The sequence below is a fragment of the Flavobacterium sp. 9 genome, from assembly GCF_002754195.1.
GTDB lineage: Bacteria > Bacteroidota > Bacteroidia > Flavobacteriales > Flavobacteriaceae > Flavobacterium.
On sequence record NZ_PEEU01000001.1, the window covers coordinates 288,358 to 403,700 of the forward strand.

The 115,343-nt window shown below is 34.7% G+C and carries 80 protein-coding genes (1 of these 80 running past the window's edge); 38 read left to right on the top strand and 42 right to left on the bottom strand.

The features are described 5' to 3' along the window. Positions 1-105: 105 nt before the first annotated feature. The 4 genes from CLU81_RS01075 to CLU81_RS01090 all read right to left on the bottom strand — a co-directional run bounded on the left by CLU81_RS01075 (position 106) and on the right by CLU81_RS01090 (position 6,446). Positions 106-786 carry a phosphonatase-like hydrolase gene (locus CLU81_RS01075; protein WP_099712630.1) on the bottom strand — a complete coding sequence of 227 codons (681 nt, stop codon included), beginning with the start codon at positions 784-786 and terminating at the stop codon, positions 106-108. Between the two features lie 131 nt (positions 787-917). Further along, positions 918-2,075: a TIGR03364 family FAD-dependent oxidoreductase gene (locus tag CLU81_RS01080; protein WP_099708134.1), complete on the bottom strand. Its 1,158-nt coding sequence runs from the start codon at positions 2,073-2,075 to the stop codon at positions 918-920. Between the two features lie 58 nt (positions 2,076-2,133). Beyond that, complete coding sequence (locus CLU81_RS01085) at positions 2,134-3,414, bottom strand: DUF5690 family protein (RefSeq protein WP_199174539.1); 1,281 nt, start codon at positions 3,412-3,414, stop codon at positions 2,134-2,136. 155 nt (positions 3,415-3,569) lie between these two features. After that, positions 3,570-6,446 (bottom strand): TonB-dependent receptor, encoded by a 2,877-nt coding sequence (locus CLU81_RS01090; RefSeq protein ID WP_099708135.1) that lies wholly within the window; start codon positions 6,444-6,446, stop codon positions 3,570-3,572. Between the two features lie 688 nt (positions 6,447-7,134). Here CLU81_RS01090 and CLU81_RS01095 point away from each other — a divergent pair. Beyond that, entirely contained in the window at positions 7,135-8,130 is a 996-nt protein-coding gene (locus tag CLU81_RS01095) for an SDR family NAD(P)-dependent oxidoreductase (protein ID WP_099708136.1), read from the top strand. A gap of 382 nt (positions 8,131-8,512) precedes the next feature. Here the strand turns inward: CLU81_RS01095 and CLU81_RS01100 are convergent, their stop codons facing one another. Next, on the bottom strand, positions 8,513-9,745 hold the full coding sequence (locus tag CLU81_RS01100) for a PQQ-dependent sugar dehydrogenase (RefSeq protein WP_099708137.1): 1,233 nt from the start codon (positions 9,743-9,745) through the stop codon (positions 8,513-8,515). Positions 9,746-10,239: 494 nt separating this feature from the next. On the opposite strand from CLU81_RS01100, the gene CLU81_RS01105 reads away from it, so the two are divergent. Continuing rightward, positions 10,240-11,064: a helix-turn-helix domain-containing protein gene (locus tag CLU81_RS01105; RefSeq protein ID WP_099708138.1), complete on the top strand. Its 825-nt coding sequence runs from the start codon at positions 10,240-10,242 to the stop codon at positions 11,062-11,064. 73 nt (positions 11,065-11,137) lie between these two features. Here CLU81_RS01105 and CLU81_RS01110 read toward each other — a convergent pair whose 3' ends face one another. Continuing rightward, positions 11,138-12,136, bottom strand: coding sequence for a hypothetical protein (locus CLU81_RS01110; RefSeq protein WP_099708139.1), 999 nt, complete (start codon positions 12,134-12,136; stop codon positions 11,138-11,140). 90 nt (positions 12,137-12,226) lie between these two features. On the opposite strand from CLU81_RS01110, the gene CLU81_RS01115 reads away from it, so the two are divergent. Continuing rightward, positions 12,227-13,069, top strand: coding sequence for an AraC family transcriptional regulator (locus CLU81_RS01115; RefSeq protein ID WP_099708140.1), 843 nt, complete (start codon positions 12,227-12,229; stop codon positions 13,067-13,069). An 8-nt stretch (positions 13,070-13,077) separates the two neighbouring features. On the opposite strand, the gene CLU81_RS01120 is transcribed toward CLU81_RS01115, so the two are convergent. Continuing rightward, positions 13,078-13,566, bottom strand: coding sequence for a MarR family winged helix-turn-helix transcriptional regulator (locus CLU81_RS01120; protein WP_099708141.1), 489 nt, complete (start codon positions 13,564-13,566; stop codon positions 13,078-13,080). Between the two features lie 2 nt (positions 13,567-13,568). After that, the gene (locus CLU81_RS01125; RefSeq protein WP_099708142.1) at positions 13,569-14,060 is read right to left on the bottom strand and encodes a GNAT family N-acetyltransferase; all 492 of its coding nucleotides are present in this window, start codon (positions 14,058-14,060) and stop codon (positions 13,569-13,571) included. 386 nt (positions 14,061-14,446) lie between these two features. Between CLU81_RS01125 and CLU81_RS01130 the strand changes: the two genes are divergently transcribed. From CLU81_RS01130 to CLU81_RS01140, 3 genes are all read left to right on the top strand, one after another. Next, positions 14,447-15,034, top strand: coding sequence for a TetR/AcrR family transcriptional regulator (locus CLU81_RS01130; RefSeq protein ID WP_099708143.1), 588 nt, complete (start codon positions 14,447-14,449; stop codon positions 15,032-15,034). A gap of 146 nt (positions 15,035-15,180) precedes the next feature. Beyond that, on the top strand, positions 15,181-15,993 hold the full coding sequence (locus tag CLU81_RS01135; RefSeq protein WP_099708144.1) for an SDR family NAD(P)-dependent oxidoreductase: 813 nt from the start codon (positions 15,181-15,183) through the stop codon (positions 15,991-15,993). Between the two features lie 372 nt (positions 15,994-16,365). Continuing rightward, positions 16,366-18,813 (top strand): sensor histidine kinase, encoded by a 2,448-nt coding sequence (locus CLU81_RS01140; protein ID WP_099708145.1) that lies wholly within the window; start codon positions 16,366-16,368, stop codon positions 18,811-18,813. A gap of 250 nt (positions 18,814-19,063) precedes the next feature. Here CLU81_RS01140 and CLU81_RS01145 read toward each other — a convergent pair whose 3' ends face one another. From CLU81_RS01145 to CLU81_RS01155, 3 genes are read right to left on the bottom strand one after another with little or no spacing between them, the layout of a single operon-like run. Continuing rightward, positions 19,064-19,909, bottom strand: coding sequence for an oxidoreductase (locus CLU81_RS01145; RefSeq protein WP_099708146.1), 846 nt, complete (start codon positions 19,907-19,909; stop codon positions 19,064-19,066). 45 nt (positions 19,910-19,954) lie between these two features. Further along, a complete protein-coding gene (locus tag CLU81_RS01150) occupies positions 19,955-20,974 on the bottom strand; it encodes an MBL fold metallo-hydrolase (RefSeq protein ID WP_099708147.1) in 1,020 nt (339 codons plus the stop codon). Positions 20,975-20,998: 24 nt separating this feature from the next. Continuing rightward, on the bottom strand, positions 20,999-22,012 hold the full coding sequence (locus CLU81_RS01155) for an alpha/beta fold hydrolase (RefSeq protein WP_099708148.1): 1,014 nt from the start codon (positions 22,010-22,012) through the stop codon (positions 20,999-21,001). Between the two features lie 488 nt (positions 22,013-22,500). On the opposite strand from CLU81_RS01155, the gene CLU81_RS01160 reads away from it, so the two are divergent. The 4 genes from CLU81_RS01160 to CLU81_RS01175 all read left to right on the top strand — a co-directional run bounded on the left by CLU81_RS01160 (position 22,501) and on the right by CLU81_RS01175 (position 25,176). After that, positions 22,501-23,064, top strand: coding sequence for a Crp/Fnr family transcriptional regulator (locus CLU81_RS01160; RefSeq protein WP_099712632.1), 564 nt, complete (start codon positions 22,501-22,503; stop codon positions 23,062-23,064). 73 nt (positions 23,065-23,137) lie between these two features. Next, on the top strand, positions 23,138-23,464 hold the full coding sequence (locus tag CLU81_RS01165; RefSeq protein ID WP_099708149.1) for a multidrug efflux SMR transporter: 327 nt from the start codon (positions 23,138-23,140) through the stop codon (positions 23,462-23,464). Between the two features lie 473 nt (positions 23,465-23,937). After that, on the top strand, positions 23,938-24,600 hold the full coding sequence (gene ribB / locus CLU81_RS01170; RefSeq protein WP_099712633.1) for a 3,4-dihydroxy-2-butanone-4-phosphate synthase: 663 nt from the start codon (positions 23,938-23,940) through the stop codon (positions 24,598-24,600). 3 nt (positions 24,601-24,603) lie between these two features. Beyond that, positions 24,604-25,176, top strand: coding sequence for a Crp/Fnr family transcriptional regulator (locus tag CLU81_RS01175; protein ID WP_199174540.1), 573 nt, complete (start codon positions 24,604-24,606; stop codon positions 25,174-25,176). A gap of 445 nt (positions 25,177-25,621) precedes the next feature. On the opposite strand, the gene CLU81_RS01180 is transcribed toward CLU81_RS01175, so the two are convergent. The 5 genes from CLU81_RS01180 to CLU81_RS01205 form a co-directional block, all read right to left on the bottom strand. Beyond that, positions 25,622-27,322 (bottom strand): ribonucleoside-diphosphate reductase subunit alpha, encoded by a 1,701-nt coding sequence (locus tag CLU81_RS01180; protein ID WP_099708150.1) that lies wholly within the window; start codon positions 27,320-27,322, stop codon positions 25,622-25,624. A 13-nt stretch (positions 27,323-27,335) separates the two neighbouring features. After that, positions 27,336-28,310 (bottom strand): ribonucleotide-diphosphate reductase subunit beta, encoded by a 975-nt coding sequence (locus tag CLU81_RS01185; protein ID WP_099708151.1) that lies wholly within the window; start codon positions 28,308-28,310, stop codon positions 27,336-27,338. Between the two features lie 810 nt (positions 28,311-29,120). Continuing rightward, on the bottom strand, positions 29,121-30,044 hold the full coding sequence (locus CLU81_RS01195; protein WP_099708153.1) for a PorP/SprF family type IX secretion system membrane protein: 924 nt from the start codon (positions 30,042-30,044) through the stop codon (positions 29,121-29,123). Between the two features lie 54 nt (positions 30,045-30,098). Continuing rightward, positions 30,099-42,983, bottom strand: a complete 12,885-nt coding sequence (locus CLU81_RS01200) for an MBG domain-containing protein (RefSeq protein WP_099708154.1) — start codon at positions 42,981-42,983, stop codon at positions 30,099-30,101. Between the two features lie 143 nt (positions 42,984-43,126). Further along, complete coding sequence (locus tag CLU81_RS01205; protein ID WP_099708155.1) at positions 43,127-43,564, bottom strand: hypothetical protein; 438 nt, start codon at positions 43,562-43,564, stop codon at positions 43,127-43,129. A 387-nt stretch (positions 43,565-43,951) separates the two neighbouring features. Here CLU81_RS01205 and CLU81_RS01210 point away from each other — a divergent pair, with 387 nt between their 5' ends. From CLU81_RS01210 to CLU81_RS01225, 4 genes are all read left to right on the top strand, one after another. Beyond that, positions 43,952-45,430 (top strand): ankyrin repeat domain-containing protein, encoded by a 1,479-nt coding sequence (locus CLU81_RS01210; RefSeq protein ID WP_099708156.1) that lies wholly within the window; start codon positions 43,952-43,954, stop codon positions 45,428-45,430. 81 nt (positions 45,431-45,511) lie between these two features. After that, positions 45,512-45,991 carry a DUF2271 domain-containing protein gene (locus CLU81_RS01215; RefSeq protein WP_099708157.1) on the top strand — a complete coding sequence of 160 codons (480 nt, stop codon included), beginning with the start codon at positions 45,512-45,514 and terminating at the stop codon, positions 45,989-45,991. A gap of 172 nt (positions 45,992-46,163) precedes the next feature. Next, positions 46,164-48,353 (top strand): PepSY domain-containing protein, encoded by a 2,190-nt coding sequence (locus CLU81_RS01220; protein WP_099708158.1) that lies wholly within the window; start codon positions 46,164-46,166, stop codon positions 48,351-48,353. A gap of 251 nt (positions 48,354-48,604) precedes the next feature. Then, on the top strand, positions 48,605-49,612 hold the full coding sequence (locus CLU81_RS01225; protein ID WP_099708159.1) for an FAD:protein FMN transferase: 1,008 nt from the start codon (positions 48,605-48,607) through the stop codon (positions 49,610-49,612). Between the two features lie 393 nt (positions 49,613-50,005). Here CLU81_RS01225 and CLU81_RS01230 read toward each other — a convergent pair whose 3' ends face one another. The 4 genes from CLU81_RS01230 to CLU81_RS01245 all read right to left on the bottom strand — a co-directional run bounded on the left by CLU81_RS01230 (position 50,006) and on the right by CLU81_RS01245 (position 56,458). Then, positions 50,006-50,500, bottom strand: coding sequence for a hypothetical protein (locus CLU81_RS01230; RefSeq protein WP_099708160.1), 495 nt, complete (start codon positions 50,498-50,500; stop codon positions 50,006-50,008). A gap of 198 nt (positions 50,501-50,698) precedes the next feature. Beyond that, the gene (locus CLU81_RS01235; RefSeq protein WP_099708161.1) at positions 50,699-52,102 is read right to left on the bottom strand and encodes an efflux transporter outer membrane subunit; all 1,404 of its coding nucleotides are present in this window, start codon (positions 52,100-52,102) and stop codon (positions 50,699-50,701) included. Positions 52,103-52,121: 19 nt separating this feature from the next. Further along, complete coding sequence (locus CLU81_RS01240) at positions 52,122-55,286, bottom strand: efflux RND transporter permease subunit (protein ID WP_099708162.1); 3,165 nt, start codon at positions 55,284-55,286, stop codon at positions 52,122-52,124. An 8-nt stretch (positions 55,287-55,294) separates the two neighbouring features. Beyond that, the gene (locus tag CLU81_RS01245; RefSeq protein ID WP_099708163.1) at positions 55,295-56,458 is read right to left on the bottom strand and encodes an efflux RND transporter periplasmic adaptor subunit; all 1,164 of its coding nucleotides are present in this window, start codon (positions 56,456-56,458) and stop codon (positions 55,295-55,297) included. Between the two features lie 267 nt (positions 56,459-56,725). Between CLU81_RS01245 and CLU81_RS01250 the strand changes: the two genes are divergently transcribed. Genes CLU81_RS01250 through CLU81_RS01260 form a run of 3 tightly spaced genes read left to right on the top strand, consistent with a single transcriptional unit; the run spans position 56,726 to position 58,819 of the window. Continuing rightward, positions 56,726-57,775, top strand: coding sequence for a sensor histidine kinase (locus CLU81_RS01250; RefSeq protein ID WP_099708164.1), 1,050 nt, complete (start codon positions 56,726-56,728; stop codon positions 57,773-57,775). Then, complete coding sequence (locus CLU81_RS01255; protein WP_099708165.1) at positions 57,772-58,503, top strand: LytTR family DNA-binding domain-containing protein; 732 nt, start codon at positions 57,772-57,774, stop codon at positions 58,501-58,503. The genes CLU81_RS01250 and CLU81_RS01255 overlap by 4 nt, the downstream gene beginning before the upstream one ends. Before the next feature lie 22 nt (positions 58,504-58,525). Next, the gene (locus CLU81_RS01260) at positions 58,526-58,819 is read left to right on the top strand and encodes a DUF3861 domain-containing protein (protein WP_099708166.1); all 294 of its coding nucleotides are present in this window, start codon (positions 58,526-58,528) and stop codon (positions 58,817-58,819) included. A gap of 202 nt (positions 58,820-59,021) precedes the next feature. Here the strand turns inward: CLU81_RS01260 and CLU81_RS01265 are convergent, their stop codons facing one another. Further along, positions 59,022-59,285, bottom strand: coding sequence for a DUF2024 family protein (locus tag CLU81_RS01265; protein WP_099708167.1), 264 nt, complete (start codon positions 59,283-59,285; stop codon positions 59,022-59,024). A gap of 197 nt (positions 59,286-59,482) precedes the next feature. Here CLU81_RS01265 and CLU81_RS01270 point away from each other — a divergent pair, with 197 nt between their 5' ends. Together CLU81_RS01270 and CLU81_RS01275 are read left to right on the top strand one after the other, a co-directional pair. After that, positions 59,483-60,214, top strand: coding sequence for a YggS family pyridoxal phosphate-dependent enzyme (locus tag CLU81_RS01270; protein ID WP_099708168.1), 732 nt, complete (start codon positions 59,483-59,485; stop codon positions 60,212-60,214). Positions 60,215-60,244: 30 nt separating this feature from the next. Then, complete coding sequence (locus CLU81_RS01275; protein WP_099708169.1) at positions 60,245-60,976, top strand: AAA family ATPase; 732 nt, start codon at positions 60,245-60,247, stop codon at positions 60,974-60,976. A gap of 118 nt (positions 60,977-61,094) precedes the next feature. On the opposite strand, the gene CLU81_RS01280 is transcribed toward CLU81_RS01275, so the two are convergent. The 4 genes from CLU81_RS01280 to tnpA form a co-directional block, all read right to left on the bottom strand. Then, the gene (locus CLU81_RS01280; RefSeq protein WP_099708170.1) at positions 61,095-61,706 is read right to left on the bottom strand and encodes a thioredoxin family protein; all 612 of its coding nucleotides are present in this window, start codon (positions 61,704-61,706) and stop codon (positions 61,095-61,097) included. Positions 61,707-61,709: 3 nt separating this feature from the next. After that, entirely contained in the window at positions 61,710-62,189 is a 480-nt protein-coding gene (locus CLU81_RS01285) for a TlpA family protein disulfide reductase (RefSeq protein WP_099708171.1), read from the bottom strand. Between the two features lie 175 nt (positions 62,190-62,364). Next, positions 62,365-62,763 (bottom strand): hypothetical protein, encoded by a 399-nt coding sequence (locus tag CLU81_RS01290; RefSeq protein WP_099708172.1) that lies wholly within the window; start codon positions 62,761-62,763, stop codon positions 62,365-62,367. Positions 62,764-62,968: 205 nt separating this feature from the next. Further along, on the bottom strand, positions 62,969-63,430 hold the full coding sequence (gene tnpA, locus CLU81_RS01295; RefSeq protein WP_099708173.1) for an IS200/IS605 family transposase: 462 nt from the start codon (positions 63,428-63,430) through the stop codon (positions 62,969-62,971). 346 nt (positions 63,431-63,776) lie between these two features. On the opposite strand from tnpA, the gene CLU81_RS01300 reads away from it, so the two are divergent. Next, a complete protein-coding gene (locus CLU81_RS01300) occupies positions 63,777-64,202 on the top strand; it encodes a DUF6326 family protein (RefSeq protein ID WP_099708174.1) in 426 nt (141 codons plus the stop codon). Between the two features lie 5 nt (positions 64,203-64,207). Here the strand turns inward: CLU81_RS01300 and CLU81_RS01305 are convergent, their stop codons facing one another. Next, positions 64,208-64,594: a helix-turn-helix transcriptional regulator gene (locus CLU81_RS01305; protein WP_099708175.1), complete on the bottom strand. Its 387-nt coding sequence runs from the start codon at positions 64,592-64,594 to the stop codon at positions 64,208-64,210. Positions 64,595-65,706: 1,112 nt separating this feature from the next. Here CLU81_RS01305 and CLU81_RS01315 point away from each other — a divergent pair. From CLU81_RS01315 to CLU81_RS01325, 3 genes are all read left to right on the top strand, one after another. Beyond that, positions 65,707-66,057 carry a hypothetical protein gene (locus tag CLU81_RS01315; RefSeq protein WP_199174541.1) on the top strand — a complete coding sequence of 117 codons (351 nt, stop codon included), beginning with the start codon at positions 65,707-65,709 and terminating at the stop codon, positions 66,055-66,057. A gap of 188 nt (positions 66,058-66,245) precedes the next feature. Beyond that, entirely contained in the window at positions 66,246-66,644 is a 399-nt protein-coding gene (locus tag CLU81_RS01320; RefSeq protein WP_099708177.1) for a hypothetical protein, read from the top strand. Between the two features lie 30 nt (positions 66,645-66,674). Then, entirely contained in the window at positions 66,675-66,950 is a 276-nt protein-coding gene (locus tag CLU81_RS01325; RefSeq protein ID WP_099708178.1) for a PrgI family protein, read from the top strand. Between the two features lie 191 nt (positions 66,951-67,141). On the opposite strand, the gene CLU81_RS01330 is transcribed toward CLU81_RS01325, so the two are convergent. The 7 genes from CLU81_RS01330 to CLU81_RS01360 all read right to left on the bottom strand — a co-directional run bounded on the left by CLU81_RS01330 (position 67,142) and on the right by CLU81_RS01360 (position 76,882). Further along, a complete protein-coding gene (locus CLU81_RS01330; RefSeq protein WP_099712635.1) occupies positions 67,142-67,516 on the bottom strand; it encodes an STAS/SEC14 domain-containing protein in 375 nt (124 codons plus the stop codon). A gap of 276 nt (positions 67,517-67,792) precedes the next feature. Then, positions 67,793-68,575: a DUF2490 domain-containing protein gene (locus CLU81_RS01335; RefSeq protein WP_099708179.1), complete on the bottom strand. Its 783-nt coding sequence runs from the start codon at positions 68,573-68,575 to the stop codon at positions 67,793-67,795. A 150-nt stretch (positions 68,576-68,725) separates the two neighbouring features. Beyond that, the gene (locus CLU81_RS01340) at positions 68,726-69,376 is read right to left on the bottom strand and encodes an outer membrane beta-barrel protein (protein ID WP_099708180.1); all 651 of its coding nucleotides are present in this window, start codon (positions 69,374-69,376) and stop codon (positions 68,726-68,728) included. A gap of 834 nt (positions 69,377-70,210) precedes the next feature. Then, complete coding sequence (locus CLU81_RS01345; protein WP_099708181.1) at positions 70,211-71,980, bottom strand: RagB/SusD family nutrient uptake outer membrane protein; 1,770 nt, start codon at positions 71,978-71,980, stop codon at positions 70,211-70,213. Between the two features lie 3 nt (positions 71,981-71,983). Then, positions 71,984-75,274, bottom strand: coding sequence for a SusC/RagA family TonB-linked outer membrane protein (locus CLU81_RS01350; protein ID WP_099708182.1), 3,291 nt, complete (start codon positions 75,272-75,274; stop codon positions 71,984-71,986). 76 nt (positions 75,275-75,350) lie between these two features. Continuing rightward, positions 75,351-76,274 carry a FecR family protein gene (locus CLU81_RS01355; RefSeq protein WP_099708183.1) on the bottom strand — a complete coding sequence of 308 codons (924 nt, stop codon included), beginning with the start codon at positions 76,272-76,274 and terminating at the stop codon, positions 75,351-75,353. An 83-nt stretch (positions 76,275-76,357) separates the two neighbouring features. Continuing rightward, positions 76,358-76,882, bottom strand: a complete 525-nt coding sequence (locus CLU81_RS01360) for an RNA polymerase sigma-70 factor (protein WP_089351515.1) — start codon at positions 76,880-76,882, stop codon at positions 76,358-76,360. A gap of 426 nt (positions 76,883-77,308) precedes the next feature. Here CLU81_RS01360 and CLU81_RS01365 point away from each other — a divergent pair, with 426 nt between their 5' ends. Beyond that, positions 77,309-78,370, top strand: a complete 1,062-nt coding sequence (locus CLU81_RS01365) for a phosphatidylinositol-specific phospholipase C1-like protein (RefSeq protein WP_099708184.1) — start codon at positions 77,309-77,311, stop codon at positions 78,368-78,370. Between the two features lie 496 nt (positions 78,371-78,866). Here the strand turns inward: CLU81_RS01365 and CLU81_RS01370 are convergent, their stop codons facing one another. Continuing rightward, complete coding sequence (locus tag CLU81_RS01370) at positions 78,867-80,810, bottom strand: metallophosphoesterase (RefSeq protein WP_099708185.1); 1,944 nt, start codon at positions 80,808-80,810, stop codon at positions 78,867-78,869. A gap of 513 nt (positions 80,811-81,323) precedes the next feature. Here CLU81_RS01370 and CLU81_RS01375 point away from each other — a divergent pair. The 3 genes from CLU81_RS01375 to CLU81_RS01385 all read left to right on the top strand — a co-directional run bounded on the left by CLU81_RS01375 (position 81,324) and on the right by CLU81_RS01385 (position 83,518). Then, positions 81,324-81,698 (top strand): YdeI family protein, encoded by a 375-nt coding sequence (locus tag CLU81_RS01375; RefSeq protein WP_099708186.1) that lies wholly within the window; start codon positions 81,324-81,326, stop codon positions 81,696-81,698. 82 nt (positions 81,699-81,780) lie between these two features. Next, positions 81,781-82,371, top strand: coding sequence for a Crp/Fnr family transcriptional regulator (locus CLU81_RS01380; protein ID WP_099708187.1), 591 nt, complete (start codon positions 81,781-81,783; stop codon positions 82,369-82,371). Between the two features lie 88 nt (positions 82,372-82,459). After that, on the top strand, positions 82,460-83,518 hold the full coding sequence (locus CLU81_RS01385) for an SDR family oxidoreductase (protein ID WP_099708188.1): 1,059 nt from the start codon (positions 82,460-82,462) through the stop codon (positions 83,516-83,518). 97 nt (positions 83,519-83,615) lie between these two features. Here CLU81_RS01385 and CLU81_RS27030 read toward each other — a convergent pair whose 3' ends face one another. The 7 genes from CLU81_RS27030 to CLU81_RS01420 form a co-directional block, all read right to left on the bottom strand. Continuing rightward, positions 83,616-86,477: an RICIN domain-containing protein gene (locus CLU81_RS27030; protein WP_233209627.1), complete on the bottom strand. Its 2,862-nt coding sequence runs from the start codon at positions 86,475-86,477 to the stop codon at positions 83,616-83,618. A 413-nt stretch (positions 86,478-86,890) separates the two neighbouring features. Beyond that, positions 86,891-88,528 carry a glycosyl hydrolase family 18 protein gene (locus tag CLU81_RS01395; protein WP_099708189.1) on the bottom strand — a complete coding sequence of 546 codons (1,638 nt, stop codon included), beginning with the start codon at positions 88,526-88,528 and terminating at the stop codon, positions 86,891-86,893. Positions 88,529-88,661: 133 nt separating this feature from the next. Then, positions 88,662-91,325, bottom strand: coding sequence for a beta-1,3-glucanase family protein (locus tag CLU81_RS01400; RefSeq protein WP_099708190.1), 2,664 nt, complete (start codon positions 91,323-91,325; stop codon positions 88,662-88,664). Positions 91,326-91,442: 117 nt separating this feature from the next. Continuing rightward, positions 91,443-95,333 (bottom strand): family 16 glycosylhydrolase, encoded by a 3,891-nt coding sequence (locus tag CLU81_RS01405; RefSeq protein WP_233209628.1) that lies wholly within the window; start codon positions 95,331-95,333, stop codon positions 91,443-91,445. An 830-nt stretch (positions 95,334-96,163) separates the two neighbouring features. Beyond that, complete coding sequence (locus CLU81_RS01410) at positions 96,164-99,094, bottom strand: triple tyrosine motif-containing protein (RefSeq protein ID WP_099708192.1); 2,931 nt, start codon at positions 99,092-99,094, stop codon at positions 96,164-96,166. Between the two features lie 465 nt (positions 99,095-99,559). Beyond that, a complete protein-coding gene (locus tag CLU81_RS01415) occupies positions 99,560-100,192 on the bottom strand; it encodes an HAD family phosphatase (protein WP_099708193.1) in 633 nt (210 codons plus the stop codon). A 113-nt stretch (positions 100,193-100,305) separates the two neighbouring features. Then, on the bottom strand, positions 100,306-101,352 hold the full coding sequence (locus tag CLU81_RS01420) for a nuclear transport factor 2 family protein (protein ID WP_099708194.1): 1,047 nt from the start codon (positions 101,350-101,352) through the stop codon (positions 100,306-100,308). A 107-nt stretch (positions 101,353-101,459) separates the two neighbouring features. On the opposite strand from CLU81_RS01420, the gene kduI reads away from it, so the two are divergent. From kduI to CLU81_RS01435, 3 genes are read left to right on the top strand one after another with little or no spacing between them, the layout of a single operon-like run. Next, positions 101,460-102,299 carry a 5-dehydro-4-deoxy-D-glucuronate isomerase gene (kduI, locus tag CLU81_RS01425; protein WP_099708195.1) on the top strand — a complete coding sequence of 280 codons (840 nt, stop codon included), beginning with the start codon at positions 101,460-101,462 and terminating at the stop codon, positions 102,297-102,299. A 5-nt stretch (positions 102,300-102,304) separates the two neighbouring features. Then, positions 102,305-103,096, top strand: coding sequence for a gluconate 5-dehydrogenase (locus CLU81_RS01430; protein ID WP_099708196.1), 792 nt, complete (start codon positions 102,305-102,307; stop codon positions 103,094-103,096). Between the two features lie 11 nt (positions 103,097-103,107). After that, on the top strand, positions 103,108-104,277 hold the full coding sequence (locus CLU81_RS01435; protein ID WP_099708197.1) for a DUF4861 family protein: 1,170 nt from the start codon (positions 103,108-103,110) through the stop codon (positions 104,275-104,277). Positions 104,278-104,575: 298 nt separating this feature from the next. Here CLU81_RS01435 and CLU81_RS01440 read toward each other — a convergent pair whose 3' ends face one another. After that, positions 104,576-105,661, bottom strand: a complete 1,086-nt coding sequence (locus tag CLU81_RS01440; protein ID WP_233209629.1) for a LacI family DNA-binding transcriptional regulator — start codon at positions 105,659-105,661, stop codon at positions 104,576-104,578. A gap of 72 nt (positions 105,662-105,733) precedes the next feature. On the opposite strand from CLU81_RS01440, the gene CLU81_RS01445 reads away from it, so the two are divergent. The 8 genes from CLU81_RS01445 to CLU81_RS01480 form a co-directional block, all read left to right on the top strand. After that, positions 105,734-106,741 (top strand): sugar kinase, encoded by a 1,008-nt coding sequence (locus CLU81_RS01445; protein ID WP_099708198.1) that lies wholly within the window; start codon positions 105,734-105,736, stop codon positions 106,739-106,741. Between the two features lie 204 nt (positions 106,742-106,945). Then, positions 106,946-107,395: a YhcH/YjgK/YiaL family protein gene (locus tag CLU81_RS01450; protein WP_099708199.1), complete on the top strand. Its 450-nt coding sequence runs from the start codon at positions 106,946-106,948 to the stop codon at positions 107,393-107,395. A gap of 4 nt (positions 107,396-107,399) precedes the next feature. Then, positions 107,400-108,074: a bifunctional 4-hydroxy-2-oxoglutarate aldolase/2-dehydro-3-deoxy-phosphogluconate aldolase gene (locus CLU81_RS01455; RefSeq protein WP_099708200.1), complete on the top strand. Its 675-nt coding sequence runs from the start codon at positions 107,400-107,402 to the stop codon at positions 108,072-108,074. 3 nt (positions 108,075-108,077) lie between these two features. Continuing rightward, positions 108,078-108,890 carry an SDR family oxidoreductase gene (locus CLU81_RS01460; RefSeq protein ID WP_099708201.1) on the top strand — a complete coding sequence of 271 codons (813 nt, stop codon included), beginning with the start codon at positions 108,078-108,080 and terminating at the stop codon, positions 108,888-108,890. A gap of 329 nt (positions 108,891-109,219) precedes the next feature. Next, positions 109,220-110,404, top strand: a complete 1,185-nt coding sequence (uxuA, locus tag CLU81_RS01465) for a mannonate dehydratase (RefSeq protein WP_099708202.1) — start codon at positions 109,220-109,222, stop codon at positions 110,402-110,404. A gap of 154 nt (positions 110,405-110,558) precedes the next feature. Further along, positions 110,559-111,977 (top strand): glucuronate isomerase, encoded by a 1,419-nt coding sequence (gene uxaC, locus CLU81_RS01470; protein WP_099708203.1) that lies wholly within the window; start codon positions 110,559-110,561, stop codon positions 111,975-111,977. A 287-nt stretch (positions 111,978-112,264) separates the two neighbouring features. Continuing rightward, the gene (locus CLU81_RS01475) at positions 112,265-113,638 is read left to right on the top strand and encodes an MFS transporter (RefSeq protein ID WP_099708204.1); all 1,374 of its coding nucleotides are present in this window, start codon (positions 112,265-112,267) and stop codon (positions 113,636-113,638) included. 233 nt (positions 113,639-113,871) lie between these two features. Then, positions 113,872-115,343: the 5' portion of a DUF4955 domain-containing protein gene (locus CLU81_RS01480; RefSeq protein WP_099708205.1), read on the top strand. The gene runs 166 nt beyond the window's last position; the window shows 1,472 of its 1,638 coding nt (coding positions 1-1,472); its start codon is at positions 113,872-113,874; the stop codon falls past the right edge of the window.

The following is a 115,343-nucleotide window of genomic DNA, read 5'->3' on the forward strand; positions in this document are numbered from 1 at the left end:
TTATTTTTTACCATTAAGAGATTAAGTTATATTAAGAAGCTTGACTTAATTTCTCTTAATATCTTAATGGTTCAAATAATATTTTAATTTTTAAAATATTATGTTTTAATTCATAATGCTGTCCAACGAAGCAAGAGAATCCAGGATATAATCCGGTTTTGCTTCTTCGAGTTGTGATCTGGTTTGTGCTCCGGATAAAACGCCAATCGTAATTCCGCATTTAGCATTTTTACCTTCTTCGATATCAATTGCTGAATCTCCTGCTTTCAATACTTTTGAAGCATCTTTGATTTCGAATAATTGCATCGCTTTGTGTATCATATCCGGAAAAGGGCGTCCTAATTCTACATCATCTGCCGTGATTAATGCATCAAACTGATGGTCTTTTTTCCAGTTTAGTTTTTCTAATAAAGTATTTGCAACATGGCTGCTATAACCAGTATTTAAAACTACTTTTACGCCATCTTTTTTAAGATTTTGAAGCACATTTTCTACGCCTTCAATAGGCAAAACTTTAGCTGTAAGGTATTCTTGGTCTAATGTTTCTTTAAAATATTCAAATATTTCCTCCGATTTATTGGCGTCTGTAATATTGATATGCTTTAAAATATCTTTTATCGCCTGATGTTTTTCTTTTCCTGCTCCTAACGAAAGCACCAATTCAAGAGAAACATCAATTCCGAATTTATTGATGGATTTATGTAGTGATTTATAGACTATATTTTGTTCATTTATTGTTGTTCCGGCCATGTCAAAAACAACCATTTCAATTTCATTAATTTTCATTTTGTGTGTATTTGTTTTTTTTACCATTAAGAAATTAAGTTATATTAAGAAGCTAAGCTTAACTTTTCTTAATCTCTTAACGGTTCAAATATTATTTTAATTTTTAAAATCTGTCGCTATATTTTTTTAGCTTAAGCGTTAAAAATTTTATCAATGTTATGTTTCGCAAATCCTGCGCTTCCAGTCATTCCCTTTCCTCCTATTCCGGTTATGATGTGAATATTTTCACCAACAGTATGTTCAAAAATATCTTTGGTTTTGCATTGCGAATACATTCCTGACCATCTGTTTTGGATTTCGTAAGTTGGTAAATCGATGATCTTTTTGGCTTCTTCAATCATGAAATTATCGATGTCCATATTCAAATCAAATCCTAGAGAATCTATATCTTTTGCAGCAGCATATTCGTGAGAATCTCCAAGAATTACAGATCCGTCCAAAGCTTGTTTGAATAAAATATGAACGCCGTATCTTTTCTCAAAACTATCCGGATTTTCCTTTGCTTTGATTCCTGCGTACGATTTACATTCTTCAAAAGATTCGTATCTTCTAATCGTTAATCCGGTCAGAATAGAACCATCTAATTTGTAATTATTCTGAGGTTTTGTTTGCAGCATCTGAAGTTTTGAAACTACTAAATCGCTGTTGTTATAAATTTCAGGATATAGTATTTTGAAATCACTTCCGTTACAAATAATCATTTTCGAAGCTTTGTATTCTAATCCTCCTGAAGTTGTTGCAATTACTTCATTGTTTCTGTTTTCGGTATTCAAAACCGTGGTATTCATATATAAATCCAGACCTAAATTTGCGGTCATATATTGATGCAGTTTATGAATCATTGTTGCAGGTTCAACGGTTACTTCTTGCGGAAAAAATAATCCTCCCGTACAATAATCAGAACGTAATCCGGCGTATTTTGCCAAACATTGTTCTTTGGTCAACAAATTTGATTCGTAATCATTTGCTATATTTATTTGATGCAATTCTTCAATTAATTGCATTTCTTCTTCATTTGAAGCTAAATATACCGTTCCGTTTTGACGAAGATTAATATCAAATTGTGACTGAATATCTTTATAAATCTTTAAACTTTCTTTTCCGAAGTTTTGCCACTTTCTGTCCATTCCGGAAGGTACAACCTGACCAAAATTTCTAACTGTTGCGCCTTCGGGTTTGCTGTTTTTTTCCAGAATGGCAACTGACATTCCTTTTAGTAAAGCATGATAGGCATGAAATGTACCTAAAACGCCTGAACCAACGATTATTAAATCATATTTCTCTTTCATGTGTTTGTGTTTGTGTAATTTGTTTTATGCTGATTTTATTCTATTCTTTTCCTTTATTTCAAGTGTATAAAGGTGCTGTACTAATTTTTGATGTTTTTTTGAATTTCCTTTTAAAGTAATTAAAGGACATTATAGTTGTGATTATCCCAACAAAGGATAACAGATAAATACAAGTGGTAAAAAAGCTTAATAAGGAAATGTTCTTGTCTCCGAAATTCTTGAAAAACAAAACTAAAACACTTCCTAAATATCCAAAAGCATCGGCGATGTAGATTAAAAATCCTGTGTTTCCGTCTATTTTGTAAGTGGCAATCATTCGATCAAAAAACAAACCGTTGAACGGAATATAGCAAACGTACATTCCAAATCCCGAGATCATCATCCACGGAAGTGGCGATATTAAATGCTTTTGAAACAAGAATGTTGTTGCGCCAATAAGTAATGAACCTAAAAACAATACTAAATGATAATTTTTGAAAGCTTTGTAGTTGTTTTTCATGCTTCCTAAAAACCCTAAAATAACGAGAACTGAAATCGCAATAGGAATTTCTGAGTACATATAAATCGAAATACTTTCTTTATATCCCAATGTATCCCACAATTCTCTGGCAAAATTATCCCTGAATTCTCTCATTGCCGTAAGCATTGCATAGAATATAATTATTGCCGTTAACGGAAATGCAAATTGCTGAAATAATGAAGCGCGTTCTTTTTTGCTCAGTGGTTTTCGTTTTGATTTTAAAGCTAAATCTTCGCTATCAGGATTTGGGATTTTCTCCAAAAACAATGAAAATACGATTAACGGAATTATAAATATTAAACCCGAAACAAAAGGCATCCAAAACTCATTGCATCCCAAAACCGTCAAGACAAATACTCCAACGGATTTTGCGGCTCCGGAAGAAACTATAAAACTCGAACAGAGAATAACTCCTAATAATTCGGTAGTTTTTCTTCCTTCGATATAGGAGAAAACGATTCCCCAGATCATTCCCAAAGGCAATCCGTTTATGAATAAAAACAGAATATTGTATGGCGCCGGAACTAATGCAAATCCTAATAAAGCTAACTCAGAAATGGCTATAAAACTGATTAAATATAAAGTTCTCTTTGCCGATTTTAATTCGGATATAATCTTGATTCCTAAAAATTTAGAAAGTGTATATCCTAAAACCTGAGCCAGAATCAACAAGATTTTATAGTCAATTCCCCAAAAAGACATGTGGTCAAATGTCGCTACAGTAAAGGGTTTACGGAACGCATACATACAAAAATAAGTACCAAATGCCGCAATGGATGTTTTTAATATAAACCTGAAATTAGATGCTTTTTTAGACATTAGTTTTTGAGATTTAGCGTAATAGTTGTGTGGTTGTAAAGTTTAAATATGTGTTTCTCTATAGTTTTTAGAAACTCGCTGGATGGGGTTGGTTCAAAAAAAATAAACTGTAAAAATAAAACCTGCCAGCATCCAACGAGTTAACTTATAGTTGTCTATAAATTATATTTTAAACCAAGATTAAATTTTGCACCATAATATTCTACCTGTTTTGGTCTGTTTGGTGTTTCTCCAAAATGATACATTAATGGCTCATTCAAAACGTTATTTACATCACTGAAGATTGTAAAATGATCTCCTACTTTATAAGAAGCCGAGAAATCAAGTGAGTTATATTTACCGTAATAAATGTCATTCATATCTGTATTCTTGGCATTTGCATCAAAACTTATTGCGTATGCCCCTTTATGGTTGAATGCTGCTCTCACGTTAAGTTTGCCCGTTTCATAGAACAATTGCAGGTTGTATAATTCTTTTGCCTGATAAGGAGTTGACACTTTTCTTCCGTTTGGATTATTGGTGTTTTGTCCTAAAGTCATTTCAGAATTCATGAAAGTTGCATTGATCTGAGTTCCAAAATATTTTAAGAATCCAGGCAAGAAGCTGAATCTTTTTGTGATTCCAAATTCTACTCCGCCAATCCAAGCGTTACCACCGTTTGTAGGCGAACTGATTTCGATATTAGGAATTCCGTTTATTGTACCTTGATACGTGTCGTCAAAAATTGGATCTGTAATCGATTTATAGAAAACTCCGGCGTTGATTACACCAACTTCATCTAAGAAATATTCTCCCAATAAATCAAAGTTCCAAGAATAAGTTGGATTCAAATTTGGGTTTCCTCCTGCATATTCGCCATCAATTGTGTTCAAAGATCCAGCTGGAGAAATGTCTCCAAAGTTTGGTCTTGCAAAGGTTCTTGTTGTAGCAAAACGAAGGTTTAAATTCTCAACCGGCGTATATTTAACGTGTAACATTGGTAATACTGAAGTGTATGTTTTTGTGTTTTCGGCATCAACAACTACATTATTTTCAACTGTTTTACCTGTAACTTGTGTAATTGTATTGGTAACTCTAACACCTCCTAAAACAGTCCATTTGTCAGATATTGAATACGTTGCCATTGCATAACCAGAAGATGTAGTTTCACCAACATTAAAGTTTCTTCCTAAACCTTTTCCTAATTCAGGAATTTGAGAATCTGTTGGATTTAGAACCAAACTCCCCTTAGCCGAATTATATAAATTGTTCATTCCGTTTCCAGATAAAACCGGACCAAAAGTGTTTCCAATATTAGTTCCTGTTTCACGTCTCATATAATCTGTTCCGCCAGGCTGATTGATTAAATCTGAACCATAGTTTGATAAAAATGGCGTTGGCGATCCTGTCCAATTATAATATTCGTCTCTAAAAGTTGCGATACGATCTTTGTCTGTTAATTTCGCACCAAACTTCAATTTCAGACTTTCATTAAAATTGTGTTCGTAGTTTACCGCAGCAATAATATTGTCTCTTTCTACGATGCTGATTTTGTATAATTCCAAAGTAGAAAACTTCATCTTTGTTGGATCTGTTTTGAAATTTGGATCTGAGTAAAAATCAAATATCGATTTTGGATTATTCGGATCAAGCATTCCGCCATCAGCAGCCCAATATGCTCTTGGTCCGCCAGCTCCGCCAGATGCAACAGGAACTGTGTTTAAATATTCAGGTTTAACGCCAACTCCGGTTTGATTAAATTGAATTAAAAAATAACTATTGTCTTCTGCATTTGGAATATTTCCGTATTTGAATTTGTTTCTGTAGGAAGCCAGACTCCAGTCTAAAGTTCCGTTTGCCAATTGATGTTTTCCGCCTAAATCAAGACCAAGAAATTGCGTCATCAATTCGTTGTGAATATCTTGTTGTTCAACCGTTAAAGCATTTGTAGTACTATTGAATTTGTCAAATCTGATTCTGTGTTTATAATGCGTTTCAGTATCAGAAAGTCCTCCGTAAGTTGCTTTCAGGAAAATTTTATCTCTCGAAGAAGGATTAAATTCCATTGCAGCATTCAATCCCGTAGTTTTTCTTATTCCCGTATAATCTCTTAATTCTAATCTGTAAACTCCCTGGTCACCATTTCTTCTGGCTTCATAATTATCTGTTGCCCAGTTTCTGTCCCAATAAGTACCATTAATAATGTATCCAAATTTTCCGTTTTTACTTTTGTCACCAATAGTAAGTGATCCGCTGTAAATTCCTTTATCCGATTTTTGATTGTATCCGCTAAAAATACTTGCTTTAATAGTTCTTTTTGTTGGAGCTGTTTGTGTCGTAAAATTTACGCTTCCACCAATTGCATCGCCATCCATATCTGGCGTAAGTGCTTTTGTAGCTTCAACATAAGCAATAAGATCAGACGGAAAAAAGTCAAATGCTGTAGCTCTCGAAGTGGTTTCTTCTTCGGCAGTTGGAATTCTGTTTCCGTTGATTGTTGTTGAAGACCAAAATGGCGGTAAACCTCTTACCGAAACGAAACGTCCCTCGCCCTGATCTCTTTCGATAGAAACTCCAGGCATACGCTGAACAGTTTCGGCAGCATTACGATCCGGAAGTTTTCCTATTCCGTCAGCCGCAATTACATTTACAATGCTCATCGATTTTTTTTGCATGTTCAGCGCTCTTGCTTCACTATTTCTTTGACTCATTCCGCTTACAACTACTTCGCTTAATTCTTTTGAATTGGTTTCTAAGCGAATTATTCCTAAACTAACATGTTGATTGTCTTTTACTTCAACTTTTATATTTTTTGTTTCATATCCTATATAGGCGATTTGTAATTCTAAACTACCAGATCTAACATCCTGAATCGTAAAATAACCACTGAAATCAGTTGTTGCTTTTTGATTGTTAGATAATATAATAGTTGCTCCCGGCAGTGGAGATTGTGAGTCGGTAACAGTTCCGCTTATGGTAGCTTTTTGCGCCGTCATGTTCTGCGCAAAAAGTGCAACCGAAAAAATAAAAATTGCCTTGTAAATTGTTTTCATGGTTAATTTGTTTACAAATATTAAATTTATTGACGCAAATAAACAATGATTTTTATAAATAGTAAATAAATGAAAATTATGTAATTGTTAAAGAAAAGCAAATTAAAGCACCGCAATTGTTAAGGATTTGTAAAAAATAAAAATGCTAATGAATTGAAAATGACACCCAAATTCCTTTAAATACGGGTGAAATAACCGATTTTGATCAACATTTTGAACAAAACAGAAAACGTTTTCGAAGCAAACATTCCTTAACAATTCTATTTTGGAATTGCGTACTTATTTACAAATAGTAAACTTTTTGAGTGATATTTTACTAGTTTGAGTTATTGAACATACATTATATTATGACCACCAAATTTGTGTTTAGTCCCTACGGGACAATTTTGATGTGGTTTGTATTTTATGTTCTACCAACATTTAATCTCTCCGAGATATTCCTTTTAGATATAATAAAAACCTTTTATTATAGAATTTCAACAGATAATACTCCTTTAGGAGTTAAATATTGGTAAAAAAAACTTATCACACACAGAAAAAATGTCCCGTAGGGACTACACTTTCTTATTAAAAATCCAACAAAACAAAATGACGTTTTAAACAAAGTAAAATGACATTCTGAACAAACTTCGTCTTTTAAGTTCCCAATAACTTTGCCTTATAATAATTACTTAAAAAGCACACAAAAATGAAAACAAACAATTATCAGGGAACTTTCCAAAAAGCAATTGGTTCAGGATTTAATGCAAAATCAACCACAAACGAAGTTATCAACGGAATTGACCTTACGGGAAAAATTGCAATTGTAACAGGCGGTAATACCGGAATTGGTTTAGAAACCGTAAAAATTCTTGCCGAAGCCGGAGCAAGAGTAATCGTTCCTGCAAGAGATATTGAGAAAGCAAAGAAAAACTTAAAAGATATTCCAAATGTAGAATTGGAAATAATGGATTTAATGAATCCTGATTCTATAGATGCATTTGCCCAAAAATTTCTTTCGTCAGGAAGGCCTTTACATTTATTGATTAATAATGCCGGAATTATGTGGTTTCCATATCGTCGTGACAATCGCGGAATCGAATCGCAATTGGCTACGAATTATTTGGCACAATTTCAACTTACGGCAAGATTATGGCCAGCGCTTAAAAAAGCCAAAGCTGCGAGAGTAATAAGTGTATCATCGCAAGGACATCAATTTGGCTCTTTTGATTTTGATGATCCTAATTTTTTACACAAAGAATACGAAACTTTACAAGCTTACGGACAATCCAAAACGGCATGTAATTTATTTGCTCTCGAATTGGACAATCGCGCAAAAGAATTTGGTGTGAGATCTTATTCCCTGCATCCGGGATCTATCAATGGAACTGAACTTGCTAGAGAAGCTTCATTAGATTTATTTCAGAAAATGGGACTTTGCGATGCTGATGGAAATATTCGACCGGAAATTTTAGCAAATCTAAAAACGATTCCGCAAGGCGCTGCAACTACGGTTTGGTGCGCAACGAGTCCGCTTCTTGAAAATAATGGCGGTGTATATTGTGAAGATGTTGAAATTGCTTCAATTGCAACCGATTCTTCTATAACTCCCGGAGTAAAATTATATTCGCTTGACAAGGATAATGCCAAAAGATTATGGTTGGTAAGTGAAGAAATGACGAGAATAACTTTTGATGTTAACTAATGTAAAATCTTTTTTTGTTTTACTGAATAGCCTCCTGCTTTAGCTCAATGTCATTAAGCTAAGGGGAAATCTACAAAATTACTTAACAGTTTAATCAGGAAAGTAATTAGAAAAATCCGTTTTTATCAGCGTTTTCGCTTTTGCGAATCAGTAAAATCAGCGTCTAATTTTGACGCGGATAAAACAGATTTACTTCGTAAAAACGCAGATAAAAACGGATTTTATTTTCTAAAAGATTAACTTAATGATATTGTGCGCTAGCAGCGGAGAAAATTTAAAAAACGTCTCTAATAACGTTTTATGCCTAACAAAAAAAATGGCGCTATACAGCACCATTTTTTGCATTCTTTTATCATAAAAGAACATATGTTGAAATTGATTCTTATTTTTTATCGATTTTGTACAGCCTTCCGCCGTCTGTAATGGCGTATAAAGCTCCGTCGTTTCCTTGTGTTACATCTCTAAAACGTTGATTTTCTGAAGCTAGAAGTCTTTCTTCACCAATCACTTTATTGTTTTTTATCGCAAGACGCACGATATGCATTCCGCTTAAAGCGCCTATGAAAAGATTATTTTGCCATTCAGGAACGCGATTACCGGTGTAAAAAATCATTCCGCTTGGCGAAACCACTGGATCCCAGTAATAAACCGGTTGCTCTAAACCATCTTGTTGCTGAATTCCTGCACCAACTTTTTCTCCGCTATATTCTATTCCGTAGGTAATTGTTGGCCATCCGTAATTTGCACCAGGTTTTATGCGGTTAATTTCATCTCCTCCTCTTGGTCCGTGCTCTGCCAACCAGATTTCGTTTGTCACGGGATTAAGTGCTAAACCTTGTGGGTTTCTATGACCATAACTATACAATTCCGGTAAAGCTCCGGCTTGCGTAAAAGTAGGATTTCCGGTTGCAGGCTGCCCGTCTTTTGTTATTCTGATTACTTTTCCCAAACCTGCTGTAACTGATTGTGCCAATGGTCTGGTTTCTAATACAGAACGTTCTCCCGTGCTTATTACAAGAAAACCTGATTTATCAAAAAGAATACGTCCGCCATAATGCAGCGTACTTGCGTTGGCAGGTTTAGCTCTGTAAATTACGGTTGCTCCTTCGATTGTTTTTTCGTCAGCTGATAGTTTTCCTTTGGCTACAGCCGTATTATTTCCGCCTGTTGTCGCTTCTGCAAAAACCCAGTAAACCATGCGATTTGCAGTAAATTCCGGATCAATAGTTAATCCTAATAAACCACCTTGTCCGGCAGCATTAACAGCAGGAATACCAGTTATTGGAGCACTCAAAACTCCGGCTGTAGTTGCAATGCGCATCGTTCCGCCTTTCTCGGTAATTAATAATCTGCCATCCGGAAGACTTTTTATTCCCCAAGGACTTGTTAAGCTTGTAGCAAGAACAACTCCTTGATAAGGTGTATTGGTTTGAACTCCATTTATACGCGTTTGCCCTTCAAATGCAGGTTTATAAGTGGTGTTAGCAGCATTTCCTTCTACAGGATTCGTGGTTGTTCCAGGATTTGAATCGATATCTTTGTCTTTGTCATTTGCGCAGCTAAATAAGGTCATTAGCACGCTTGCAACAATAGTAATTTGGTTAATAGTTCTCATAAGGTTTGGGATTTTAAGGATTAAAAAAATACAAATGGTAGATATTCTAATGTATAACAAATCAAAAATCTTGAATTAAAATTAAAAAAAGTTACATAATTTATGAGAAAAGTTATACAATTATACTGTTTTGAATGTAAATTTTCGTCTCTTAACAATAGATAAAATTAAAAGCAAAAGAACAGAAGCGATTTGAACCAAGAGTGTAAGGAACTTTTATAAAAGCTTATTTTTCAAAGTTGGTCCGCGTATTTTTGTCATTCCGAGGAACGAGGAATCTCCACAATCCCGAAGCTTCGGGACTCAGGCAAAATCGCCAATCTTTGTCGAGCTACTTGTGGAGATTCCTCGTTCCTCGGAATGACAATGATTATGGCAATTTTGTGCAAAACTAAAGTTCCTTACACTCTTGGATTTAAACCTTACACAAATGTCACTAACTTTGTTCAACGCAGGATATAATCGAAAAAAACAACATCTAATTACCGCAAAAAATGGAATACGAAGCAAAATATATAACGCCGGATATTAAGCTTTCTTGTTATGAAGATAAGTTTTTTAAATCGGATATAATGTTTGATCAGCATATGTTGGTTTGGTTTATTTCGGGCGAAACAAAGATTGTGCAAACTGATGGAATTCATATTTTTAAGAAAGGAGATATTTTTCTGATTCCTAGAAATCAACTTGCAACGATTATAAATTATCCAAAAGACGGACAACCTCATAAAACCGTTGTGATGCATTTGTCGACTGAAAAATTAAAAGATTTCTATGCAAATCTGGATATAAAATTAAAAACTAACATACAGCCAAAAATATATTCTTATAACAATCATCCGTTACTCGAAAGTTGTCTTGTGTCCTTGATTCCGTATTTTGAGATGACCACACTTCCTGCAAATATCGCCGACTTGAAAATAACGGAAGCAATAAGTATTCTAAGATCAATAGATCCTGAAATAGATAATATTCTGGGGAATTTTGAAGAACCTGGAAAAATTGATTTGGTTAATTTTATGGAACGTAATTTTATGTTCAACATGCCGCTGGAAAGACTTGGTTATCTTACCGGAAGAAGTTTGTCGACTTTTAATCGCGATTTTAAAAAGTATTTCGACACAACTCCGCAAAAATGGCTGACGAAAAAAAGGCTGGATCTTGCCCATTATCAGCTAAGCAAAAACAAGAAAAAAACAATTGATGTTTGTTATGAAGTTGGTTTTGAGAACTTATCGCATTTCTCTTATGCCTTTAAAAAACAATTTGGTTATACTGCTACAGAATTAATAAGCATCAATAACCAAATCAATATATAAAGCAGTATATAAAGCAATATTATCTATCACGTTATTATTGATTTGGTTAGAAATAATAAATTTTGAATCTTATTTATTTTGGAAAATAACTGCCTTTCAAAACAAGTTTTACAGACCCAATTGCTACTCCTAAAACAACAATATTCGTCAGACAAAAAACAATTAAAGCCAATATCATAACAGCAGAATCGGCGGTTTTTAAAGCAAAAATCGACAAACCTTGCGACAAAGTAGCAATCCCGAAAGTATAAGCCCAATATCCGGGTGCAAAAGCTTGTTCTTTAAGCCATTTTATAGCAAAAGTTATCGAAACAAAAAGAAACAAAGCATATCCCATTAATGCGTAAGTAATTGAAATATTACCGCTTTTACCTGTCAAAACCTGATATGCGACAAATAAAACAACCGCAGGCGCCATATAAATTCCCATAAAATTTCTCGTTTTTGCGCCAAGTCCGCCAACTGTGAGTTGATTTGTAATTACAGAATCCATAATCAACCACGAAATAGTTCCGATTCCGAGAAGTACAAAACCGTAATTTGTATATCCTAACAATCCTGCTGCAAGTGCATTAACCAAAATACTTGCCGTAAAGGTCAAAAACAAAGACGGTGTTGTTTGGTGCGCTTCACGTTCCTGTGTCCATAAACCTGAAAATTTGTAAGCACCATAAATAAGATTTAGAACTGAACCTATCCAAAATAAAGCGATAGCAATCGAATTATCATAAACGTGAACGGCAATTGCGACCAAAATTACAGACTCGGGAATTAATGCCAAAAATGAAGATTGAACAGGATCATTGAATTCACTTACGGCCAACTTTCTATGCTGAATCCATTTGTTGCAATAAAGCGTTAACCACCAAATAAACGAAAGCACAGCGAGCATTTCTAAAATTTCACCAATATAAATTGGCACGTTCCACAATGATGCAGCATTTCTCCATGCATTTCCTGTTTCTGCTAATCCTAATGTCATTGCGAAAAAAGATGCGGGAGCAATTGGCAATGTATTTTTTTGTTTTTCAAATTGTTGTAGTGCGATTTTTTCTTCGATTTTGTCCATCATTAAAATATTAAGTTTAACTTTGAGCAAAATTATACTGATTTAATAAAATATAAATTGTAATATTCTTCGTTAATATAGTAATAAGAGGTTATGATAAAGAATAATATATATCTTCCGTATGAAGTTATTTTTAGCGAAATAACGGAATCACTGCAAACTAAAGTGGGAAATAATTTCTTTGAACTGCTTTATATTGTATCCGGAACCGGAATTCAAACTATTAATCAAAATAGATTATCATATGAACCTGGGCATTTATTTTTAATAACACCTCAAGATTTTCATTCTTTGGAAATAAAGGAAAAAACGACCATTTTTCAATTGCGTTTTACTGATATTTATATCAAAAACGGACCTTTTACTTCTAACAATCTTTACAAACTTGAATATATTTTGCATCATGCGCATCATCAGCCCGGATGTATTTTGAAAAGAATTACAGATAAAAATCTCGTTCATCCCGTTATCGAAGCCATTAGGCATGAATATCACAATCCTACTTTATACAATACCGAACTTATCCAGTTATTAATTAATACTTTGATTGTAATTATTGCCCGAAATATCTCTGAATATCTACCGGAAAATATCAACAAACAATCTGATGGAAAAGCGCATACGTTGTTAGAATATATTCAAACTCATATCTATGAACCTGAAAAACTGAGTGTAACGGTTATGAGCGAGAAGTTTGGAATTTCGGAAACGTATTTAGGAAGGTATTTTAAAAAACAAGCAAACGAAACTTTACAGGATTATATTTCGAAATACCGAATAAAACTGGTAGAAAACAGATTGCTTTATAGTGATTTACGTGTTGGAGAAATTGCAAATGAATTGGGTTTTAATGATGAAAGTCATTTGAATAAAATCTTCAAAAAACACCGCGGCACTACTCCATCAGCTTTTAGAAAAAAGACTTTAAGTGTTTAAACCCTTAATTATTGATTTTCGTTTTCGCTCTTTAATTGTAAAGCTCTTTGCAAAAAACTTTGGTGCAAAATCTTGTTTTCGGCTTCGTCAATTGCTTTAAGTAAATTATTCTGATTGTCTGCAATATCAGAAAGAACTTGTGTCATTACGCCCCAAACAGGTTCCATTTTCAAAATAAGCTCCTGCCCTTTTGTGGTTAGAACAATAAGACGTTTTCGTTCGTCGATTTTATCTTTTTTCGAACGTATCAGTTTTTGCTTTTCCAATTCTTTGAGCAAACTAATAGTCGAAGGATGTGTATAACCGATTTCGTTTGCGATTTCGACAACACTCAAAACTCCTTTGTGATGTAAGGTATAAATAACCGGAAACCATTTAGGCTCAAAATCAATTCCGTACGATTTATAAAACAAAGCACCGTCTTTGCGCAATTGCTCACTGAGACGCTGTAATCGCGTTGAAATGGCTAAAATCCCCGATTCATCAATAATATTCATCCTTATTTTTTTAGTTTTAAATGACAAAATACATTGTCTGCGCTCATTATCGGAAATGCTGTTGGAAGCGATTCTTTCTCAACTGTCACAAAATTGTTTCTTTCGTAAAAACGCAAAGCAGCTTCTAAAATCGATACAGTTCCCAAATATAAATCATCGATTCCATTTTCTTTGCAATAATCGATCAAAGTCTCTAATAATTTCTGTGCAATTGAAAACTCTTTTCCTCGGAATTCCTTTTTTACAAACATTTTTCTGATCGCAGCTTCAGAATCACTGAATTTTACCAAAGCAATTGTACCAACCAATTCTTCATTGATAAAAGCGCCCCAAAAACCTCCGCCGCTAGCATAATAAAAATTGGTAATATTCAATAAATCCGGCTGATCTTCTAATGTAATTGGAACATTAAATTCTTTTTGCTGAATGCTTAAAACTAAATCTACTACAGCATCTGCATATTTATTTTCTATTGGAATAATTATCGGTTTCATATCAAATAAAATTAAAATACAAAACTACGTAGTTAAATACATAAATAAAAATATTTCTTGAAATTTATGATTTTTTTGATAATGCCTGAGCTCGCTAGTTTTTTTCTGTTGCGAAATATGCGCGCAAAGACGCAAAGTCGCAAAGTTTTTTTGTTTCTCGCAGATTTAAAAAAGATTTAAGCAGATACCGCAGATCTTTTTAATGTTTGCCAATAAATATAAAACTTTGCGACTTTGCGTCTTTGCGCGATTAAAACCCACTCTACAAACACAATAACCAAAAAAAAATAAAAGACTTAAAATGTGAAACTTATCATAAAAAATGAAAAACATTTGCATATATGACCAATCGGTCATATATTTGTACTCGATAAATGAAAACTATCATGACAAAGGGAGAAGAAACCAGACAATTCATTATAGAAAAAGCAGCACCAATTTTTAATACAAAAGGGATTGCCGCAACTGCTATGAGTGATATTATGGAGGCTACGAAGTTGTCGAAAGGAAGTATGTATGTTCATTTTGAAAACAAAGACGTTCTTGCCTGCGCTGCAGTTGATCATAATATGAAGGTTTTGGGCGATAAACTTTTACTTGAAATCAGTAAAAGCAAAACGGCAAAAGAGGAACTTTATACTTATATAGATTTCTTTAGTAATGCTGTAAATCCGCCTCTTACTGGAGGGTGTCCTTTATTGAATTTTGGTACAGAAGCCGATGACACCAACCCTATTGTAAAGGAGAAAATAAATAAAGGCTGTAACGCAAATCAGCAATTATTGGAAAATAGTGTCAATAAAGGAATCGCAAACGGAGAATTTAATCCGGAATGGAATGCCGAAGAATTTGCAGTCATAATGTTTGCAATGATGGAAGGCGGTCACTTAATTTCGAGAATGTCAGGCAATAATGATAAGATGAAAATCATCACAAAAAACCTAAAAAAAATTATAGAGGAAAACACACTCTAATTTTTTTTATCATAAAAATGACCTTTCGGTCATATTTATAATAAAAAACAATATCAATTACAAAATTCAATATCAATTATAAACGAATATCAATTACACAAAACATCAATTTACAATTCACAATTAACCATTAACAATTAAATATTATGTCAAAAACAATTTTAATTTCAGGATCAACAAAAGGATTTGGTAGAGCCTGGACAGAAGCATTTTTAGAAAAAGGATACAAGGTAGCTGCAACAGCCAGAAATATTGAATCTCTTAATGATTTGAAGGCAAAATACGGAGACGCAATTTTACCTCTTACGCTTGACGTAAACAACCGCGAAGATTCGTTTGCTGTCGTACGAAAAGTACAAGAACACTTTGGAACTATTGATATCTTAATCAATAATGCTGGTTATGCTTTAAATGGCGCTGTTGAAGAAGCAAGCGAAAAAGAAGCGAGAGCACAATTTGAAACTAATTTCTTTGGTACACTTTGGTTAACTCAAGCTGTTTTACCAATTATGAGAAATCAAAAAAGTGGTCACATTATTCAGGTTTCTTCTATTTTGGGAATCACAACTTTACCAAATTTAGGTCTTTATAATGCTACTAAATTTGCTGTAGAAGGTCTTACTGAAACTCTTTCTCAAGAGGTAAAACAATTTGGAATCAATGTAAGTTTGGTTGAGCCAAATGGTTATGTTACTGATATTTGGGGTAACGGATTCAACAGCGAAAATATTCCTGTTTATGACGGAATTAGAAAAGCAATTGCGGATGGACATGATCCTGATACTTTTGGAAAAACAAGCGCTACTGTACCTGCGATTGTTAAATTGGTTGAAGCCGAAAATCCACCTTTACGTTTATTCTTAGGAAAAGTAGCGTTGCCATTTGCAAAACAAACTTACGAACAAAAAATTGCAACCTGGGAAGAATGGGCTGATGTTTCTGTGGCTGCACACGGATAATTAAATCCTTGTTTTATAACTCTGAAAACTGCGTAGAATTGAATTCTTTTACGCAGTTTTTTTATGCATTTCAATTAAATTTAAAATCCGTTTTATCCGCGTTATTATAAAGACGCTGATTTAACTGATTCGTTAAAGCGAAAACGCGGATCAAAAAAAGGGATTTTTTTTATTCTGATTCTAGAAAAGGAATAGATATTCTGAAAATTCTATATTTAAAACTTACTATTTCTAAAAATAGCCTCTCTTTTGATATCATAATCATAAATTACTTTATCGTTTCAGTTTAATCTTCATAAAATTAACAATCCTTCTCGTTTATTTCTATCTTTGATTCCGGTAAAAGCCAAGATTACAAATACTAAATAAACTATGAAATATTGTTACTGTTTTCTTCTATTGGTTTTTATTTCTGTTCCTTCTTTTGCACAATTACCTTCCTCGACAGCACAATATGATTTAAAGAAAAAGAGAGTCTTGATTCAGCTTTGTTCGATGTTTTTGTATGGAAAAAATCAGGGAAAAATTGATGAAGACAGTTCTGCAGTTTTAGCGGTCAAAGCTTATAATTTACCTCTTTCGCTAAGTTATGATGAAGGTTTTAATGAATCTAAAGAAAATGTTTTACCCGGATCTGAATTTATCGACAAAGGAAATTTCAAAGCTGTAAACCAACTTTTAGAAAATTCAAAAAATACGGATAGAATTAAATTATTGCTTCAGCTTGGAAGTTTTTACCTTTTTAAACCGGGAACAAAACCGCAAGATCTTCAAAATGCTTTTTCGAACATAAAAGAAGCTCTCGAACTTAGTAATAAGCTCAAAATCCAAAAATGGCAAAATCAGAGTTTAATGCTTCTTGGCAAATATTACGCTCAGGCGAATAATCCAATTGAAAGTAAAAACTGTTTTGAAAAAGTTGTCACTCAATGCAAAAAGCAAAACGATCAAAAAGCATTGGCTGATGCATTGGCAAATCAAGCTTTATATCTGCCATACCAAGATCCGCAAAAGGAAATTCTTTTAAATCAAGTTATAAAATTATATACGGATTTAGGTTTAGAAGATAAAAAAATAGAAATGCACATGAGGCTTATCACTGTGCATTATTATACCGGAAATATTAAACTTGCGCTCAAAGAATTTTATCAAAATTTATACTACCAAAGGCAATACGGTTTTAAGCATACACACTTTACCGAAGGTACAATATCCTATGTTGAACTTTTGCGCTACAACACAAAAAGTGCTTTGTATTATGCTCTAAAGAGTGTAAAAACAATGGAAACGATCAATGATTATAATTTTGCCGATATATTTTATCTCCGTTTTGGCAACGTATATCTTACACTTGGTCATTATGAAGAAGCGCTGGATTTGTATAAAAAAAGTGTAGAAGCCGGACATCAAAATATTAATAGTGGTGGTTTTTACAGAAGTTTTGTGAGTCTTGTTGCAGCACTTTTCTCCAGAGGAAAAACGACGGAAGCCGTAGATTATATCAATAATATTGTACTGAAATATCCTCCAACAGATGTTTTTGATAAAATGATCGTTAATAATGTGAGAGCCGTTTGCTACGAACGCTTAAAAAACTACGCGCTGGCAGAAAACTATTTTAAAGAAATGGATCTCAACGCACAAAAACTTACAGGTCCTGAAACGTTGTTTGATGTATTAAATTCGTACTCTTCAATGACTGCTTTTTACGCACACAGACACAGACCTGTGGAAGCTAAATTTTATGCGGACAAGATTCTGACGCTTTCAAAAACTTATAAACGAAATTATACTTCTGAGAATCTGGAGCTTTCTTTGTCTGTAATAGATTCTTTAAATGGCAATTATCAAGGAGCGTTGAAGCATTTTCAGACTTATAAAAAACTAAACGATTCTTTGGTTGATTTTTCAAAAAACAAACAAATCGAAGAACTAAAAATTCAATATGAAACACTGAATAAAGAACAAAAAATCAAGTTTTTGAACAATCAGTCTTCGTTACAAAAAAGTGAATTACAAAAATCAAAACTGCTGAATAATCTTTCGATATGGAGTTTGATTTTATTGTCAATTACAATTGGTTTGCTTTATAACCGTTACCGATTAAAGAAACGAAATCACGCTAAACTGGAGCTTAAAGAGAAAGAAATCAAACTGAAAAACACGAATCTGAGGCATTTATTACATGAAAAAGAATGGCTTTTAAAAGAAATTCATCATCGTGTAAAAAACAATCTTCAAACGGTTATTAGTCTTTTGAATTCACAATCGGCATATCTGGATAATGATATGGCGTTATCAGCGATAAAAAATAGCCAACACAGGATTCATTCAATGTCCTTAATTCATCAGAAACTTTATAATTCTGAGAATATTTCGACGATAAATATGCCTAATTATATTCGGGAATTAATCGAGTATTTAAGAGAATCGTTTAATCTTGGACAAAGAATACGTTTCGAAATCAAAGTAGATCCGTTGGAATTAGATGTTGCACAGGCGATTCCGTTAGGACTTATTTTGAATGAAGCGATTACCAATTCGATCAAATATGCTTTTCCGGATGATCGCAGCGGAATGATTTATGTAACGCTCGAAGAGACCGCAAATAACTACTATTTACTGACAATTCAAGACAATGGAGTTGGAATCGACACTGACTTTTCTTCAAAGAAAATCAACTCTTTTGGTTTAAGTCTGATCAAAGGATTAAGTGCGGATTTGGATGCCAAATTCACAATGGAAAACCATAATGGAACGGTTTTGAAAATCGAATTTTTGGCTGAACTTCCTATTTCTAAAAAAGAGCTGGAAATCTAATGTAAACTCAAATTTTAAACACATAGAAACATAACTTAACAAATCGTATAAGGCGTTTCACTTGAAATAAAACGCATAGCTATGTGTATTAAAACCAAGTGAAACGCCTCTTTTTTAAATAAACAAAAGCTATGTTTCTATGTGTTAAATTATTTTTTATGATATTATATTAAACTAACCACCAATTCCAAAGAATTACCTTTGAAATTGGTGTAATTAGTTCTTATAAAAAACCTTTTATTTTTAGAATTTAAACTTCAAAATCTGTCGAAAAAGTAAACTCTTTATTCGCTTCGATTTCATTTTTTAAAGAATCAATTTTATAATTTGCAAATTGATACGCATCTGATCCTGTTAATAAGTGAAGTGGCGGTTGCGGCCATTTTGTAACTTCAATAATTAATGCCGCTACTTTTTCAGGATCGCCTAATTGTTTTCCCGGAAGATCTTCCTGATGGGAGCGCACTGCATCACGAATTCCTGTGTAAGCCTCAATTGGTTCCGAAGATGTGATCAACGAACTACTGTTTAGAAAATTGGTACGCACATAACCCGGTTCAATAAGCGTTACCTTGATTCCGAAAGGTTTAACCTCTTGCACAAGTGCTTCTGAAATAGCTTCAACCGCAAATTTTGTACTGCAATATACTCCCCAACCGGCGCCGGCAAGTAATCCAAATACGGAAGAAAGATTTATAATATGTCCAAATTTTGCAGCTCTCATATGTGGCAAAATTGCTCTTGTAACGTTTAGCAATCCAAATACATTGACATCAAAATTGGCACGAACTTCTGCATCAGAGCTTTCTTCGATTCCTCCTATTAATCCATATCCGGCATTATTTACCAAATATTCAATGGATTCAAATTTTGCCAAAGTATTTTTTACAGCCTGTTTTACGCTTGATTCGTCAACCAAATTTACTTCAAGCGGAAGAAAGTTCTCCGATGAAATTCCAACTGCTTTTTTAAGCGATTCTGCATTTCTTGCTGTTGCGGCTACGTTATATCCTTGTGCCAATAATTGTTTGACTAAAATGAGTCCAATTCCTTGAGATGTTCCGGTTATAAACCACGTTTTATCTTGATTTTTCATAATCTCTTTATTATGTTTATTATTCCTCATTTACAAAACGGAAACTTATTTTTTCCCATTTTCTTTAATGTCTTTATAAGCATTTGGAACATTGAAATTAAAATGAAGCCAATTAAAAAGTTCATATCCTTTATCAAATTCCTTCATTGTTACGGCAGCTTTTGTCTGCTCTAAAGTGAGACCTTGTTTAACCGAATTTTCGACATTTGTCTTTAATGCCTCGACATAATCAATTGTATATTTTATTCCGGCTTTATTCGTAACACGACCGTGACCTGGAACAACAATATCTTTATCGCCAATCATATTATAAATTTTGTTCAGATTGTTTACGGGTTCTAAAAAATAGCCGTCAAACAACCACGGAATAGTTGGACTTTCGGCGATAAAAGGATTTCCTGCCCACAATACATTTCCCGAAGCCGATTTTAAATACACAAATAAATCTGCCGGAGATTGCGCCGTTCCTACGTTTATAACCTCAACAATATTTCCTTTTCCCATATCAATTTTCATCGTTTCATTGATTGGAATTGTAATATCGGCGGGACGATAAACACTCTCTTCGATTCCTCTTCCTTTACCAAAAAGCATAATCATAAACTGCTTAATATTGTCGTAATTTTTAGAAAGATTGTCTTTGCAGAATTCGTTTTGAATGACAATAGTTTCTTTTGGAAGTAAATAATTTCCAAAGCAATGATCGCCGTGATCACTCGTATTTATGGCGTATACAATTGGTTTATCACTCACGCTTCTGATTAATTTATAAAGTTGGTCGTATAGTCTTTTGCTTAACATGGTTTCGATAAGCAAAACGCCTTTATCTCCAACAATAAATCCTGCCGAAGTCGCTTGTGCAATACCTTTTGAGGTTTCTGCTTCGGCGGTTTCAGGCGCTACTGAATAAACGTTTTCTGCGATTTTATGTAATTTCAAAGTCACTTTATTCGCATCCCAAATCGGGACATGATCCGGCATTGGAAACTGCGCATAAGCGATAGTATTACAAAGGAAAAACAAGATAACAAATGCAAATCCTGAGAGAATGTTTTTAGTTTTCATGATGTTTATTTTATTCGGATAAAGTTATTTTGCAAGGAAAAAAGCCAGTAAATCTTTTTGAACCTGAGCTGTGTTTTCCTGAACTAACCAATGTCCTGAACCTGCGATTTTTGACTCGGTTACATTCTCTGCAACTAATTTTGAATGATCTTTTAAGAATGCTGCTGCAAAATATTCTCCACCCATTGCTAGCAAAGGCATTTTAAGTTTTGTTTTCATAAAGATCAAGTTGTCTTTTCCGTCTTGCGGAAAGTTTCCAAACCATTTAAAACTTGATTTTGCTGCATCTTTTACGGCGTATGCTCTCACAAATTCTGCAGTTTCTTCAGCAGTAAAAGGATCTTTTACGTGTCCAACCATTGGCCAGAAATTCGTCAAAAACTCTTTTTCTTTTCCTTTAACAATATCTCCTGAAGCTGGCCATGCAAAAAATCCAAACCACCATGCAGAAGCCGAAACTTGTGACCAAACTGGCTCAATTCCCGGAAGTAAAGCATCCATTAAAGCTAGTTTTTTTACTTCACTTCCATATTGTGCTGCATACGCATAAGCGACCATTAACCCAATATCGTGACCTGCAAGATTAATATTTGTGTAGCCTAATTTTTTAACCAATTCGTGAATATCGGTTGCCATTGTTTTTTTGTCGTAGCCACCTTCCGGTTTGTCTGACTCTCCTACTCCTCTTAAATCCGGTGCAATAACAGTAAAATGTTTAGAAAGTTCCGGAAGCAGGCGATTCCACATGTACCAGTTTTGACCAAAACCATGAACTAATACTAATGGATCGCCTTTTCCTCCAATTACATAATGAATTTTTACGCCGTTTACCAATGCGGTTTCGTGTTTAAAATTTGCCGGCGGATCTGCTGGTTTCGCAACTGCTGAATCTGCTGTTGCAGTTGATTCTTCGGAAACGGTTTTTATAGGTTCTTCTTTTTTATTGCATGATGCAAATGATAAAAAACTGATTAGTAACAGGCCAAAGATTCCTTTTGAAGCTTTTGACCATACATTTTGGTTAGAAATTGATTTCATGATTTTATATTTAAAAGTTATTAAATGCCTACTAATAGGCTAGAATTGTGCCTAAGACATCAACCCTTTTAAATACAAGGATTTACATATTTTTTAAAAAGCCGAAAAAGTTGTATTTCGTTATCATTTGAAAAACATTGACGATATAACACTAAAATTAAACTCTTCTCACGCAATTACTTTGTCATTTCGCTTAATTCGCGTCATAAAAAATTTAAACACATAGAAACATAGATTTTTTATGCTTAAAAAAGGCGTTTCACTTAGCTTTAACACACATAGCTATGCGTTTTATTCGGAGTGAAACGCCTTATTCAATTTGTTAAGCTATGTTTCTATGTGTTTAAATATTACCCGCAACAGATTATTTTAATTATTACACGGTCAATATTCTTTTATCGATGAATACGGTAAATTTTATAACTTTATCACTCTTTAATAAAGCTTACGAAGCTTTTGACTTAATCTCCGGACAAAACAATCACAAAATGGAAATCGACACAATTCTAGACGAAATATTTAAATTACCGGAAGAATCAAAAAATGCTTTAAAACGAAATATCACTCAGATAAAATATCCAAAAGGACATATTCTTTTAAATGCAGGAAAAGTGGAGTCGAATATCTATTTTATAAAAAAAGGAATCGTTCGGGCTTATGTAAATCAGAATGATAATGAAGTTACTTTTTGGTTTGGAAAGGAAGGTCAAACCGTAATTTCGATGAAAAGCTACACGCAAGACGAAAAAGGATATGAAGATATTGAGCTTCTGGAAGATTGTGAACTTTATGAATTAAAGAAAGAAGACCTTCAGAAACTATTTGATTCTGATATTCATATTGCAAACTGGGGCAGGAAATTTGCCGAAATAGAACTTGTAAAAACGGAAGAACGATTGATTTCGCGTCAATTTAAAAACGCCACAGATCGTTATTTGGAATTGTTAACCAATCATCCTGAATTAATTAGAAGAATTCAATTGGGACATATCGCTTCTTACCTTGGAATTACACAAGTTAGTTTAAGCAGAATTAGAGCCGAGATTAAATAATTTCATTTTTTATCATTTGTTAAATTTTATTTGCTTCAGGAAAGGGAACTTTGCAGCATAAAATTTTAACAATATGAACTGGATTATTCTAATTATTGCGGGACTTTTTGAAGTCTCCTTTGCAACTTGTCTTGGAAAAGCAAAAGAAGCTGTTGGTACAGACGCTTATTTATGGTACACAGGATTCTTTATATCACTAACCGTAAGTATGTTACTGCTTATTAAAGCAACTGAAACTTTGCCTATTGGAACTGCTTATGCGGTCTGGACAGGAATTGGCGCGGTAGGAACGGTATTGATGGGAATCTTTGTTTTTAAGGAACCTGTAGATTTTTGGAGATTGTTTTTTCTTGCGGCATTAGTTGGTTCAATCATTGGTCTTAAAGCTGTTTCTCATTAATAATGCGTATTTTTTTAGTTTTATTTCTTCCGCTTAAGCGGAAATTTTAAAGCTAACTCAAGATATTTATTTAAAGCTCAATTCATCTGAATTGGGCTTTTTTGTTTTTTAACTCTTTATTCTCGAAATGCCGCTTTATTGGTACAATACAAAAACCCGTGGAGTTATAAAAATTAAGGATGTGTTTAACCGCAAAGTTCACAAATTTTTTTATGCATATCGGATTTTATAAAAAACACAAAGTTCGCAAAGCTAGATCAGCACAAAGCTTTGCGAACTTTGTGTTTTCTATTTGCGTAAAGTAAAATTAAATCTTAGCGAACTTTGCGTTTAAAATGGTTATTAAATACAAACTATTTTATGTTTCTCCACAGGTTTTTCTATTGATCCATTTTATTGACCTATGTCAAACTTTTCTATCTAAAACACTTTTAGATTTGCTGTTCAAAAATCTTAATATACTTGAATTAAAAATGATAAGTACAGAAATAAGTCCGTTGACAAAATTTGGAATAACAAGTCAGGAACGTGTAGAAAACGCATTAAAACATCTTCAAAACGGAAAAGGAATACTATTAACAGATGATGAAAACAGAGAAAATGAAGGCGATTTAATTTTTGCAGCACAATATATAAATGTTCCAGATATGGCAATGATGATCAGAGAATGCAGCGGTATTGTTTGTCTTTGTCTCACAAATAAAAAAGCAGATGAGTTGAATTTACCTTATATGGTTAAAGAAAATACGAGTCATTTTCAAACTCCGTTTACAATTACAATTGAAGCCAAAGAAGGCGTTACAACCGGCGTTTCGGCTGCGGATCGAATTACAACTATCAAAACTGCTTGTGCGACAAATGCATTACCTGAAGATTTATCGAGACCAGGACATATTTTTCCTTTGCGTGCTAAAGAAAACGGTGTTCTGGAAAGAAACGGACATACGGAAGGAAGTATTGATTTAATGAAATTAGCAAATTTAAAGCCTGAAGCTGTTCTTTGCGAATTAATGAATCCTGATGGCAGCATGGCTAAACTCGGCAGAATCATTAGCTTTGCAGAAGAAAATGAATTGGTAGTTTTATCTATAGAAGATATTATCTATTACCGCAAATTTGTTAGAGATTATAAATAAACGATGATATACGAGCAACTTGGTAACTTTATAAAAAAGAGAGTTCAGATTTCAGATGCCGATTTAAATACTATTCTTTCTTACTTCAAACCTTTGAAACAAAGTAAAAACGATCTTTTGCTTGCGCACGGTCAGACGAGTCAGAATACTTACTTTGTTGGAAAAGGCTGTTTGAGAATCTATTTTATAAATGAAGACGGAAAAGATGTAACTCGTTATATCGCTTTCGAAAATCAGCTTGCTACGGCATTGGTGAGTTTTATAACAAAATTACCTTCTGCAGAATATATTCAGGTTATAGAAAAATCAGAACTTTTGTATATCAGTCATGATGATTTTAATCATTTGATGAGTATTATTCCGCAATGGAGAGAATTTTATTGTTCTTATTTAGAAAAAGCATACGTTAATAATACTAACCGATTAATGTCATTTACCACAATGGATGCTTTAGAACGATACAATCAATTGCTAAAAATAAATCCGGCGATTGTAAAACGATTGCCTAATAAAGTTGTTGCTTCTTATATTAATATCTCGCAAGAAACTTTAAGCCGATTAAAATCTAAGAATTGAAAATATATTGTAGAGATGAATTTTCTCCACAATCTTGTCATTTCGATCCCGAGGCTTCAGAGGAGAAATCACACGCGAATCTTGACAAAGATTGGCGACAATATAGAACGCGGATGACGCGGATTCGCTTTGCGAAAACGCAGATTAAAACGGATTTTATTAGCTTAATATTGTCATTTCTTGTTCCTTGTAATGACAAATATTGGGGTTACGTTGCGTTTCAACGGATTAAAATCCATCATTGGTCCACAATTGAAACCCAATCTTGTCTTTGCGAGGAACGAAGCAATCTCATTTGCTGAATTCGATTCGTGATTTTTGTTAGTGTGGTTGCTTCGTTCCTCGCAATGACAAATATTGAGGTTACTTTGTCGAGTTTCTTGTGTTTTATCTTTGTCAAAGTTTTAAACTTTGACAAAGATTTCGCAACGATAAACTTTTGATTCTATGATTCACAACTACTACAAGTAACTAGACTTGTAACAAGTTCTTTTGATACACTTTGACTGCGTTGGTAATAAAGACTTTTAACTCCTAATTGCCACGCTTCGATCATTAAACGATTTACTTCTTTAATTGGTAATTCGGCAGGAATATTTAGGTTTAAACTTTGTCCCTGATCTACAAATTTCTGACGGATAGAAGCTTGTTGTATAATCTCTAACTGACTAATTTCTTTAAAGGTTTTAAAGACATCTTTTTCGTTTTGAGAAAGTTGACTCATATGCTGAACACTTCCGCCATTAAGCATGATTTCTCTCCACACTTCTTCGTTATCAAGGCCTTTTTTCTCTAATAATATTTTCAAATATTTATTCTTACGCATGAAATTACCTTTGCTCAATCCCGCTTTATAGTAATTACTGCTAAAAGGCTCGATTCCAGGCGAAGTTTGTCCTAAAATTGCCGATGAAGACGTTGTTGGCGCAATTGCCATTGTGGTTGTATTGCGTCGTCCGTATCCTTTTAATAATTCAGGTTCTCCGTAGATTCTGGCTAAATCCTGAGTCGCTTTATCTGCTTTATCACTTATATGTTGGAAGATTTCTGTTGTTTTCATTTTGGCTTCTAAACCTTCAAACGGAATCATATTTTTTTGCAAATACGAGTGCCATCCTAAAACTCCTAATCCAAGCGCACGGTGTCTTTTTGCAAAACGATTTGCTGCAGAAAGATAATAGTTACCTTCTGTTTTCTCGATAAATTCCTGTAATACGGCATCAAGGAAAAAGATAGCAAGTTTTACAGCTTCGGTATCTTTCCATTCTTCGTAAAGCTCCAGATTCATTGACGAAAGACAGCAAATAAATGATTCGTCAATATCTGACGGAAGCATGATTTCGCTGCATAAATTACTAGCATTTATACGTAGATTTTTATCTTTATATACTTGTGGTTTATTCTTGTTTACGTTGTCACTAAAAAAGATATATGGTAATCCTTTTTGCTGACGGCTTTCAAGAACTTTTGCCCAAATTTGTCTTTTATCGCTATCGCCATCAATCATTTCCTGCATCCAATAATCAGGTACACAGATTCCGGTAAACAAATTCTGAATTGGATTTCCGATGCTTTTAATCTTCAAAAATTCTTCAATATCCGGGTGATCTACATCTAAATATGCTGCAAATGCACCTCTACGAACGCCACCTTGAGAAATAGTGTCCATTGTTGTGTCAAAAAGTTTCATGAAACTTACTGCTCCACTACTCTTTCCGTTATCTGTTACGGCACTTCCTCTTTCGCGTAATTCTCCAAAATATCCTGATGTTCCTCCACCAATTTTGGTTTGCATGATTACTTCACCAAGTTTATGTGTAATTCCTTCGATTTCGTCCGGAACGTGAACATTAAAACAAGAAATTGGCAAACCGCGTTCTGTTCCCATATTTGCCCAAACCGGAGAACTAATACTCATCCAGCCGCGTTCGATCATTTCTACAAAAGAATCTTTTAATTCTGGTTTGTAAAGTCTTTTCGCAGCAGCGGTACAAATTCTATCAATTGCGCCTTCTACAGTTTCTCCTTTTAAAAGATATCCGCGGTTTAATATTTGTTCACTTTCAGAATTTTTCCACCACATTTTATTGTCTGCGTCGCTTAACGGAGCGCTTTTTCCTGAAATTGTATCTATTATCGTATTCATATTATTTGGCTAATTAAAAAAGGTCGTTTGCTGTAATACTTTTATCATGTTTGGTATATTCTACCGGTCTTTTTGCAAAGAAATCATCTAAACTATTAGCAAAAACTTCTTCTTCAAACCACGCCATTGGTTTATAATCTTCAACCGGAATATTAAATATCGTTGGAATACTTATTTGTGTAAGACTTTCGTCTACTCTAAACTTCATGAAATTTACCAGATCAGCTTTTTTGATTGTTTCGATTTCACCATCTTCAAAAATCCAATCTAATATATCTGCTTCTACCGCTATCGAATTCTTAACTGTTTCTCTAATTAATGTTAGGGTTTCCTCATCAAAATAATTTGGAAATTCTTCTCGTATTTTGTTTACAATAAAGATTCCTCCATTGGCATGAATTTGTTCGTCGATAGAAGTCCATGCAATGATATTGCTCACGTTTTTCATGTATCCTTTGAATCTTGTAAAGGATAATAAAATCGCAAACTGACTGAAAAGTGATACATTTTCGATCAGAATACTAAATAAAATCAAGGATACTACATACTTTTTATTGTCTTGTGATTTGGTATCTTTAAGAACATCCGAAAGGTAATCTACTCTTTTACGAATCACGGCAATCTCCATCAATTTCTCGAATTCGTCATTATATCCCAAAACTTCCAAAAGACGAGAATAAGCTTCAGAATGTCTGAATTCGCACTCGGCAAATGTGCTTCCTAATCCGTTAAATTCCGGTTTTGGAAAATGCTCGTATATATTACCCCAGAAACTTTTTACGGCAACTTCAATTTGAGCAATTGCCAATAAACTGTTTTTGATTGCCGTTTTTTCGGCTTCATTCAAATGAGAATGAAAATCTTGTGTATCAGCAGTAAAATCGACTTCTGTATGAACCCAATATGCTTTATTTATTGCTTCTGTAAATTGTAATACCTCTGGATACTCAAAAGGTTTATAGTTGATTCTTTTATCGAAAATAGACATATATATAAGTATTAAATGGTGACTTGACTGAGAAAAAAACAGCTATTTGGGGAAAGTAACTCTGTTTTTCTATTTACAAAATTAAGCCACTGTTCTTCTTTCGACCTCGATTTGATGTTAAAAAACGAAGCAATTATCAACAGTTTTTTGTCTCTTAAAAAGGAAGTGGAATTTACTTTTATCAACATGCACAATACTTCCTAAAACCCAAACTCATAGCTATTTATACCGTTTCTAAATAAAGTTATCAACATGAAAAGCATCATAAAACGCTCTCTTTTCAAAAACAGTTATCAACAATTATAGGTTAAAATTTAGGTTTTTTAGTACAAAAAAGCATTTTAGAAAAGAAGATTGAATGTCAATTTAGCATCAAATTAAAGTTAAAAGTAATTGTGATTGATGAAGTAAAACCAAACTCAATAAAACACATAACCAACTAATTATAAATACATTACAATAAAATATTAGAATACTAAATAGTTTTATTTGCGATTATTCCTTAAAGAAATACCATTTGCGAGAAGAAAATTTTCGATCAATGATTGCGATAAAAGTAATTTGCAACCAAAATAAAAACATTAAACCAAATTTGAAGCTATTTTCGTTTTGATAAAGCAATTTATACTGCCAATAAATCCCGAAAACGTCAAATTGATTTTAGAAGGAATTTGCAACTATTTTGTTGTGAAGAGTAATAAAAAATCATCGGCTTTTTTAATACCTGAACAGGAAAATAAAATTAAACTGTTACCAATGAAATTTTATTTTTCCTATCCAGAATATTCACCTCTAAAGTTTGCGCAAAACTTAATCTAAAAAGTTGTAACGCAATCCTAATTCAAAAGTATCATTGGCAAAAGCGCCGTTGTTGCCAATATAACTGGAATAAGCCAGAAAGATTCCGAGATTATTTAATTGAAGCCCAAAAGCTCCCGAAATAGCTTCGTTAGTGTGATACATTGCCGATATGTTTATATTGTATTCCGGCATATTGAATCTCCCTCCTATATCTACTATATCCTTAAATCCTCTAATGGCCCTGTAAGCTAAAAGGGGTTCGATATTAAAATCGTTTATTCTGCTGGACAGAAACACCTTATAACTTATTGCCGAATAAAATATCTGATTATCTACATATCTTCTTTCGCCATTATCGTTTTCAAAAAATACATTATTGAGATTAGGTACCGCAGCTTGAACAGTTAATAATTTGGTAGTATATGAAACTCCGAAATCACCGTCTAAAGCGCCACCTTCATTAAAATTCTGAATGGAAGGATCGTCTATGTTTCCGCTAATTTTACTATTATCAAGAGAGAGAAATCTTGCTCCAAATGATAATCCGAAATTTAATTTACGATCTTCATCATCAAGAGGCAAATGGTAAGCAAAAGTTCCCAAAATTCGCGTATTGGATATTAAACCTGCTTTGTCATTACTAAAATTAAGTCCGTAAGCAAGTCTGTTATCCGGATTATATTCGGCTGTAGCATACATTAATACAGGCTTTCCCGGTACATCATCCCACTGTCCCTGATATCCAATGTTTACATTTAAACCCTTATTGAGTCCCGCCATCGCAGGATTGCCCAAATATTGGTTTTGAAAATACATGGCTTCGAATCTATTCAATTGTGCATTTGCCGGATTTGTTACCAATAAAACTATGCTCAAAAACAGAATTTGTCTGATGATAGATAATCTCATAATTACTCTTTTACTTGTACTCATATCTATATGGTTATGATGTAATAATTATATTATTTAGTCTTTTTACTATAGAAATTAATCTCTTATAATGGTAATGAAACCTTTGATTTTAGGTAAAGCATCGCCCAGATCAATTAGATAATAATAAGTATCATTGTTAAGTGGAGATCCGTCGAATAATCCTCCCCAATCATTGCTATATGATTTTTTAGAATACACTATTCGGCCTGCTCTGTCATATACTGTAACGCTATTGTTAGGATATAAGAGGATATCTTTAATTTCCCAGAAGTCATTTTTACCATCTCCATTTGGTGATAAAATATTATTTGCCGTCACTTTATCTGGTGCAACAGCTTTGTACACTGTAATTGTATACGTTTCTGTTGTTGTTCCGTCTTCTGCTGTTACGACTGTTTTAATAATATTCTCTCCAGGATTTAGAGGTATTGGTGTACTTGCTGTAGCATTAGCAACGGCTACTCCATTTACAGTTATGTGAGCATTAAGATCTGTAACGATTGGTATTACGGTAATCGATGCAACATCATATTTAACTGCTGCGGTATAGTCTTTTACATCCGATTCGAATGCGGGTTCTAATACTCCATTACTTATAGAAAGGTTAGATAATGTTGCAATATCTGAACTCGCTTTTATAATGTTTAATATGTAAGTTTTTGTAACCAATCCGTCTGGTGAAGTCACTGTTACAACCATTTTGTTTATTCCTGTTACTAACGAAACCGGAGTTAATGATCCACCATTAACAATAGTAATTCCGTTTATTTTTATCGTCGCCAAAGGATCTTCAGAAGAAACTGTTATTGTTTCTGTATGAATGTCATTTCCAACATTTACATTGTACAATAAGGTATCTGGTGAGAAAGCAGGATTAAGTAAACCACTATTAATAGATAAACTTGCCAGATTCACATTACTTAAAACAGAAGGTGTTACCGTTAATACACCAGAAACAAAAGTGATTGCATAATTAGAGTCAATTGCTCCGCTCGCCACAATTGGATATGATCCAATTGAACTTGTTGTATTCGCAATTGTCGAAAGTACTGTTGGCGTGTCTAAACTTGCCGAAGTATCTCCGTTTACAAATCCGGAATAACTTGCCGTTAAAGCTGGATTTGCAGAACCGTACGTTTTCGATTTATCGTCTGCTGTAATGGTTAGAGTTGCTGTGGTTACGGCTAGATTCCCCTTCACAAAAGTAATCGTGTAATTAGAATCTAAGGCTCCGCTTGCTACAATTGGATACGATCCAACCGGACTTCCCGTTACTGCTATTGTTGAAAGCGTTGCTGGCGTGTCTAAACTCGCTGAAGTATCCCCGTTTACAAATCCGGTATAACTTGCCGTTAAAGCTGGATTTGCAGATCCGTAAGTTTTCGATTTATCGTCTGCCGTAATGGTTAAAGTTGCTGTAGTTACGGCCAGATTTCCATTCACAAAAGTGATCGTGTAATTAGAATCCAATGCTCCACTTGCCACAATTGGATAGGATCCAACCGGACTTCCTGCAACTGCTATTGTCGAAAGCGTTGCTGGAGTATCTAAACTTGCTGCCGTATCTCCGTTTACAAATCCGGTATAACTTGCCGTTAAAGTAGGATTTGCAGAACCATACGTTTTGGTTTGATCGTCTGCAGTAATGGTTAGAGTTGCTTTTGTTACGGCTAGATTTCCATTCACAAAAGTGATCGTGTAATTAGAATCTAAAGCTCCGCTTGCCACAATTGGATAGGATCCGACTGGACTTCCCGTTACGGCTATTGTCGAAAGCGTTCCTGGCGTATCCAAACTTGCCGCGGTATCTCCGTTTACAAATCCGGTATAACTTGCCGTTAAAGCTGGATTTGCAGATCCGTAGGTTTTCGTTTTATCATCTGCTGTAATGGTTAAAGTTGCAGTTGTTACGGCCAGATTCCCATTCACGAAAGTAATAGTATAGTTGGAATCTAAAGCTCCGCTTGCTACAATTGGATATGATCCAACTGGACTTCCTGCAACCGCTATTGTCGAAAGCGTTGCTGGCGTGTCTAAACTTGCCGCGGTATCTCCGTTTACAAAACCTGTGTAACTTGCTGTTAAAGCTGGATTTGCAGAACCGTAGGTTTTCGTTTGATCGTCTGCAGTAATGGTTAAAGTTGCGGTGGTTAATGCCAGATTTCCATTCACGAAAGTAATTGTGTAATTAGAATCTAAAGCTCCGCTTGCCACAATTGGATATGATCCAACCGGACTTCCTGTAACTGCTATTGTCGAAAGCGTTGCTGGCGTGTCTAAACTTGCCGAAGTATCTCCGTTTACAAAACCTGTGTAACTTGCTGTTAAAGATGGATTTGCAGAACCATACGTTTTGCTTTGATCATCGGCTGTAATGGTTAGAGTCGAAGTTGTTACGGCTAGATTTCCATTCACGTAAGTGAAAGCATAATTATCATCGACTGCAGCACTTGCTACAATTGGATACGAACCTACGGCACTTGCTGTGGTTGCAGTTGTTGTAATTGTTGGCTGTGTTACTAAATCTGTTTCTGATTCGCCATTAGTAAAACCAGAATATGTTACTGTTAGAGCCGGATTTGCATCTCCGTAAATTTTGGTTTTGTCAACTGCTGTGATAGTTAAAGCAGCTTTGGTAATTTCCAGATTTCCATTCACGTAAGTGAAAGCATAATTATCATCGACTGCAGCACTTGCTACAATTGGATAGGAACCAACGGCACTTGCTGTGGTTGCGGTTGTTGTAATTGTTGGCTGAGTTACTAAATCTGTTGCTGATTCGCCATTGGCAAAACCCGAATATGTCACTGTTAGAGCCGGGTTTGCATCTCCGTAAACTTTATTTTTATCATCAGCTGTAATGGTTAAAGCGGCTTTGGTAATAGTTAATGTCGAACCTGTTGTAAAACTCATTGTATAATTTACAGCTATCGCTCCGCTTACTGTTAACGGATAAACACCTACCGGACTCGAAGTATCTGCTGTAGTTGTAACTGTTGCAGGGATTAGTAAAACTGTTTCGGTATCACCATTTACAAAACCAGAATATGCTACTGTAAAAGTTGGATTTGCCGAGCCATAAGTTTTAGTTTGATTATCTGCAGTAACAGTAAGACTAGCAGTATTTATTAAAAGATTTCCATTCACGTAAGTGAAAGTGTAATTTGGATTTACTGCTCCAGTTGCAGTTATAGGATAAAATCCTACTCCGCTTCCTAAAAGTGCTGTTGTTGAAACACTTGGAGCTGTCGTTAAACTTGTGACTGTATCTCCATTTACAAATCCTGCATAACTAACCGTTAATGTTGGATTTGCATCGCCGTAAACTTTGGTTTTATCATCGGCTGTAACCGTTAAGGTTGCTGGGCTTACTGTACTGGAAATTGTTGCTACATTTACGGTAAGCGCATTATTACTGGTTAAAACTATATCTCCAGAGTAGCTTCCTGCAGCAATATTTCCCTTTAATCTTATATACACTGGTGTAGAAGCGATAATTCCTAACGTACCAACTGTAACAGTGTTTGTAAAAGTACTATTATCTGTACTTACTTCAAATCCTGAAGGCGCAGTAACTAAGATTCCGGCAAGCATATCGCTTCCAGATACATTAAACGTACCGGATGTTGATGCTGTTCCATAGGTTGTAGTTAGTGCAGATAATGTTCCTGTTGTTACAATAGTTGGTGGTGCTGTTCTGGTAACAACGACTGTATAAGTTTCTGTTGTTATACCATCTTGAGCTGTTACAATTGTAGTAATTGTGTTTGTGCCTACTGCCAAAGCAATAGCTCCCGAAGCATTTCCGCTAATTACTGGAACTCCATTTACGGTTACAGTTGCATCTGCATCCTGGGTAACCGGTGTTACTGTCAAACTTGTTATCGCATTCGCGACAGTAGCGGTATAATTCTTAGTTGTTATAGCAAAAACTGGTGTCAAAGTGCCCTGACTTATACTAAGATTAGTCAAAAGAGCATCAGTTAGTGGCAATACCTCTAGTACTCCCGAAACATAACTAAAACTATAATTCACACTTACTGCTCCAGTTGCTGTAATTGGATATAATCCAACCGGACTTGTTGTAATGGCTGTTGTTGTAATTGTAGCCAAAGTTGTTAAGCTCGTTTGAGTATCACCATTGGCAAAACCGGAATAGGTTGCCGTTAGAGTTGGATTTACATCGCCAAAACTTTTAGTCTTATTATCAGCTGTAATCGTTAAAACAGCTTTGGTAACTTCTAGATTTCCTGCAACATAACTAAAGGTATAATTTGTAGATGCTGCTCCGCTTGCTGTGATTGGATAGGTACCAACAGGGCTTGTAGCTATTGCAGTTGTAGTTATCGTTGGCGCTGTTGTTAAACTTGTTGCGCTATCTCCATTTACAAATCCTGAATATGTTACTGTTAATGTTGGATTCACGTCACCATAAACTTTGGTTTGATTATCCGCAGTTATTGTCAGCGTAACTGGTGTTACTGCTAAACTTCCTGCAACATAACTAAAGGTATAATTTGTAGATACTGCTCCGCTTGCCGTAATTGGATAGGTACCAACAGGGCTTGTGGCGATTGCAGTTGTAGTTATCGTTGGCGCTGTTGTTAAACTTGTTGCGCTATCACCATTTACAAAACCCGAATACGTCACTGTTAATGTTGGATTGGCATCACCGTAAACTTTGGTTTGATTATTAGCAGTTATTGTCAGCGTAACTGGTGTTACCGCTAAACTTCCTGCAACATAACTAAAGGTATAATTTGTGGATGCTGCTCCGCTTGCCGTAATTGGGTACGTTCCAACAGGACTTGTCACAGTCGCAGTTGTTGTAATAGTTGGCGCTGTTGTTAAACTTGTTGCGCTATCTCCGTTTACAAAACCCGAATATGTCACTGTTAAAGCAGGATTCGCATCACCATAAACTTTCGTTTGATTGTCAGCAGTTATTGTAAGCGTAACTGGTGTTACTGCTAAACTTCCTGCAACATAAGTAAAGGTATAATTTGTGGATGCTGCTCCGCTTGCCGTAATTGGATAGGTACCAACAGGACTTGTGGCAATTGCAGTTGTAGTTATCGTTGGAGCTGTTGTTAAACTTGTTGCGCTATCTCCATTTACAAATCCTGAATATGTTACTGTTAAAGCAGGATTGGCATCACCATAAACTTTGGTTTGATTATCCGCAGTTATTGTCAGTGTAACTGGTGTTACTGCTAAACTTCCTGCAACATAACTAAAGGTATAATTTGTGGATGCTGCTCCGCTTGCCGTAATTGGATAGGTACCAACAGGGCTTGTGGCGATTGCAGTTGTAGTTATCGTTGGCGCTGTTGTTAAACTTGTTGCGCTATCTCCATTTACAAATCCTGAATATGTTACTGTTAAAGCAGGATTGGCATCACCATAAACTTTGGTTTGATTATCCGCAGTTATTGTCAGTGTAACTGGTGTTACTGCTAAACTTCCTGCAACATAACTAAAGGTATAATTTGTAGATGCTGCTCCGCTTGCCGTAATTGGATAGGTTCCAACAGGGCTTGTGGCGATTGCAGTTGTAGTTATCGTTGGCAATGTCAATAAATCTGTTGCTGATTCGCCATTGGCAAAACCGGAATACGTCACTGTTAATGTTGGATTCGCATCACCATAAACTTTGGTTTGATTGTCAGCAGTTATTGTAAGCGTAACTGGTGTTACTGCTAAACTTCCTGCAACATAAGTAAAGGTATAATTTGTGGATGCTGCTCCGCTTGCTGTGATTGGATATGTTCCAACAGGACTTGTGGCGATTGCAGTTGTAGTGATTGTTGGCGGAGTTACTAAATCTGTTGCTGATTCTCCATTGGCGAAACCGGAATACGTTACGGTTAATGTTGGATTTGCGTCTCCGTAAACTTTTGTTTTATCAACTGCGGTGATTGTTAAAGCAGCTTTGGTAATGTCCAGATTTCCATTCACGTAAGTGAAAGTATAATTGTCATCTGCTGCGGCGCTTGCTACAATTGGATACGAACCAACGGCGCTTGCTGTCGTAGCGGTTGTTGCAATTGTTGGCTGCGTTACTAAATCCGTTTCTGATTCTCCATTGGCAAAACCGGAATACGTTACGGTTAATGTTGGATTTGCGTCTCCGTAAACTTTGGTTTTATCAACTGCAGTGATTGTTAAAGCTGCTTTGGTGATTTCCAGATTTCCATTCACGTAAGTGAAAGTATAATTATCATCGACCGCTGCACTCGCCACAATTGGATATGAACCTACGGCGCTTGCTGTGGTCGCGGTTGTTGTAATTGTTGGTTGAGTTACTAAATCTGTTGCTGATTCGCCATTGGCAAAACCGGAATACGTTACGGTTAATGTTGGATTTGCGTCTCCGTAAACTTTGGTTTTATCAACCGCTGTAATGGTTAAAGCGGCTTTGGTAATTTCCAGATTTCCATTCACGTAAGTGAAAGTATAATTATCATCGACCGCTGCGCTAGCTACAATTGGATAGGAACCTACGGCGCTGGCTGTGGTCGCGGTTGTTGTAATTGTTGGCTGCGTTACTAAATCTGTTGCTGATTCTCCATTGGTAAAACCGGAATACGTTACCGTTAATGTTGGATTTGCGTCTCCGTAAACTTTGGTTTTATCAACCGCTGTAATGGTTAAAGCTGCTTTGGTGATTTCCAGATTTCCATTCACGTAAATGAAAGCATAATTATCATCGACCGCCGCACTTGCTACAATTGGATATGAACCAACGGCGCTTGCTGTCGTTGCTGTCGTGGTAATTGTTGGTTGTGTTACTAAATCTGTTGCTGATTCGCCATTTGCAAAACCGGAATACGTTACGGTTAATGTTGGATTTGCGTCTCCGTAAACTTTGGTTTTATCAACCGCTGTAATGGTTAAAGCGGCTTTGGTAATTTCCAGATTTCCATTCACGTAAGTGAAAGTATAATTATCATCGACCGCTGCGCTAGCTACAATTGGGTATAAACCTACGGCACTGGCTGTAGTTGCAGTTGTTGTAATTGTTGGCGGTGTTACTAAATCCGTTTCTGATTCGCCATTGGCAAAACCGGAATACGTTACGGTTAATGTTGGATTTGCGTCTCCGTAAACTTTGGTTTTATCAACTGCTGTAATGGTTAAAGCGGCTTTGGTGATTTCCAGATTTCCATTCACGTAAGTGAAAGTATAATTATCATCGACCGCTGCACTCGCCACAATTGGGTATGAACCTACGGCGCTTGCTGTGGTCGCGGTTGTTGTAATTGTTGGCGGAGTTACTAAATCTGTTGCTGATTCTCCATTGGCAAAACCGGAATACGTTACCGTTAATGTTGGATTTGCGTCTCCGTAAACTTTGGTTTTATCAACTGCTGTAATAGTTAAAGCTGCTTTGGTGATTTCCAGATTTCCATTCACGTAAGTGAAAGTATAATTATCATCTACTGCGGCGCTGGCTACAATTGGGTATGAACCTACGGCACTGGCTGTTGTTGCTGTCGTTGTAATTGTTGGCGGTGTTACTAAATCCGTTTCTGATTCGCCATTGGCAAAACCGGAATACGTTACCGTTAATGTTGGATTTGCGTCTCCGTAAACTTTTGTTTTATCAACTGCGGTGATTGTTAAAGTGGCTTTGGTAACGGATAAATTTCCATTCACATAATTTATAATGTAATTAGGACTTACAGCTCCGCTAGGTGTAATTGGATAATCTCCTATACCACTTCCTACTACGGCTGTAGTATTATATATTGGAGGCGTTGTTATGCTTGCTTCTGTATCTCCATTCACAAAACCGTTATAAGTTCCTGTAAAAGTAGGATTAGCTGCTCCGTAGACTCTTGTTTTATCATCGGCCGTGAAAGTTAGTGAAGCTGCAGTTATCGTCAAATTTCCATTTATATATGTAAAAGTGTAATTTGAACTTACTGCTCCACTAGGTGTAATAGGATATGTTCCAATTCCGCTATTTGCTGTAGCTGTTGTTGTAGCGCTTGCTAGAGTCGTCAGGTTTGTCGATGTATCTCCGTTTACAAATCCAGCATAATTTACGGTTAAAGTTGGATTGGCATCTCCATACACTTTCGTTTTATCGGCTGCTGTAATTGTTAACGGTGCTTTATTGACTGTGCTGGAAACTATAGCAAAATTAACCGTTGTAGCACCAGTACTGCTTAATACCACGTCGCCTAAATAACTTCCTGCCGGAGTGGTTCCTTTTAATCTGATATACACGGGTGTAGACACAATAATTCCTGGTGCGCCAACTGTAACTGTATTTGTAAAAGTAATGTTATCAGTACTTACTTCAAATCCTGAAGGTGCAGTTACTAAAATTCCCGCAAACATATCGGTTCCTGAAACATTAAAAGTAGCAGATGCAGATGGCGTACCATAAATAGTACTCAGTGCAGCCACAGTTCCGGTAGCTACAATTGTTGGTGGTGCTGTTCTGGTTACTGTAATTGTATATGTACCAATTGTTGTTCCGTCCTGAGCCGTAACTACTGTAGTAATAATATTAGGACCAACAGCCAAAGCAATTGCTCCTGAAGGACTTCCGCTTGCTACTGTCACTCCATCTACCTTTACTACCGCATTGGGATCTGTTGTCGCTGGTGTCACGGTTAAACTCGTAACAGCATTTGCTACAGTGGCGGTATAAATTGTAGTTCCTGTTGCAAAAACAGGAGTTAAAGTCCCTTGACTTATTGTTAAATTACTTAATGTTGCTACATTATTAAGAGTGATTACACCAGCTGGATTACCCGTACCTACTGTTGACAGATACATTTCATCACCTGCTGAACCATTTCGTTCAACGACCATAACCCGATAAATCGTTGCCGGATTTAAACCCGTTATATTAACTGCTGTTCCTGTACCGTTATAAACACAATACCAACCACTTGTTCCTATTTGAGTTCCTGTACCAAAAGCTGCATTTGCAGTATAAACTGTCAAATCAACTGGTAAAGGACTTCCTGTGGCTCCGGCATACATAAACACGGCTCTCGAAGATCCGTTACCATTTGCCCAGCTGGCTGTGGTTGTTGTTCCGGTTGTGGCTGTAAAAACAACATTTGTTGCTTGTGTAGTGGGTGCAAATAGTGGGTTATTACGTAAAATAGAAATGCTATTTCCAGTTCTATTTGCAGTTATTATATCATCTTTGCCATCTCCATCTAAATCCCCAATTTTAATTCTCCTAACAATAGGATTAGCAGCAAAATCAGTTTTTGATGCAAAAGTAACAGTACTTCCTGTTCCCACCGTTGTATTACGAAGGACTGACACAAAACCACCATTAGCTTTAGTTGCAACTAGATCTAATTTCCCATCACCATCTAAGTCTCCAATATCAAGATCTATAATATTATCAACTGTAGAAAAATCGACTTTAGGTCCAAAATTAATGTTACCAATTCCAGATGATGTATTATTTAAAACTGACACTGTGTTATTAGCACAGGCAATATCAGGTTTACCATCATTATTTAAGTCTCCAACTACAACATTGTAGGCAGACGATGTAACGGGAAAGCTGATATAATTATCAAAACTAATAATACCAGTTGTTGAAATATTACGAAAAACTGATACTGACTGACCATTAAAAAGAGACACGGCAACATCCATTTTGTTATCACCATCAAAATCTCCTACCGATACCCCGTTTGGACCAGTACCCACAGCAAGATCGGTTTTGGCGGTAAAGCCTATATTTCCTATGCCCGATGATGTATTACGAAAAACAGATATTGAATTACTATTAAAATTTCCTGTAATTATATCAGACTTACCATCTCCATCAAAATCATGTGCTACAATACTATTAGGATTTGTATCTGTTGTTAAATTTACAGAAGCCGCAAAAGCAATGTTCCCTATTCCTGATGATGTATTTCTTATAATCGAAACTGTATTACTATTATAATTTGTTACTGCTAAATCAATTTTTCCGTCATTATCAAAATCTCCTATGCATATCCCCTCAGGAGTATTACCAACAGGAAAATCAACTTTGGCAGCAAAAGAACCAGTAGAAATATTTCCACTAGTAGAGATATTACGAAGAATTGATATTGAACTAGCATTACTATCTGTTATTGCAAGATCAGGCTTACCATCTCTGTCAAAATCTCCAATTACCACATTAGTAACATTGTTTGTTAACGAAAAATCAACCTTTACTTCAAAATCATCAATAGTAATATTACCTTTATTAGGTGTAAAAGTTGTAATAAATGGTACTAACGAATATCCAACTAAAACAGTCGAAGTATTAATTACAGATATAGACTTATAAGTTGCTCCTGCAGGAACTGTAACTGTTAAACTTGTTGCGCTAGCTGCAGTAACTGTAGCTTGAGCAGCTCCAAAAAACACTATATTTTCTGCTATTGTCGCTCCAAAATTAGTTCCGGTAATCGTTACTGTAGTACCAATCGGTCCTGTCTGCGGGCTAAAATTGGTTACTATTGGCGGTGGTGCAACTCCAGTCTGAAAACTAAACACTGCTCCAGTTGGCAAAGCAACTGTATTAAAAGAAACTTTATTGCCCGTAATTGCTGCTCCCGGATATTTTACTACAGATCCCCCATTAAAATTGCCTGTACCTGTAGGATCTACTAAAAGGATATAATTACCAGCACTCTGTGCAGAATAGGTCAGCCCAGTTATATCATAACTTAGTGATACTGTTCCTGGGTTTCCTGTACTTTGAACTTTCCAAATTCTTTGTACTCGTTTTATAGAACCAATCACTGTCTCTGTCAATGCACTTGTATCGTGTCCAATAACTAAAAAACCATTATTAACTAATGAAGAAGGATTACTAATTACTATATTTCCTTTTCCACTTTGTCCGGTACCGTCCCCGCCTCCGGTATTCATACTATTGGAGATAACCTGATTTAAACCTGATAAATCATCTTGACCAATACCAAATACATCATTATGATAAGCGGCATTGGCGGTTGCATCCCAAATAACAGTATTATTTCCAGCTAAATAATTATCGGTTTTATGAATACCATATTTTAAAGATAAATAAGACTGGATATTTAATCTTTGTAAAGCTGTTGATTCATTATATACCACAACTTCTGCTATCTGTCCTTGCAAATGATTCCAACCGGAGCTATTTCCTCTATTATTGGTAGTCCCCACAGTTGGTGTAACAGATAAACTAGAAAAATTACCACCATTTCCAAATGCCATTGTTTGATTAACGCCGTCTAAACTTCCCACGGTGCCACCAGCTATTGAGGTATCCATATTAAAAATATGAAAGTTTGTATACTCTGTCATTGCAAAACTGGAATGAACACTATTTTTTCCAGACGCTACATACATACGGGAACTTTGCTGTGTAAATACAGCAATACCATAGTTAGTTCCTGATGATGAACTTCCAATAATAGTTCCTCCTGCTGAACTATTTTCTTTAAAAACACCATAAGCATCTACATAAGTAATAGAAGTATTACCAATTAAATTTTGAGTAGCAGGATAAGTTGTAATTGAATTTGTATTATTGAATTGAACGGTAGGATGAAAATTAACAGCATTATTATTTACAGTTGGCGGCGTGGCACTTACTGCAAAGGTATTAATGCCTGCCAAGTCAGACCACGCTGTTAAATTACCTCCCGCGGCCGTGGCACCATTACTGGCATCTAACCAAAGCTGAAGTCCTGTAATTACACCTCCCGGTCCTACTGTGCTAGTGCTTACTGTATCTGTAGTTACTTGCACAGGATTTTCAGTACTTGTAGCAGTAAGGTGTAATTCGTTCCCTATTGAACCATTAAATTCAATGACCATTATCTGATAAGTTGTTGAAGGTAATAAACCTGTAATATTTACCGTTGTCCCAGTGCCTTTATATACACAATACCACCCTGATGTACCAATTTGAGTACCAGAGCCAAAAATACTATTTGCTGTATAAGCAAAATAATTAAGAGGTAAAGGATTAGCACCTACTCCGGCATGTACAAACACAACACGGGATGCACCATTGCCATTTGTCCAGTCAATAGTTGCGTTTGTTGATGCGGTATTTGTAAAAAGAACATTCGTCGCCTGAATTGTTGGCAATCCCACATTTAAAACTCCGTTATTCGCCGCAAAAAAAACAGGATCAATGTTTATAGCACCTGAACCTGTACCTCCCCAAGTTCCCAGAGATGAATTTGCTCCATTAAGTGATAAAAGAAATGTTGTATGAATAAATGCACCTAAGTCAGCAATTACGCCCAAACCAATAGACAAAGTATTGTTTACAGCAATTGCACCACTAAAAGTCTTAATTCCTGCACCAGACAACGTAAGGCTATGATATATATAAGTACCAACTGATTGGGCTACCAAACCATTATAATTTACTGTTCCAATATCTGGAATTAAAGAACCGCCGGTCATCGTACCGCCAATATTTAAAGTTCCAACGCCAGTGAAAGTAACATCGTTTTGAAGTACGGATCCTGTCATCGTAATACTTCCCACAATATTTGCAGTTCCAGTATCAATATTTAACTTACACTTTCTGGTATCATTTGCACCGCTCGCCATAACAATTCCTCCCGAAGATAAAGTCCCCGCACCCACATTAAGTGAAGTAATACCATTATCCACAGTTGGTGCAGAGAAATTAATCTCACCAATAACAGATAAAACTCCAGTTGGATTAATAGTTAAATTACTTCCGGCTCCCAATGTAAGTGTAGCACAAGTTATTCCTGAGGTTGAGATTACAGGCTCATTAACTACAGCTGGAATAACAACATCATGTAAGGCTAATGGAGCAACTCCAAGACTCCAGTTTAAACCATTTTGCCATGCTGTACTTGTTGCGCCAGTCCAAGTGTTTGTCTGTCCATATCCAAAATTAAACAAAAGCAACACCAGTATAAAAAGTATATTTTTATTCATATTATTCGATTTTAAATTCTAGAAAAAGGGGAACAATAATGCAATAACTTGTCGATCAAAATTTAATTTTGACAAACAGTTTTCTTATTTTAAAAAAGGGAAAACAACATTTTAAACAATGTGATTATTTGCTAAAAGTTGCCTTAAATAGGAGTGTAAAAATGTGCGGTGGCAGATATATAGCCAAAAACAGAAATAGTATTTATAGCGTACTTTTCTATTCTTAAAGCTGATAGTTTATCAGCACAATTACCAATATCTGCTATGGAAAAATTAATTTTAGAAATTGTATTATCTGTATTGACATCAGCTTTCCTTGGCGGAAAAAAAACAAGAAATGATATCTTTGAAAATCTAACTAATTTAGTCTCAAAAGTCATATCCCATCCATGTTCGAAAACATTATGAACAGAAACAGCAAATACCGAATTCGGAATAAAAGCTACTTTGAAATTAGCTCGAGAAGTATCTGGAAATATCACGTTATTACTTCCAAATGAACTTTGAAAAGTTACGAATAATGATACCCAACAAATAAATAATGTTACCCTCATAAGAGGAAAAGTAAATCTTCTACCCATACCAACCAGTATTAAAGTTTAATAAAAATGTGCTTTTAAACAGCCGTTTTAAGGAATAAACACAAAAGATTGTTTCATTTTATAAAATGAAACATCATATTTTATTGTGCAACAATTATAAAATAAAATTTCGTTACGGAAACAACGCTTTTATTTGAGGTAAAAATTTTAGTACAAAATCAAAACAAAGTCAAAGTATTATTAGAAGAATTAAAACATTGATAAGATTAAAAAATCATTAGAAATGGGCTTTCTTTCCTAAATAAAATTGATTTACTAATATTATTTTTTACATTTGCGCTATTTTTAATTATTCTAAATAGATCTTTTTAAAATAAAATATTCTATTAGAAAAGTAAATCAACTGTCAAACAAAAATACCTCAATATGAAAAAGAACTTATTTCTTTCTTTCGCATTAGCTGCCACTTTATTTGTTAGTGCTCAGCAAAAAAATACTTTATTAGAAGCTTCTTTTTGGAAAACTACTCCGGATGTGACAACAGTTCAGGCTGAAATTGCCAAAGGAAACAGCGCTTCTGAAGCTAATGCAAATGCATTTGATGTTACCACTCTTGCTATCAATAATGATGCACCACTGGCAACTATAAAATTCTTATTGGACCAACCCGGAAATCCATTAAATAAAATGACGCACGACAATCGTATTTATTTACACTGGGCGGCATACAGAGGAAATATTGATTTAACACAATACCTTATTACTAAAGGTTCAGATGTTAATCTTGAAGACAGCCACGGCACTACTCCACTTGCTTTTGCAGCTTCTAACGGACAAACTAATCCGGCACTTTACGAGCTTTTTTTCAAAGCAGGAATAGATCCGAAGAAAAAATATAATGATGGTTCAAATCTATTATTAATGGCAATTCCAGCAGATAAAGATCTTGTTTTGACAGATTATCTTATCACAAAAGGATTGTCTCTTAAAGATGTTGATACTAACGGAAGTACAGCTTTTGATTATGCTGCAAGAACTGGAAATATTGTGCTTTTAAAAAAATTACTAGACAAAAAAGTAAAATATACAGACAATGCACTTTTGATTGCAAGTCAGGGAAATCGTAGAGAAACAACTTCGCTTGACGCCTATAAATTTTTAGTTGAAGAGGTAAAAATAAAAGCTACAGCTACAAATAAATCGGGAGAAAACGTATTACATTTTCTGGCAACAAAACCAAATCAGAAAGATATTATTGCTTACTTTCTATCAAAAGGTGTTGACGTAAACAAAGTAAACAACGAAGGAAATACACCTTTTATGCTTGCTGCCGGAGCCAGAGAAAATGGTGCTTTAGAGCAACTATTGGCAACAGCTAAAAATGTTAATCTGCAAAATACAAAAGGAGAATCGGCTTTGACAATTGCTGTAAAATCAGGAACTCCAGAAGCAGTTTCGGCACTTTTAGTAAAAGGCGCAGATGTTAAAGTAACTGATAAAGACGGAAACAATTTAGGCGTTTATTTAGTACAATCTTTCAGACCAGGACCAAAACAAGAATCTTTTGATGCTAAAGTAAAATTACTTCAGGAAAAAGGATTAGATCTTGCTGCCGCTCAAAAAGACGGAAGTACTTTATATCATTTTGCTGTTGCCAAAAACGAATTATCTTTGGTAAAAAAATTAGCCGACTTAAAAATTGATGTTAATGCTAAAAACAAAGACGGAATGACAGCGCTTCACAAAGCTGCAATGGTTGCAAAAGACGATGCGATCTTAAAATACCTAATTTCGATTGGCGCTAAAAAAGAAATTACAACAGAATTTGACGAAAGTGCTTATGCTTTAGCAAAAGAAAACGAGTCATTGACAAAACAAAATATATCAATAGAATTTTTAAAATAGCAGTCTTATAAATTCCAAATTCCAATCCGATTAAAATCTAAAATCTATCCCGAGGCTTCGGGACTAAAATCTAAAATAAGAATGAAATCAATATTCAAAATAGCACTTACAGCTTCATTAATCTGCCTAATTTCATTTCAGGCTTCGGCACAAAGCAAATACAAATGTATGCTTCAAATGGCAAATTATATGGGAGAAGGCGCTTATATCGTAGTTTCGCTAATCAATCCAAAAGGAGAATACGAAAAAACACTTTATGTAATGGGCGACGATAAAAAATGGTACAAATCATTGAAAGAATGGAATAAATTTCAAGCTCAGAAACATGAAGATATCAGCGCAAAAACCGGAGCTTCTGTAACTGGTGGAGATCGCAGCATTACAACAATAGAAATTGAAGATTCTAAAATCAATAAAGGATATAAATTAAGATTTGAATCAGCAGTAGAAGATCAAAAATACCATGTAAATGACGTTGAAATTCCACTTACAACCGAAGGTCTTGCTGACAAAACAGAAGGAAAAGGTTATATAAGATATGTGAGATTAAACAAGATTTAATACTTTATCATAATAAGCACAATATTGTCATCCCGAGGAACGAGGGATCTCCGCAAGAAACTCCGCAAAGTAAGTTATCAATCTTTGTCGAGCTACTCACGGAGATCCCTCGTTCCTCGGGATGACAAATAAAAATTAAAACACATTTTGATTACCTTTTAGCTTACACTCCATGACTCTTTCTTTTTGGCGTTACACACACTTAGCTTTGGCTTTGTTTTCTTCTTTATTTTTATTGCTGGCATCTGTAACGGGTATTATTTTGGCAATAGATGCCGTTCAGGAAAAAACAAATCCATACAAAGTAGAAAATTTTGATTCCATAACTTTAGGAGAAACATTACCCGTCTTAAAAAAGTCATATTCTGAAATTACAGAGTTAAGCGTCGATTACAATCAATTTGTAACATTACAGGCAATTGATCAGGACGGAAACGATATCAATGCCTACATCAATCCTAAAACTGGTAAAGCTTTAGGAAAACCAGTAAAAAAAAGCGAATTCATACAATGGGTAACCAGCTTGCATCGTTCCTTATTTCTTCATGAAACGGGACGTTTTTTTGTTGGAGTAATTTCTTTTTTATTAGTATTAATTGCGATTTCGGGTTTTGCACTTGTACTTAACAGACAAAGGGGAATTCGCAATTTCTTTTCGAAAGTAATAAAAGAATATTTTGCACAATATTATCACGTTGTTTTAGGAAGATTGGCTTTAATTCCAATTTTGATTATTGCACTTACCGGAACCTATTTATCCCTGGAAAGATTTAATTTTTTCATGGGTGAAAAGAAAGAAAAGCAAAAAACAGAATCTGTAGCGCCAACCCAAAAAGGTGCAGCAATAAATATTTTCAAAACGACACTTTTATCAGATGTCAAAAAAATCGAATTTCCTTTTACAGATGATCCTGAAGAATATTATATCATTGAATTAAAAGACAGAGAAGTTGAAGTTAATCAGGTTACAGGCGCAGTAATTACAGAGAAACGTTCGCCAATGACTGCTCAATTTGCTGATTTAAGCCTTGATCTTCACACAGGTAGAATAAACGGAATCTGGGCTGTAATTCTTGCCATTGCCTGCGTTAATATTCTCTTTTTTATCTATTCCGGATTTGCAATTACTTTAAAAAGAAGGTCAAGCCGAATTAAAAATAAATTTAATGCCAACGAAAGTAAGTATATTTTACTGGCAGGTTCTGAAAACGGAAGTACTTTACGCTTTGCAAATGCAATTCAGAAACAATTAATTGATCGTGGCGAAAAAGCCCACATCGCTCAATTGAATCAATATAAAGTTTTTCCAAAAGCCGAACATATTATTGTGTTTTCTTCAACTCACGGATTGGGTGATGCACCTTCTAACGGAAATAAATTTTTATCTCTTTTAAAGAAATACGATCAACAACAGAAAATCAAATTTTCGGTAGTTGGTTTTGGTTCGAAAGCTTATCCGGATTTTTGTGGTTTTGCAGTTGAAATTGATGAGCTTTTGGCAGCCCAAACTTGGGCAGAACGCTTTTTAGAATTACAAACCGTAAACGATAAATCGGCGGAAGAATTTGTAGAGTGGATTAAACTTTGGAGTACCAAAACAGAAATCCCATTATCGACAACGCCTTCATTATACAATCACGCGCCAAAAGGTTTATCAAAACTAATGGTTTTAGACAAAACATTGGTTTCAGAATTCGAACAAACCTTTCTGGTTACGTTACGCGCCAATATGAGAACCAAATTTACTTCTGGAGATTTGTTGGCAATTTATCCTGCAAATGATACCAGAGAACGTCTTTATTCAATTGGAAATCATACCGGAAATATTCAATTGGTTGTAAAATTACATCCACACGGATTAGGTTCCGGATTCCTAAATAATCTTGAACCCGGAAATACAATTAAAGCCAGAATAATTAATAATGGAGCTTTTCATTTTCCAAAAAAAGCCTCAAAAGTAGCCTTAATCTCAAACGGAACAGGTATTGCGCCTTTTCTGGGAATGATCGAACAAAACAAGAAAAAGATCGAAACTCATTTATATTCCGGTTTCCGAATGGAGACTGAAATGGTTTTAGGATATAAAAATTTCACATCGGAAATGATTGAAAAGAAACAGCTTCATAATTTTCATTTGGCATTATCACGCGAATCAAATCAGTTTTATGTAATGGATTTAATCAATCGCGATGCAGCCTTTTTCACTGATTTATTACAGCAAAACGGAGTAATTATGATTTGTGGTTCTCTTGCAATGCAAAAAGATGTAGAATCAATTTTGGATAATTTGTGTCTCGCAAAAAAGATGAAAAGTATTTCTGAATATAAAGAAAATGGTCAAATTTTAACTGATTGTTATTAAGCGGGATCTTAGATTTTAGATTGTTGATTTTAGATTATAGATTTAGGGTTGTAAATAGTCTATTCCATAAGTCCCATCGGGACAACATATTTATAGAAAATTAGAATGCGTTCAACAAAACCCCATCGGGGTGACATATCTTTACAATCAATATGTAAATATCGCTCCGTTGGAGCTTTAAACCTAATGCATCATTTGTCTATAAATATTTTGCTCCGCTGGAGCTTTAATAAAATTTCTTTTAAAATATCATGAATAAATCAATCCTATATAAACTTCTATTTCTTTCCATATTAATATCTGGATTATCCGGCAACGCACAAGTTCTCCGCAAAAGAACAACGCTTCTTATGGGCGGACGTTTTGATATTACAATTGTTGCGAATGATTCGCTTGAAGCGGAAAAAAATATAGATGCCGTTATTGCCGAAATTACAAGAATTGAAAACCTAATCTCAGATTGGAAATCAGATTCACAGGTTTCTGAAGTAAATCAGAATGCGGGAATACGTCCTGTAAAAGTAGATCGAGAAGTTTTTGAATTAACGCAAAGAGCCATACAATTTTCTGAAGCTACAAAAGGCGGATTTGACGTTAGTTTTGCAGCAATGGACAGAATCTGGAAATTTGACGGATCAATGACCGAAATGCCTTCGGCGGAAGCCATAAAAAAATCAGTAGAAAAAGTTGGTTACAAAAGCATCATTCTGGATAGTGCACAATCGAGTATTTTTCTAAAACTAAAAGGAATGAAAATTGGTTTTGGTGCTTTAGGCGAAGGATATGCAACTGATAAATGTCGCGCCATGATGATCGCAAAAGGTATAAAAGCCGGTATCATAAACGGTTCCGGAGATATGAGTACGTGGGGAAAACAACCTAACGGAAATCCGTGGAAAATTGGGATTACAAACCCATTTAATCCTGATAAACTTCTGGCTACAATTCCGTTAGAACAACACGCAATCACGACTTCGGGAAGCTATGAAAAGTTTGTTGTTTTTAATGGCGTGAGATATTCCCATATCATAAATCCCGCAACAGGTTATCCCGCAACAGGATTATGCAGCGTGACAGTTCTTGGTCCTGACGCCGAAACTGCAAACGGTTTAAGCACTTCGCTTATGGTTTTAGGACAAAAAGAAGGTCTTACTTTGCTTCAAAAATATCCTGATTATAGCTGTTTGATGATTACTGATAATGGTAAAGTAGTGAAATCAAAAAACTTCAAGATTAAGAAGTTTAAAGCTAAACTTTAATATAACAAGCTGGATTATCTTTGTCGAATTCCTTGTGATGGATGGATTAAAATCCATCCCTACAATATAGTTTCGTTCCTCGGGAACTCTTCATAAAATTTCGCAGGAATGATTTATCTTGTAGCAAGGGATTTTAATCCCTTGAAACGCAACATAACCCCAATATTTGTCATTGCGAGGAACGAAGCAACCACACTAACAAAAATTACTAATTGAATTCAGCAAATGAGATTGCTTCGTTCCTCGCAAAGACCAATCTTTGTCGAGTTTTTATTGTGATTTACTTCGTCTGTTCGCTATCGCTTCCGTCTCGCTCCTCCTTTTTCAGAACGAAACAAAACAAAAAAAACGCCCCATTTCTGAGGCGCTCTTCCAATTTAGTCATGTTTTTAATTAATGGTGATCATTGTGCGAATGATTCTGATCCCTGTCTTTGTTTGGATGATCCTTTTTTGAATTTCCTTTTTTATCGTCTTTATCCTTTTTATTATGATATTCTTTGTTGTTTTTTTCCGGTTTATTTCCTCTGTTTTTCTGAGGTTTTCCATGATATCCTTTTGGATAATTAGCTCTGTGTTTACTATGATAAGTATAAGGAGCATTTCCTCTGTAATCATTTAAAACCACTTTATAACCGCCATACAAATCATATTGTCTGTATCTTGCAGGCAATCTATTCTCACGAATCCATCGTCCATTGTTATCATAAATAAACTGACTTTGTGTAACATCATAATAAATATCGATGTCCGGTAAATAGTAATATCTACTATTGTCATAACCTTGTGGTCCCCAATTTGGAGGTGTACCAATATTTACGTTTACTGAAACTTGTGCCTGTGCAAAAACGCTCATCAAGAGTATTAATGCGAATCCTATTTTTTTCATTGTTGTGGTATTTAAGTATTATTTGATTTAATACAAAGCTAAAGTAGTGCCAAATATTTGCTTTTCACCTATTAATTATACGAAACCATAGTAGCAATCGACGAATAGCACTTCTTAATCGATATAAAATTATACGAAAAAACGCCTCAGGATTGAGGCGTTTTTAAACAAATAAAACAATACAATAACCAATAACTATTATTTCCATCCACCGCCTAAAGCGCGGTACAAATCAACAACTGCTTGTAATTTTTGCAAATTATCATTGATACCGCTCAATTGAGCAGCCAATAAATTTTGTTCTGATGTTAATACATCTGTATAATTTGTAGCTGAGCTATATTCTAAAAGCTGTTGTGTAAAATCGACTGACTTTACAAGAGCTTCAATTTGTTTTGCTCTGGAATCTTCTTTTTCAACTGCCATTTCATAAGCATATAAAGCATTTGAAACTTCTTGTCCCGCAACCAAAAGGCTTTGTTGGAAATTGTTTAATGCCTGCACTTGTTTAGATTGTGCCGTTGTTAATCTTGCTTTGTTCAAACCCTGATTAAAAAGTGGCTGCGTTAATCCGCCAATCAAAGAATAAAATACAGAATTACTAAAGAAATCCGTTAATTGCAGGTTCGAAAATCCTCCACTTGCTGTCAATGTCAAACTTGGATAAAAATAAGTTTTAGCCATATTTGTGTTTTCAAAAGCCGTTCTGAAATTAAATTCCGCCTGACGGACATCAGGACGATTCTCTAATAATTGCGCCGGAACACCAATCGCAATATTCTCCGGAATTACCTGATTTCCTAATGTTCCTCTTTCAATTGTTCCGGGAGCTTGTCCCAATAAAATATTAAGCGCATTTTCAGTCTCGCGAATGTCTCTTTTTAAATCCGGAATCAATACTTCGGCTGCATGTTGATTGGCTTCACTTTGCACAACTGCTGCACCTGTAACAATTGCGCCTTCTTTTAAAGCCTTTATAACTTCAACATTTTTGATACGACTTTCTAATGTTGCTTTTGTAATTTCTAATTGTTTATCATACGCTAACAATAAAAAATAATTATTAGCAATATCCGAAATCAATTGTGTCTGAATAGCTTGTTTTGCAGCATCTGTAGAAAGATATGTTGCCAAAGCCGCTCTTTTTGAACTGCTTAATTTTCCCCAAATATCAGCTTCCCAAGACGTACTTAAACCAAGTTTGTAAGTGGTTGTCAAAGTATTGATATTAATTCCTGCCGGAAAATTCAAACCTGCTTCAGATTGTTTCGTGTGCGTTGCATTAGCATCAAGATTCAGAGTTGGATAATACGCTAATTTTGACTGACGTAAAGAAGCGCGCGCCTGAACAATGTTTTCAATCGCATTCTTTAAGTTGTTATTTTGATTTAATCCTTTTTGAATTAAAGCATTCAGTTTTTCATCTTTAAAAACACTTTGCCAAGGCATACTCGCAATCGTAGTCGAATCGGCAGAAGCCTTATCACGATACAAATTATCTGTCGATATAGTGGTGGGGCGTTCGTATTTTTTAGTAACGCATGCACTCAAAAGAGTGGCTGCAATTACTATCATAATATATTTATTTGAACTATGAGTCATCTTTGTATTAATTAAATTATTACTCTTTATGAGCTTCGATCAGTTGCACTTCTTCATCATCTTCGTCGTCATAACCATCTTTTGCCGGACCACTAAGTTTTTCTTGTAAAGTCTGGAAAATGATAAACAATACCGGAATAACAAATACTCCTAATATGGTTCCAATCAACATTCCTCCAACGGCTCCTGTACCAATCGATTTATTTCCAACTGCTCCCGCTCCTGAAGCAAACATCAAAGGAACAAGTCCTAAAATAAAGGCAAACGAAGTCATCAAAATTGGTCTTAAACGTGCTACGGCTCCTTCGACTGCGGCTTGTACAATTGGCATTCCTTTTCGCCTTCTTTCTAAGGCAAATTCAACAATCAAAATACCGTTCTTCGCCAGCAATCCAATCAACATGATTAAGGAAATCTGCAGATAAATATTACTGTTTAATTTGAATATAATCGAGAACAAATAAGCTCCTGCAAGTCCAAACGGAATTGATAATAATACTGCAAATGGCAATATATAACTCTCATATTGTGCACTTAACAAGAAGTAAACAAACACAAGACATAATATAAAAATGAATATAGTTTCACTTCCAGAAGCTAATTCCTCACGTGTTAATCCTGAGAATTCATATCCGTAACCTGCCGGAAGTTCTTGCGCTGCAACTTCCTGAATTGCTTTAATTGCATCTCCGGAACTAAATCCCGGATTTGGTGCTCCTGTAATAGCAATAGAGGTAAATAAGTTAAATCTCGAAATAGATTCCGGTCCAAAAACTCTGGTCATTTTTACAAACTCTGTAATTGGAGCCATTGTTCCTGAGCTATTTCTAACAAAGATTTTATTAAGTCCTTCTGTGTTTGTACGGAATTCCGGAGAAGCCTGCACCATAACACGATACTGTTTTCCGAATTTATTGAAATTCGAAGCATACAATCCTCCATAATATCCTTGCATTGTCGACAAAATCGTATTCACAGGAACTCCTGCATCTTTAGCTTTTGCTAAATTGATTTCCATCATATATTGCGGGAAACCAGGATTAAATGGCGTTGTCGCATATTGTATTTCGGGACGTTTTGATAACTTTTCTAAGAATTCAGTATTAACCTTAAAGAATTCCTGAGTTGTATGTCCTCCTTTATCCTGCAACTGAAATTCGAATCCACCACTTTGTCCAAATCCTGAAATTGTTGGTGGCGAAATAAAGAAGATATTAGCTTCACGAATTCCGCTTGTTTTGGCAAAAAGCTGACCAATTACATCATTAACACTCAGATCACGTTTTTCCCACGTATCCATTTTTATAATAACCATACTGTAAGCACTTCCTGCTCCGGCTGTAAAGTTTTGCCCAACAATACGCAATGTGTTTTTAACCCCTGGAATCGTTTTGGCAATACTGTCTACTTTCTTGGCAATTACATCAGAACGTTCCATAGAAGCTGATGGCGGTAAACTAATATTAGCAAAAATAGTCCCTAAATCTTCCGCAGGAACGAAAGCTGATGGTGTGGTTTTCATCATATAAAATAATGACGCACTCGAAATAAGAATAGCCGCAAGTACAATCCATTTTTTTACAGAAAGAAATTGAACTGAACGTTTATATCTGCCCGTTACATTATCAAAAGCAACGTTAAACGAAGTATAAAATCTTTGAATAAAACTACTATGTTTGTGATCGTCAGCATGTGGTTTTAAAAGTAAAGCACACAATGCGGGACTTAAAGTCAATGCGTTAATTGCCGAAAGGATAATCGCTACTGCAAGAGTAATACCAAATTGCTTGTAGAAAACTCCCGTTGATCCTGTAATAAAAGTAACGGGAATAAATACGGCAGCCATTACAAGTGTAATCGAAATAATCGCACCCGAAATTTCATCCATTGCATCAATCGTAGCTTTCTTAGACGATTTATAACCGTGATCCAGTTTGGCATGCACCGCCTCGACGACGACAATCGCATCATCGACGACAATACCAATCGCCAGAACCATTGCAAAAAGCGTTAGTAAGTTAATGGTAAATCCAAATAAATTCAGAAAGAAAAACGTTCCTACAATCGCAACCGGAACCGCAATTGCCGGAATCAAAGTTGATCTAAAATCCTGAAGAAAAATAAATACTACGATAAAAACCAATATAAAAGCTTCGATTAAAGTATGAATTACTTTTTCGATAGAAGCATCCAAATTTTCGTTAACATCAACAAGAGTAGTGTATTTTACTCCTTTCGGGAAAGTTTTTGCAGCTTCTTCAATCAGCTTTTTAGAGTTGATAATTACATCACGTGCATTAGATCCCGGAGTCTGGCTAATTGCCAAAGCTGTCGATTCTATACCATTTGTTTTAGTCGTTGAAGCATAACTTAAGGAACCTAACTCAACTTTTGCAACATCTTTAAGACGTAACATTTGTCCGTTTCCAACAGATTTGATAATGATATCACCAAATTCCTTAGCGCTCGTTAAACGACCTTTATACTTAATTACATATTGAAAAGCCTGATTTCCGTTTTCACCAAATTTACCTGGTGCTGCTTCGATATTTTGTTCAGCCAAAGCAGCGGAAATATCACTTGGAATCAATTTGTATTGTTGCATTACATCCGGTCTCAACCAGATTCTCATCGAATAATCGTTTGCACCAAATACAGTTACATCTCCTACTCCAACTACACGCTGAATTTGTGGAACAAGGTTGATCTTAGCATAATTTTGAAGGAAAGTCTGACTATACTCATTTCCATCACTATACAAAGAGAAAATCAATAAGTTACTACTCTGACTTTTCGTCACCGTTACCCCAGCCTGAGTTACCTCTACCGGTAATAAACTAGTTGCTCTTGAAACCCTGTTCTGAACGTTTACCGCTGCTAAATCAGGATTTGTTCCTACTTTAAAGTAGATTTTTATAGACGCATTACCGTCATTTGTTGCTGTAGAAGTCATGTAAGTCATGTTTTCTACACCATTAATTTGCTCTTCCAACGGAATTACAATACTTTTCAAAACCACATCAGCATTGGCTCCGGTATAACTTGCGGAGACATTTACTGTTGGCGGAGCAATATCAGGATATTGAGAAATAGGCAGCTCAACAAGTCCTAAAATCCCTAAAATGACAATAATAACAGATATTACCGTCGAAAGAACAGGTCTTTGTATGAATATTTTAAACATTTTTTTTCTTATTTTAAGTCAGCATAAACTTCTCCCTGACTTTGATTTTTAGGTTTGATTTCGCTTCCGTCTTTCAACGCTGCAACTCCTTCTAATACAATTTGATCTCCGGTTTTTAAACCTTCGGTTACGACATAATAATTCCCTGCGCTATTTTCTAAAACTTTGATAGCGACATTTTTAGTTTTACCGTCTTTTCCAACTGTAACAGCAAACATTTTATCCTGAAGTTCAAATGTGGCACTTTGCGGAATCAATAGTTTTTGTTCTACGTCTTGCGGAATTTTTACTGTAGCACTGCTTCCGCTTCTGATAATTCCTTTTGGATTAGGGAAACGTGCTCTAAAAGTAACCGAACCTGTTTCTGTATTAATTAATCCGTTTACCGTTTCAACATATCCTTTTTCACTATAAGTTGAACCGTCTGAAAGTAATAATGAAACCGCTGGCATTTTCTTAATCAACTGAGCAAGTGAACTTCCTTCGGCAGCAGTTTGAGTAAAGTTTAAAAGCATTTTTTCATTCAATGCAAAATAAGCATAAACGTTACCAATGCTTGAAACCGTTGTTAAAGGTTCTGTTGTATTTGAGCCAACTAAACTTCCTAAACGAAACGGAATCGAACCTACAACACCATTAACCGGACTTGTTACAGTTGTATATCCCAGATTAGTTTTGGCATTTACCAAACTTGCATTTGCCTGCGCTAATGTTGCTACAGCAGATTCATATGTATATTGTGCCGATTCTAAATCGTATTTACTGATAATTCCTTTTTCGACCAATGGTCTTACTTTATTTACAGCCAGTTTTGCTGCACTTAAACTTGCCTGAGCGCTCTTTATACTTGCACTTGCTGTACGAACTTCCTGCTCATATTCTGGCGCGCTGATTTTGAATAAAGGTTGTCCGACTTTTACAACGGCACCTTCATCAACAAAAATTTTGTCAATATAACCTTCGACCCTTGGGCGGATTTCGATATTTTGCTGTCCTTGAATAGTTGCCGGAAAATCAGTATATAAAGTTGCTGATTTAGGTTCTAAAGTCAGCGTTTTATACTCTTTAACTTGTGGTGCGCCGCCAGCCTGAGCCGATTTGTCATTTTTATTTCCGCATGAAGCGATGATAACTGACGCAGCAATAATGCTTAAAAAAGATTGCTTATTCATTTTGATGAATTATGAGATTATCTACTTATTAAGAAGCAAAAGAACTAAAACAGTTCAAGCAAAACTTTTCAAATAGACGTAGCCCTAGAGATAATCGATAGATATGCGATAAGAACCGATAAAGGTTGAATCCCTGAAAAATTGTAATTTTGACCGGCGCTCATCGGCTCTAAAATGGTTTTTATGGACTGTAATTACATTTTGAGCGATTGGTTTTATATTGAATGTAAATAAAATGTAATATTGCCCTTCAAACCTTAAATTATAATGGCACCAAACTTTTTTAAACCTTACATTTTTGTCGGATTACATATCCTGGTCTGGCTATTGTTAGGATTTACCTTGTTGTTTTATATTCCGCTCACATGGAATATTGTTCTTCCGGCAATCTTTTGGTTGTGGCAGTCTATTGTGCTGTTTTTCATGATTGTTATATTTTATTTTAATGCACATATAATCGTCCCACGAACTATTATAAGAGATAACATAAGTCCATTTTTTATTCTGGCACTTTTTATCATTTTTATAATGCAATTGGTTGCTTATCTATACAATTACAATACTGACTTACATAATAAACTGGCATTAATCTTAGGTTTTAAAAAATACCGAAATGATTATTTTGACAATTATGTTTTCACAATAACCTTATTAGTTTTAGGAATAAGCACGAGTTATGCAATGCTTCGACACTGGCAAAAAGCCGCACAACACAAGCAAAAACTGGAACAGGATAAAACCATGGCAGAACTGGCGATGCTGAAAGCGCAAATTAATCCGCACTTTTTCTTCAATTCGCTTAATAGCATTTATTCTCTTACTTATACCAATATCGAAGATTCTCGCAGCGCTTTGCATACTTTAAGCCGAATGATGCGTTATTTACTTTATAGTACAGAAGGCGAACGAACTACGTTATTAAAAGAAGCCGAATTCATGAAAGATTTTATAGCTTTGATGAAGCTTCGTGCCAATAAAAAACTAACGATAACAACAGATATACCAGAAAAGATCCACGATTTTCCAATTGTTCCAATGTTGTTACTACCTTTAGTAGAAAATGCCTTTAAACACGGTATTCACGCAACGGACAAAAGTGAAATATATATTAAATTAAGACAAAATGGAAACGATCTTGAATTTGAAGTCGAAAATACTTTTTTCGAAAAAACATCGACTACAGATCAAGGCGGAATTGGGTTGACAAATACAAAACGCAGATTGCATTTGATTTATCCAAATAAGCATTTAATGACTGCCGGTATTGACCAAAATGGTAAATACAAAGTAAATCTGCAAATAACTTTAGAACAATGATTGTATTAAAATGTATAGCAGTAGACGATGAACCACTTGCGTTAAGGCTTGTGGAAACTTTTATAGAGCAAACTCCGTTTTTACAATTGGCATGCAGTTGCGATAATGCCGTCGAAGCTATGAGTTTAATACGCGAGCAACAACCAGACATTGTTTTTCTGGATATAAATATGCCAAACTTAACAGGAATGGAACTTGCCAGACTTTTGCAGGAACAACCGGGACCATTGCCTAAAATTATTTTTACGACTGCTTATAATCATTATGCAATTGAAGGATATCGCGTAAATGCTGTCGATTATTTATTGAAACCTTTTAGCTACGAAGAGTTTTTAAGAGCTGCCAATAAAGTTTTGCAAATGTCTGAAGAAGCTTCAAATCAATTTCATTCTGTTGCGGCCGATGATGAATTTATTTTCTTGAAAGTCGAATATCAATGGGTCAGAATTTCTTTAAAAGACATTTTATATATCGAAAGTTTGAAGGATTATGTAAAAGTACATTTTGAAGATTCTCAGAAGTCTTTGATGTCATTGATTTCGCTTAAAGCATTAGAAGAGAAATTATCTTCTTCTAAATTTATGCGTATCAATCGCTCTTTTATTGTTCCCTTAGATAAAATAAGTTCGATAAGCAAAAACTCAATCTTCATTGGTAAAACCGAAATTACAGTTGGCGAACAATACAAAGAAACCTTTAAAACCATCGTAGACAAATGGTTGAAATAATTATAATACAATATAATACCGCATGGAAAAAAGATCGAATAAATATTCCCTCACATTAAGCTTAAAGGAATATGCAAACGGGGAAACTGAACCCGCAAAAGAACTAGGAATTGAATTTGACAATCACGACGAAATATTTGGGATTATCGAAAGAATAAAAGACAAAAATATATTTGAAAATCCGCACGAAGCAACGCAATTTGCACTTGGTTTAAAATTGTTCAGCGAAATCAAATTAAAGCATCGCAAAAATCCACTTTTTGAAGAATTGAATGAAGTATTTCCAATCTTCATGAAAAAATTAAAAAGCATGTAATAATAAAAAAGACTGTCGTAAAAGGCAGTCTTTTTTATTTGTTTTTTAACCACAATCTTGTCATTGCGAGGAACGAAGCAACCACACTAACAAAAATCACGAATTGAATCTTGCAAATGAGATTGCTTCGTTCCTCGCAAAGACCAATCTTTGTCGAGTTTCTTGCAAAGATTTCTCCTTCGTCGAAATGACAAAAAAATCTTTAATTACAGTTTTCCATTTCTATAATTGAATATCCATTTTTAAGAATTTGATTTTCTATTTCTATTGGAGCTTTATCAATATGGCAAAATCTACATTCTTTTGATGTTAAAGGCTGACCTTCTTGTGAAACTGTTTTAAGATATTCTTTTCCATATTCAAAAACCTTTTCGGCATTGTCTGTGCGTTCATCAACCAGAATATCAAAATGCATAATTTTTCCATCATTTCGGGTTACATAAGTATCCCATACTGCTACTTTCATATGATTTGTGTTGTTTTAAATTAAATCTTTTTGGTTTTATTATTTGATACAAAATTACTCGGGTTTGTAATCTGCTGAATAATCCAGTTTTCTGATTTATAGCGATATTCTGGTCTACTTCAAACACAAACTGGACTATTTATAATACTCAAAACTGGATCTTTTCCCTACTCCACCCTTTTATTACTTTTGATATTATGAAAGAAGAGATTATTTTTAACCTGAAACAAGTTCATCAGCGTATTGAAGATGCCTGCAAACTTTATGACAGAGATCTATCAGATGTCAAATTATTATTGGCAACTAAAACCGTTCCTGCCAACAATATTCAAATTGCAATTGAAGCCGGAGAAACACTTATAGGCGAAAATAAAATGCAGGAATTGCGCGATAAAGATTCCGTTTTGAAAAATCTCAATATCGAACGTCATTTTATAGGCCATCTTCAAACCAATAAAGTAAAAGATGTTCTTAAATATGCAACTTGCATTCAATCGCTTGACAGAATAAGTTTAGCCGAAGAACTCGACAAACAATTACAAAAAGAAAACAGAAATATCGATGTTTATATTCAGGTAAATACATCATTTGAAGAAAGTAAATTTGGTTTACCACCAAAAGAAGTAATTCCGTTTATTGAAAAAATAAAAAACTTTCAAACTTTAAACATTAAAGGTTTAATGACGATTGGATTATTAGATGTTGAGAAAGAAAAAATGCGTCCGTCATTGCGTTTACTTCGGGAAATAAGAGATGAAATTTACGCTCATAAAATTGATGGAATTACAAATCTAAAACTTTCAATGGGAATGTCTCAGGATTTAGAATTGGCTATTGCCGAAGGTTCAAATCTGGTAAGAGTTGGAACTTCTGTTTTTGGAAACCGCTTTTTAGGAAAAGAAATCTGGAACGAAAATATTGCAGAATAAAGTCTAATTTTGCACCAAATAAAAACTCAAATGAATCTGTTCGAACTTGTTATAAATGATACTGAAAAAGTAGCACTGAATGATTTACATTTCAGTCAGGAGAATAAAACTACGCTGCTTCAAACGATTAAAGAACATACTTATATCGAAGAATTAAAAAAGTATAATCTTGCCGTTGATAACAAAATACTTCTTCACGGTCATTCAGGCTGTGGAAAAACGACGACTGCAAAAGCCATTGCAACTTCTTTGAATAAAAAGATTATTATAATAAATCTCAGCACTTTAATCGATGCTAAAATTGGAGAAACGTCAAAAAATCTAAAAGCAATATTTGATCGCGTAATCTCAGAAAAAGCAGTTTTGTTTCTGGATGAATTTGACCAAATTGGAAAAAGCAGAGATAATAATGACAAAGATGTTGCTGAAATGAAACGTTTGGTAAACACCTTAATTCAACTAATTGATTATTTCCCAAATAACAGTTTGCTTATTTGCGCCACCAATTATTATGATAGCATCGATACAGCTTTACTAAGAAGATTTCAGATTAAACTAAAATTTGAAATGCCTAACGAAAATGAACTTCTTGCTTATTATGACAAACAATTAGAGCGTTTCCCTGTTCATTTTCAAGACATTCCACGCAAATTAAATATTTCATACGCTGAAGCGAAAGATTACATTAACACAACAATGAAAAGGCAAATTATAGCCGAATTAGAACTTCAGAATCAAAAACTCAGCGAAGCAATACTATAAAAAACAAACACGAATTTCACAAATTTGCACTAATTCATTCGTGAAATTACTTCCGCAAAAAAGTAACCTCCAAAATTTGTGTCAATTCGTGAAATTCGTGTTCAAATAAATCTGTGTATTAAGCTTTTGCTTTTCTTTTTACTGTACAGCCAATTTCTTTTGTTTGTGTAATCGCTGGTTTTTGATTGCTTTTTAAGGATGCAATTACATCTTCAGCATATTTTGTTTTTTCCGTTTTCGTTCCTTCCGGGTCATTATCGATTGCACCTACATATTCTACAACATTTCCTTTAGCACTTTTAGAAACGATAAAAAGATGTGGTGTATGTTTTGCTCCGTATTCATCAGTAATTTTTTGTCCTGCATCAAATAAATATGGGAAAGGATATTTTTTATCTTTTGCTAAATCCTGCATTTTGTCAAACGAATCGGCTTTTGAAGCTTCAGGATCATTTGGATTAATTGCAATTACTGGATATCCTTGAGATTTAAACTTTTTGTCAAGTTCAATTATTCTTTGCTCATAAGCCACTGCATATGGACAAGTATTACAGGTAAAAACAACAATAAATCCTTTGGCTTTTGGAAAACTCCCAAAAGAAACTTCTTTGCCATCTACATTTTTCAATTTGAAATCCGGTGCAGTATCTCCGGCTTTAAGTGTTGTCTGCGCCTGAGAAAGCAACATATTAAACAAAAACACCATGGTTGCAGTAATAAAATTTTTCATAATTTATAGTTTTTTATATTCAGTTAATAATTGTTCATAGGTAAATTCAGATTCGACAAATTTCCTTTTATCACCTTTTATAAAAAGTGTCGCAGGAATACTTCCGGACCACGTTGGATCGATTCTGTCAATATATTCTTGTGGATTGCTTTCGTTCAATAGAAAAACCTGGCTTTTCATGTTTTTTCTTTTCACAAACGGTATTACTGCCGAACTCAATTTGGATTTAAAATCAACACTCACTAATAATACAGCCAATTTTTCGGTTTTATATTCGGCGTTTAGTTTTTCAAAATGAGGTAATTCCTTAATGCAGGGAGCGCACCAGGTTGCCCAAAAATTCACGACATAAGTACTGTCTTTTCCATTTTTGATTCTTTCCTGTAATTGATCAATGTTTATCAACTTTACGTTCTGACCAAATGAGGTTATCGAAAAAGCAAAAAACAAAAAAGTATATATTTTAAAAGCGTGGATTTTCATATTTATAAGTGCTTTAGTAGTTTGCCTTACAAATATAAACTAATGTTAAATTATTTTTTGTTAATGAAAGTTTAATGGTTTCAAAATTGTCTGCGAAGCTACTAAAACACAATGTTCAGATCACTTTCCTCCTATTTAGTAGTATCTTAAAAACGCAATATTTTTGCCAGAAATCCTACATTGTTGCTTTTATGTTTATATTATTAACAAACAAGAGTTTCTCCATATTACTCATATTGATAAGGGATAAAATGCCATTCTTATTTTGATTAATACCATTTATTTTAAAACAAAATTCATCGCCATCTTTGTCCATTAAGGTTAAATACTCAATATTATCATCTGAATTATTCTGACAACTGTGCGAAATAGAATATTTGTACATTACCTTGAAACTATCATTTACATAATTATAAACCTTTCCGTCCGGCGTAAAAACCCATCTTGCACTGCGATTTTCATTATTATACCAGGTTCCAATGATTTTTTTTGAAGAAGGATCTTCATCTTGATTGTTTCCGAAAATTGTAGGGATTTGTAATACCAATAGCAAAATTAAAAATAGCTTTTTCATAGTTTTTCTGATTTAATTATGTATCTGATTTTCAAAAGTAAACTTGAATATTTTTTATATAAAAATAATAATTATTTGATTAACAGAATATTTTAAAAGAGTTTAAAATATATTATTAACCAATAACTCATTGTTCCATCGGAACATTTCATTGGTAACAAAAACATCCCGATTTCACGTTTTCGTCCCGGAGGGACGTTTGGATTCACACAATTGGCTCTTCAAAAATATATTGTTCATCATATTCTACTTCAAATGCTTTTAATATTTTTAGATATTCCTCTAAAAATGTTTCTTTCTTATGATGTTCCTCTTGATTTTGTATATAACGAATTACATTTGGAACATGACTTCTTGAATATGAAAATGCACCATAACCTTCCTGCCAGGCAAAAGTCAAACATAATTTTTCTTCTTTAATCCATTTCGTTGTTTCTGTTTTTACATTTTGAATAAGCGAAGAAATAGATTGAGTTGGACGCATTCCTATAAAAATATGAATATGATCCGGCATACTATTTATACAAAGCATTTTGTGCTGATTTGATTGAATTATACCCGTTATATATTGATGCAATCTGTCTTTCCATTCTTTGTCTATTAATGCTTTGCGAAATTTTACTGCGAAAACGAATTGTACGTGTAACTGTGTGTATGTATTTGCCATTACCGATGAGATGTTCCTCTGGAACATTAAAACCAATTATTACTTCATTCTACCGACGCGATGTTCCGATGGAACATTTTTCAATCATATGTCTTTGATTCTTGTGGGAAATGAATCTTTCAAAACTGTAATAATTTAAAACATAACATATCCTCAAAAGGATTTAATTGTATCAAATTAAGGCAAATTGTATCAAGCAAAAATCTAGAAAGAGGCATTTTACAACTTTGTACTTTTACAAAAATTATAATCAACTAGATTTAATAGCTTATGTTCCATCGGAACATCTCATCGGTAATATGTAACAAACTCTTCATTAATTCGTCCTATAAAAAAACCAAAAACCATGGATACTAAACCAAATACCAACTTGAAAGATTTTGAAGTTAATATCAAAGTCAAACTTGCTTTTCTCTGGACATCAGTAACCTTATGTTATTTATATGGAGATTATTTTGAATTGTATGTGCCCAAAAAAGCGGCTGGACTTGTAAGCGGAGAAAATTTGCTTGACAATCCTGTAAAATTATTTATGGCGGCAGTTTTACTCGCCATTCCGGCGGTAATGGTATTTTTTTCTATTCTGCTAAAACCAAAAATAAATAGATTTCTCAATATCTTATTTGGAGCTTTCTATACTTTAATTATGGTTTTAATTGCTTTTACTTCGCTAACACCATGGAGAAGTTTTTATGTTTTTCTGGCTCTTCTTGAAAGTTTAATTACAATTCTGATTGTATTTTACGCCTGGAAATGGCCAAGAGAATTGTAATAAATTTAGATCTCTCCAAATTTATCTTTATATCGTTCCAGTTCTGCTTCTGTTTTATGTAGAAGTTTTTCAAGGAGTTTTATTTTATCTTCGTAAAGAACTTTTAGCGTTGTGGTATTTTCGGTGTTAATCAGAATGCTTCCGTTGTTGTTTCCGATAACTTTATTGAAATTTCCGAAATATCGCTGACCATCAAAACTTAGAATATCTTCGACACTGACTTCTAAAATTCGGGCAATTTCGACGAGTTTTACGTAGGATAAAATAGTTTTCCCTTTTTCAATTTTGCTATAACCTGCCTGAGTAACGCCAAGTTGTTCTGCCATGTATTCTTGTGTATAATTTTTGAGCTCTCTGATACTTTTAATTTTATTTTTTATTGAAGTGGACATATTTTTTCGTTTGGGGGATGTAGAATAGACAAAACAACTCAATACCAGAATCTGATATTACAGTAGTTCCATCTTGAATTGCATGCTAAAACTATTTCACTTATAGAGAAATGAAATTGGGTATTTTGTTATTTTTTCTTTGCAATAATTACAAATCCATATATTACAGCAATAACAATGCATACCAAATCATAATTGGAAATTGGAGGTAATAACATTTAGTAAAATTTTAGTAGATTAGGCAGTTTTCTTTATCATTCGATCAAACTGTAGGTTCAAGTATTGATCTATTTGCCTGCCTATGAGATTCCGGTCTTCGGCTTTGATTTTGATTGAAATTTCTTTTTGATAAATATCCCGAACCAAAACGAAATATTCAAATTCTGTGCGATCATTAAATCTTAAAATGATAAGAAATGTATAACACAATAAGGTTGGAATGATATAATAAACGTCGATTATATCCGAAAAAATCATGCAATAATAAGCTATCGCGGTGACGAGAATAAACATGGCATTGACGAGAAAATATGCTTTCTTTTTTCGGGATATACCAAGTTCAACTATTTCATCAAAAGAATATTGCCATTGATTTTTGCCATAACAAAAATGGACTTGATTTGGAGTAAGGATAATGAACATAATAAATAGTAGGTAAAAAACAATTTAGGACTTTGTTTAAGGAATATTGCAGTTCTTCAATGCAAAAAACTCTCTTCCGCAATATTACGCAATAACTTCTTTTTTTTCTTACAACACATCTCATAGAATATAACTAAAAGTTATAATTAAATCCTAAATACAATTTAAAACCTATGATAGTTTGTTTTTCGTAAGACAAGTTTTACTATGTAGTTTTTTCGATGTTTATCTTAATTTTTTTTTACTAGAGAAATAATTTCTGACAATTAAATAAAGAACTCACATACTTCCAAAAATGCTTCGCTAATATAATATTTCAAAAATCGCAATATAATCAACTGATAATTATAGAAATAGAAACACATATTTTGTAATATTTTGCGTAAATTACTGGGGTAAATTAGCAAATGTAAAAGCCTGTAAAATTAAGTTCGAAAATAAGCCACAAAAACTACTTAAAATAAAATATCATGGAAAAGCTAAACAACCAGAATTATCGCGATTATAGTGATCTTGATACTCTTATCGAAAAGGAAAACAACTATACTGACAACATTTTTAATGAAGAAGAGCAATTGATAACTGACATTAATCATGAGACAAATGATTATAACAGAAACGAAAACACTCCTAATGAAGAAGCGATCATAAATGGAGAGGAACAAATCACAAATGACGAAGATTCAGAAAATCCGGACAATACTTTAGAAAAAGACGGTGATCTCGACGATGATGATTCTGACGATGAAGACGATTCTGATGATGATATTGATGAGATATCTCACGATCCTTTTCCGAGTCTTGAACCTGGAAAATTCTAAAAAATAATCCCCTGTAGAAACAGATAACTGCTAAGAATTATTCTTGGTAGTTACGTGCTTTTGTCGATAATCAGTATGAAATTCTATAAGAAAAAATTAAAACTATATAATTTTTCTTCTTTGGATTACTGTAATTTTAAATCATCAGTTTAAACAATTTAAATTGGTTTTAGAAAATGCAGTAACATATGGATATCACAATTCAAATCATCTGGCTTTTTGTTCTCGCTATTCCAATTGCTTGTATAAGCTGGACGGTTACGCATGAAGAAATTTTTAAAGAACCACGCGAATGGTGCATCAAACATTCTAAAAACGAAAAGACAATTCTTGGCAGAAAAGCATTTTATCTCTTTACTTGCGAGTACTGTTTTAGCCATTATGTCACAATTGCATTTTTGGTTCTTTGTAATTATAAACTTTTCTTAAATGATTGGCGCGGGTACATTTTGGCAGGATTTTCGCTTGTTTTTTTAGCAAATGTCTATATGAGCCTTTTTGCATTATTAAGACAAGCTATAAAAAAAGAAAAAGTCGAAATTGAAAAAATCGAACAAGAAACTGATACTGAAAAGCTATCTAAATAATAAAGTATAACAAACAAAATTCAAAAAATCATGGAAAATTTAAATTTCATAGACCCTCTACTTCACGGAATTACTCCTGAAAAATCGAAAATGCCAAATCTTACTACAAAACAATTGCTTTTTGCCGGAGTAGGTTCACTTATTGCAAGTGCCGTTCTTAAAAAAGCAGGACAAAATAAAACAGCTGCCGTTGTTGGCAGTCTTGCATTGCCTTTAATAGCTTCGGCTTGTTACAAACAATATTCTAAAGTTTCTAAAGCAAAAAGCGAAATAAATGACAGTAGTGGTATCGAATACAATCACTAATTTTTTTGTTTCACGTTTAAAACTTGTTTCAAGTTTCAGGTTTCAAGTTAAAATCTGATGAAAAAAATAGCCATAAATTCAAGAATCTTTCTACATAATAGTAGACAATCATTCCTGAATTTATGGCTTTATTTTTTAGGCAAAGGTCAAACTTGAAACAAAGAAAACCTGAAACCTAAAGCAAATTTCCTCTATGTGATATTTATATTTCCTTCGACCCAATTTAAAGCTTTGTTGAAAGCTTCTTTTTTAAAGCCGTGAAATTCTCCCGGAACTACATAACTAAATCCGTTTGTGAAAGAAATTATTTCATCAGAATCTGTAATTATGGCAGCACGATTCCATTTTCCAAGATGTTTAAGTCCAAGTAATGCATCTTGCAACCATGCGCCCGAAGTAAAGTTTTCTAAATCAGTATCTAAAACCAATAAAAAATTAATTTCATTAGTCTGTTTTACCAAATGTTCTACTGCGGGAACAACAACGGTTAAAAAATCTTCTGTTGTTACTTCTGCTAATGCTCTAAATGCTACAATATTATCTGTTGTGTCAATTTGATGTATCATGATATTTCTATTTTGAATGTTATTAATATCGGGTTTATGACTTTTAGTTTTCACCGAAATTCCTATCAAAAATACCTATAGAATAGTGTTCAGGTATTATATCATCTCTTTGTATTATTATAAAATAACTACCTGCTTTTTTAAGGTACTGAGTTACTGAGGTTCTAAGGTGCTAAGTTTTCTGTTTACTTTGTAAACTAGTTTTGTTTTACTAGCTATTTCGACATACTAAGTTACTGATAATCTGCGATTATTTAAACTCTTAGAAATCTTATTTTATAAACCTCCGTTTCCTTCATCAACAGATTTTTTGGTTCTGTGGAAGGATTTTATAAGGTCAGGAAGGAAATTATTAAAAATAAGTTTTACCTGTACTGCATTAACAAATTTATTGGTGTCTTTTCTTGGCATGATTTCGTTATTATAAGAAGCCTCTACTATAAAATCTTTAATAAATTCATAACCTAATCCAAGTGTAAGCCTGTTTCTGTCAAAATTTTCAGGACCACCTACTTGGCTGTCCGTTTTAAAAAAAACTTCTTCGGCAGCAAATGAATATAATACGCCTTTATGAATTTTAAGATCTGTAATAGGATATACTGCTTTTACCTGCAACCGAAGACGTTCTACTGCTTCAAAATAACCGTCGTCGTTATGCAAATGCCGATCTTCAAGTCGAAATCTCAAGTTTACTTTTATCCTGTAATCCTTCAATAAACTATAGCTTATCTGCAATGCTGATCGCCATTCTGGTGCTTCGGTCTGATTGAGTTCCGGTACATTTTTATTCGAATAGTAAGCATAAAATATAGACATTTTCCATCGATCACCGGGATAATAATGTGCCCAGCCTCGAAGATATGTTTGTGTAATATCATGAAAAACAGCTTTATCTTCTGGCGTGCTGCTCGAAGTAAAACCTGCATCTAATTCGACTACCCAATTTTGACTTAAATCTTTTGTAAATGAATATTCGTTCCAAAACTGATTTAGATTATCCGTTTGCGAATTTACAATTGTGGTACATACCAGTAAGAGAACATAAATACTATATCTCATGCTTTATCTGTTGCCTGTGTTGCGATTGAATTTGTTTTTGTTTACACAAATCTTACTATTACCGGTATTCAAGAAAGCGAAAACACAAATGAATGCATTTTCGCTTTTGATTTTATTTTATCAATAATTGAAATTTTTATCGAAAGTTCTTTATTTGCTAAAATCGTAACTTAAAGAAGCTCCTAAACCAAATTGAAATGTTGAAACATAGTCAGTTACTGCCACAGGGCCATAATAGTAGTCCCAATAATAATCATATCCAACAGCTGCTGACATAGATTGCAAATAAGCATGTAGGTTTATTGATAATGGTGAACTGGTTTTGATTTTTACACCTCCTTTAATTTCCCAGGCAAAATAAGTTCCACTACCACTATTAGGTGTTTCAAGAATAGCAACACCAGCACCAGCACCTAAAAATGGTCGGACTTGTTGTGAACTATCCATAAAATAATAAGTATAATCAGCCAATATATAGTTTATGGCTCCTTTATCATTTCCTGCATTAAGTTGAGTTCCTGGAGGAACACCAAATTTAGGAGTGAGAATGTTTGTGTATAATGGCATATGTGTATCAAGTCTGTTATATTTTAATTCTATAGAAGCGTTATCCATTATAAAATATTCCAAACCTGCACCATATTCAAAACCATCTTCAACGCGTGCGTATGAGTCATCAAAATCTACTTTGTCTGAAAAGGTATAACCACCATAAAGATTAAGCAAAAATGCTCCTGAACTTTGTGCTGACATTGCCAGCGAAAAGAAAAAAACAACGAATAATAAATGATTCTTTTTCATAATTTGATTTTTTTAATGGGTTTTCATTTTTGCTACAGCAGCGAAATGTTTTATATTATAAATTTTACCTTACAATATTTTTCAAATTGCTACATATAGCTTTGATTTTACATTTTTTCAAAATTATCCAAAATGAAAATAAAAATCTTTGAGATACAGCCGTTTAATGGTTGCAAATTACAATTTGAAACCAATAAAGAGAGGTTCTAAGGTATTATCGCGAAGCTTCGGGACTGAGATGCTAAGATTTTTTCTGTTTGTTTTTTATATTTCGATTATTCGTTATGATTTTTTTGTTTCATTTTTTCCATTCCAATTATTCCATTTCAATTATTACATTCCAATTATTCCGTCCAAATTTTCAATCCAATTTTCGATCCCAATTAACCGTAGAGACGCACAGCAGTGCGTCTAACACAAAGTATATCCATATAGAAATCGACAATTGGAACGTGAGACGCACTGCTGTGCGCCTCTACAAAACAGGGCGGAAAAATTAATGAATGAATGAATACAAATTGCCAATAAAAACAAAAGTGAGACGCACTGCTGTGCGCCTCTACAAACCAATCTTGGTTTTCCAATCTAATTTTCCGATCTAAATTTACCGTTTCAATATTCCGTCCCAATTTACCGTAGAGACGCACAGCAGTGCGTCTAACACAAAGCATATCCTTAAATAGAAATCGACAATTGGAACGTGAGACGCACTGCTGTGCGCCTCTACAAAACAGGGCGGAAAAATTAATGAATAAATGCAAATTACCTATAAAAACAAAAGCCTGCTTCTTTCGAAACAGGCAATTTGTAAAAAATAAAACTAACACAAAACTTTTAATTATATCCTTGATTTTGTTTGATTACCTTTTGATCGATAACCGTTTGCGGAATTGGAAATATTCTTCTGAAAGGTTGAGTAGCTGCTTTTGCAGTTCCCGGTAAATCGAATTTTCCAAAACGAATACTTTCTGGTCTTCTTTGTAATTCCCAGTACAATTCATAACCTAATTCTTTATACAACTGCTCTGAGTCTAAAGTCGTAAGTGCTTTTCCTGCAGCGTTTCCAAATAATGATTCTCTTTTTCTGCTTGTACGCAATTTGTTAAGATCGATCATGGCTAAACCAGCGCTTCCTTTTCTAAAATAAGCTTCAGCTCTCATCGCATAAACTCCACCTAAACGAAATAACGGAATATCAACATTACTGTTACCATTTCCACCTTCCGGATCAAATTCATATTTAAAAACACGAGCTCCCTGATTGATTTCATTTTGAGCAAAAACAGATTTCGTAGGATCAGCAAATGTTAATGATGGTGTAAAATTCATTCTTGTTGTCGTGCTTTTTTCCATAACTAATGGAGAAACTTTTATACGATTACCTACCATTTCAAGAGATCCTGAAGGCAATAATATTGGGCCATATTGAAGTCCAGCCTGAATTCCTCTGTTAAAATGGAACCAAGGCAACGCCGGGCTGCTTTTAGGTACAATGTCTGTTGCAGGAACACTTACATCTGTACCATCATTCATAAACCATGTTCCGTCAGCATATTGGTAATGTTGTTCAAATCTTGGATCATCATGATTTCCATCCCAAGATGCGTAGAATTCCGGAGTTGTACAAGCAGCATTTGTTCCTCTGTTTGCAGCAGATGTTCTCTGGTTACGCTCCATACATACATAAGCAAAACTGTTAGAACCGTTACGGATGTAATCTATCTTTTGAGTAATTGCAAAAATAAGTTCTGTACCATTTTCATTAGTTCTTGCAAAGTTTTTGAAGAAATCACTTTCTAAACTATATTTTCCTGAATCGATCAATAATGATGTATAATAAATAACACGATCCATATCTGTTCCTGTTCCGCTTACAGCAGCTTCATTAAAATTAAAAGCAGACGTAGCATTGTAGCGATCTTTAAAAACCGCACGATTCAAATACATATTCGCTAAAAAAGCATAAGCAGCTTGTTTCGTAAATCTTCCGTGGTGTGTTCTTTGAGTCCCACTATCAGCCAAATCAGGTATTAATGCTTCGACATCTTTTATTAACTGATCAATTTGAGTATCAGCTTTTAAAATTTGCAAAGGTGCTGTTGTACTCGATGGATCTCTATATGGTGCTTGTCCGAATAGATCTAATGTGGTGTAAGTATAAAAAGCTAAAAGTGCTTTTGATTCTGCCAAAAATAAAGTCTTTTCCGGAAAAGTGCTCGCTTGTGCTGATCTAACTGCAGTCAAAGAACGAGTAATTCCGTTATTCAATAAATCCCAATTCGAAACGATAATAGCATTTGTTGAGCTCCATGTAAATTCGTGCATATCTCTCCATTTTCCACCATCTCCCCAGTCACTTCCGCGAGTTGGCAAAATAGCTTCATCAGTAGTATATTCCTGCATGGCAAAAACGGCTCCGTGATCTGTAAAAGTTCCATCTCCAAGTCTGTCATACGCAGCAGCAAGTGAACCGGCAGGATCTGAAACAGAATTTCCTGATTTCTCATCTAAAACAACTTCATTTAAATCAGTACAACTGTTTAAGAGGATAATAAAAGAGAATAATGTTAAAGTTTTTATGCTAAAAAATGTCTTTGTCTTCATGATTTATAATTTTAAAGTTGCTCCGAAACTGAACGTTCTCGAAGTTGGATAAGCCGCATAATCAATACCAATAGATTGGTTTCCTTGGCTTGGTTTCGGGCTGTTAATTAATGGGTCAAATCCTGAGTAATGCGTTATTGTTACCAGATTATTTCCTGTTACATAAAGCGTTAATCCGTTTAACCAATTCAGTCCTTTTAAGTCGAAATTATAACCAATACGCGCTGTATTTAATCGGATAAAATCAGACTTTTCTAAGAAAAGAGTCGACAAAATTGGTGAGTTTGTTGGGTTTGCACCAGACTCATAATAATTTGTAGAAACGTTTCTGTCAGAAGCAAGGTTGTTGATATTTAAAGCATTTAATCCTGTATTGTTCAATAAATAACCTCCCGTTTGTCCAATAATTGAGAATGAAAAAGTAAAGTTTTTATATCTCATATCACTATTAAGTCCATAGTAAAAAGTTGGTAAAGCTCCTTCGATAATAACTCTGTCGCTGTTATCAATTTTACCATCTCCGTTTTGATCTTTAAAGATGTTACCACCTTTACTGTCAAAACCTATGTGTTGTAATAAGTAGAAAGATCCTGCAGCATAACCACTTTTATAAATATTAGCATTTACACCAGATTGTCCAGGTCCTGAAATAGTTCCTGTTAAGATTTCTGAAATTGGTAAATCTTCAATTTTATTGTTTAATGTTGCTCCGTTTACATCAACATTCCAGGTAAAATCTTTAGTATCAACTAATTTTGAACCTAACATAAACTCAAAACCTTTGTTTACGATTTTACCCTGATTACTAAGATTCGTCCAAACTGTTGGTGTTGGGCTTAATAGCGGTGAAGTAACGTTTAAGATTGCATCTGTAGTGGTTTTGTTGAAATAATCAAGTGTTCCGTACAATTTATCTCTCCATAAATTAAAATCTAAACCTAAATTCGATTGCGTAACAACCTCCCATTTTAATTCAGGATTTGCAGTTCTTACTACAGAAACTCCGTTTACTAAATTTAAATCATCATATAAATAATAACCGTCAGCACCAGATAAAGAATAACTTGCTTTAGTAATTTTATTTTCAACTTCCTGATTTCCTGTTTGTCCCCAACTTGCTCTTAATTTTAAGTTGTTGATAGCCTCTATATTTTCTAAGAAACTTTCTTTAGAAATATTCCATCCCAAAGCAAATGAAGGAAAGTAACCGTATTTGTTACTATCACCAAAACGAGTAGAACCATCCGCTCTCATCGAAGCTGTTAAAAGGTATCTTTCATTGAAAGTATAATTCAATCTTCCAAAATAAGACTGCAATTCATTTTCCTGAGCGTATCCAGAAAGTACAGGCAATATTCCTTTGAATCCAGGGTTGATTTCCGGTTTTACACCAACACCTTTGTCAGTAATACCTTCAATACTGAAACTTGTTCCTGATCTTTCGAATTTTTGATAAGAGAAACCACCTAAAGCTTCAACTTTATGTTTTCCAAATGTTCCGTTGTACGTTAAATAATGCTCGATTAATGAGTTTTTTGAATCAAGATTATTCTGAACATATTTACCAATTTTACTAATATCTGTAATGTTTGGATAAATAGTAGTATTTCTTTCAGATGTTGAACGATCTATACCAATGTTTAGTTTATATTCTAATCCGTTAACAATTCTAAAAGAAGTTTCAAGATTTCCTAAAACACGCAATGTATTCGTTTGATCCTCATAAATACTTAATAAATATGCAGGATTATAATGCGCATTCATATTAAAATTCGTGTAGTTTCCGTTTGCATCAAAAACTGATCTTGTTGGGTTTGCCATCAAAGTATGAATAACTAATTGTCCGTTAGAACCACCGTCATCACTTGTTGGAACTCCGTCATCTACAGTTTGACTCGCTGTAAGATTCACTTTTAATTTTAAACGTTTGTTATCCAAAAATGATTCAGCAGCATTAATTCTACCTGAAAGACGTTTGAAATTACTGTTACGAATAATTCCTTGCTGATCCATTTGCGCAACAGATGCATAATAATTTCCAGATTCTGTTTGTTTTGCAAAAGACAAAGCGTTGTTTGTAGTAATCGCAGATCTAAAAATTACATCTTGCCAATCAGTGTTTCCACCATGATCAAAAGATTTATCTTTTATTGCATTTCTATATTCACTTGCATTTAAAACATCCAATTTGTGAGCAACATTCGAAACTCCCATATAAGAGTCATACGTTAATGTTCCTTCACCTTTAGACCCTTTTTTAGTAGTAACCAAAACAACTCCGTTAGATCCTCTTGCTCCATAAATAGCAGCTGCAGAAGCATCTTTAAGAACGGTAATCGATTCGATATCACTTGTATTCAAAAAGTTCAATGGATTTTTTGCAGTTGAACTACCAAAACCAACATTCGTTCCAGACGGACTAATATCATCATTAGACAATGGCATACCATCAACTACGAACAAAGGCGTACTTCCGCTTCTGATAGATCCAACTCCACGAATAGTAACGTTTACTCCAGCTCCCGGTTCTCCACTTGTGCTTACAACACGAACTCCGGCTACTTTTCCTTGCAATAAATTATCAGCCGAAATATTAACTCCTTGTCTAAAACTTGCTGCTTCAAGTTGTGTTACAGCTCCGGTAACATCTTTTTTAGCTTGTTTACCATAACCTACAACCAAAACTTCACTTAGTTCAGCAGTATTTGGTTCTAACTGAATTGTCATGAAACCAGTTTGTGCAACAACAGTTTTAGTTTTATATCCCATGTAGGTAACTTCGATCGTTTTGCCTTCGCCAACAGTAATTTCAAATTCTCCATCAAAATTAGAAGTCGTTGAATTTGAAGAACTTGTTTCCTTAATAAATGCACCAGGAATTGGCACTTTATTCTCTTCAACAACTTTTCCTTTTACCTTAACTCTGTCAATTGCTTTACGAGAGATAGTTTTAGGCGCTTCTGTTTTTTGAATTAAAACTAATTTACCATTAATATTATAGTTGAAATTTGCTTTTTTAGAAAGATCACTTAAAATTAAAGTCACAGAATCATCTGAAAAATCTACCGTATACACCGTATTATCAGCGATAATTGCTTGTCCGTAACTGAATTTGTAATCTGTTTGTTTGCTTAATTTTGAAAAAATAGAAACAAGTGTAGCTTTTTCTGTTTTATTTTTTACTTTTGAATTCTCTAGGAAATTAGTTTTACTGTAACCATTTTGAATGGCCAGTAATGCCAGTACTAAAAAGAAAATTCTCTTTAGATTTAAATAGGAAAGTTTAAAATACATGATTTAAGTTATTGGTTTTTTATCGATACTTAATTATTAATCGCAGTTGTTCTCAGCAACTGCTTTTTTTTTGTTTTTAATCCACTTTTACTATTTCGTCATAAACTTTAAATTTTAGGTTTGTGATATAATTAATTTGTTCTAAAACATTCTCTAATGATGCGTCCTTCTTGATGAACACCGTTAATGGCGTTGCTAATACTTGTTCATTATTGTATTTAAATGAAACTCCGTATTTATATTGTAAAATGGTAATAACCTGTTTAAGAGTCGTTTGATTTAATGTCACATCCGTATTGTACCAATTAACCAAAAATGATTTGTCAGCCATTTGTTTCGTCAGTTTCTCAGATTCAAACAAAGCTTCTTCATTTGGAACCAAGTCAACACTTTGTCCTTTTGAACTAACATTTACTTTTCCGGTAACGACAATTACTTCACATTTTGATTTTGATAACTGAATGTGAAATGAAGTTCCAACAACTCTGGTTTTTATTTCGCCCGAAGAAATGATAAAAGGATGTTTTTTGTCTTTGGCAACTTCAAAAAATGCATTTCCTTTTAATAGCGAAACTTTTCTTTCATCTCCTTCAAATTTTTCAGGATATTGAAATAATGAATTTGCTGCCAGATAAATTTTCGAGCCATCACTTAATTCGATAGATTTGGGGGAATCTGAGGTTTTAAATGAAAGTTGCTTTTCGACAGCAATATTTGATTTGAAGTAAAAACCCAAACCAACAAGAAAAAGAATACTGGCAGCTGCCATATATTTTAAATAAGGATTAAAGCTTTTCTTCTTCCCTATTCTAAGTTGAATATTTTCGTAGATCTCCTGAGAAACTTCATCCGAATTTCCCATCGAAGTATCATTCCATTTTGAAAGTTGATATTGCGTAAAAGCAAAATCATTTAATAAATTTTCTTCTGCTATAGAAGTTTTATTCCGAGAACTTTTATCTATAAGATATTCTAAACTGTGTTTGATTCTTTTTATCATAATACTTATTATTACTAGTAAGTACCGGAAATGCAAAATCGTACTATCGAGAAATATTATGAAACCATTAACAGAAAGTTATCTTAAAACTTTTGATTCAAAATAATGAATGGAGCAAGCCACGCAAGGTCTTTTAAGCCTTCTCGCAATTGTTTTAAAGCCGAAGAAATTTGATTTTTAACCGTTTGTTTAGAAATTCCAAGTTCATCAGCAATCTGATCAATAGACATATCCTGAAATTTGTACATTAATAAAACTTCTTTTCGTTTCTCCGGAAGTTTATCTAATAAGGAATAAAGTAAATCCATTAATTCAGGATCGATCGTCGCAAAATTATCAATAATGTAATCTTCAAACTGATCTTCCAGAATCGTCTTGTCAAAGCGGTTATTTTGATAATGTTTGAAAACCTGATTTTTTACTGCCCGAAACAAATACGGTTCAATAGCATTTATATTCAAGTCGTCTTTTCTTTCCCATAAATCGATAAAAACATCCTGAACAATGTTCTGTGCCAAGTCTTTATCCTGAGTCATCGTATACGAAAACGCATTGAGCTTTTTCCAGTATTCAGTATACGTTTTTTCAAAAATTTCAGGGTTCTTCATAACTAATTTGGGGACTATTTGGTGATGTAAAATAATAAAATGTAATACCAAAGTTTTTTTCCTGAACGTTATCTTTAAATTAAGGAATGAATTCATTTGTTTTATTAATACTACTTTTTTTGCTTAAAAATGACACTTGGTTTGCGATTTCTTTTTCTTTAACTAACATAAAAACCAAATAGCCTGTTTAATTTAGTCCATTCTAAAAAGCTATCGTTTTGAATACAAATAATATAAACACGAATTTCACGAATTGTCACTAATTCGTTCGTGAAATTAATATTTCACAAACAAGGTTAACCCGTTAAAATTCGTGCAATTCCTGTTCAAAATTGATTTATAATATTTGCTTCAACACATTAACTAAAAAGTTGATTTTTCTAATGCTGCGTCCACAGTCTTAATAAAAACTCACACTTTTCAATCATGAAACAAATTCTGTTTACACTATTTCTTGCGGGCGCAATCCACAACGGCGTACAAGCGCAAAATGACACTCTAAAAATTAATCACATACAAGTAATTGGATCACACAACAGTTACCGTCAGAATATTGAACCCGATTTATACAATTTTATTCAGGCAAAAGATACTTCGCGTTCTCTAAAAGGTCTTCAATACACACATATTTCGCTTACAGAACAATTAAATAAAGGACTTAGAAATCTGGAAATTGATGTTCAGGCCGATAGTAAAGGCGGAAAATTTGCACACCCAAAAGGATTGGATCTTGTAAAATCTGAAGCCGTTTATGATCCAAAAGGAGAAATGAAAAAACCGGGTTTTAAAGTTTTTCATATGATCGATATTGACTTTAGAACATCTTCTTATACGTTACAAATCGCTTTGGCGGAATTAAAAAAATGGTCAGACGCAAATCCAAATCACATTCCTGTTTTTATTACGCTGGAACCAAAAGATGATGACAGTTTCTTAGGTACAAAAGCAGAGAAATTTACACCTGAATTATTTGACGCTTTAGACAAAGAACTTCGAAAAGGATTAGGCAATAAATTAATCACACCCGATATGGTTCGCGGAAAATACAAAACCCTCGAAGAAGCCGTTCTAAACAATAACTGGCCAACGCTGAAAAAAGCAAAAGGTAAATTCTTGTTTATTCTCGATAATAACGGAGCAAAAAGAGATATGTATGCTTTGGATCATCCTTCGCTGGAAAAACGTGTTGCTTTTATTTGTGCAGATCCCGGAAAACCAGAAGCTGCAGCATTATTAATAGGCAATTCTGAAGATCCAAGAATTACCGATTTAGTCAAAAAAGGATATATAATCCGCACAAGAGCCGATTCAGACACTAAAGAAGCTCGCAAAAATGATTATTCACACTTTGAAGCAGCCAAAAAATCAGGCGCACAAATCATAACCACCGATTATTATTTGCCAAGTACCCTTTTTAATTCTCCTTATCAAATAAAATATGATGATGGAACTTATGTGAGAGTTAATCCTGTTACTGGAGGAAAATAGTTTCAAGTTTATTTTGTTTCAGGTTTCAAGTTTGAAATGAGTATAAAAAATTTAACCGCAAAGTTGCAAAGTATTTTTTTGTTGATTGCGTTTAGTAAACGTAAAGTTCGCAAAGCTAGTTCTTGATATAGCTTTGCGAACTTTATTTTTTTATATAAAAACACATAGAATAACCACAATCTTGTCATTTCGACGGAGGAGAAATCACACAAGAAACTCCGTTCCTAAAGTTGTCAATCTTTGTCGAATTACGTTTGTGATTGCTTCGTTCCTCGCAATGACAAAAAAAATCCGTAAAAATTCGCGTTTTCGCTTTAGCGAATCCGTATCATCCGCGTGCCATTTCCCACAAAGCTTTGCGATCTTAGACAAGCAAAGCAAGCATAAATAAAAACTTAGCGAACTTTGCGTAAAACCTTTGCGCGCTTTGCGGTTAAATTCATTCCAATTTTCACACACAATAAAACCTGAAACCTGAAACAAAATAAACTTGAAACTATTTTTCGCTTTTAACTTCGCCGCTCTTCAAATCGACACTAAAATGATCTGCAGGAACTTCGTGCATGAATTTATTGAAAATTATCAGGAACAATCGCATTTGGTTTTGCAACGGTTTATCTTTTGAAGCATCGTCTTTATGATTTTCAAAAAACAATTGAGATAAGACTTTATATTGTTTTGCTCTGGCGATTCCAACATCGGTTAAAGCCAATTCATCAGCGCTTCTAAAACGGTAAAAATCTACCAACAAATCATAACCAGTCCAGTTTAAATCCTCCCGTTTTATTTTCTTATCCGATAAAATTAAATCAGTTTTTCCTTCGGCTTCAATCCATTGTTTTTGAAAATCATCTTTATGTTCAAGATTATAATCAAAATCTTTAATCGATTGAATATTCGCTAAAATGAATAAATCTTTTGCGGAAACATTCAAAATAAAATTCTTAAATCCTTCTGGCCAATCATCTTTTAGAAATCTTAAACGAACTAATTCTTTCAAATGAAAATCGGTGAAATCATGATAATTTTTGGTTTTCAAAATATCAATATTCCAAATGTCTTTTGTTTGTTGACTTTCTAAGAATTTATATTCCATTTTATACAAATCAAAAAGCTCATTATATCTCGGAACCTCATCAATTGTTATCGTTTGAATGTCTACAAGATTGTCTTTTTTTATAGTCAATAGTTTATACGCAGGAATATAAGCCGCCAATGAAGGCGTTTGAATATTGACCAAAGTATTGCCCTTTTGCGTCGTGCGCATTCCCGTATCATTGATGTGCATATGTCCGCCAAAATGAATCTTCAAACCTGCATCCGCAAAAACCTGCGCTACTTCCTCAACCGGAACTCGGTTTAACTGCCATTTATTTGGACCCAATAATTCTTTTATTTCCGCGGAAGCGTCATCATTAAAATCAATCATCGGAAAATGACTAAAAGCGATCAAAGTTTTGCCGTGTAGTTTGGCTTGCGCCGAAATTTCTTCGACCCATTTTATAAGATGTTTTTTATTCGAAAGCACGTTATTATAACCTGTACTTGCTTCTGAATAATTTTTAGGATCTTTTGGATCTCCATCATTTTTCTTCGGAATATAAACATTACCATCGATTGCCATCAACCAAAGTCCGTCGATAGGTTCAACGACATAACTCACATCCGGAACTTCATAACCCGGCGTAACATTATAAACTCGGTTTGATAATTGAGCGGCTTGCGAAGCTTTTTCGAAACTATAATTTTGAGAAGTATAAGTCGAAAATGGAGTTGCCCAGAATTTGTATTTTTTATTAGGATAAAAACCAAAATCTTTCAGATTATCAGTAATTCCAAAATAACCCATTTTAGCAATATCGGCGGTTACAACTACAGGCTGTTCGATGGTTAAATTTGGCTTATAAAGGCCTTCTTTGCTATAAATGGGTTGACTTTTTCCTTCCGCACCAAGAAAATCTTCCTTGCCTGATTCTTGTGCAAAAGGCCCAACTGGATCGTGATTTCCTGTTGTGATAAAAAATTCTATATTGTATTTCTTTTTATATTGTTCTAATATTTTTTCCAGACCTTTTACATGAATCGGCTGACCGTCATCTGTATAATCGCCCGGAAGTGCTACGTATTTTATTTTTCGCTTGGCAATATCTTCCAAAGCAGCAATAAAAGCAAAATAGTTTTCATTGAAGATTCGGGTCGAATGTAACTGCGACGCCATTGTTCTCATTAACGTATATTTCCCGGTTTTCGTATTCAAAACACCTTTATAATCATTATCAGAAAATGTTCCGAATAAATCCTGCAAATGCACATCTGATAAAAAAGCAATCTGAATACCATCAAGTTTGGTTTGCTTTTGTGCCGAAATATTAGAATTAAAAAAAAGAAAGAATAGAAATATAAAATAGGTTTTATGGATAGATATAATTTTTAAATTCATTAGGTTAAAATTTTAAAAGGATTTATGAAGTGGGCGCAATCATAAATGAGAATTTGCAATTTTATGGATTAAAACCCGAAATACCTTTATCGTATTGTTACCTAATGATAATGTTTATTGTAGGTCGTGATTTTATCGCAAAACTTTTTAAGGCTTGTGTGATTTTACCGCAAAGCACGCAAAGATTTTTTTCCTATGCGTGGTTTTATAAAAACACAAAGTTCGCAAAGCTTTGTCAATAATCAGCTTTGCGAATTATTCTAAACATAGCCCAAGGTTTCAACCTTGGGTACAGATTGTGATTATATTGCGCTCCAACGATTGAAACCGTTGGCAATGTATAAATTAATTGATGTCAAGTCTTTTTAAACGCAATCTAAACAAAAACAGCTTTGCGAACTTTGTGTTTTTATAAAACCACGCATAGGAAAAAAACTTTGCGTGCTTTGCGGTTAAATCAACATTACGGTAAAAAAAATCCTTAAATTTATAATCATTTTCAATTCTAAACTTATGGAAACAAAAGATGGAAAACTTGCCATTTATGCCCAAACCAGAAAAGATTGGCGCAATTGGCTTCAGGAAAACAGTCAAATTGAGAAATCGGTTTGGTTAATTTTATACCATAAAAAAAGTAAAGTCGAAAGTATTAACCTCATCGATGCCACCGAAGAAGCACTATGTTTTGGATGGATTGATAGTTTGTGCAAAAAACGCGATGGCGAAAGTTATTATCTGACTTTTACGCCTCGAAATCCTAAAAAAAGCAAATGGAGTCAACCCAACCGCGATCGCGCAGAAAGAATGATTGAACAAGGCTTAATGACCGAACATGGTCAGCTTTTGATTGATATCGCAAAGCAAAACGGAAAATGGGAATCTGTATAAAATGTCCTAAATCTTTGTCAAAGTTCAAAACTTTGACAAAGATCATCATCAGCCCAGAATTTAAAAATCACACATAACCCAAATGGAAGAATATCAGTCTTTAATAAACCACATACAAAAACGAATATCACTTTCTGAAGAAGAAATTCATCAGTTTGTCTCTGAGTTTAAAATTACAAAAATCAAAAAAAGACAATTTATTATTCAGCCTAATTTTGTTGCTAAATATAGAAGTTATGTTGTAGAAGGTGCTTTAAGAGCTTATGTTGTAAGTGATCAGGGACAAGAACATACGATTTCGTTTGCAATCGAAGACTGGTGGATTTCGGATTACAACAGTTATATTTATCAGCAACCGGCAACTATGTTTGTTGTGGCATTAGAAGATGCTGTTCTCTTGCAGATTGATTTCGAAACGGAAACAAAACTAAAAAATGCTAATCCAAAATTTGAAACTTTCTTTCGTATTACAGCTGAGCGAACTGCAGCATTTTTTCAGCGTAGAATTATCATGAATCTTACTTCTACAGCAGAAGAACGCTACGAAACTTTTATAGAAAATTTCCCTTTAATCGTAAAACGTGTGCCTCAATATACGCTGGCTTCGTATTTAGGCATGTCTACAGAATTTCTTTCGAAAATAAGGAACAAAAAATTAAAAAAGAAAAGTTGAACTACTTCAACCTTTTTTCGTGATCTACTTCATTTTTATTCGGTTAAAACAGTCACAACTTTGTAATGTAATTTTAAATACAAAGAAAATGACAACGAATAAAAATACTGCGCTTGTAGTTGGAGCAAATGGCGTGATTGGAACAAATCTTATCAATCATCTTTTGTCTTTAGGAAATTGGAATGTTATTGGTTTATCCCGAAAAGGTGGTGAAAATGTTCCAAATCTTGAATATATTTCCGTCGATTTACTAGATATTGAAGATTCTAAAAAGCAATTATCTCATCTGAACAATATTACTCATATCTTCTATGCGGCTTATCAGGATCGTCCTTCGTGGGCAGAACTTGTTGAACCTAATCTGAGTATGCTTCAAAATGTCGTTAATACAATTGAGCCTTTGTCTAAGAATTTGCAGCACATAAGTTTAATGCAGGGTTATAAAGTTTATGGCGCGCATCTTGGACCTTTTAAAACTCCTGCAAAAGAAAGTGATGCCGGACATATGCCACCGGAATTTAATATAGATCAACAGGAATTCTTAGAGAAAAAACAACAAGGAAAAAACTGGAATTGGACCGCTATTCGTCCTTCCGTTGTTGGTGGTACAGCATTAGGAAACCCAATGAATCTGGCACTTGTTATTGCGGTTTATGCTTCAATTTCAAAAGAATTAAATCTTCCGCTTCGTTTTCCCGGAAAGCCCGGAGCATACGATAAACTGATGGAAATGACAGATGCAGGATTATTAGCAAAAGCTACAGTTTGGGCTGCTACAAATTTGCAATGTGCCAATCAGGCTTTTAATATTACAAACGGAGATTTATTTAGATGGACGGAATTATGGCCAAAAATTGCCGCTTATTTTAATATTCCTGTTGCGCCGCCTCTTCAAATGCAATTGCAAACAGTTATGGCTGACAAAGAAGTTTTATGGAAAAATATTCAGGAGAAATACAATTTAGAAAAACATAGTTATGAAAAATTATCGAGCTGGGGATTTGGCGATTTTGTTTTTTCATGGGATTATGATTTTTTCGCAGACGGAACCAAAGCCAGACGTTTTGGTTTCCATGAATTTATAGATACCGAAGAAATGTTCTTTAAATTATTCGATCAATTACGTCAGGAAAAAATTATCCCTTAAATAAAAAAGCTGCCATTTCTGACAGCTTTTGATTCGGTAAAAACCTTTGTCAAGGTTTAAAACTTTGACAAAGGTTAGAATAAATATAACTAACTATTTATTTCTTTATAAAACGTTTTATTGTTTTGATTCCGTCTTTCTCTAAAACAATAAAATAAACGCCTCTATTCAAACCAGAAACATCGATACTATTATTATAGACTTTCTGTCCAGAAACTACAGTTCCGGTTTGAGAATCTACAATACTTATATTTCCTCCAGTCAAATCTGTGGTTATAAAAAGTGTATTTGCAACAGGATTTGGATAAATATTCAAAGCAACTGAATCTGCTCTTTCGGGAGTAATTGGTGAAGCTGTAGATGCGGCTCCAATTCGTGTAATTCTAATCCAGTTGATGTTCATTCCAGTGTTTTGAATGTAGATTCCAAAGTTATAAGTTCCAGCATTTACGTTTACAGTTTGCGTAACGGTTTGCCAGTTTTGCCATCCTCCGGTATTTGGTATATCAACATTTCCTAAAAGAATTGTTCCTCCATTTAAATCAGATGATAATCTTCCTCCCGCAACAGCACTTGCCACACGATATTCGATTAAATAAGAACCTGTTGTTGGAAAATTAATATTATTATAAGCTAACCAATCTCCAGTTTCTGTATAACCAACATTTGAACCGCCACCAGCATCTGTCGTTGCTTCAACCTGAATTCCGCTCATTGCAGAATAATCTTCGGCTTGAATTAATGTTGAAGTTTGCGCTGTAGTAGTTGCGATTAATTTCCATTGTCCGCAAGTCTGATTGTTGTTATCCCATTGCTGCACATTGGCACCATTTGCAGTACTTGCTCCGGCAACCTCAACAATTCTACCACTATGTCTGGCAACTATTTTATAAAATCCGTCGCCTGTAGAAACTAAAACAAACTGCTGATTTGTTGTTCCGTTATACGGATATTGCTCAACATTGGCGCCATTTGCGGTATTAAAACCATTTACATCCAATGATTGTCCGCTATGATTGACAATAATTTTATACAAACCATCGCCCAAATGTGTGAATGTATACTTCTGATTGTTTCCTGAATTTGGAGTTCCCTGCGCTACATTGGCACCATTTGATAAACTGGCACTCCAAACATCCATATTTAATCCGCTGTTTCTGTTTTGCAAAAAGAAAGTCTGATTTCCTAAAGTTGTAACTCCGTTTGCCAAAATTCTAATAGAAGTTACTTTATCATTCCAAGTTGTATTCAAACAAGAATTATCAGAATTAATTACAGTTGAAGCTCCTGTAAAATTATCATCTTGGTACAAAATCGCCTGAAAACCCTGAGTAATTCTAAGCGAAGAAATATCATCATTTAAAACTCCTAAAGAATTCAAACGCGCCATATTATAATCACCAATTGTTAAACCTCCTGAAAATCCGGTATAATTACAATCTTTGTAAACCGTAATAACATCTGTTGACGGATTAATATTTCCTCCTGGCGGAATTGTTCCTGTAACCGAATAACTTCCTATAGATCCATAAGCCGAATATCCGCCATAGCCAACATTTCCGGCTCCGTTTCCATCAACGCCTATAAAATATTTACCGGCTGGCAAATTTACATTCATAGAAGCATTTAATGCAAAAGGATCTGAATTCCAATACGTTCCCATTTCGGCTCCAGCCGAATTATACAAACGGATTAAAAGGTGAAGGTTTCCATCTCTTCCAACAGTATTGGCATTGATCGAAACATTTCCTCCTCCAGTTGTAAACGTAAAGAAATCATAATCTGCTTCACTTGAAATGATACCATTTTTTTGATTGATAGTTCCGCTGGCATTATAATCTAAATTGGCTGCCGAAGCGGTCGTATTTCCGTAATCATCACTACGATATCCGACGCCAAATTTTGCACCTGCAATAGAAGCTACATCGTCTTGTTGGTTATCAGCATAATTATATTCGCCTTTACTCCATTGAACTACAGGTCTGTAATAACCCGCACCCATAATTGGAGCCCAAGAAGTTCCGTCAATTCCCAGAAAATAACCTTCTACAGGATTTGTACGCCCATCGTGACCAAGATCAAATGTGTGTCCTACCTCATGCGCAGAGGCATCTCCACCTGATTTACCCGAAGTAATAAATACCCAGCAAGGTACATCATTGTCCCAGTTGAAGGAACCAATATAAGCTACACCTCCTGCTCCCGGAGCCGCTGTATTGGTTGGAGTTACCACCACACGCATTCTTCTGTTTCTTGGATACGAATTAAAAACGGCTTCGTTCGTCGTAACATTTAAGTTAAAAGGTCTGTAATCTTCAGATACTACTTCCCAATGTTGCTGTACATCGGCATCGCTCATTCCGGATGGTGCAGCATTAATGGCGTTTCCGTTGTTCCAAAGATTTCCTGCCGGCATATTATACCCGTCAAAATCTAATAAAACACAACCTGCTGCGCCCGGTAAACTTTGCAAATTCAATAAAGCCGGAGCAATTTGAGCCGCAGCTGCTTTGCTCGTAGTTTTAGTATTTGAAGGAACATTTCTGTAATCAATACAAACCAAAGTATTGATATCTACTTTAGAAACAAAAGCGTTTCCTTTCGAATCTGAATAGTATTTATAGGCTTCTTTTGTTTTCTTCAAAATAATATGACCTTCAAGCGATTGATCTTTTACTTTTATGTAAAAAGAAGATTCGGGTACATTTTTGATTTCTCCAATCAGAAATTCGCTTGACGTATTTGATTCTTTATAATTTATTTTTCCGTTAAAGTTTTTCGAATTTTCAACCTGAAGTAAAACTGTTTTTTCTGCATTTTTTGATGTTGAAGCAACTAATTCTTTCTTTAGATGATTCATAAATACTTTACTCGAACCTAAAGAAGTCTGCGCAATAGCAAAACTGCTAAAGGCTAAAAACATAAATAGGCTTAACCGCAATTTGTAGATATTTTTCATACTTTATTTGGGATTATGATTTTATTGCTATGTGTTATTATTTTTAATGCAAAAGCTATTTCGTGCGATCAAAATCAACGGATTAAAATCCGTTGCTACAAAATGGATCGTTCCTCCAGAACTTTTGTAAAGAGTCTTCGGCTCGATTTATATTGTAGGGATGGGTTTCAACCCGTCCATCCGCAATGTATATTTTGTAATAGTGTTTTAATGGTGTTTTTCTTTCACGCAGATTTTTATCCACATTTTTGTCATTTCGACGGAGGAGAAATCTTCGCGAGAAGCTCGACAAAGATTAAAAATTTGCTTTGCGTTTGTAAACCCGACAGGTTTTAAAAACCTGTCGGGTTTGAATACCTATACAACCTTTGTCAAAGTTTTAAACTTTGACAAAGGTTAAACTCTAAAATTTATTATTTTTTAATAAAACGTCTCACCGTTTTGATTCCGTCTTTCTCTACTAAAACCAAGTAGATTCCAGATTTTAAACCTGAGACATCAACACTATTATTGTTTACTTTTTGAACCGAAACAGTATTTCCTCTCTGAGAATCTATAATGCTCACATTTGCTCCTGAAACTTCTGTTGAAAAAGTCAGTGAATCTTGTGTAGGATTTGGAAAAACACTCAAACTTGCGATTCCTTCCTCTGCAGTTATTGCCGGAGAAGCTGTTTTTGCTGCTAATGCTGATCCAGATTTTGTGATTCTGAACCAGTTTAAATTCACACCCGAAGCTTGTATAAAGATTCCGAAATTGTATGTTCCGGCATTCACGTTTACGGTTTGAGATACCGTTTGCCAATTTTGCCATCCTCCAGTATTTGGAATATTAACTGCGCCTAACTGAATTGTTCCTGCATTTAAATCAGATGATATTCTTGCACCGTTTACTGCACTTGCAACTCTGTATTCAATTACATAAGAACCTGAAGTTGGGAAATTGATGTTGTAATACGCCATCCAATCGTTTGCATCTGCGTAACCTACATTCAATCCTCCGCCGGTATCTGTTGTAGCTTCGGTTTGCACGCCACTCATTGTTGAGTAGTTTTCTGCCTGAATCAAAGTTCCTGTTCCTGGAGGATTACTTCCTGTAATAACCTGATTTACGGCTGTCAATAATGATTTTGCACCTGTAGCATCTTGCGATAATTCCCAAATCATAACTCCTCCCGCATTCTGAACTGCAAAAGTTGTTTTGGCTTTAATCGTTGGAATTCCATTATAATAAATTGTATTTCCAACTTGGTCTAAATTTTCGGCTCCAGGATATTGTGCTACGATATTAGCATAAGAAATTCCCTGATTTGCCGAAGCTCCAAATCCATATCCGTAAAACGGAAGACCAATAATGGCTTTACTTGCCGGTAATCCTCTTCCTGTCCAGTAATTAAACTGATTTACAGCAATACTATACGGAGAATGTTGTCCTGGACTTCCCGGAGCCCAAGGTCCTGTTGCATCATAAGCCATGATATTAATCCAGTCGTAAGCTGCAAAAGTAGACGCTGGCACATTTGCTCCTCCATATCCTTCTGAAAGTGCTGCTGAAATCAATTTGCCTCCCGAATGTAATTTCGCTGCAAGCGCAATTACAAATCCGCCATAATCACCGTTAATCGCCGGACCTTCAAGATCTACGTCGACACCATCAAAATTATGCGCAACAACATAATCGTATATTTTTTGGATAAAAGCCGTTCTGTTACCACTCGTAATAAGATTAAAATAATTATCGCGAATAGGTCCTCCTTCAGATACTGCACCTCCGCCAAGTGAAACAAATACTTTTACGTTTTGTGCGTGCGCCGCGTTAATAATGGTAGTACTTCCTGAATTCCAGGAAAGATATCCGTTTGCATCCGGATTTTCAAAAGCAATATTGATATGCGTTAATTTACTATACTGAACGCTGCTCGAAAACGCATTCAAGTCAACCCAATTTGGGATATAAGCTATTACTTTCTTCTGGGCCATTGACAAATTGAAAACTCCCAAAACTAAAATGATCATCCATTTTAGTGGCATTTTTTTGTAATTGTTTTTCATGGTAATTGTTTAATAGATTAATAAAAATTTGTAAATAATGGGGTTTTGAAATTGTAGATTTTAGACTTTAGATTTTTTGATTCGAACAACAAATCTGAAATCTAAAGTCTTAAATCTAAAATTTGCTTTAAAACTATTTTTTAATAAAACGCTTAATCGTTTTTGTACCGTCTTTTTCAAAAACTACCAGATAAACGCCTCTTCTTAAATGTGAAACATCTATACTATTATTTGATAATTTCTGTTTTGAAACAATATTTCCAGTTTGAGAATCTACAATACTGAAGTTTCCTCCAATAACATTTGTGGATACAAAAAGTGTATTTTCTACCGGACTTGGATATACATTTAAATCCGTTTCAACTGTTTCTTCTTCAATTGCAGCCGAAGCCACTTTTGCACTTGAACCTGTTTTTGTAATTTTAATCCAGTTGATATTCATTCCCGTATTTTGAATGTAGATTCCAAAATTGTATGTTCCTGCATTCACATTTACAGTTTGCGAAACCGTTTGCCAGTTTTGCCATCCTCCAGTATTCGGAATATCAACACTGCCTAATACAATTGTTCCTCCGTTTAAATCCGATGATAATCTACCTCCCGCTACAGCACTTGCAACACGATATTCGATTAAATAAGATCCTGTCGTTGGGAAATTAATACTATTGTAAGCCAACCAATCTCCAGTTTCGGTATAACCAACATTTGAACCTCCGCCTGTATCTGTTGTTGCTTCAACCTGAATTCCGCTCATTGCTGAGTAATCTTCGGCTTGAATTAAAACTGATGTTTGAGAACTTGTTGCCGGAACCAATTTCCATTGTCCGCAAGTTTGATTGTTATTATCCCATTGCTGAACAACTGCGCCCGAAGCCGTACTTGCTCCTGCAACTTCAACAATTCTACCACTATGTCTGGCTACAATTTTATAAAATCCATCTCCTGTAGAAACCAATACAAATTGCTGATTCGTTGTTGCATTGTATGGATATTGCTCTACATGTGCTCCATTTGCTTTATTGAAATTGTTTACATCAAGAGATTGTCCGCTGTGATTTGCAATAATTTTATACAAACCATCGCCTAAATGTGTTAATGTAAATTTTTGATTGTTTCCTGAGTTTAAAGCACCTTGATTAATGGCAGCGCCATTAGTCAAACTCGCGCCCCAAACATCCATGTATAAATTACTGTTTCTGTTTTGCAAAAAGAAAGTTTGATTTCCTAGCGTAGTTGTTCCGTTTGCCAAAATTCTGATCGAAGTTACTTTATCATTCCAAGTTGTATTCAAACAAGCATTATCAGAATTAATTACAGTTGAAGCTCCGGTAAAATTATCATCCTGATACAAAATCGCCTGAAATCCCTGTGTAATTTTTAGAGACGAAATATCATCGTTTAAAACTCCTAAAGTATTCAAACGAGCCAAGTTATAATCTCCAATTGTTAATCCGCCTGAGAATCCTGTATAATTACAATCTTTATAAACCGTAATTACATCAGTTGTAGCCGGCACAGAAGGCACCGTTCCCGCATATCCTCCAAAACTGGCAATAACTTTAGTTGGCTGTGGCGAATGAAGCGATGGCGATTGATCAGCCACATCATCATAAGCAAATCCATAAGCCAGATTGTCAACACTTATTCCCGGTAAATGCCAAAATTTAGAATAATGATTCGTTGGATTCACCTGATAAAATTTCGATGCATCGTACCAATTTTGCTGACCCGGATTTGGCGTTGTCGTATTTACAACATGTCTGTTTATGGCAGCGGTTAATTGCGCCTGAATCACAAGATCAAGATCTCCGTCGACCAATCTTCTGTCCAAAACTCCTTTTCCTTCCAGTGCTTCCTGAGTCGATGGTCTGTTTTGAACACGTCCTGTACGACCAACAAAACCTCCTGATTGCCCAACCATTTCTAATTGTTCACCATTAACTCGGCCTTTGAAAACTCCGGCATCTCCGGCATAAAATATTAAATCTTCATTTTTGTATTTATTCCAAATGGCATCAATATAAGACTTCAAATAATTAGCTTGTGGTCCAACGCTTGTTCCTCCAGTTCCATCGGCGAAAGCTGGCGTTTTAGAAGGCGCCGTAATTTCTCCCGTTGCGTCATTAACACAACCTTGAAATTCAGCTGGAACATTGGCTTTAAAAGCCGCAACAATATCTGCGTGTTTCTTCAATTCACCAACACGTTTTTGATATCCATTGGCACCAAATAACTCTAATCCCATTGGATATTTATACGAATCAACTCTCGATGGATTTCCGAAGAAACCGTATTGATTATTCGTCAATTCGATGATTTCATACAAAATTCCCTGATTTGGATCTGTAGCATTCAACGGATTTGGTGACGTATATCCTGACGGAGCGCCGCTTGCACCAAAAAAGTAGAAATACAACTGTTGTCCTTTCGCAATAAAAACTCTACAACCTGCAATTTGTGGCAACGTAAAAGTCTTATTGGGAATTTCGCTTAATTTGGTAAAACAATTGGCATATTTTGAGTTTTGTCCAGGTCCGGTATTTCCACCAATCGTTGGTCCTGTAACCGTATTATAAGACGAACTCATTGGCAAAACCTGACTTGTTTTGGCATTGACCCAAACGTGATTTCCTGTATTATAATCAATACCAACGATGGCAACATACAATTCGCTGTCGCTAAATGTTGAAGTATTGCTAATCGTAAACGGTATTGGCCCTTGGGCATAACTAAAATTAAATAGCAATGCCAACAGCAATGCCGCAAAAATGTTTTTTTGTAATTTAAAATTTCTCATTGTTTAATTGTTTTGGTTAATAAACTCGTTTTTAATTAATTAGTAAGAATGAGAAAATAAAATCTATAAAAAATTGGGTGTAACTATTAAGGATCATTACACCCAACTGTATTTTGGTTATTGCTTAATCAGTTTTTTAGTCCAGCTTTTCTGGTCAGATTTAAAGTTCAGAATATAAATTCCTCTTCTAAGTCTGCTAATATCAATTACACCTTCAGTAGTATTTGCATCAAATTTATTCTGAGATACCAATGTTCCTGCATCGTCATAAATCGTTACGACTTTATTGTCTAATTTTTCAGGTAATAAAAGTTGAACATAACTACTTGCCGGATTTGGATATATCGCAAAAGTTGTATTTTCTACGGCAGTTTCTTCAGTAATAACCGAAGCTTTTCTCGCTGTAGAAGCAGATCCGTAAGCTTCAATTTCGAATAAAGAATATCCGTATGGAGCCAAAGCTTTTGTGGTACATAAAACTCTAATGTATCTTCCAGTTCCGCTTACTGTTAAATCATCTGTTCCTCCGTCACTTGCCGTTTGAGTATTTACAGTTTCATTTTCGGTGAAAACATTATCAGTAGAAATCTGCACTTTATATTGAGTTGCAAAAGCTGCTTCCCATTTCAAAACCACACGATTAATGTTGTAATTGCTTCCTAAATCAACATAAATCCATTCGCTTGCATTTGCAAAACTACTCGCCCATCTTGTTCCTGCATCTCCATCTGTGGCTTTCGCCGAAGAAAAAGTCGCATTCTCTTCTGTAGAAGCCGTAGCAGTTTTGGCTAAAGCTAAATTGACATTGTTAGTTGGAGGTGTAATATTTCGAACAATAACATCGCTGAAAACTCCCGTTGTCAAAGTTCCGTTTGCATGAGAAGTTACCGCCATTCCCGCATAAATGGTATTTGCCATAGCAATTGTTTTTGGCGCTCCAAGTTGCGTCCACGTAGTTCCATTATCAGATGTATAAGATGTAAACACGTTTCCTGCTCTTGTAACACGAATCCATTTTGGAGCCGTTCCTGCCGCTACTGTAGCAGTTGTAATTCCCGAAACAGCATCTCTTGTTAGAAATTCTAAACCTGCTGCAGCGCTTACATCTGTCATCGCATGTTTAGAAGTCGCAGTCAAAGTTTCTCGGAACATAACGCCCGCTTTCGCGTAAGTATTGGTATTTGTAAGTGAATTTACTTTAGCAATAATTTCGGCATCACCAGTAATTGGTTGGTTCACAAACTGAAATTGATCGCCTGTATCCCAAATATCATTTCCTGATCCTTTTATAGTGAAAGTTCCGCTAGCGTGAGTTGCTTCTCCTGCCGGAGTAACAGCACCTAAATCTGTACTTACCCAAGGAGCTGGCAAAGTTGCCGGAGGATTTTCTGTACCAACTAAATTTACAGCTCTGATATTATCAAAATAATACGTGTTTCCTGAGCTAGTTCCCGGTTCTAACAAGAATACAAAACGATTTACTTCGCTGTCTAAAGTCGAAGCATCCGGAGAACTTGCGTATGTAAATACCAGCGTATGCCAAGTATTCGTTTGTTTGACAACTGCCTGATAAATACTGTGCCTTCCCGTTGGATAATTTGACGGAATCGAAGCGCTACTTTCTGCCTGCCAGGAAATTATAGATCCAACCGGAGCCGAAGTATAAACATCCATTGCAAACTTTTTAGTGCCTGATTTGAATTCTCCAATATTGTTTAAAGTCGTATTGAATGAAAAATTATCATACAATTCAGTCGATTTTCTAACATATTTTCCAACGTTTGTAGACGTATTGATTCCGCTTGCATTAGGATTTGCCGTGTTTGGCGTATAAGTTCCAATCGCGTCTCTGAAAGTAATATTATGTACCGTTTGATAATCTTCGTACACAACTCCCGGCGTATAAGTATCCGGCAATTTAGTAGAACCAATTCTGATATTATCAAAATAATACGTGTCGTTTGTATAAGAACCTGAATTCGCCAAAATCACCATTTGGTTTACCGCAAGATTTGAAGTTCCCGCATCAGGACTTGAATTGTAGTAGAAAGTCAGCGTTTCCCATTGATTTTGCTTCGTTGTGATTGCTACATAATTACTGTTTCTTCCTGTTGGATAATTTGCCGGAAGTGATGTTGCACTGTTTTCTAAATTCAGACTTACAACCGTACCAATTGGCGCTGAAGTATAAACATCAATCATGATTTTATTCGTCTGATTTTTCAATAAACCGGCATCTTCAATCGTACTTTGTGTATTAAAGAAAAGCACATCATATTGTTCCGTTACATTACGAACATACTTAGCCACATTTGCAGAATTATTAACCGAATTAGTTCCAGGATTTGCAACCACAGAATAAGTTCCGGTTGTAGTTCCTTTGATAATTTTATTGATTCCGTCGTAGTTTTGTAAAACATCTGTCGCAATAATAGGTTTTTCAGGTGCAGCTTTTGTCAGCAGATTATCAAAATAATAAGTCGCTCCGGAATTCGAATTAGATTCAAAAAGAAAAACCACATTATTGATTGTCAATGCGCTTGTATTTGGATCGATTACTTTTTCGAATTCAAATTCAATCGTTTCCCATTTGTTCTGAACCGTTGTCGTCGCTTTGTAACCGCTATGTCTTCCTGACGGAAAATTTGTCGCCGTCGTAACCAGACTATTTTCTAATTGCATCGAAATTTTGGTTCCAACAGGCGCAGAAGTATAAATATCAAAAGAGATTTTCTTTCTTCCATAAACATAATCATTAGCATTACTGATGACTACATTTTTGATATTCAGAACATCATATAATTCAGAAGCATTACGAACATATTTCCCCACCGAAGCCGAAGTATTGATTCCCGTAGCCGACGGATTTGCAACAGCTTCTGTCAAAACTCCAGTTTTAAGTCCGTAAACTATATTTCGATTCGTTTGAAAATCTTCGTAAATTCTTTCTACCGGCAAAGGAACTTCTGTAGTTACAGCCAGTTTATAAGTATTTGCAGCACATCCCGAAACTGTAGTCGCTACCGAAACATCTCCCCCAGATGTTCCCCAGTTTACAGTAATCGCATTTGTACCTTGTCCTGAGGTAATCGTTGCTCCCGCAGGAACTGTCCAGTTGTAAGTTGCACCAGCAATGGTATTTATAGAATAGGTTTTACCCGTTTCATTGTTATATACTTTTGCATCGCCCAAAACTCCATAAGTAAAACTTCCGCTATAAACGCGAACATAATCTACTTGCAGTTTTGCCGGAAAATCAGCTGGAATTGGTTCAACACCAGCGCCATTTACACTTGTATAAGGCGTTCCTGCGCTACCAACAGCCAGATTTAAAATAATATAAAACTGTTGATCGTTAAAAGGCCATCCGCCATTTACAGTCGTATTTGGTGTCGCAGTGTGAAATAAATTTCCATCAATAAACCATTTTATGATATTTGGTCCCCATTCCACAGCATAAACGTGAAATTCTGTAGACAAATCAGTTGGAGAATTGTAACTTCTTCCTGTAAAATGATAACCGCCGCCATCATAATGAATCGTTCCATCAATGGATTTTGGATTTCTGTGTTTGGCTTCCATGATATCAATTTCACCTGTAAAAGGCCAATTTGACGTTCCTGCCGGTAACATCCAGAATGCAGGCCAAGCGCCCATTCCGTTAGACAATTTCATACGAGCTTCGATTCTTCCGTACTTAATCGAATATTTTCCTTCAGTAGTTAATTTTGCCGAAGAATACGGTTGCGCCGGAAATGCTGCATTTGGTTCGTATTTAGCCTGAATATTCAAATAACTATCCGTTCCTTCCTTGACAATTGTTGCCTGATTAGGATCATAACGCTGTGCTTCGCCGTTTCCGAAGCCACAAAGAGAAGGACAACCGTTTCCTGTAATGCTTTGCCATTTTGTTGCATCTACAGTTGTGCCATTAAATTCATCAGACCAAATTAAAGTGTTGCATTGGGCCTGAAGTTTTAGAAAAGGAGACAACATAATAAGTGTCATTATAAAACACCTCTTTAAAAAATAGTAATTGCTTTTCGGTGGTCGGCCGAAAAAAGGGTCATTTTGTTTCATTTTTTTAGTTTTTTGTTAGTAAAGTTCCATTAACCCAACAAATCCTATATCTCGCAAAGAAATAGTCATTATTGTATTAATAAGATGACAATATTAACAAATAAACCACCTAAAAGGTCAATTTTGGGATACGGTTTGACTACGGTGTTTATAAAAAAATGTAATAAATAGCCCGCAAAACCCGTAAAATCACTTCAGATTTTACTTAATAATAAAAAGCATGAATTTTGTTATATTTTTGTAGATTCAAATTTTTGTTTCACGCAGATTTTAAAAAGATTTAGGCAGATTGAGGTGATTTTTTTTTTATAATTGAACAATTAATTTTTGACAATCATAACCACAATCTTGTCATTTCAAGGAACGAGAAATCCTCGCAAGTAGCTCTACAAAGATTGACGATCATGATTGCGTAGGACGGATTAAAATCCGTCCCTACAATATAAATCGAGCCGAAGGCTCTTTCCAAAAGTTCCAGAGGAACGATCCATTTTGTAGCAACGGATTTTAATCCGTTGAAACGTTAGATAAAACGATTACGAAGGACGGATTAAAATCCATCCCTACAATATAAATCGAGCCGAAGGCTCTTTGCTTTACGCATTTTTGTCATTTCGACGAACGAGAAATCCTCGCAAGAAACTCTACAAAGATTGACGATCATGATTGCGGAGCTACTTGCGAGGATTTCTCGTTCGTCGAAATGACAAACTAAACGAAGTAAAGCATGAGAAAAAAAAATCTACATGAAACAAAAATCAAAAATTCAAAATAAATTCCGTGATATTTGCCTCAGATGAAAGCTGCAGTTTCTTACGAATACGATATCTGGTATCTTCAACGCCTCTAACAGAAATTCCCAAAAGCGGAGCAATTTCTTTAGTATTGAAATTCATTCGCAAATAAGCACACAATCTCATATCTCGTGGCGTCAGTTCCGGAAAACTCGTCTTTAAACGTTGCATGAAATTATCATGAAGCTGATTAAAAATCTCCTCAAACTCGTTCCAATGCTGATCTCCTTTTAATTCGTGATCAATTATTCGGTTGATTTTAGTCAGTAAACTGAAATTTACATTTGGATCATTCTTCTTATCAATTTGACCGATGAGTTCTTTTATCGAAAGCAAAATTTCATTCAAATGAATAAGATTCACCGTACTCGAAGCAACTTTTGCATTTTTAAGATTGATTGTCGTTTCGAGATTTTCTCTCATAATCGTCATATTCTCTTGTTCTAATGCCAATTTTTGCTCGTTTAATTCAGCACGATTTCGCAACAATTCCTTTTCCTGATTCAGGATTAATTGTTCACGTTCACGTTCGGCAAGATTTTTTTGATACTTGATAATCGCATAAATCAAAACTCCAAAAAGGATTAAATACAAAATATAAGCCCAACTTGTGCGATACCAAGGCGGCGAAATCTCAAATCTAAAGACAGCTTCTTCGCTTACAACATCATAAATATTTTTTGCCCTTACGTGAAAAACATATTCGTTCTCAGACAAATTCGTGTATTCTTTTTCCGTTTGAAGGCTCCAATCCGACCATTTTGGCTCAAAGCCTTCCAGCCAATATTCGTATTGTGTAGCATCTGCTTCATCATAACAAAGTGACGCAAACGAAAAGTGCAGCGCATTATTCGAATATGATAAAACCGGAGAAAGCTTCTCGTTTGCCGATTCCGTATTGGTTGGAAGCACATCGTATCTACTCGAAAACAACAAACTATCTTTAGGAAAAATACATTTAACCTCAGATATAATTGCTTTGTATTTTGATTGATACTTTTTGTTTTTAATGGCATTATAATGAATCAAACCTTCTTGTGTGCCAAAAAATACATCGCCATTTGAAGTTGTTTGAATATTCTCGAAACCAGGAACATACAAATATCTGAGTTTTCTAAAAGGCAATTCTTCAACCTCAAACTTCCCTCCTGATTTCTGACTCATTTTTCCAGTATTCTCTCCGGAAATGTACCAGATATTATTTTGATTATCTGCTTTAAGCAAACGAATATGGCTTTTCAATCCGAGGTATTTTTTGAAAAGAGCGTCAGGAATCATTTTCTTAGAATTAGAATCTTGTTTGTAAACTCCTTTTCTTGTTCCAAACAAAATCTGATCGTTTATTTTGAAAGTATTCAAAAACAAACTCGACGGAAAACCCGCTTCCTTATTATAAAAATCGATATGTGAAACGGCATCAAATGTTGCATTAAACTTGATTTTGTAGATACCTTTATAGCCGTGCGCAATCCAAATATTTCCATTTTTTTCGGTTATAATAATTCTGCTGCTTTCTTCAAAACCTTTTATTTTATGCTGATAAACCCACGAATTATTGATGGTTTTTAGCAAATACAAACCATTATAACCGCCAACAAGCAATAAGTCAGGATGATTCGGAATTAATGCGCCTTGCCACGCTCCATCGGTCTTAGCCAATAATTGCGCTGAATTTCCTTTTATTTCGAAAATTCCATTTTTTTCAAAAGCCAAAAGTGAATTTCCAAAAATGCCAATATTCCACACATTTTCAGACATTCCCGAAATATGCTGGAAACGTACATTTTCATTTTTACCACTTTTATAAGCTTCCCAATCCAACCAAAAAACGCCATTGTCTGTAGCGATATAAAGTTTGTTTTGATAAATTAAACTACAATATATTTTGGTTTCGGCACTAGAAGTATCCAATATTCGTGATAATGGTGACGAAATCTGAATCATCGAAATTCCTTCTTTCAAAGTCACCCATAAATTGCCCGCTGTATCTGTCTTGAGATTCGTTACATAATCATTCTGCAATCCCATTTGCTTGTTGATATGCTGAATTAAATTTCCCGCACGATCAATGACTATCAATCCGGTTTGGCGCGTTCCAATTCCTAAATATCCATCTGAAAGTTGAATTCCGGTCGAAATCTGATATTGCTTAAACAAATCATCAGCTTCGGTCACAAATGGTTTTAGCTGATTATTTTTATATAGAAAAAGTCCTTTTTTCTGTGTCAGAATTAGCAAACCATCTTTAACTTCGAAAATTTTCCTAATCTTCATTCCGATAAACTGAGTGCTATTCGGAATTTCTACCAAACCGTCATTTTTGAGTTTTAATAATCCTTTTACATCATCTGAAACATAGATCTCTTTATTGACTTCAAAAAACTCATCAAACTTTGAATTTGGGCGTATTGTCTTGATTTTATTATTCTTATAAATAAACATTTCTTCATTAGAGAAAAAAATCACTTCATTATTTCGAATAACAGTATGCAAAACATCTCCAAAATTCTTAGCCGAATTAGAAGCTAATTTCACTAAAGATATGTATTTATATTGTCCGTTTGATAACTGAACCGCATAACCAAAATCGCCCTGCGCACCTACATACATTCGATTATTTTTATCAATGGCAAGCGACCGAACCATACTTCTGTTTTCGGGTTGCGTCACAATATTCCATCGCACGCCGTCAAATTGCATGATTCCAAAATGATTGGCAAAAAACATCATTCCTTTAGAATCTTGCAAAAGATCCCAATTTTCTGAAGCGGCTTTATAAGTTTTCGGATTGTAATTAGTGATAAAAGGAACTCCAATTTTCTTAATTTGAGCGGTTCCAATTATGGGTACAAAGTATAGGTATAGAATTAAAATTCTAATTATAATTTTCGTCATTTTGCTGCTGAGTGTAGGTTATTTTGTGGTGTCGGAGTGCCACAATCTTAAAAACAACTACCGGGGAGAGGTTGCTTTTAAGGCAAAATAAAGTCGGTTATTAAGGCTTTAGAAATTATAATTTGATAACTTAAAGCCATTAAAAAAACGAATCTCTATATTCAAATATATAAAAATTTATTTTAATGCAACAAATTACATTTGAATTAAGGAATTTGATAATGGAGAAAAATTAGATAATATGGCAATTAGAAAATTAGATAATTTCTCAATGTCAAGCTTTGTCAAAGTTTAAAACTTTGACAAAGCTTATATAGATACAATCTTGTCATTTTGATGCGTAGGACGGATTAAAATCCATCCCTACAATATAATTCGTTCCTTCGGAACTTAAAAAATATGCAACTCAATCGATCGTAACGAAACCTGAAACCTGAAACAAAATTTTAGACTTGAAACAAAAATTTAAATCAAATCCCATAACTCTTCGTAACTATCAAAAAGTATTGCACCTTCTTTCTCTAAATCTTCATTGTTATAACCATTTGCAAAACCATAGACTTTAAAACCGCCTTTTATTCCTGATATTACTCCGGCTTTACTGTCTTCTATTACAATGCAATCTTTAACGTCAAAACCCATTTCTTTTGCGGCATGCAGAAAAATTCCGGGATCGGGTTTCCAACTATTAATTTGATAAGAGCTAAAGATTTTATTTTCGAATTTATCGAGTAAACCTGCAACTTCAAGATTCAATCTGATTTTATCAACAGGACCGCTGGAAGCCACACAATATGGGATTTCAAGTTTATTTAAGAATTCAACTATGCCTTCCATTGGTTTAACCTGTGTTTTGAAGGCTTCGAAACTTCTTTTACGATATTCACTTTCAAAATTATCCGGAAGTTTTTTACCAATTGCATTTTCAATATGTAAAAAACATTCCTTCAAATTACGTCCGTTAAACTCCCGATACGCATCTTCCAATTTCATTTCGAAACCATGTTCGGCACCCATCAAAAGTAAAATTCCGTTACCAATCTTTTCAGTATCAACAAGAACTCCGTCACAATCAAAAATAATACACTTAACTTCCATACTTTTTATTTACAATTTTAAATTATCTGACAACTTAATCAGATGATTGGAATGTAAATTACAAAAATTAGGATGAAAACTAAACTTCAGAAACTTAAATAAATCCCAAATATTTAATCGTGATTGACCATTTGGCGATAAAGCATTAAAATACCTTTTTCATCTCTTTTCCAGAGATTGGTGCTTTTTCCGGTAACAATTGCTCTTCCTTTTTTATTATCCCATGAAACATCTACGTAATAGTAACCGTATTCTAAAACAAATTTACCAAGCGCAATCATTGTGCTTGCCCTTATTTGTATAGCGTCAATTGATACACCGTTTGGCTTTTCGTGTTCCTGAAAATAAGGTTTTATATTATCAATTCCCACCAACATTGGCGTATCATATGTCATGTATATGGCATCTTTTTCAAAGAATTCTGTGGCATGTTTCTCGCCGTCTCTTTTTTTGACAAGTTCGGCAATGCGTTTATTACGCTTATTTACTTCATCAGATATTGCTTTATTTACCCCAAGTTTGGGCATAATACTGGCTTGTGGCTTTAAAAATGAAAAATTAGATTTATCAACAGCACTATTTGCGCCCCAGATTTCAGAAATAAGTTTGAGATCCTGATTCTTTTCAATTCGCCAGACATTCATATATTTTCCTTCATAAACGAATAAAGCGCCTCCATTTCTGGTAAAATTATTCGTAAAAGTTCCAATTTCAATTAAATAATTTTTGATTAACTGAACTTCATAAATATCCCTTTTATACGTATTTATCGTAACATTTTCGAACCATTGTTCATAATAGGATTTTATGCCGTTTTTTGTATATATCGCCGTATAATATTCCGGCATGCAAGTTGGCTCTTTGTCATCATAATATTTCATGACAACATTGATGTCTTTATTTACAAAAGCATTCGCCAATTCACTATTTATAGATTTTAGTTTTTCTTTCCATTGTTCCACATCTTTACTTATTGGCTCTTGGCCGAAGGATTTTGAGAAAAGTAAAAACATGATTACAATCCATAAATAGCTATTTCTCATTTTTTTGTGGTATTTGAATTGATAAGTTAAAAGTAACGAATAAATCATTAAAACACTAAAATTCAATACATTAAACGAAACATCCCAAAATCCATGTAAAACAGACAACAATTTCATTCACAAGCTTTTGGACGTTTTTATACCAATAATGTATTTTTATTAAATAATTGATTTGTATTTTTATAGAGTTATAAAATTCACATTGAACTCAAAACAAAAAACAAATGTCAATATCCTACGAATCACGATATGCTTCAAGTCCGCAAGCTGTAAAACAATACGACACTACACAATTAAGAGCCGAATTTTTAATTGATAATCTAATGAAAAAGGGAGAAATCGCCCTTACTTATTCTCATTACGATCGTTATATTGCAGGTTCAGCAGTTCCAGTTTCGCCTTTAAAATTGGAAACTATTGATCCGCTCAAAGCTTCTTATTTTCTTGAAAGAAGAGAATTAGGAATCATTAATGTTGGTGCAAAAGGTTCGGTTGAAGTTGATGGAATTTCGTATGAATTAGGTCATAAAGACGCACTTTATATTGGAAGTGGAAATAAAGAAGTAATCTTCAAAAGTGATGATGCTGAAAATCCTGCTTTATATTATTTAAATTCGGCTCCAGCCCACACACAACATCCAATTAAAAAAGTGAGTTTGGCTGAAGCCAATAAATTACAACTGGGAACAATGGAAACGGCGAATCACAGAACGGTAAACCAAATGATTATTGGCGGAATCGTAACAACTTGCCAATTGCAAATGGGAATGACGGAATTAAAACCCGGAAGTGTTTGGAATACTATGCCGGCACACGTTCACGATCGCCGTATGGAAGTATATTTCTACTTGGATATTCCGGAAAATCAGGCTGTTTGTCATTTTATGGGAGAACCTCAGGAAACACGTCATATTTGGATGAACAATCATCAAGCGGTAATTTCTCCGCCTTGGTCAATTCACTCGGGATCTGGAACTTCAAATTATACTTTTATCTGGGGAATGGCTGGCGAAAACTTAGATTATGGAGATATGGATGTTGCTAAAATCACTGATTTAAGATAAGAATTATGACAAACTTATTTGATATAAAAGGTAAAATCGCCTTAATTACAGGAAGTACACACGGACTTGGAATGGCAATGGCAAAAGGATTAGGTCAAGCCGGAGCGACAATTATCGTAAACGGAAATTCTTCACAACAAAAAATTGATGATGCTGTAGCTGAACTTAAAAATGAAGGAATTAATGCAATCGGATATAAATTTAATGTAACCGATGAAAAAGAAGTTATAACCGCAATTCAGAAGATTGAAAGTGAAGTTGGACCAATTGCAATCCTGATTAATAATGCCGGAATCATCAAAAGAATACCGCTTATCGAAATGGAAGTTGCCGATTTCAAAGAAGTAATTGATATTGATTTGGTTTCGCCTTTTATTGTTTCAAAACATGTTGCCAAAGGAATGATTGAAAGACGTCAAGGGAAAATCATCAACATTTGTTCGATGATGAGCGAATTGGGTCGAAATACCGTTGGAGCTTATGCTGCTGCAAAAGGCGGATTGAAAATGCTGACCAAAAACATGGCAACAGAATGGGCAAAATACAACGTACAAATCAACGGAATTGGTCCCGGATATTTCGCCACCGAACAAACAAAACCTATCCGCGTTGACGGACATCCGTTTAACGATTTTATCATAAGCAGAACTCCTGCTGCAAAATGGGGCGATCCAAGCGATTTGGCCGGAGCAGCAATATTTTTGTCTTCTAAAGCAAGTGATTTTGTAAACGGTCACATTTTGTATGTTGACGGGGGAATTCTCGCTACAATTGGTAAACCTTCTAACGAAAACTAAAACCTCAAATTTTGAAAAAAAATCTATTATTAACCGCAATTCTGGTAAGTAGTTTTGCCGTTCATTCGCAAAATAAAACCATAACTATTACCAATTCTCTTGCTATTGACAGGGAATTTGAAACGATCGAACTGACTAAAAAATCTCTTGGTTTGCCTTCTTCGGCTAAACTTGAAGATTATTCGGTTAAAGAAAGCGGCACAAGTACGTTTTTAGAAACTCAGGTTGTCGATACTGATGGCGATGGCAATTCGGATTTATTATTATTTCAGCCTAAAATTGCTGCATCTTCAAAAAAAGACTTTCAGGTTTTGATAGCTACAAATCCTGATGCAACAAAAATTATAAACTGTTATTCCAGATTTGTTCCGGAAAGAACGGATGATTATGCCTGGGAAAACAATAAAGTAGCTTTTAGAACTTATGGCCCGGTTGCGCAAAAAATGGTCGAAGATCATGTTGAAGGCGGAACTTTAACCAGCGGAATCGATGCTTGGTTAAAAAGAGTCGATTATCCAATTATCAATAAATGGTACGAAAAAGCAACTTTAGGAACGGGAACTTACCATAAAGATACTGGCGAAGGTTTGGATAATTTTCATGTTGGAGATAGTCGTGGCGTCGGCGGAATTGCCGTTAAAGTGGATAATAAATACTATTTTTCTAAGAATTTCACCACTTGGAAAACCATTACGACAGGACCAATCAGAACGAGTTTTATCCTGACTTACGCAAATTGGGATGCAAAAGGCAATAAAATAACTGAATCTAAACTAATTAGTCTCGATTACGGAAGTTATCTTTCTCGCTTCGAAATCAATATTAAAGGCACAAAAGAAATCGCTGCCGGATTAACGCTTCACGACAAAAAAGGAACTATTGGAACCAACATCAAAGAAGGTTGGTTAAGCCATTGGGAACCTCTTGATGATTCAGAATTAGGAACCGGTTTGGTTGCTGCAAAAGGTACTTTAACCGGATTTGACAACTATATTACGAATGATAAAGACCTAAGCAACTTATACGGAAACTTAACCGTTAAGAACAATAAAGTCGTTTATTATGTTGGTTTTGGATGGAAAAAAGGAAGTCCGTTTCAAACTAAACAAGAATGGGAAGCTTATTTGAGTTCGTTTGCAAGTAAGATAAATAATCCTCTTATTGTGAAGGTGAAAAAGTAATATTTTTGCCCACGGATTTGAGCGGGTTTTAACTGGTTTTACGCGGATTTTTTTTGTTTTTATTCGCATTTAATGTCATTGCGAGGAACAAAGCAACCTCGCTAACAATGAGACACAAAGTTTGATTTAGCAAATGTGGTTGCTTCGTTCCTCGCAATGACTTTGATTGTGGATAAGATTACGCAAAATCTTTGTCAAAGTTTAAAACTTTGACAAAGATCGTGACGATAAACTTTGCGAGATTAAAACAAATCCGTGTAAAAGCCGCAAAAACCCGCTCAAATCCGTGGGCAAAAAACTATTTCCTAGCCGGAAAATAATTCTCTTTCAATATAATTTCCAGCGGAATATAATGTGTGTCTTCAACGGGTTCCTGAAGCACTAATTTCTTGTATAAATGATTTATTCCCATATATCCCTGTTCTTCGGGTCTTTGATTAATTAGGAAATCAATTACACCTTTATTGAGATATTCGATGTTATCATTAAGTAAATCATAACCAATAATTCGGACACCTTTGATATTATTTTGCTCTAAAAATCGCGCTACAATATAAGCTCTGGAATTGGGTACAAAAACACTATTTATACCTGAAAACATATCGAGATTTAACTGATCAATTCCGGAATCTTTGATGGTAACTTCAGAAAATTTGAAGTTCTGAAGTTCTTCATGGTCTTTAAAAAACGAATAAAATCCATCAATACGCTGCAAATAAACAGAGGTACTTTCTATCTCTCTGGTAATCTTAAAAATCAAAACCTGCCTTTCATTTTTGACAGCAAAACTTATCAATCTTCCCGCTAAATACCCGCTTTGAAAAGCATCTTGGCCAACATAAGCATGATTCTGATTGGTTTTTATATTCGAATCAATCATCACAACCGGAATATTCTTTTTTTCATATTCGTTAAGAAAACGAACAGATTCTTCGTAAAAAATTGGTGCAAATAACAATCCGTCGCAATCAAATTCTAATACTTTTTTGACCGCTTCTTTAAACGAAGCAGTATTAAAATCATAGAAGAAATAATCCAGAACAATTCCGAATTTACTGAATTCTACAGCCGCTTTTTCTATTCCCTTAATTTGGCTTTTCCAATATTCCAGATTTTCATATTTAGGCAAGAAAACCACAAAATGAAATTTTTTATTCAGCGCCAGATTACTCGCCAGAATGTTTCTTTTGTAACCGTATTGTTCGATTATAGCATTGACTTTATCGACATTCTCCTGAGTCACCTGACCACGATTATGGATAATTCTATCAACTGTTCCAGGCGAAACATTGGCTAGTTCTGCAATTTTTTTAATCGTTATGATATTGATTGTTTTTAAGTTAAAAAGATTCTGTAAGAGTGTAAAATTAATTTTTTTTATCAAAGATAAGTTGTTTTAGTTAACTTTTTATATACATTTGCAATAACCCGTGTGCGTACACGTAAAATTACACATATGTCAAAAACTATCATAACTTTTGGCGAAATCCTGCTAAGACTTTCGCCTCCTAACCATTCAAAACTTTATAAATCAAGAACATTTGAAGCACATTATGGTGGCGCTGAAGCAAATGTTGGCGCATCATTGGCTTTATTTGGATGTGATGTAAAATTTGTAACCTCAGTTCCTGATAACGAGTTGGGAGATTCCGCTTTAAGCGAATTAAAATCTTATGGTGTAGAACCAATTGCTGTAAAACAAGGAAAGCGTTTGGGAGTTTATTATTTTGAACAAGGAGCATCAGAAAGACCAGGGAAAGTTTTATATGACAGAGATGCTTCATCATTTGCAAATCTTAAAAAAGGAATGATTGATTGGGAAGCTATTTTTCAAGATGCCGATTGGTTTCATTGGTCTGGAATAACTGCATCTTTAACCGAAGATCTTGCTATTTTATCGAAAGAAGCTCTTGAAGCAGCTTCGAAACTGGGATTAACAATTTCTGCAGATTTAAACTATCGTCCAACGTTATGGAAATATGGCAAAAAAGCTTCTGAAATTATGCCTGATTTGGTTCAATATTGTGATGTATTGTTAGGCGGTTCTGATGATTCTGAAAAGTGTCTTAATATAAAAATAGAAGAGTCTGAAAGTATTGATTCTGTTTTTAGCAAATGGAAAAAACAGTTTCCGAGACTTAAAACAATTGTTTCGACAATGCGCTACGATGCAAATGCTTCATCGAATACAATTGGCGCTGTTTTATGGAACGACGGAAAATTATTAAAATCTAAAGAATATAAGATTTCACATATTGTTGACAGAATTGGTGCCGGAGACGCATTTATGGCAGGATTAATTTACGGATTAATAACCTGGCCAGAATCATATCAGAAAACTCTTGAATATGCTGTTGCTGCTTCTTGTCTTAAACATTCGATACCGGGAGATATTAATTTATCGAGCGTGAATGATGTAACGGCGCTTATGAATGGTGCAAGTGGCGGAAGAGTTATTCGGTAATTTATTTGCCCACTGATTAAACGGATTGAACAGATTAACACTGATTTATTTTAATACACAAAGGCGAATTTTTTTTCTAAAGATGATATAAAATGCAGCAATAATTTTAACATTCGCCTGTAATAATTTAGAAAAAACGAAACACTTATTTAAGTTTAAACTTCTACCTTTCTGTGTATTAATTAAAAATATAAAAACAAAAAAATGATAATAGATTCATTACACAACGCAGCAAAATATTACGATTTACATCCAAATTTCAGAAAGGCATTTGAGTATGTAAACCAAAATGACATTACGATACTTGAAGAAGGCACTTTTGAAATTGCAGAAGGTTTAAAAGTAATTGTAATTATTGGCGAAGGAGCAACTCGAGAAGAAAGTATCAAAGGATTTGAGTGTCACGATCAGAATATTGACATTCAGATTTCGATAAAAGGGCCTGAAACTTTTGCGTGGAAACCAAGAGAAAAATGTATTAGTCCAAATGGGGATTATAGCGACGAAAGAGATGTTCGCTTTTTTCATGATAAACCGGATATGTTTTTTGAATTACAGGAAGAGCAATTTGCAATATTATTTCCCGAAGATGTTCACGCAGCGATGATTGGCGAAGGATTATTGAAAAAAATAGTGATTAAAGTTAAAATATAAAGTCATGAAAACAATTCAAAACACGATTGATATTATTTCGGAACAAGGGATTTTGCCTTTGTATTTTAATACTGATGAAAATATTAGTATTGAAGTTTTACGTTCTCTTTACAGAGTTGGAATCAGATCTGTAGAATATACCAATAGAGGTTCGCAAGCATTGGCGAATTTCGAGAAAATGGTTGCTGTGAGAAATACCGAAATGCCTGAAATGTTATTAGGAATAGGTACTATAAAAAATCTGGATCAGGCAAAGGAATTTCATGCCGTTGGAGCTGATTTTTTCATAAGTCCGGGTTTTGTTCCTGAGGTTTCAGATTTCTTGAAAAGCAAAGAAATATTATATGCGCCGGGCTGTATGACGCCAACAGAAATTATCGCTGCTGAAAATGCCGGAATAAAATTCATCAAACTTTTCCCGGGAAATATATTGGGGCCTGAGTTTTTAAGCAGCATTAAAGATGTTTTTCCTTCTCTAATTTTTATGGTAACCGGCGGTGTAGACACTACTCATACAAGCATTAATAGTTGGTTTTCGGCAGGAGCTTCGGCTGTGGGGTTAGGAAGCAAACTGATTAGTAAAAAACGAATGGAGGAAGGCGATTTTAATTTAATCGGAAATGAAGTTAAAAAAGCTATTGAGATCGTACAGATCATACAAAAACAATTAGTAAACTAATATATGGATTCAATATTTAATCTAAAAGGCAAAATTGCTCTTATAACTGGCGGTGCCGGAGTATTGGGAAGCAATTTTGCTAATGTTTTGGCCAAACAAGGCGTTATCACCGGAATTGTTTCTCAATCGATTGAAAAAGCCAATAAAACCGTAGAAGCAATTGAAAATAATGGCGGACAAGCTTTTGCGATTCAGGCGAATGTTTTAAATCAGGAAGAACTTGAGAAAGCCAAAGATTTTATCGTAGAAAAATATGGTCGGCTGGATATTTTAATCAATGCTGCTGGCGGAAATATGCCCGGAGCAACAATAAGTCCGGATCAGGCATTTTATGATATGCAAGTCGATGATTTGCAAAAAGTTGTTGATCTTAATATTATTGGTACAATGTTGCCATCGCAAGTATTCTCGGAACTTTTTGCTAAGCAAAAACAGGGAATCATCATCAATATTTCATCGGCATCAGCGCAAAGACCTTTGACGAGAGTTGTTGGATATTCGGCTTCAAAAGCGGCTATTGATAATTTCACGCAATGGATGTCGGTTGAGTTGGCTTCGAAATATGGAGAAGGAATTCGGGTAAATGCTATTTCTCCGGGCTTTTTTATTGGGGAACAAAACAGAGCTTTATTATTGACTCCGGAAGGAAAATTGACGCCTCGAGGCGAAAAAATAATCGATCATACTCCGATGGGAAGATTTGGAAAACCTGAGGATATTGACGGTGCTCTTTTATTTTTATGCAGCGATATGTCAAAATTTGTGACGGGAACTATTATTAAAGTTGATGGAGGGTTTTCGGCATCAAGTATTTAGTTTTTTTTGCTATGACATTTACCGCAAAGTTCGCGAAGGTTTACGCAAAGTTTGCAAAGCTTGTTTTTATGTCGCTTTGCTTTGAGATCGCAAAGGGATTGTGAAAAATTAAGAACGTTCTTGACAGAATGAAAAAGGGCATAAAATAAGAAAATGGTTCTTATGAAAATGAATGTCCTAGCCCCGATAGAAGTGGAAATCCTTTTATTTTTTTTCTTTAAAAAAATAAAAGATTGCAACGGATAGCGGGATTAGCTCCAAAAAATTATTAATAAAAATAATATTTATAAGGTTCTCAAAACCTTGCAACACAAAAAATAAGTCAAAAGATGGAACAAACATTAAGATGGTTCGGACCAAATGATCCTGTTTCTTTACAAGATATTCTGCAAACGGGCGCAACCGGAATCGTAACGGCATTGCATCATATTCCGAATGGAGAAGTTTGGAGTATTGATGAAATTATTAAGCGAAAAGTTGAAATTGAACATGAAAACGGAGATCCTAAAAAAGGCGCTTCGGGTTTAGTATGGTCGGTTGTAGAAAGTATTCCGGTTCATGAAGACATCAAAAAACAAACGGGAAATTATCTGGAATACATCGAAAATTATAAAGAAAGTATTCGGAATCTGGCTTTGTGCGGAATCAAATGCGTTTGCTATAATTTCATGCCGGTTCTTGATTGGTCCAGAACTGATTTGGCTTATGAAGTTGCTGATGGTTCAAAAGCTTTACGCTTTGATATTAATGCATTTGCAGCTTTTGAATTGTATATTTTGAAAAGACCGAGAGCCGAAAATGAATATTCTCAAACGCAAATTCAAAAGGCTAAAAGCTATTTTGAAGCCATGACTGAAGCCGATAAAGTGAAGTTACAGCAAAATATTCTGGCAGGACTTCCGGGTGCTGAAGAAGCGTATTCGGTTGAAGATTTTCTGGTGACTTTGAGCGGATACAATCATATTGACAGAGCGACTTTGAAGCAAAATCTTTTCTTCTTTTTAAAAGAAATTATTCCGGTTGCAGAAAGCAAAGGCGTTTTGATGGCGATTCATCCTGACGATCCGCCCTACCCTATTTTGGGTTTGCCAAGAGTTGTTAGTACTGAGGAAGATTTAATAGAATTAATGGCTGCTGCCGATTCAAAATCGAACGGATTTACGATGTGTACGGGTTCATACGGCGTAAGAGCTGATAATGATTTACCGGGAATTGTAAGGCGTCACGGCGATAAAATGAACTTTATTCACCTGAGAAGTACGGAAAGAGACGAAGAAGGAAGTTTTTACGAAGCGAATCATCTTGAAGGCGATGTTGATATGTATGAAGTTGTAAAAGCGATTATCGAAGTCGAAAAAAGAAATAATAGTTCGTTGCCAATGCGTCCTGATCACGGCCATCAAATGTTGGACGATTTGAACAAAAAGACAAATCCGGGATATTCGGCAATTGGACGTTTGAGAGGTTTGGCTGAGTTAAGAGGTCTTGAAATGGGAATTAAAAAAAGCTTATAAAATACTGTTGTCGGGATATTAACACGAATTGCACGAATTATCACTAATTCTGTTCGTGTAACTAATTTCACAAACTAAGTTAATCATTAGAATTTGTGCAAATCTGTGAAATTCGTGTTCAAATATTTCTATATAGTGCTCAAAAAAATATTTTATGTCTGAAAATAAATTTATTACTGAGGATTTTCTGCTGTATAATAAAACAGCGGTTTCCTTGTATCACAACTTTGCAAAAGCACAACCTATCATAGATTATCATTGTCATTTGTCTTCAAAAGATATTGCCGAAGATCGTCAGTTTAGGACTATTACAGAGATTTGGATTGAAGGCGATCATTATAAATGGAGGGCGATGCGCGCTAATGGAATTTCTGAAAAATACATTACGGGAGATGCTTCAGATTTTGAGAAGTTTGAGAAATGGGCTGAAACTCTGCCTCATACTTTGCGAAATCCTTTATATCATTGGTCGCATTTGGAATTGAAACGTTATTTTGGAATTGATTTATTATTGAATAAAGAAACGGCAAAAGAAATTTATGATACTTGTAATGAATTGCTGAAAAAGCCTGAATTCAGTGTCAAAAATTTACTTAGAAGAATGAATGTCAAAGTTGTAGGGACGACAGATGATCCTACTGATGATTTACAATTTCATCAAAAACTTCGTGACGATGAATTCGAAATTTCAGTTTTACCATCTTTCAGACCAGATAAAGCGACTGAAATTGAAAAAGGACAACTCTTTGTAAACTGGGTTCAGAAACTGGAAACTGTTGTTGGTTTTTCTATAAAAGATTATGCTGACTTTATAAAAGCGATCGCCTTAAGACATGACTTTTTTCATGAAATGGGTGGTCGAATTTCGGATCACGGACATATTAAATTTTATGCGTCAACTTATACTGAGTCTGAAATAGAATCAATCTTTAAAAAAGGTTTAAATGTTTCTGAATTAAGTGTGATTGAAATCGAAAAATTCAAATCGGCTGTACTTTTTGAGATTGCTTTGATGAATCATAAAAGATCTTGGGCGCAACAATTTCACGTAGGTGCGATCAGAAATAATAATAGCAAAATGATGCAATTGCTTGGTCCAGATCAGGGATTTGACTCGATTGGCGATTTGAATATGGCTGATAATATGAGCGGTTTCTTTGATAAATTAAATTCTGCAAATGGATTGACAAAAACTATTGTCTATAATTTGAATCCGCGTGATAATGAAGTTTTTGCTTCTATGGCTGTGAATTTTAATGATGATCTGATTCCGGGGAAAATGCAATACGGTGCCGCGTGGTGGTTTTTAGACCAAAAAGACGGAATGGAAAAACAACTAAATGTGCTTTCGAATTTTGGTTTATTAAGCCGATTTGTGGGTATGGTTACGGATTCCAGAAGTTTTTTATCGTTTCCGCGTCATGAATATTTCCGCCGAATTTTATGCAATATTTTAGGAAATGAAGTCGAAAATGGTCAATTGCCAAATGATATTAATTTGATTGGTGAATTGGTTAAAAATATCAGCAGCGAGAATGCTGAACGTTATTTTAATTTTTCTGAAAAAGAATAAACAACCATATTGAAACATTCTTTAAACACATAGAAACATAGGATGTGGTTTATGAAAAAGTCGTTTCACTTAAAATAAAACGCATAGTACTATGTGAAGAAATTATGATTTCTTAAAAACATTCTAAAATATAATTTTAAATCTATGTTTCTATGTGTTTAAAAAATTAAGCCCAACAAGCTAAAAAATAAAGATTACCGTTTGAGGAAAAAAGTTCAGAAAACTGCTTTTTTATAACCACCCCAAACTTTTACCATTTAAAAACAAAATGCTCTTAACTAACTATCATGACTATCAAAACCGAATCAATCGGAAGGTACCGCTGGACCATCTGCGGGCTACTTTTCTTTGCTACTACAGTTAATTATCTGGACCGACAAGTCTTGAGTTTACTGGCTCCCAGCCTTTCTGAAGAATTTAACTGGAGTAATACCGATTATGCCAATATAACAGCTGTTTTTCAGTTTGTTTATGCGCTTTCGATGTTATTTGCAGGACGATTAATTGACAAATTAGGTACAAAATTGGGTTATATTCTAGCCATTTTCATCTGGTCGATTGGTGCGATTATGCACGCTTACGCAATCCCGATTGGAAGTACTTTTAACAACTTATTAGTTTGGGTTGGCATTGGAGCCGTTCCGGTTTCTATTGCCGGTTTCATGATTTCGAGGGCTTTTCTGGGCTTTGGAGAATCAGGAAATTTTCCCGCTGCCATAAAAGCTACTGCCGAATACTTCCCTAAAAAAGAACGTTCTCTTGCAACCGGAATCTTTAATTCGGGTTCAAATGTTGGGGCAATTCTAGCGCCATTAACTGTGCCTTGGATTGCGGTACATTGGGGTTGGCAAATGGCTTTTATCATCATTGGAGCAATTGGTTTTATATGGATGTTTTTCTGGTATGTTTTGTATGAAAAACCAAGAAACCAAAAAAGAATGTCGGCTTCAGAACTTGCTTATATCTGTGAAGAAGAAACTATTGAAGAAAGTTCAACAGAAAATTCAAAACCGGAAAAAATCTCTTGGCTTAAACTTTTAAGCTATAAACAAACCTGGGCTTTTGCCATTGGAAAATTCCTGACAGATGGAATTTGGTGGTTCTTTTTGTTCTGGTTGCCAAAGTATCTTGAAGCACAATTTGGGATGGAAAAAACCGAAATTACGATTCCGTTAGCCGTCTTATATAGCATGACAATGGTTGGTAGTATTTACGGCGGATATTTTCCGATGTATTTCATCAACAAAGGTCACAATCCTTATGAAGCCAGAATGAAAGCGATGCTTATTATTGCGCTTTTCCCTTTGTTTGTGCTTTTTGCGCAGCCTTTGGGTTATATCAGTTTTTGGATTCCGGTGCTATTAATTGGCGTTGGAGCTTCGGCACATCAAGCTTGGTCGGCTAATATTTTCACCACAGTTTCAGACATGTTTCCAAAAAAAGCAATCGGTTCTATTATTGGAATTGGCGGAATGGCGGGCGGACTTGGCGGTGTTTTGGTGTCAAAATTAGGCGGCGCTTTATTTGATTATTACGAAGGCTTAGGTCATATCGAAACTGGATATACAATCATGTTTGTGCTTTGCGCTTTGGCTTATTTATTGGCTTGGAGCATTATGAAAACATTGGTTCCTAAATATAAACTGATTACTGATTTGTAATGGATTTACCCACGGATTTGGCGGATTAAACGGGTTTGCGCTGGTTGTCATTGCGAGGAACGAAGCAGTCACACTAACAATAAGACACAAAGTTTGATTTAGCAAATGAGGTTGCTTCGTTCCTCGCAATGACAGTATTGCGCGAAACCTTTGATAAAGATTAAAAAAATCCGTGTCAACCCGTTCAACCCGCCAAATCCGTGGCCCATTTATCTCTCTTAAAAAACTCAAACATGAAACGTCAAGCCCTTTTTATCTATAGCCTTTTCATTAGTATGAATATTATTGGGCAGGAATTGCCTAAGATTCTTACGCAAAAACCTGTTACCAATTATCTTCCTGATTTTAGTTATGCGGGATATCATTTCGGCGAAAGCCAACTTCCTGAAACTAACGGAAAGATTATAAATGCTGTAGATTTTGGCGTAAAAGCTAATGATGGTTTAGATGATTCTAAAACTTTATTGAAAGCTGTAAAAGCAGCAAATGCAGTCGAAGGAAATGTGATTTTGCAATTGCCTGCCGGAAGAGTTATTCTGAGTGATATTATATATATCGAAAGAAGCAATTTTGTACTTCGCGGAACTGGTTCTGGCGAAAATGGAACTGAAATTTATTTTCCAAGACCAATGATGTATCTCCAAAATCCGGAATCGTTAGCTGAATTGAGAGAATATCTAACCACATTTGATAAAAGACAACGCGAACCTGAAAACAATATCGATTTGCCTTTTTCTCAATATGCTTGGTCTGGCGGTTTTATCTGGACTCAGATTCCGGGTGAACGTGTAAAATCTTATTTGGATAAATACGAACCTGTACCAAATATTCTTGCCAAAGTAAGCGCGGGAAATATGGGCGAACATATAATTACAGTTTCGGAAATTAAAGATTTAAAAGTTGGCGATATTGTAGAACTTCAATTGTTTAATAAAGATGGTGAAAATGGCGAAATCATCAAAGATCTATATAAAGGCGCCAATGTAAAACCGGGTTCTCATCATTGGAAATTTCCAAAACTTCCAATCGTGAGACAACAAGTTGAAATTACCAAAATTTCAGGTTCTAAAATTACTATCAAAACACCTTTGACAATTGCGATAAAACCAAGTTATCAGGCACAATTGGTTGAATGGAAACATTTAAACGAAGTTGGAATTGAACATATTCGTTTTACTTTTCCAGATATTCCAAGAGTCGCGCATCATGTTGAACCGGGAAATAATGCCATATTTCTAACACGTGTTTTTAATAGTTGGGTCAAAGATGTTACGATAACCAATGCTGACAGCGGAATTTTGGGCGAAGAAATTTCGAACGTAACAATTCAGGATATCGTGACTGATGGAAATCATATGGCGCATTATACGGTTACTTTGGGCGGTGTTCACAATGTTTTGGTTAAGAATCTAAAGATTTATAATAAAGCTGTTCATCCGCTAAGTTTCAACACTTTTGCAACTAAAAATGTGTACCAAAATTGTGAAATATTTGCGGATCCGGTTTTAGATCAACATTCGGGCGCAAATCATCAAAATTTATTCGACAATATTACCGTGCATTTTACGCCGGATAAAAATAATAGTTACGCCTTATTTGGCGGTGGCGGTGCTGATTATTGGAAACCGTCTCACGGACCTTTCAGTACTTTCTGGAATCTTAATGTTCAGGTTGAAAAACAATCTGATAATACAAAACCTGTTTT

Coding starts and splice junctions, on each gene's coding strand:
- CLU81_RS01075 (WP_099712630.1), bottom strand. CDS start 786: ATGAAAATTAATGAAATTGAAATGGTTGTTTTTGACATGGCCGGAACA.
- CLU81_RS01080 (WP_099708134.1), bottom strand. CDS start 2,075: ATGAAAGAGAAATATGATTTAATAATCGTTGGTTCAGGCGTTTTAGGT.
- CLU81_RS01085 (WP_199174539.1), bottom strand. CDS start 3,414: ATGTCTAAAAAAGCATCTAATTTCAGGTTTATATTAAAAACATCCATT.
- CLU81_RS01090 (WP_099708135.1), bottom strand. CDS start 6,446: ATGAAAACAATTTACAAGGCAATTTTTATTTTTTCGGTTGCACTTTTT.
- CLU81_RS01095 (WP_099708136.1), top strand. CDS start 7,135: ATGAAAACAAACAATTATCAGGGAACTTTCCAAAAAGCAATTGGTTCA.
- CLU81_RS01100 (WP_099708137.1), bottom strand. CDS start 9,745: ATGAGAACTATTAACCAAATTACTATTGTTGCAAGCGTGCTAATGACC.
- CLU81_RS01105 (WP_099708138.1), top strand. CDS start 10,240: ATGGAATACGAAGCAAAATATATAACGCCGGATATTAAGCTTTCTTGT.
- CLU81_RS01110 (WP_099708139.1), bottom strand. CDS start 12,136: ATGATGGACAAAATCGAAGAAAAAATCGCACTACAACAATTTGAAAAA.
- CLU81_RS01115 (WP_099708140.1), top strand. CDS start 12,227: ATGATAAAGAATAATATATATCTTCCGTATGAAGTTATTTTTAGCGAA.
- CLU81_RS01120 (WP_099708141.1), bottom strand. CDS start 13,566: ATGAATATTATTGATGAATCGGGGATTTTAGCCATTTCAACGCGATTA.
- CLU81_RS01125 (WP_099708142.1), bottom strand. CDS start 14,060: ATGAAACCGATAATTATTCCAATAGAAAATAAATATGCAGATGCTGTA.
- CLU81_RS01130 (WP_099708143.1), top strand. CDS start 14,447: ATGACAAAGGGAGAAGAAACCAGACAATTCATTATAGAAAAAGCAGCA.
- CLU81_RS01135 (WP_099708144.1), top strand. CDS start 15,181: ATGTCAAAAACAATTTTAATTTCAGGATCAACAAAAGGATTTGGTAGA.
- CLU81_RS01140 (WP_099708145.1), top strand. CDS start 16,366: ATGAAATATTGTTACTGTTTTCTTCTATTGGTTTTTATTTCTGTTCCT.
- CLU81_RS01145 (WP_099708146.1), bottom strand. CDS start 19,909: ATGAAAAATCAAGATAAAACGTGGTTTATAACCGGAACATCTCAAGGA.
- CLU81_RS01150 (WP_099708147.1), bottom strand. CDS start 20,974: ATGAAAACTAAAAACATTCTCTCAGGATTTGCATTTGTTATCTTGTTT.
- CLU81_RS01155 (WP_099708148.1), bottom strand. CDS start 22,012: ATGAAATCAATTTCTAACCAAAATGTATGGTCAAAAGCTTCAAAAGGA.
- CLU81_RS01160 (WP_099712632.1), top strand. CDS start 22,501: ATGGAAATCGACACAATTCTAGACGAAATATTTAAATTACCGGAAGAA.
- CLU81_RS01165 (WP_099708149.1), top strand. CDS start 23,138: ATGAACTGGATTATTCTAATTATTGCGGGACTTTTTGAAGTCTCCTTT.
- ribB (WP_099712633.1), top strand. CDS start 23,938: ATGATAAGTACAGAAATAAGTCCGTTGACAAAATTTGGAATAACAAGT.
- CLU81_RS01175 (WP_199174540.1), top strand. CDS start 24,604: ATGATATACGAGCAACTTGGTAACTTTATAAAAAAGAGAGTTCAGATT.
- CLU81_RS01180 (WP_099708150.1), bottom strand. CDS start 27,322: ATGAATACGATAATAGATACAATTTCAGGAAAAAGCGCTCCGTTAAGC.
- CLU81_RS01185 (WP_099708151.1), bottom strand. CDS start 28,310: ATGTCTATTTTCGATAAAAGAATCAACTATAAACCTTTTGAGTATCCA.
- CLU81_RS01195 (WP_099708153.1), bottom strand. CDS start 30,044: ATGAGTACAAGTAAAAGAGTAATTATGAGATTATCTATCATCAGACAA.
- CLU81_RS01200 (WP_099708154.1), bottom strand. CDS start 42,983: ATGAATAAAAATATACTTTTTATACTGGTGTTGCTTTTGTTTAATTTT.
- CLU81_RS01205 (WP_099708155.1), bottom strand. CDS start 43,564: ATGGGTAGAAGATTTACTTTTCCTCTTATGAGGGTAACATTATTTATT.
- CLU81_RS01210 (WP_099708156.1), top strand. CDS start 43,952: ATGAAAAAGAACTTATTTCTTTCTTTCGCATTAGCTGCCACTTTATTT.
- CLU81_RS01215 (WP_099708157.1), top strand. CDS start 45,512: ATGAAATCAATATTCAAAATAGCACTTACAGCTTCATTAATCTGCCTA.
- CLU81_RS01220 (WP_099708158.1), top strand. CDS start 46,164: ATGACTCTTTCTTTTTGGCGTTACACACACTTAGCTTTGGCTTTGTTT.
- CLU81_RS01225 (WP_099708159.1), top strand. CDS start 48,605: ATGAATAAATCAATCCTATATAAACTTCTATTTCTTTCCATATTAATA.
- CLU81_RS01230 (WP_099708160.1), bottom strand. CDS start 50,500: ATGAAAAAAATAGGATTCGCATTAATACTCTTGATGAGCGTTTTTGCA.
- CLU81_RS01235 (WP_099708161.1), bottom strand. CDS start 52,102: ATGACTCATAGTTCAAATAAATATATTATGATAGTAATTGCAGCCACT.
- CLU81_RS01240 (WP_099708162.1), bottom strand. CDS start 55,286: ATGTTTAAAATATTCATACAAAGACCTGTTCTTTCGACGGTAATATCT.
- CLU81_RS01245 (WP_099708163.1), bottom strand. CDS start 56,458: ATGAATAAGCAATCTTTTTTAAGCATTATTGCTGCGTCAGTTATCATC.
- CLU81_RS01250 (WP_099708164.1), top strand. CDS start 56,726: ATGGCACCAAACTTTTTTAAACCTTACATTTTTGTCGGATTACATATC.
- CLU81_RS01255 (WP_099708165.1), top strand. CDS start 57,772: ATGATTGTATTAAAATGTATAGCAGTAGACGATGAACCACTTGCGTTA.
- CLU81_RS01260 (WP_099708166.1), top strand. CDS start 58,526: ATGGAAAAAAGATCGAATAAATATTCCCTCACATTAAGCTTAAAGGAA.
- CLU81_RS01265 (WP_099708167.1), bottom strand. CDS start 59,285: ATGAAAGTAGCAGTATGGGATACTTATGTAACCCGAAATGATGGAAAA.
- CLU81_RS01270 (WP_099708168.1), top strand. CDS start 59,483: ATGAAAGAAGAGATTATTTTTAACCTGAAACAAGTTCATCAGCGTATT.
- CLU81_RS01275 (WP_099708169.1), top strand. CDS start 60,245: ATGAATCTGTTCGAACTTGTTATAAATGATACTGAAAAAGTAGCACTG.
- CLU81_RS01280 (WP_099708170.1), bottom strand. CDS start 61,706: ATGAAAAATTTTATTACTGCAACCATGGTGTTTTTGTTTAATATGTTG.
- CLU81_RS01285 (WP_099708171.1), bottom strand. CDS start 62,189: ATGAAAATCCACGCTTTTAAAATATATACTTTTTTGTTTTTTGCTTTT.
- CLU81_RS01290 (WP_099708172.1), bottom strand. CDS start 62,763: ATGAAAAAGCTATTTTTAATTTTGCTATTGGTATTACAAATCCCTACA.
- tnpA (WP_099708173.1), bottom strand. CDS start 63,430: ATGGCAAATACATACACACAGTTACACGTACAATTCGTTTTCGCAGTA.
- CLU81_RS01300 (WP_099708174.1), top strand. CDS start 63,777: ATGGATACTAAACCAAATACCAACTTGAAAGATTTTGAAGTTAATATC.
- CLU81_RS01305 (WP_099708175.1), bottom strand. CDS start 64,594: ATGTCCACTTCAATAAAAAATAAAATTAAAAGTATCAGAGAGCTCAAA.
- CLU81_RS01315 (WP_199174541.1), top strand. CDS start 65,707: ATGGAAAAGCTAAACAACCAGAATTATCGCGATTATAGTGATCTTGAT.
- CLU81_RS01320 (WP_099708177.1), top strand. CDS start 66,246: ATGGATATCACAATTCAAATCATCTGGCTTTTTGTTCTCGCTATTCCA.
- CLU81_RS01325 (WP_099708178.1), top strand. CDS start 66,675: ATGGAAAATTTAAATTTCATAGACCCTCTACTTCACGGAATTACTCCT.
- CLU81_RS01330 (WP_099712635.1), bottom strand. CDS start 67,516: ATGATACATCAAATTGACACAACAGATAATATTGTAGCATTTAGAGCA.
- CLU81_RS01335 (WP_099708179.1), bottom strand. CDS start 68,575: ATGAGATATAGTATTTATGTTCTCTTACTGGTATGTACCACAATTGTA.
- CLU81_RS01340 (WP_099708180.1), bottom strand. CDS start 69,376: ATGAAAAAGAATCATTTATTATTCGTTGTTTTTTTCTTTTCGCTGGCA.
- CLU81_RS01345 (WP_099708181.1), bottom strand. CDS start 71,980: ATGAAGACAAAGACATTTTTTAGCATAAAAACTTTAACATTATTCTCT.
- CLU81_RS01350 (WP_099708182.1), bottom strand. CDS start 75,274: ATGTATTTTAAACTTTCCTATTTAAATCTAAAGAGAATTTTCTTTTTA.
- CLU81_RS01355 (WP_099708183.1), bottom strand. CDS start 76,274: ATGATAAAAAGAATCAAACACAGTTTAGAATATCTTATAGATAAAAGT.
- CLU81_RS01360 (WP_089351515.1), bottom strand. CDS start 76,882: ATGAAGAACCCTGAAATTTTTGAAAAAACGTATACTGAATACTGGAAA.
- CLU81_RS01365 (WP_099708184.1), top strand. CDS start 77,309: ATGAAACAAATTCTGTTTACACTATTTCTTGCGGGCGCAATCCACAAC.
- CLU81_RS01370 (WP_099708185.1), bottom strand. CDS start 80,810: ATGAATTTAAAAATTATATCTATCCATAAAACCTATTTTATATTTCTA.
- CLU81_RS01375 (WP_099708186.1), top strand. CDS start 81,324: ATGGAAACAAAAGATGGAAAACTTGCCATTTATGCCCAAACCAGAAAA.
- CLU81_RS01380 (WP_099708187.1), top strand. CDS start 81,781: ATGGAAGAATATCAGTCTTTAATAAACCACATACAAAAACGAATATCA.
- CLU81_RS01385 (WP_099708188.1), top strand. CDS start 82,460: ATGACAACGAATAAAAATACTGCGCTTGTAGTTGGAGCAAATGGCGTG.
- CLU81_RS27030 (WP_233209627.1), bottom strand. CDS start 86,477: ATGAAAAATATCTACAAATTGCGGTTAAGCCTATTTATGTTTTTAGCC.
- CLU81_RS01395 (WP_099708189.1), bottom strand. CDS start 88,528: ATGAAAAACAATTACAAAAAAATGCCACTAAAATGGATGATCATTTTA.
- CLU81_RS01400 (WP_099708190.1), bottom strand. CDS start 91,325: ATGAGAAATTTTAAATTACAAAAAAACATTTTTGCGGCATTGCTGTTG.
- CLU81_RS01405 (WP_233209628.1), bottom strand. CDS start 95,333: ATGACACTTATTATGTTGTCTCCTTTTCTAAAACTTCAGGCCCAATGC.
- CLU81_RS01410 (WP_099708192.1), bottom strand. CDS start 99,094: ATGACGAAAATTATAATTAGAATTTTAATTCTATACCTATACTTTGTA.
- CLU81_RS01415 (WP_099708193.1), bottom strand. CDS start 100,192: ATGGAAGTTAAGTGTATTATTTTTGATTGTGACGGAGTTCTTGTTGAT.
- CLU81_RS01420 (WP_099708194.1), bottom strand. CDS start 101,352: ATGAAATTGTTGTCTGTTTTACATGGATTTTGGGATGTTTCGTTTAAT.
- kduI (WP_099708195.1), top strand. CDS start 101,460: ATGTCAATATCCTACGAATCACGATATGCTTCAAGTCCGCAAGCTGTA.
- CLU81_RS01430 (WP_099708196.1), top strand. CDS start 102,305: ATGACAAACTTATTTGATATAAAAGGTAAAATCGCCTTAATTACAGGA.
- CLU81_RS01445 (WP_099708198.1), top strand. CDS start 105,734: ATGTCAAAAACTATCATAACTTTTGGCGAAATCCTGCTAAGACTTTCG.
- CLU81_RS01450 (WP_099708199.1), top strand. CDS start 106,946: ATGATAATAGATTCATTACACAACGCAGCAAAATATTACGATTTACAT.
- CLU81_RS01455 (WP_099708200.1), top strand. CDS start 107,400: ATGAAAACAATTCAAAACACGATTGATATTATTTCGGAACAAGGGATT.
- CLU81_RS01460 (WP_099708201.1), top strand. CDS start 108,078: ATGGATTCAATATTTAATCTAAAAGGCAAAATTGCTCTTATAACTGGC.
- uxuA (WP_099708202.1), top strand. CDS start 109,220: ATGGAACAAACATTAAGATGGTTCGGACCAAATGATCCTGTTTCTTTA.
- uxaC (WP_099708203.1), top strand. CDS start 110,559: ATGTCTGAAAATAAATTTATTACTGAGGATTTTCTGCTGTATAATAAA.
- CLU81_RS01475 (WP_099708204.1), top strand. CDS start 112,265: ATGACTATCAAAACCGAATCAATCGGAAGGTACCGCTGGACCATCTGC.